The organism is Flavobacterium sp. S87F.05.LMB.W.Kidney.N (assembly GCF_004366435.1).
Lineage (GTDB): Bacteria > Bacteroidota > Bacteroidia > Flavobacteriales > Flavobacteriaceae > Flavobacterium.
This window is the reverse complement of the sequence record NZ_SODX01000004.1, coordinates 173,015-288,357: the sequence shown is the minus strand read 5'-3', so window position 1 is coordinate 288,357 and position 115,343 is coordinate 173,015. Positions and strand designations below refer to the sequence as shown.

The following is a 115,343-nucleotide window of genomic DNA, read 5'->3' as shown; positions in this document are numbered from 1 at the left end:
CAAAGAAGCAAAATCACCAGTTGACTGATCGAGAACTGCAGATACAGATTTGTTTTCGGCTGCAACTTCCTCATAAGAAGGCATCGAAGCCTGAAATTTTAAATTTCCTGTTTTTGTAATTAATTTTTGTGCAGAAGCATTTGTACCTACAGTAATAATTAACAGCAAAAAGAAGAAATTTAGCAATGATTTTTTCATAATGATTAATTTTCTTTTAATCCGTCCGTATTCCATTTTACGATTAAGTCAATATTAGCCTGCGACATTCTTCCGCCTTGAGGCATAAGCCCCTGCTGGCCGTTTTGCAGTTGAATTCGGTTTAATAAACCAGAATTTTCAACAGCCGCTTTAACTTCTGCAAAAGTAGTTAGAGGTCTAAACGCTGCAGATCTTCCGCTTGAATGACAGCTGATACAGTTGGCATCAATAATAGATTTTACATTTTTACTATAAGTAATTGAAGTTGTTGGATTCGTCGGCGTTGTTGGTGTTTCGATATCCTGAACTGTATCTGAGTCACTACAGCTTGCCAATGCAGCTAATAAAATTGTAAGTAAGATTGTTTTTTTCATGATTTATTAATTTATAGTTATTAAAATACTCTGTATAAGTTAAAGCCGAAGAAGAAATCACCTTTACCCCAGTCACCAGATGCATTCGTAAGGTATCCGCTCTCGCTCATAGATTGTGAATTGGTAAAGATTAGCTGAAATACGTGCCCGCCTGTTTCTACGTCAAGTCCTACAGATAATGGATTTTTATAAAAGTCGGGTTTATCAAAATTGTGCATGTATTCTAAATTAACAGATAGTCTTTTAGTGATTTTATAGCGTCCGCCGCCGCCAAAAGAAAACTGATTATCTCTTTCGATATCAGGATTGTAAAGGTTTTTGTGGATAAATGACGGTACTAATTCCAGTGACAGTTTTTCGCTGATCTTTCTAGATATTAAAACCTGCTGTACATACGTAAGGCGATGCTTAAATTCTAAACCAGGATATTGATCTTTTTCTAAGAAAGTGTTAATATCTGCAACGCTGTAACCAACAATGTCCAAAGGAAAATTATCGTTTTGTCTGGCAACTCTGTATTTTAATCCTGTTTCATACATTTTGTTTAAGGTATGTCTGGAAAGACTTACCGATAACCAGTTGGTTACGCCATAAATACCGCCTAGTTTTGTAGTGGCATTATCAAGACCAAAAAAACTGTCGAAACCATCTTTAACGCTGCCAAATCGATGTGATACTACAAAATAAAACTCTTTTTTTGCTGGCATTTTTGTGGTCTGCAGTGTTACCAGCTGTAAAGCTTTAAAAGTTGCGGTTGAGTAATTTTCTTCTACCTGAGTAGAATCAAGACCCTGCAGCAGATCATCTTGTGAATATGCCATGGCCGTCAGAAAGAAGCAGATTGGAACTAAAAATTTCTTCATAAATTGATTAATTGATTTGTTTGTTTAATAATGTGCATTGATCTAATTTGACTTCTTGAAAAAGTTCATCATATCCAATGCATTTACCTTTAACTCTTGTTATAGTATTAGCAGATTTATTTTTTAATTTTTGAGTGAAGAGACAGAAAACAGTATTTTCTAGAGTGATCACAGAATCTGTTTCTTTGGTTACCATTCCTGTAATTTCAATAGTCTTATTGAGATATAAAGAATCTGCTGTTTTAGGATTCGTGTTATAATCTTCCAGTAGTTTTGTGGCAGTTATACTGAAATCAGGCGTTTCTGATTCGATATTCCGTGCTTCTTTAAATAGGAATCCGTAGTAAAAGTAAATACCGGCTGAGATGATAATCAGTAATATCGCAGTTACTATTGCTGTTTTTCTTCTTTTCATTTTTTATTATTTTGATAAGATTTAATAGTAAAACAGCCTTGATAAAGATTACCCTACCAAAGAATTGTGTTTTTTGAAAAAAAATAAAAAAGAAGAAAAAGAGTTTTTTAAAACCCTTGTAGAGATAGAATTAAAAAGAAACTCTAAAACTCACGTTTGGAGTTCGTTGCAGCGAAAAAGTATCAACTTCTTCTATAGAATTTGTTAGGGAACTTATTCTATAATATTCGCTGATTTCGTTTTTACGGTTGAGAATATTCAAGATTGAAATTCCTATTTTGTACTGAATTCCATTTGATGTTTCCCATTTGTAAGTTGAAGAAATATTAACCTGCGAGAAAATATGCAGATTGGTATTATTAGGTTTGTTATAAAACAAAACAGGATCTGAAGGATCTATTTGGGCAAAATCTGGAGAGGTCTTTGGCCGGCCAGAAGACCATTTTGTCCCCAAAGCAATTTTGAAATTGTTTTTCTCGTAAATTCCAGCCCATGATAAAGTATGGGTCAGCTCAAAGTTATTTGGAAAACTAGGATATTGGTAATTTGGAAAATGATAATTGTTTTCATTGTACGTATAACTAAACCAAGTTAGAAATTGATTTATTTTTTTTTGAATAAGCATTTCTGTTCCCCAAACTTCATAGTCTCCAGTAGTTCGAACAAATTCTAACTGGTTCTGAAAACCCTGACTGGAAGTGGTGATTCCTATTACTTTTTTATAAAAATTTTCAATGTCGAGAAGCCAGTCATTCTTTTTATAAAATAAATTTAAAGATAACTGTCTGCTTTTTTGAATGGGAATTGTAGTATTATTTGAAATGATCCAGCGTCTTTTTTCAATTCCAAAATAATCTTTTTGTAAATCAATAATCTGCTGGGAGTTTTGACTTTTGATCTCGCCCAAAAGTTCCAGATTTACATTTTTATTGATGCCGTACGCAAATTGTATTCTAGGTTCTGCAATGTATTTTTTAAATTTTTCAATATAATTAATCCGCATTCCAGCTTTAAAATAGATTTTGGAAATTGTATCGTTATATTTTCCTTCTGCAATTAAAGCATGAGTTCGAAGCACGTCTTTTACCTTACGGTAAAAGTCTGGATTTGTTACCTGTTCCAAATTAGTGATACCCATTTCATTGAACTGATAACCCTCATTAAAACTAAAATTAGAATTAATGATATGATTGTTTTCTAAGTTAATTCCGTTATTGTTAACTGTATTTTCCTGAATGACAACTTGATCTCCTAAAGTAGTTTTCTGATTGGCTAGAAGTTCATAAGAAGAATTGTAGAAATTAATTTTTGTAGTATTGAAGCTGTTCCAGTTTCTTCTCCATGACAAATTTCCACCATAATTCTGCTGGCGCAGCACATTCTCTTCTGATTTATTGGTGTTATAAACGGTGGCACTTTGAAAAACCTCCAGATTATCTTTTATAGTAATTAAATCGAGTATTATTTGATCTTTAGTTCCTATTTTTTGGGCATATTTGAGTGTCGCATCGTAGAAACCAAATTTTTTGTCGCTTTGATAATTTACGTTTTGATTTTGAGAAAAATCTGTAATGGTTGTATTTTGAAATACCTTATTGAAATATTCTTTGTAAGTAGGAGTTTCAACAAAATCAGTGATCGATTTACGGGCAGAAATTTCAATGTAACTTTTTTTAGAAAGATTGTATTTGGCATAAACATCAGCATTAATCATGTTAATTCCTGCACTAAACGAGTTTTTTTCTGCTGTCTCAGCAGTAGATGAAATAGCCACAACACTTGATACACTTTCGCCATAAAACGCAGAACTTCCGTTTTTATAGATAGAAATTGTATGGGCTAAATTGGGATTGAAAACAGATATCAAACCGAAAAAATGCCCTGTTTGAAACATTCGGATGCCATTCCATAAAAATAAATTCTGGTCGTGTGTACCGCCTCTAACATTAATACTGGAAACACTTTCGTCAAGACTATTTACACCAGGAATCTGCTGCATAGTCTGTAAAGCATCAGGTTCGATAAGTCCGGGAAGTATACCAAATTTTTTAGGTTTAATTTCAAACGATCCGTTGTTGTTTTTCGAAATTCCTGATGCTAAAATTGCATTGGCTTTTATTTCGTGCAGTTCTGTAATTTCAGGTTCCAGCAATATCTGGGGACAATTTTTAGAAACTAAATTTCCAGCTGAAATTCTTTTGGATATAAATCCTACGTGACTAATTGTAAATATACTTTTGTCTTCTTTAGCAAATTCAAAATAACCTTCTGAGTCGGTTGCAAACTGAGTTTTGTTAGGCAAACTGATATTTGCGTTTTCAATAGGTTTTTTATCTGCTGCTGAAATGACATAGCCGCAGATCATTTCTGTGGCATTATCTTTTTTATAGATATTGATGAATTTATTTCCAATATTTTCAAAAGATAAATGCGTTTTTTTACCCAGATATTCCAGTTTTTGTTCTAAAGAAAGGGATCTTTTTGGAGGATTGATTTCCAGTCCAGCAATGTTATCCTCCGTGTAATTAAAATTGACATCGTGTTGTTTTTCAATATCAAGTATTATTTTTTTGAAAGGCATTAACTTGCCCTTGTCCTGAGCAGAAAGATTCAGGGCAAGAAGCATTAGAACAAACAAAAAATGAAATTGTCTGGGGCGGAGCATTTATTTTTCGTCAAAAATTATTTTGTTTTCTGAAACTTTTTTGGCTTTTAGATGATACGTTGTGCTGATAATCTGCAAAGCTGTATTTAAGTCTTTAGCAGGTAACTTTCCTGTAAATAAAGAGATCGTGTCTTTGGCGTTTAACTCGATCTTAATATTGTATTGTCTTTCAACCTCTTCTAAAAGGCTTTGTATGTTTTCTTGATAAAAGCATATTTGATTGTTCATCCATTCGGGTTTCGACGAATTTACAGTCATTTTAACCTGCTTTCCGTTTTCAAAACTCACGCTTTGACCGTGGGTTAGTAGAATTTCGGTCGAAGCATAATTTACTTTTACACGCCCTTCGTAACACACCACATCAAACCTGTTTTTTCTGGTTTTAACATTAAACTGTGTTCCTAAAACGGTTACTTTTCCCAAGCTTGTTTGCACTTCAAAACGTCTTCCTTTTGCAACCTTGAAATACGCTTCTCCTTTTAATTCAAGATGTCTGTTATTGTCCCAGTTCCACTTTTTATAGTTTATTTCAGAGCCGGAGTTTAACACTACTTCAGAATGATCGGGTAGTGAAAAAGTGGTCTTTTTTCCAAACTCTGCAGTTTCCGTTTCAGACATAAAAACTTTCATCGCAAATGTAACTCCAAACGCGAGGACAAATATAGCAGCAGCTCGAAACATCCATTTTCTGTATAACGGAACAACTTTTGGAGCTGGTTTTTTCTGGCTTAAAATGTTAGACAGCATAGCATTTTCATCAAAGTCATCTGTCTCTAGATGAGCTGTATATTTCTTTATCTTTTGGTATTTTTCAAAATCAGGGCTCGCCTCAAATTCCGCCAATTCATCTGGAGATAAATCATCGTTGAGCCATTTTGCTAATAAGCGATCTTTTTTCATTTTATCGTATTATTTAATTAAAACAATTAGAACTTAATTTACCCTACTTTTTAGATATCAATTTCTTTACGTAAACTTAAAAGGGCTAAATGAATGCGTTTTTCTACTGCCTTTACGCTGATATTGAGTTCTATGGCAATTTCACTATATTTTTTGCCGTCGATTCGATGCATCAAAAAAGCAGTACGCTGTTTTTCGTTTAGGTTTTCTATGGCTTTTAAAAGTTTGGCTTGAAACTGTTTTTCTTCCAAAAGATATTCCGGACTTTGATTTGTTTTATCTAAACCTGTAAAGTTTTTTTCATATTTCAGAACAACTTTCTGATGTGCAATTTGGTTTAAAGTAGTATTGTTCGCAATCGTGTAAATGTATGATTTGGCTTTTTCTAACGGCACTGAAGCACAGTTCTGCCAAAGTTTTACGAATGCTTCCTGGGCTGCATCTTCTGCTTGCTCTGCATTGCCAAATTTGTATAAAAGAAAATTCCGAAGCGCTTTGATATGACTTTTAAAGAAAGACGAAAAAATTATTTCATCACAAGTATTGGATTGGTTTTTATCTGGCATGTAGGTTCTCAGTTTGTACGACGCAAAAGTATTTGTTTTTAATTGAAGTAGGGTAAAAGCAAAGCCGATTGTTTAATAGAAGAATAAAATGGTATCGGCTTTTGATAATTTAGTATAGAAGAACATACTGAAATCCTTGTTGTTACTTTATTAAAAAAAACAGTTTCTTAAAATTTATTACCTTTGTAAAAACATAAATATGTTCCTTTTGAAAAAATATTTATCACTCGCAGTTTTCCTGTTCCTGCTGTTTTCCTGTCAAAGTGAAACAGATGAAGAAAATAATAATTCACAGGGAACAATTACAAATGCTTCCCCGCTGACTACATATCTGCAGAGAGTTGCAATGGTACAGACCGTTCAGGATAATGTTATCGACGGATCTAGCTATTGTACTATAAAACTCCCTTATACGGTTACTGTAAACAACCAGCAGATTGCAGTTAATACAACTGCCGATTATCAAAAGGTTGTAGATAATATCAATGCCAGTAATTATGATGAGGATATTGTGAAAATCGATTTTCCTGTAACTATGGTATACTATAATTACATTGAAAAATTGATTCCCAATCAGGCAGATTTTGATTCTTTGATTGATTACTGGAACCTTTATCCAGATCTTTTATCTAAAATTAATGGATTAAAAATCAATTATCCTATAACAATTAATATTTACAACAGCGCTAGTCAGATAGCAAGTTCACAATCGATTATAAGCGATCAGGCATTTTTTAATTTTATTAAAAATTTAAACGAGAGTCAGTATATTTCTTTACGATATCCTATTACGATAGCAGATTACAACGGTCAGACAAAATCGATTACCAATAATTTAGAGTTCGAAAATGCTATTAAATATGCCATCGATTATTGTCCGGAAAATAATATTGTAACATTAGATTTTGAGCAAATCCTAACAAACGGTTCTTGGGAAATTCCGTATTATTTTGATGATACCGTAAAAACCTCAAATTACACCGGTTACTCTTTTGTTTTTAAAAGTGATAAATCTGCTGTGGCTAGTAAAGGAGGAGTTTACGAAACCGGTCAATGGGAAAGTACTGTCCAATATGGAGTACGAGAACTGAAGATGCATTTTACAAGTGAATTACTTGGAAAATTGAATTTTAACTGGAAATTATTTGAGTTTAATAATTCTCAGATCCGATTAAGAGATGTAGGTACTACAACTGATTATCTGTACTTTCAGAAAAAATAAGTTACTATTAAAATGCGTGGTTTTTTACCGCAAAGAGCGCAAAGGTTTTTCGCAAGGTTCGCAAGGTTTTATATAATTAAAAAGTTCGCAAAGCATTGTTCAATACAAACCTTTGTGAACTTTTTAATCATACCTTATTTAAAAAAAAACCTTAGCGTTCTTTGCGTTAAAAAAGTGAGTAGTTAAAAAAAAGGGTTACTTTTTCTTCTTCTTTCCCAGCCATATCAGTAAACCTGTAATAGGCAGTGTCGCCGCAAAAAGACAAACCAAAAAAGCTAGAATTTTGGTTGGATAACCATAGATACTTCCTGTATGTATGGGATAAATAAGACGCCTTACTTTATCGCCATTACTAAACGATTCATAAGGTTTTATTTTTAAAAGTTCGCCTGTATATTTATCAAAATAAGCCATACTCGAAATATTCGGTATAGATTTTTCAAGATTTAGTTTAATGACCATGATACTGTTTATCGTGTCAGAAGGAATTCTGATTTGGGTATCTCCTTTGTATTTATAAATACTGTCAGTTTTTGAGAATATATTTTGATAGAAATAGGTTTTATCCAATTTAGGATCAACTTTTGTTGGGTTTTCAACTTTAGCAGAAGGTTTTTTTGTGGTTCCATCTGCGAATAAATAAATACCGCTTTCAAACCATTTAAAAGACCATGTTAATCCAGTAAGCGATATTGTGAGAAGAAACAAAAAACTGTAGAATCCAAATGTGGAATGAAAATCCCAATTGACTCTTTTAAAAGAAGCGCTCCATTTTACAGTTAATCGCTGCTTTAGATTTTTCATTTTTTTCGGCCACCATAAAATAAGACCCGAAATGAGCAGAAAAACAAAAATAAGACAACTGCAGCCTGTAATAAATTTTCCGGCTTCACCTAAAATTAAATGACGATGTAAGTTCAATACCACAGAAAAAAACCTGCTTTTTTCCGTAGTTTGGCCCAAAACTTTTCCAGTGTATGGATCTACAGAGAAAATCTGTTCATTTTTATCGGCATCGGTTCCAGAAATAATTACAGTTCTTTTGGGATCTTGATAAGTCTGAATACGCTCTAATTCTGTGATCGCATATTTTTTCCTGATGGCATTGACATAAATGTCAACTGGCAATTTCTTTGTTCCAATACTAGAAACTTCATAAAATTCGGGATTGACAAAAGTATCAATCTCTTTTTCAAAAACTAAAATGCTTCCTGTAAGTGCGACTATAAATACAATAAGCCCGGACGCAAGTCCGAGCCATAAATGTAAAAATCCAATATTTTTTTTAAATGTTTTATTCATGTATGAGGAAGGAAATATTTTCCAAATATAATTAAAGCTTTTAAAAAGAGTACCCCAATGTTAAAAGCCAGTTCGACGGCGCACCAGGGAACAAACGGATAAAATCGTAACCGCCAACCCAATACGTTTTGTTCAATATATTATTGGCATTTACCTGAATCTTAAATTTATTAATGTTATAATATAATGCCGCATTAAATAAAGTATAGCCTGGCAAGGTTTGAGTGTCGGTCTGGCTTAATGTACGTGTAGTGGCAAAATTAGTTCCAAATGCAAGTCCAAAATCTTTCAAAGCTCCGTCTGTAAAATTGTAACGTGTCCATAAATTACCCTGTTGGCGTGGCGTGTTTGGTTTTTGTCTTCCAATTTCAGATTCAATCGGACTTTCAGTAATTGCAGCCTCATTATACGAATAAGCAGCAGAAATACTCCAGTTTCGTGTGATATTTCCATTCAAATCAATTTCAATACCTTTAGATTCTTCTTCTCCAATTGCGCGCATTAAGTCTGGATTTGCAGTATCGTTTGCTGGATAAAGCGTGTTTTTCTGCTGAATTTTGAAAAGGGCAACCGTTACAAAAAGTTTTTCTTTGAACCATGATGATTTTCCTCCAAATTCAATCATATTACTTTCTAACGGATCAAAAGGTCCGCCCGCATTTGGATTTGATAAAGAAGAAGCTGTCTGAGGGTTGTAACCTTTTACGTAAGTTCCGTACAAATTAATGTTTGGATTAAGAGTATAAGTCAGTCCAAAACGCGGTAAAAACGAATGTTGTTTGACTTTCTTTTCTGCAGCTTTTTTGTAGTTTTCTTTATCGGTATATTCGTCGTAGCGCACTCCAATTAATGCCTGAAAAGCGCCAAACTTAATATGATCTTGAAGATACACTCCATACAAAGAATAAAATGTTGGATCAAAAGGGCGAGCCGCATAAAAATACTTGCTCATGTCTTTTAACTGCTGTGATGCAGACGGGTTTGTGAGATCAAAATGAGCCACGTTTGGCACTGGATTTCCTTTAGCATCCAATAAATAATTAGCTTTATTCGCAGGGTTATACGTGGCAATTGATCCAGTATTAGATGCATTTCTATATCCTGTAGCCTGCAGCTGAGATCCTCCAGCAGGTACTTCTTCCTGTGCATAGTCGTAACCCACAATTAGATTATGATCTAATGCTCCAGTTTTGGCTTCGTATTTAAAGAAAGCCGAAAGATTATCGATATAACGTTTACGTTTACGCATAAAAACCTGCATTTCTATAGAAGTCGGAATAGTAGTTCCGTCACCTGCAGATGCATATTTATTGGCACCTCGATGCTCTAAAAGATCTTCTGTATAACCTGTACGGATGTACGATCCAGAAAATGACAAACGATCTGTAAATTGATGATTTAGTGAAGTTGTTACAATGTATGTTTCCTCATTTAAATAATCGTTAGTAGAATTTAAGGAGTTTGAAATTTTAGTAGAATACAAATTGTCTTCGTATGTCGATTGTCCGCGGTCTAGTATACTTTTCGAACTTGTATAAATCAAATCAAAATTGACACTTGTTTTGTCATTTGGAAGGAAAGACAGGGAAGGAGCAAGCACAATATTTTTATCGAATTGTAAATCCCTGAAAGAATTGGCATTTTCATAACCTAAATTTAATCGGTATAAAAGCGATTTATCTTCTGTTAACGGACCTGTAAAATCGGCTAAAGCTCTCAAAGTATTAAAACTTCCGGTAGAAAAACTCACGCTGTTAGCAGCCTGATCCAAAGGTTTTTTGGTTACCCTGTTGATAACTCCTCCAGGAGAAGCATTTCCAAACAAAGCAGAAGATGGTCCTTTTAAAACCTCAACACGTTCCAAATAATTGGCAAGCGGTTGTTTCCAAAATCCTGTAGACGTTCGCATACCATTCAGCAACTGAGTGTTACTGCCTCCGTTTATTCTAAAACCTCTAATTGAGATATCGTCATAGAAAGTAAACTGGCTTACCCCGCTGAAGTTTTTAACCACTTCGCCTACGCGTATGGAACCCTGATCGGCTATTAATTCTTTGGTTGCGTAAGATACGGCTTGCGGCAAATCTTTTAAAGCAATTTCTGTTTTTGCTCCAATAAAAGATTTTGTATTTCGGTACGATTTCTCTTTACGTCCTGTAATTTCCACCGTCTGCAAAGTGTTAACGTTTTCCTTTAAAATAATTGAAAGATCAAGATTTTGATTTTCAGTCAATTCTACATTTCTTTCTTCCCCTGTAAATCCCATTGCCGAGAAATAAACAGTGTATTTTCCAGGAGCAAGATTTGTGATTTCAAAATTTCCTTTATCATCGGAAACAGTGTTTTTTTTAAGGGTTTTGATTGAGATAGAAGCATAAGATACAGCTTCATTATTTTCGGAAATGATTTTTCCAGTAATTGTAGCATTTTGTGCGAGGCCAATATTAAAGAGGCCTAACAGCATTAGGGAGAATATAAACTTCATGGCGGTTATTTATTTTGACCGCAAATATATGTTTATTTAGATTAAATACAAATAACATTGTAAAATAGTCATTTATTTTCTTTGTTTTTCTTTGCGTACTGGTTTTATATAAAAAAACACATGTCATTTTTAAAGTTGTAATTTGATTGTTAAATAATTGTTTTACAGTAAATTATGTTAATTATACTCTTGTTCATCTAATTTAATTATATTAACTTTATTCTTACAAAAATTTCATTTGAAATTATTTAAAGTGTTTTATAAAAGATAGGCGACTTTAAATTTTTTCAGTCTGTGCATAACATTCAATTTCTTATACAGTCTCTGCTATCGAGATACTTTCCAGCTGAAGTAAATATTTTTTATAAATAATTAATATAGAGCAATATGAAAAATGAAATGAGTTTACAGCCCCAAAATTCCAAAGTTATTTTAAATCCTTACCCTTCTACATGGCCTGCAGATGGACCAATTGATTTAAAGATTCATGATTTTCCACACAATAAATCCATAATAGAATGGTGGTATCAAAACTGCCATTTATCTTCTAAAGATGGCAGGAAGTTTTCTGTATTTGCTTCCTTTTTTAGAATGTCTTTAAAAGATGAACGTACAGGAGATTTGACATACGCACATTCTGTAATTTGGTCTTTATCTGATAAAGATGCCCGTAAATATTATAGTGATTCACTCGTTGATCAATCCATGCCCGCAGAATCAATAAAAGTTATTAATAAAAAAGAAGATTTAATTCATAAACCTTTTTACCGTGCATTAAAAGAACTGTATGAAAAAGGGAATGTGCCACTGCCCGACAGGCTGCTTAAGAAGCCTGCGACGATTGGTGTAGAGGAGTTTTCACTTGAATACGATGAAAATTCTTTTAAAAAAGACAAAGACGATACATATCATTTAAGACTTAACAATTCTTTGAAAGAAGTAGAATGCAAACTTCAGTTTATTCCATTAATAAAACCAATAAAGCATGGTGAAGATGGATGTATTGCAGGTATTAGTAAAAGTGAAGATATGTTTTATTATTTTATTCCAAAATGTGGAGTTACTGGTGAGATTAGGATAGGGAACGAGATTTATGAGGTAGAAGGCAGTGGTTGGTATGATCATGAATTTAGTAAACCAGGTGATGAAATTAAAGCTCTAGAATTCAAACAAGATATGGCATGGAATTGGGTATCACTGCAACTGGATAATGAATTTCAATTATCTGTATATGATCTCTTTGATAATACGAAGAATGGTGAATATGATGGTGGTACTGCGGTTATAATTAATAAAGATGGTAAGAGAATTAGTATTGATAATTACTCATTTTCTCCCAAAGATTATTGGACAAGCACTAAAACTTTTGTCTCCTATCCAATATCCTGGAACTTAGAAATGCCTGACTACAATGTATCTCTTACTATAACTGCTGATTTTCCTGAACAGGAATTTATAACTGCACTCTCATTGCCGGCAATTTGGGAAGGATGTGTCCACGCTTCTGGAAATTTTATGCATACACAGGTTAAAGGCCTAGGATATGTAGAAATAGCTGGGTTTAATGCTAATGAAACTATTGAAAGTTTTTTAAAAGCAGTTGGTAAAACTACACAGAAAACAGTAGAAAATCTGCTGCCCTTAGTCCCAACAGATGATGAGTTTTACAAGTTAGTTAATAGCCCGCTGGGCGTTAATTTTTTTAGTCAGGCAGATAAAGAACAATATGTTGCCTCTGTTGTTAAACCTGTTCGGGAAATTGTTGACAGGAATAAAAAATCCTAGCGTTCATATGTATTGCTTGCCTGTATAGATAGTGTTGGAGGTGACTCGCAGCCGTTTATAAATCTGTTGGCAATGCCTGAGTTAATACATACAGGTTCACTAATAGTAGATGATGTTCAGGATAAATCTGAGAAACGCAGAGGAGGTAAAACACTTCATCATATTTATGGCGAACCTTTAGCAATAAATGCTGGAAATGCATGTTATTTTATAGGAGATATTGTTGTTGGTGATTCTCAAATTTCAGAACAAATCCGCTTGAAAATTTATCAACTTTTTTTTGAAATGATGCGTGCCGCACATGCAGGACAGGCACTTGATATTAGTGGTCTTCACGCCTTTATGCCCGAGGCAGTAAGAACCGGAGATTGTACAGCACTCGAAAAAAGACTTTATACCATTCACAGGTTAAAAACAGCAGCACCAGCTTGTACATTAGCACGAATTGGAGGAATAATAGGAAATGGAACACCTGAAGAAATAGATGAAATAAGTAATTACTTCGAAGCTGCAGGTATGGCTTATCAAATAATGGACGATGTGCTAAATTTAAAAGGATTTGAGAATAATCTTAAAGATAAAGGAGAAGACATTACAGCAGGAAAAATTACCATGCCGGTTGCAAAGGCAATGGGTTTACTAAATTTTGATGAACGTGAATATGTTTGGAAAACAATTCAAACAATGCCTACAGATGAAAAAGTGATACGATCTGTAATTAATGTCCTGCAAAGTTGTGGTGCTATTGATGCATGTGCAAAAGAGGCTGAAGATCTTATTGAAGCAGCATGGAAAAAAATAGACATTATAGTTCCTGATTCATTTTATAAAGTAAGATTACGAGCCTTTGGCTGGTTTATATTGCAAAAAGATTAATTTACTTCATATTGAATTCAAAAAGCCGTCAAATCATTATTTTTTTGATGGCTTTATTATGAAAAGTAGTTACTGGTTTTGACTATTTCAGTTATGAAGCTCCTTCTAATTTACCTGAAGAGCAATAATTGCGGACTGTCCTTTCAGAAAGATCCAGTTTTATTGATTATTTAAACCCAAATTATCTAATAGGAAATGGTATGTCCTACTGGGTAATATTTCACATTATCCAGAATGCAATAATTCTCCTAGAAATTTAATTAAGGTAAACTCCATAATCAGCTTCTTTTTGTTTTTTGGTATGTAAATCGAGTTATAATTATATAGGTTATGATATTTTTGAATTATACGATATATCGTAATTTTATGGATCAAAAATATTTTATTTAAAGAATTCATAGTTATTTCATAAAGGCTATTTCTTAAATTTACGCTGTTACCAATAAATATCACACCAAAACCTTATGGAAAAGCAGGCCGATAAGAATGCAATACTGCTAAACAGATTGCAGGAGAGAGAAAGAGAACAATTTCTTGTATTGTCAATCTGCAAAACACTTGCGGAGGCGCTATCGAAAAGCGAATTTCATACTCTTGTAAATGATGTTTTAAAAGAGTATCTTGCTTTTGAGGATTTCATTTTGGCTTCTTCTAATGACGACGAAAATGATTATCAAATTTTCTATCAATTTTCAGAATATAAAACTGATTCAGATGAAAAGTACCCTTTAAACGACGGTTTTTTTGATCTTTGTATGAATTCTGCCGATACAGTCATTTTTGATTTAAAATCAATAACAGACAATAAACTTCCAAATTATCTCCAATCTAATAACAATAAAAATTTTAAAAACGGAATTGGAATTTGCCTTCCGTATTTAAAAGGAAGTCAAAATGTCCTTTTTCTTTTATTTAAAAGTGCTGCCGCATTTAGCCGAGAATCCAATCGAATTATACGTGGCATCGGTACACATTTGTCTATTACTGTTAGAAATATAAAAATGGCATTGGATTACGAAAGCAATGTATCACAGCTAAAACTTTTGCAAAAGAATTTAAGCCAAAGAAAACCAGAAGCTGTCGTTTCGAATACGGAAGGTTTTCAGGGAATTGTCGGAAAGAGTGAAGCCATGCAAAAAGTTTATGAATTAATTTCTCAAGTCGCGCCTTCGCAATCTACCGTTTTAATTTTTGGTGAAACAGGAACAGGAAAAGAACTAATTGCTAATGCCATTCATAAATTGTCTGAGTTCTCGAAGGAAAGAATGGTAAAAGTAAATTGTGCCTCAATACCCGAAAATTTAATTGAAAGCGAATTATTCGGTCATGAAAAAGGCGCGTTTACCGGAGCCACAGATGTTAGAATTGGGAAATTTGAACAAGCCGAAAACAGTACCATTTTTCTGGACGAAATAGGAGAACTGCCTTTGGCATTACAAGGAAAACTGCTTCGCGTTTTACAGGAAAAAGAAGTAGAACGAATTGGAGGCAGAAAACCTTTTAAAATTAACGTGCGTGTGATTGCAGCAACAAACCGATCACTGGAAAAGGAAGTTGCCGAGGGCCGTTTTAGAAGTGATTTATATTATCGGTTAAATGTTTTTCCAATTGCACTTCCTGCATTGCGCGAACGTCCCGAAGATATTGAGGTTTTAGGGAATTTTTTCTTAGAAACACATTCGCAGAAAATTGGAAAAAATGTAAAAGGCTTTTCTAAAAAAGTGCTGAATAAAATGAATGCCAATGCCTGGCCTGGAAATGTGCGTGAACTCGAAAATATGGTCGAGCGCAGTATTTTGTTTGCCAAAGAAGAGGTAATAAAAGAAATGACTTTTCCGAAGATTTTTACGCTGGAATCTTCAATCGCTCCAGTTGATTTTTCTACCAAAACCCTGCAGGAAGTAGAAAAGGAGCATATTTTAAAAGTAATTAAAAAATGCAACGGAAGGATTTCGGGACCTCAGGGTGCTGCAGTTTTACTAGGCCTGCCTTCGACAACTTTAGCTTCGCGAATGCAGAAATTAGGTATTAAAAAAGAACATTTCCTGAGCTGATTTATTCCTGAATAACTTTTATTTTCCCCGAAGAAAATGCCCAGAATATCAATAAAAGCATATTAATTGCCAACGCAACAGAAGGAAATTGGAATGAAACGCCAAAAGCAATTAAATATGTTGGGAAGCCGTACAGGTAATTATTCCTGATTTTTTTGATGGCAGAATCGGTTATTCCCGGACGGAGTAGTTTTTTGTCTGAACTTGCATTGTACCATAAAAGATTATATGAAATATTGATCAGTACAAAAATTCCGGTATATATGGCCACCGCAATATTCGAAGCTTCACTGTTAAAAAAGCGAGCGAGCAAAGCCGTTGGATAAGAAACAGCCGAAACTAGAAACAAAATCAATCCGTTAGAAAACATAATCCCTGTATTACGACTGTAAATCTGTTTGAATATCTTATGGTGATTGACCCACATAATAAAAATGCTAAAAAAAGAAAGAGTAAAAGCCAAATAAGTGGTCCACTCGCCTTGTAGGAAATCCAGTAATTGAGTGCCATTTTTTACGATATTAGCTTCAGGTGCACGCAGCTCCAGTACTAAAAGGGTAATTGCAATAGCAAAAACAGCATCACTGAATCCTTCGATTCTTACGGTTTCTTTTTCCATAGCTAGAATTTACAAATTGATTTTTTTTATATGTGATGATTTGCTTTGTCTTTTTGCTACTCATCGGAGTCTCCCTTCGATCGAAACGAAAAACTAAGATTAAATTTTTGCGAACTTTGTGTAATATCTTGCGGTCTTTGTGTTTAGATCCCGCTCACAGTATTATTTATACCCCTGCTTAATACCTAATTTTTTCATTTTAGAATATAAACTTTGCGGCTGCATCTGCAATAACGCGGCTGCGCCTCCAATCCCGGAAATCTTTCCATTACAGGCCTGCAATGCATTCATAATATGTTCTTTTTCCATTTCTTCCATCGATTTCATTTTGCCGATGCTGGCTTGCAGAGGATTAGCATCCGTGCTTGAGGGAAGATCAAATTTTTCGATTTCGTTTGTTTTGGTCAGCAGTACATTTCTTTCTACTAAATGTTCTAGTTCGCGGATATTTCCCGGCCAGTCATAATCTAGTAATTGCTGCAAAGCTAGAGGGCTCATTCCTGTAACATTTTTCCTGGCACTTGCTGCATATTTTTTAAGGAAAAAATCAGCCAGTGCTGCGATATCGCCTTTGCGTTCTTTTAGGGGCGGCAATTCAATTGGAAAAACATTTAAGCGATAATATAAATCCAGACGGAAACGACCTTCTGCCACTTCTTTTTCCAGCGATCTGTTGGTAGCGGCTATAACTCGGACATTGATTTTTTTGGTTGAATTTCCACCCAGACGCTGGATTTCTTTTTCCTGTAAAACACGAAGCAGTTTTACTTGAGAATCGAGAGGTAGTTCGCCAATTTCATCTAGAAAAATGGTGCCATTATCGGCCTGTTCAAACTTTCCAACTCTTAAGGTACTGGCTCCCGTAAAAGCGCCTTTTTCATGTCCGAAAAGTTCAGATTCTACAAGGGACTGTGGTAAAGCAGCGCAGTTTACCACTACAAGTGAATTCGATTTATGATGAGAAAGATCATGTATTGCATGTGCAACACGTTCTTTTCCAGTACCGCTCTCACCTAAAATCAAAACTGAAGTTTCTGTTGGGGCTACAATTTTAATCTTTTCAATTACTTCTTTAATCAAGTCGCTGCTGCCAATAATGCCTTCGATTTCTTCTTCTGTAACAGGGACAGAAACATCTGCATAACTGCCTTTTTCCTCATCAAAGCGGTACTTGGCAATGTCAAGCATTACCACAAGATCGCGTTCGCGAAAAGGCTTCACCATAAATCCATACGGATGTGTTTCTTTTACGGCTTCCAAAGTCGACTGATTGGTATTGGCAGAAATGTACAAAAATGGCAGCTGCATTTCGCGCAGTTCCCAAGCCAGATCAATTCCAGTAAGGTCGCCTTTCAGCATTATATCCAATAAAACCCAGTCAGGTCTTTTTTCGGAGATCAATTTTCTCGCCTGAACCACAGAAGAAGCAATCCCGGTTATTTCGTAACCCGCTTTTTTCAGCATGATTTTTAAATCATTTGCTACAATAAATTCGTCTTCAACAATTAGAATTTTCTCCTTCATTATCTAAGTTATATTATTTCAGAATCATCAGCGGTGCCTTCAAATTCTGTATTTTTTGTAAATGTAATTTTGATTGTCAGTCCGCTGTCGTTTTTCATTTCAAACTCTCCATCAATTTGGTCGGTCAATCCCATCATTAAGTTCATTCCCAGCGAATTTCTTTCCGTATCTTCAAAGTTTTCAGGAAGTCCAACGCCGTTGTCGGCAATTACTAGTTTATAGTTGTTTTCGCCTGTATTTTTAAGTTCAATCGTTACTTTTCCTTTTCTGTCTTTTGGAAAAGCATATTTAATCGCATTATTAATCGCTTCGTTGATTATTAATCCAAGCGGAACTGCTTGTGCCACATCAAGATATACTTTTTCAGTTTCTAAAGCAAAATTGATCTTGGTATCAGTATCAAAACATTCCCTCATATAACTGATCAATTCAAAAATATACCATGACATATCTATATTTGCGAGATTATCAGATTGATATAATTTTTGATGAATAAGCGACATGGCGTGCATTCGGTGCTGACTGTTTTGGATTGCCAGTAAAGCATCTTCGTTATCCAGATAAGCCGATTGTGTATTTAATAAACTAATGACAATCTGAAGGTTGTTTTTTACTCTATGATGAATTTCTTTTAAAAGCCATTCTTTCTCCAAAAGCATTTTTTTGTTCAGTTCGTTTTGTGCTTCAATCTGCTGACGCTTGATTTCGAGTTGTTCGTTTTTCTTTTTTTTCAGGCGGAAGCTTTTGTACAAAACGGCCAAAAAAAGAATCAAAACAACCACACTGCCTATAAAAACATAACGAATTACGGTATCTTTTTGAATTTGAATTTCCTGTACTTTTGCCTGCTGTTTAAGCAGATCGATATTTTTATCTTTTTGTTCGCTTTCAAATTCAACCTGCAAACTGCTGATCTGCTTGCTTTTTTCTCCTTTAAAAACCGAATCAGAAAGGCTTTTGTATAATTGGTAATGCTTAATCGCACTGATGTAATCTCCTCGTGAAGAATCGGCTTTAAACCAAATATTATGACTTTCAGAACGAATATTATTATTTCCCATTGCCGCAGCAATTGAATCTAATTTTTTAATGTTTCGATAAAAAGAAGGATAGTTTTTAACCTGATAGTGATATGCTGCAAAACTTCTTAAAACAGCAAAAGTATTACCGTTTCTATCGGCATTGTCACCATAGTAATCGGCCATTTTTTTGTAATAAATTGCTGCTTTGGCATTTTTTTGAATTCGGTAAATATTAAATAAAAGATAATTCTCGGTCATTATACGCTCAATATTTGAGGTTGGATAATGATCTTGCATTTCTTTGATGAGTTTCAGGGCTTCGTTTTCTTTTTTCTGGCGAATATATAATGAACTCAAATTGTCGGCAATTGTTCGTACATATTCTGTATCCTTATATTGTGTTGCAATTTTAAGAGCTTTTTGCCAGTATTCCTCAGTTTTATCATTCTGGCGGAGGTAATAATACACCAAAGCTACATGATTGTAAATAGAACTTAGCTGTAAGGTTTTATCGTTTAATGCTATAGCAGTTTTTTCTGCTAAAAGTCCATATTTTAAGGCTTCTGGGAAATTGCCTTTTTGTGTATAAATTTCGGCAAGAATATTACAAATTCCCTGTATATCTTTATAATGTATGGATTTATAAAGCGCAAGAGATTCTAATGAAATAGCTTCTGCTTTATCAGGATTTTCGCTTGTGCTGTAGTATTCGCCAAGTTCTTGTAATACCGTAGCTTGTTTTTTTCGGGCTCCTGATTTTTTGAATAATGCAATAGCTTTTTCTTTATATTTTGCTTTTTCGTCGCCTTCAGATTGCATCGCCAGTTCGTTATAACTTTCTCCAAGCTGTTCTGGCATGTTATTTTTTTCAAAATAAGCTATAGCATTCTGGGTGTTTTTGAGTGCATTTCTGGAATTGCCGCTTTCTCTGGCGATTTGTGCAGCTAAAAGTATCGTTTTTCCTTTTCCGAGTTTGTAACCTAAAGAGTTACTAAGGTTTTTTGCTTTTAGATTGATAACAGATGCGCTGTCAAGATCTTCCTTAAATTCGCCTGTTTTGGTAAGATAATAATTACTTAAAGCCAAAAGCAATTCGACTTTTTTGCTGTCATTGCCGGCCAAAGTAATTTTCTTTCTTAACACAACTGGATCTTCTTTGGACTGCGCAATGGAGTTAGGATTTGCAGATAAAAATAATGATAGAGTACATAAAAAACGTACATAGTTTTTAAAGGAAAAAATGGTGGTATTATTCATTTTTTAAAGGTAATCTATTATTAGAAATCTGCAAATCCTTATCTAATTTTGTCTAGTTATTGCGGTGGTAACAGTAACAAATAATCATGGCCAGACCTGGTATCAATAAAGTTCCCAGTCCGAAAAACTTTCCGGCAACAGCTCCTAGAAAACAGCCTGTAAGAAATCCTAAAATAGTAACGAGTTGCTTTTTAAAACTTAACAGCGAATCTGCATCGTTTGTACCGTTTTTTATAAGGTTTCCTAAATCCAGCGAAGCTTGTGTTACATTTCCGGTCATCATCGTTGTAGGGCCGTGCGTTTCCTTAGCAAATAATTTTCCAAAAGCATTTTGTAATCCCATTGCAAAAACGGTTGTCATGGCTACGATATAAATTGCCCATTCTGAAAATATTTGCAAATAACCAAAAACATAAGAAGCGATACCGCACAAAACCAGTACGATCCCTTCCCAGAATAAGATAGTATAATGGTTTACACTTTTTAAAGCGATTCTTCCGCCAACGATTACGGCAAAGATAAAGACTGGAAAGGTCAGCAATTTGATCCACGCGTGGGCATCAGAACCTTTAATGATTTGATATGCGAAGACAATAAAGTTGCCCGTAACGTGTGCCGAGAAAATCGAATCGGCTGCGACGAAAGTTACAGTGTCGCAATACCCTGCTATCATAGTGAGAAGCAGGGTTACGTACCAGATATTTTTTTGCATTTCCATAATTTATTATTTTAAATGAGCACGAAGCATCCAAGCCATTTTTTCGTGATTTTCTACAAGACCTGTAATAAAATCGCTGGTTCCCGCGTCTTGTAATTCGTTAGCAATTAAATTAATGTTTTCACGCAGATAAACAATAATGCTTTCGTGATCAATAAGCAATTCTTTAATAAAGCCATTGCTGTCATTATTCTCTTGTAACTCTTCTGAAAGATGCGTAAGCGCTAAGAAATCTTTTAGAGTTGCAGGCGTATAATGACCCAAAGATCTGATTCTTTCCGCAACCGTATCTACAATTTGGTCGATCGCATCGTATTGTTGTTCGAAAAAAAGATGTTTATTGTAAAAATCTGGCCCTTCAACATTCCAGTGTGCTCGTTTTGTTTTAGTGTAAAGTATAAATTCGTCTGCAAGGATTTTAATTAATACTTCTACGACATTGTTAATGCTTTCTTGTTTAATTCCGATGTTTGCTTTCATTTTAAATTAGGTTTAATAAATAATAATCAAGTGAATATTTTCCTGCTCCAAGTGCAAGAATTAATAATAAGGATAAAGTGTACATGTACGGAATGTCACGCACTTCTAGTGAATCTTTCTGGTGTACCACAAAATAACCAACAGCCGTTACGCCAATTGTAGGTAAAATTGCAAGACGTGTTCCTAGACCAAGCATAATAAAAAAGGGTACAACAGTATCAGAGAAAGTTGCAACCAATCCGTTTAGTTTTTCCGGCAGATGCAGCGGATTCGGAACATGCTCTTTTTGTCCATTTTCGACTCTGAATTTCTTCATTCCATGAACCCTGAATAATTCTATTGCTAATAAGACTCTGAATATTAAAAACGCGATGTTATTGAATGAAGTTCCTAAATCTGAATTAAGGATTTGTTTTATAATGTCTGTCATTTGTTTTGTATTTAAAATGCAAAGCAGGAACAGCCCAATGCGCCCCAGAATGCGTTATAATTATTAACGGGAACATTGCTCATTCTAGCGATATCGTGGCTGTGTGCATGCACATCACAACTTCCGGAGCAGCTGTGTATCTGAGACGTTAATCCTGGTTTTGAATCGGCTTTTGTATTATTCTCGATTGTACTCTGGAAGCTGCTTTTCGAAGGATATCCGTTATAAATATTTGTTGGCGACCAGTCCGGCAGAATCGGAATATGCGGAGGTGAGAAAGAAGAAAAATCGCCATTTGCATACACAATTTTTCCATCGACAATGGTTAAATCGGCTTCTATTTTTTTGATTTCTTCGTCTTCAATTGTAAAATAATCACGGTCCAGAACTGCCAAATCTGCAAACATTCCAGTTCTGATATCGCCTTTTTTGGTTTGCTCCTGAGAAAACCAAGCGCTCCCTCTGGTATACAATTCCAAAGCGGTTTGTCGGTCTAATCTAGTTTCGTTGTACAATTGAAGACCGCCGACTGTTTTTCCAACCGTCATCCAGTACATAGAAACCCACGGGTTGTAGCTGCTCACACGAGTAGCATCAGAACCGCTGCCAACTGGAACTTCCATCTCAATCATTTTTTTGATTGGAGGTGTGTTTTCGGCTGCCTTTGCGCCGTAGCGATCTGTAAAATATTCTCCCTGATAAGCCATTCTGCTTTGTACTGCGATTCCGCCGCCAAGCGCTTTTACACGTTCGATGTTTCTTTCGTCAATCGTTTCGGCGTGATCAAAGATCCACGGTAATCCATTGAATGGCACGTCCTGATTTATTTTTTCGAAGACATTTAAAAATCTGGTTATGCTTTCGTTGTAAGTCGCATGAAGTCTAAAAGGCCAGCGGTTTTCTACCAAAAGGCGGACTACTTTTTCCAGTTCTGCTTCCATATTTTCTGGTAAATCAGGTCTTGGCTGTAAGAAATCTTCGAAGTCGGCAGCAGAAAAAACCAGCATTTCGCCCGCACCGTTATGACGGTACATATCATCGCCCTGATACAATTTTACGGTATCAATCCAATCTGAAAAATCTTCAAATTCGTGTTTTGGTTTTTGTGTGAAAAGATTGTAAGCGATTCTTACCGTTAGTTGTTTCTTTTCATTCAATTCGTTTACCACTTTATAATCATCAGGAAAATTCTGAAATCCGCCACCGGCATCAATTACACTTGTAATTCCGAAACGGTTTAATTCTTTCATAAAATGACGCGTCGAATTAATCTGATGCTCATATGAAAGTGTCGGCCCTTTTGCCAGAGTCGAATACAAAATCATGGCGTTTGGCGTTGCAATAATCAATCCTGTTGGTTCGCCTTTGGCATCTCTTTCTATATAACCTCCTGGAGGTGCTGGTGTATTTTTATTGTAACCAACTGCTTTTAAAGCCGCTCTGTTCATAATCGCCCTGTCATATAAATGCAGGATAAAAACTGGAGTTTCGGGAGCAATCGCATTGATTTCTTCTAAAGTCGGCATTCTGCGTTCAGCAAACTGAAACTCCGACCATCCACCCACAACACGAACCCATTGCGGATTTGGCGTGCGGTCCACTTGCTCTTTTAACATTCGAAGTGCATCTGCCAAAGAAGGAACACCATCCCAGCGTAATTCCAGATTATAATTTAAGCCGCCACGGATTAAGTGAATATGCGAATCATTGATTCCGGGAACCACTCTTTTATTTTGAAGATCGATTATTTTGGTTGCTGAAGATGCAAATTCCATTATATCGCTGTCGTTTCCTACGGCAATAAATTTCCCGTCTTTAATGGCTACAGCCGTTACGTTTGGGGTTTCTGCATTGAAACTGTGTATTTTTCCGTTGAATAAAATTAAATCTGCTTTCATAACTTCAATTATTTAGAGTTCAGTTTTGCAATTGCTTCTTGAATGCCTTCGCCTGCAACATTATAAAAAGCTGGGCCTGCAAGCAGGATAATTTTAGTTAAAGGTTTATGATCTGATAATTTTTTCTGTTTTAAATACGTCTGCGTTCTATAGGCTTCAAAAGAACCTAAAACCACATTTGCGGCTACTAAAGCTGTTGGAGAATCTATTCCAGCATCTTTAATATCAGAAGCAAAAGAAAAATCACTTACACCTAAACGCAAAGCCTCGCGCATTGCCACACTTCCCACACTGATCATCAAATCAGGCGTAAATTTTGTGCGGTCGCCTAAACCAATAAGCAAAAGTTTTTTTGATGCTAAAGTTCCTTTTGGCGGTGTAATTAATAAGGTTTCAAGTGAATGTCCTGTAAATTTGCCGCTTTTGCGTAATTCTGTAATTAAGCCTTTAAAAGCGTCATCTAAATGCACCATTCCGTTTAGATTTGCCGGAAGGGCAGGAGGGTTAAATATGTCACCTTCTGTATATTCAAAAACGCAGGCAACCTGTAAATCTGCTTCTGCAGACGATGGTCCCTGAACCAATCCGTTTACCGAAACTCCGTCTACTTTACCCCAAGTTGTAGTGGAACCGAGTGCGGCGGTTTGTGCAAAAGCTTGATTAATAAACAAGCCTGCTGTTAAAATAAATAGAAACATTATGTTTCTAAGCTTGTATGTTAAGATTGTATTTTTCATTGTTTAAATATTTAGTTGTGGAATATTTTTTAACACATGTAGACATATATTTTATTTTTGCCAGATAAAAGGATGCAGAAAAAACTAGTTTCTCACATATAGTTATGTGCATTAATGTAAGTGAAACGCCTTTTTGTACAGGACTAAAAAAGCTATGTATCTATGTGTTTAAATAAATTTTTGTGGTTAATAAATTATTAGTTTGTTTAAAATTTAAATCCAAGGCGGGCATTAAAAAAAACTCCGTCTTTAGAATTTGGAATGATGTCGTTGATAAAAGCGCCTGTTTTAAAATATTGAATGCCGCTTACGACTGATATATATTTGTTGACATTATAAGTGAAATTGGCTAAATAAGCCGTCCCGATATAGCGCTCGTCTGACATGCTTCCCGGACGATTGAGCACTCCGCTTGGTCTGTAAACACCATCTTGGAGTGAATATCTCCAATTGAAAACCACATCGACCTGCATCTTTAATGAAGGAAGTAAATCCATCGTGGCATAGGGATGAATATCGATAAGGTTTACTGGACCCACTTGCGGACTAAATCCGAAATAGCCTCCTTTTGGGAAAAGCGGATTAAACGTCTGAAGATTTCCGTCGCCTTGATTATTATCTCCCGATATGTAATCATTTCGAAGATTTATGGTCGGTTTAAATTTGATATTTTCAAACATATATCCAATATCAACAGATCCTGTCCAAGCATTTATATTTCCAGAACCAAATTTTCCAAATTGATAAGCCGCTTCCAGATTGTAAATAAAACCGCCGCCGTATTTCCAGAATCGTGTACCCAAAGTATGTCTTCGTTCTGGAGCAATTCCTTCTTCAAAAACGGCTTCATCTCTACGAATTCCGAGGTAATAAAGGTCAAGGTTTCCTGCTTTCGGAATAATTATTTTAGAATACGCGCCCCAGAGATTCAGCTCTTTTTTCATTTTATTATCAAAAACGCCTGTGAAAATTTCGTCTTCCATCATCGCAAAAGCGTCAATAAAAAGTCGGGCGGAGGAGTACATTACTTTTCCTCCTGTAAAATACAATCTTGCATTGGGCCCTTCTCGTACCGAAATCAACCTTCCAGAACCGTAATCCAATTCTTGTCTTCCGGCGCGGAAAGTTATTTTTTTATCTTCTTTTTGATAAACATTCACATCTAAAAAAAGATTCTGAACGTTGAGCTGATCTTCGTCAATTCCTCTTGGTCCGTTGATTCTTCCTTCTTGTAATGCACTTCTTAATTGTGCAAACACCCTGAAGGTTTTTCCTAAATGAATATCGGCATGCAGATCGTAGCGCTGTAAAAGAAAATTGTTATGACCAATATTTAACCTTCCCCAATCTTCATTATCAAAATCAACATATTCATATCGGGCTTCACCTCCCAAAGAAAGGTAAAAATCCTGCTCTTCATTTAAAGGAATAAATTTCAACTTCTCGTAAAAATTTCGCGTAGAATCTTTTAACGATTCGTAATTTTCGTCGTAGCGCAAAAGCTTAAAATTTTGAGCCGATACCGAATTTCCTATGAGGAGAAAAACGAGTAATAACTTGACGATTTTGAATTTGGATTTTGTTGATTCCAAGATAATGAAGGTTAGGGGTTTCTTTAGTTTTTGTTTCTTCCGAATTTTCAAGTTTTAAGCTGAAATTTGACATTCATGTTAAATTTTGAAATTTTGAATTAGTGCTTTAACATATTGTGCGCATAGTGAATTCCTAAACCGTAAGAACCACCGTACTTTTTCATCAAATTGGTTACCGGAACATAAGTTCCTTCGCGAGCCCAGTCTCTTTGTAGTTCCAATAAATATTGGATGGATGTAATTGGCATTGCACCTGCTTGAATCATTCTTTGTACCGAGCGTTCATGAGCTTCTGCGCTTACGTCACCGCATGCATCTGTAATTACATAGACTTCATAGCCTTCTTCAATTGCAGACAAAGCTGGCCCAACGATGCAAACACCTGTCCATAATCCTGCAAGCACTAATTTCTTTTTATTTTTTCCTGTAATCGCTTTGTAAGCTGCTTCGTCTTCCCACGTATTCATTGAAGTACGGTCAATATATCCCGAAGTTGCAATAGGATAAAATTCTTCAAGCTCTGGGAAAACAGGTCCTGAAAAGCTTTCTTCGGCAACTGTTGTTACAACAGTATCAACATTGAAAATTTTTGATGCACCGGCCACAATTGCAACGTTGGTACGCAGTTCGCTTAACGGAATATTGTGGGTTGCAAATGCCATTTGACCTTCAAAGTCAATTAGTACTAAGGCGTGATTGTCTGGGGATAATAAGTTTGCGGATGGTTTCATATTATTTTTTTTTAAAATTATTGGTTTTACTATTAATGGGTGGAAAGTTTCTTGATCATTTCGCTGGAAATTGAATCTGCGTAAATGCCAAAGGCACTAGTTAAAACACCTTTTACATTGTAGATTTCAGAAATGATTCCATATACAATATCTTCGTCTCCGGGATCGGTATCTCCTTCAAAACGGAATAAGTATTCGATTTTAAATTCTTCTGGTGACATGGATTGTTTGTTGTTGTTATAGCGAATACAGTTTTCGTCGAGATTAAAATTTTCTGTAAAACCCTGTATGTTCAGCCATTGTAAAGCTTCTGTAACGGTGTCAAAAGATGGTTGTTGCAACGTACTCATAATTGGGGATGATTTTTAAACCGCCTGCAATAGCGGACTGGTAGCAGGCAGTTTAGTTAATTAAAGGCCGTCAGATCAGGCTTTAATAAATTCTAAAATATCTTTATTGATAGTTTTTGCTTCTGTGGTTGGCATACCGTGAGGAAATCCCGGATATGAAATTAATTTTCCGTTTTTCAAAAGCGCTGCGGCTCTTGGTGCTTGAGCGTAAGGAACAATCTGGTCGTCTTCTCCGTGTAAAACTAAAACCGGAATATCTAAACTTTTTAAATCTTCAGTAAAATCAGATTCTGAAAATGCTTTAATTCCTTCATAATGAGCAAAAACAGAACCCATCATGCCCTGACGCCACCAATTGTGTTTGATGCCTTCCTGAACAGTTTTTCCTTCGCGGTTCCATCCGTAAAATGGAATTGGGAAATCGTAAAAGTATTGTGCTCTGTTAAAACCTGTTCCTTCTCTTATTTCGTCAAAAACTGATAATGGAACTCCTTCTGGATTTGATTCGTTTTGAATCATAATTGGTGTTACAGCGCTTATAATTACAGCTTTTGCCACGCGTCCTTTTCCGTATTTAGCAGCGTAACGAATTACTTCTCCGCCTCCTGTTGAGTGACCAACGTGAATAGCGTCTTTTAAATCTAAAGCTTCCGTTAAAGCTGCTACATCCGCTGCGTATGTTTCCATATTATTGTTTTCTCCGCTTTGTCCCGAGCGACCGTGCCCACGACGATCATGAGCTATAACTCTGTAACCTTGTTTAAGAAAAAACATCATTTGTGCATCCCAGTCATCGCTTGATAATGGCCATCCGTGGTGAAAAACGATTGGTTGTCCTGTTCCCCAATCTTTGTAGAAAATTTGTGTTCCGTCTTGTGCTGCAATTGTACTCATGGTTTTGATTTTTAGATTATTAAATTGTTTGAATATTTTATTTATTATTATGTGGTATTGCTTTGTTGGTACTGCAAATCTATTACTGACAAGAAAGTTGATCTGTTAACCTAGATTAAGAAGAAGTACTCTACCAGTACTTCTTAATCCAGATTAATTCTTAGCTCTTTTATCCAGCGCCTGATTTTGTTTGTTTGATGTGATGCATCTTCAAACAGGTAAGCGCTGCATAACATTAGCCAAATAACATGCCTTTAAATTTATATAGTTGTTTATAAGGGTTTTGGAGATCTGCGGGATAATTATTTGTTACGATATATCGTAAATTTATTAATGCCGTGATGAGAATTAGGGAAGTTTAGAAAAAAAATCTACTAGATACAGATTCAAATGTCAATTCTGAACTACTTTTATTTATTAAAACAAAATTTTTAAAATATAAAAACAGCTATTTATTAAAAAGCATTATTTTAGTCAAATAACTATTGAATAGTTTATTAACTTTCACTAACTAACTTATGAGTTTTAATACACCGATTGTAAAAAAAATATTTTCAATTGTCTTATTGGCGGTATGTATGTCTTGTAATTCTCAACAGGAAAAGGAAGTCAGGTTTGATACACAAACCATGAATTTGAAAGGAAATATTAAGCATATTACTGAAAAAACGGGGGATCATACTTGGGACTTTGAGTTTGAGGATAACAAACTTCTGCTTGTAAAGTCTTATTTCCTAGGGGCAAGTTATGATATGCAATATCGACTTGAATATTTGAAGGGGAAAATCTTGCAGATACATAGTAAATCATCAGTAGTAAGCCCCGAGATATTCAGTACAAATTTTGCAATGCGTCTGCCGCTATATGGATTCCATAACGTACAAAAACTAGTCAGAAATCAACAAGGAGATGTAGTGCGTGTATTTTATAAAAATCAAACGCCAAATGAATATACGCTAAAGTATACTTACGATAAGTTTAATAACTGGACTACTCGGGAACTTTATATGCAGCCAGGTGATTACCTTAAAGAACGCACCGAAAGAACCATTCTTTATGACAGGAAAGTGGAGCATAATGAGATACGCTCCTGGAACAGCAGACTAGATTCTGTATTTACCGCAGCTCAGAGAAGAAATGAATTCATTGCAATTTCAATAAACAATAGTATTGAAAAGGATTATCCTAAGCTAAACCAAATCAATAGCTATCTGAATAAAAATTTTGAAGCTGTTCAAGCGGCTGAGGCTTATGTTAATAAGCTTATTGTTCAGTTCGATTCCACATATGGAAAAGAAAATCTCTCCAAAGAATTACAGCTTCTCAAAGATAAGATGGTAATTCTGCAGTCCATTGCAATGAAAGAAAATTTCTTATGGTCAGAGGCAAGAGTTTATATTCCAATGCTGATAAGTGGTGAAGTGAGCGTAAAAGATGTGCAGGAACCTTATCAGTCCAGGACTTTAATTACTGCTTCGCTAGAACGCATTAGTACTATACGTTTATGGGAGGAGCAATACAGAAATAAATAGTATTTGACTATAAGTTTAAGGTGCAAATTAATATTTAAGATTTTTTTGTTTAAAGAGAACGAAAGAATAAACCAAAGATTATTTTTTGAAAGGAGCAGAATAGAAACCGATACGCATTAGTACTAAAACAGATTTGTTACTTTACTAAAGTAAATTGCTTTATACTTGTAATGTTTTACAAATCTGAAATTCATCGACTTTATTTTTTTTGCTAAGCAGTTAATTTGCATCAGTGAGGGTTTTAATAAGCAGTTAGATAGGATATTATCAATAAATTAAAGAAGGAATAAAAAAAAACCGTTAATGATAACGGTTTTTTATAAGTGCTAAATCCGAGTACATTAAAATTTTCGCTGAGAAGGTTTATTATTGTGGAGTGTGCTACTACCTGTCTCATTTCTGGTAAGTTCATCTTCTTTAAGTTCCTCGTTGCCAATTTTCCCTATTTCGAATTCCTTGTTAACGGGATTATCCTGATCTGATTCTATGGTTTTAAAGGATGAACTTTCAGCTTCATCACTCTTCTGTGTGTCAATTTCAGTTTCAAACCCTTAAGATGGATCATTTTCTCTAAGATCCTCTTCAATGTCTTGTTCGGTTATATCTTTTGATTCACTGTCCGATTCATTGTCGAGATTCTCTGAATCGTAAGGATTGCTGTTTAGATCTGTACTTTTCGGGTCTGAATTGGAAATTTTACGATCCTCCTGATCGTAAGATTCATTGTTTTCTTCTTTCATAATATACTATTTTTAAAGTTTATATTTGTTTTCTCTGCCTATGCTACTTGTTACTGCTTATCTCCTGCAAGGGCTATTTTCTTTTGCCCCGTCCTGAAGCAGCACTCTGGGTAGAGGATTTCTCAGCATTAATGCGCAAATCATCTCCTTTTGCTGTTTTTGATTTAGCACCCATGACGGCTATTTTTAAGTGTAATAAAATTAAAAAATAGCTGTGCTGTTTCATTACAGAATAACGGGCGGAATTTTACAGGATTATGACTAATTAGAAGGGCGGCAGGTTTGCGGATCTGTGCCGAGTGTTACTCTGACGTGACTAAAAGCTGTTTGTAAGATAGATTATCGTTTCCTGTTTTGTCATTTTCCTTTTTGAAAATCTTTTTGGTCTTCTGCTAAATGATTATCACATCCCTCTTTTGGCAGGTAAGAAAACAATTCAATTCAATTCAATTATTCTCAGCGTCCCTGAATGGACGAGACTTACATTAAGATGAAAGGAAAACGGTTTTATCTTAGAGGGAAGTTGATAGATCTGTCAATACAGTTGATTTCTTATTAACCAAGAGAAGGCAGAGAATGAGCGTCATTTCTAATTAAAGCAATTAGTAATAATTGCCGTCCAGTAGTAATAAACATTGATAAAAGAGGTTCTAATACACCTTCGATAAAAGGATATAACAAATGTTGATTCTCAAAGATTAAATCCGGTAAATGTAAATCTCAACAATATTGTCGAACAGGACCATCATTTTATAAATGGCGAATACAAATAGACTAGGTTTTAAAAGTTTTGAACTGGCTAGGCGAGCATTAAGTGGAATTGAAGTTGTGCATATGATTATAAAGAATCAGATGGTCAAACGAGGAATATCTATATTTAGATCATTCTGTAAATTGGCGGACTAACTATTAAATCACCTCTTGTAAACTCCTTTTTATTTTTAAAGGCAGAAAGCCGCAGCTTTGAAGAACAGAGCTTAAAATATTGTAATATTATCGTAAGAAGCTGTAAGCTTCAGCTGGAAATACTGCCTTAAATTTGTACTTATACTGGTAATGACATTATATAATCAGTCAGAAAAAACAGGGGACCGGCGGTGTTCGTCTGGAGGTTCTGTCCCAAATGATTTAGTTAATTACCAATATGTTTTCAGGCAGCCGCCGGCCGCCAAAGGACTCCCTTTTTTAAGGGAGTTTTTTTATATCTAGAATTCAGTTGTTTATTCTGTGTTGGGAAGTGATTTTTTCAAACCATTTAACTCCAAATAGAGATAATCGAAGCAAGAGAGATTCGAACAAAATCTTCCCAACCTGCATTTATCATGTTTAAACTGTTGATATGATTTTTATTATTGAGGAAATTTGGAAGTTATTCTGCCCTTATCGTCCAAAAACAGAATTTGTGCATTTCCAAGAGAGTCAACTTTCATTTGCAGCCTAACATTTCCTTTGGTATCCGATAAGTTTAGTACAGCATCTTTGTTTATATCCTTTCCTATAAAAACTCTATTTGCAAATGCTGGTTCAGAATTTTTAGGAAACCTAATCTCTTCTAGTCTCTTTTTTCTTTCAATATCATTTGGAATTTTTTCTGCTTCTTTATATTCTTTTCTCCATTCTGCAAAATTTGGATCTTTGTGCCAGTCGTCTACATAAAGTCCTGTTTTTTTTGAACCATTATCATCTAAATATTGCAGGTAAAGCACTTGGTTTTGGTCATATTGGTCAAAAGAAAAATGTCCAGATGCAAAATATTCTCCAGTTTTAATATCTTTTTTTCCTGTAAAAACAAGCCCGCCACATTCAGTTAATTCATCATTAAAGAATATCAGCCCTGGTCTTCCTCCTTCTTTTAAACCGTAAGTTTTTCCATGCATTAGGTTAGCAGGTGAATTTTGAGAGTTCGCTAATACTAATCTTGTTTGTCCATTTGGTTCTACAATTGTTAATTTTTTTGCTGTGATTTCATTAAATGTTTCATTTTTATTGGAAACAAACGAAAACAGAAAAAAGCAAATGATTAAAAGTGTTATTACATACAAATTAATAGTAAGGAATTTAACTTTCCTCTTCAAAATTAAAATTTCTTGATTTTCCATATTAAGGTTAATTTTCTGGTTGGTTTAAGATTATGCTAAGTTTTTTCTGCTATAAGAATTTTGGGCTAAAGTAGTGTTTGTTTTTGCATAACAATATATAATAATTCAATAAAAATTGTCAAAAGCGATATATCTTGTCGAATATTTTTTACTCTTAGTGAATATATATAACCACTTTACTGTTTGATCATGAGACCTATATCTGTAGAACAATTGGACTTTAAACTACTATAATCGTCATAACTATTTTTTGGATCATTTGTTCGTAATTAACCATTATAGTAAGAAGATTAATTTGAATTATAATTTTTCCTCAACAGCGATTTGGATTTGTTTAACAGCTCTCTTGCTAGAAATCTTCAATACTGAACAAAATACACCATATGGCTAGAGGGGGGATTAAAATAACTAAAGCTAATATATGGGACTTGATACGAAATCTTATTTACTGTGGTAAAATATTTGTTACGAAATATAAAGATCAAGAAAGCAGGTATGTTAAGAAACTGCATGAACCTCTTATTTTTGAGGAACTGTTTTAATGTCACGGATTTTTTAGTAACTAAAGATAAACACAGTATAGAAAAGCTTCTAAATATAGGGATTGATAATTTAATTAAAATGAACCAAGCATAGGTAGATATGGATTTGTCAAAGGCTCGCAGTCTAATTGGTTTAGTTTATCCCGAAATTTTACAATTCAAGAAAATAAAATACAAACCGCTAGAGTTAGCTCAATTGTAGAGTCTATCTATTTGACTAATAAGGATTTGAAAAATAAAAAAAAAGGGACAAAAGATAATATTTTTCTTTTGTCCCGAGTAGTGACCTCGACTGGATTCAAACCAGTAACCTTCTGAGCCGTAATCAGATGCGCTATTCAGTTGCGCCACGAGGCCTTTTTGTTATCAATTAGCTATTTTTTTGTAGCTTTGTTGATTGCTTATTGCGGGTGCAAAGATAGGCATAAATGTGAGATAAACAAGCAAAAAATAACAGAAAAATAAAAAAAAATGAAGATTGAAAATTATGTGCGTGATATTCAGGGGTTTCCTAAAGAAGGAATTTTATTCAAAGACATCACTCCGCTACTAATTAACCCCGAAGCAAGAACAAATTGCCTGCGAATCTTAGTTGATTCTTTAAACGGACAAAAAATTGATAAGGTTGTAGGAGCAGAATCTCGTGGTTTTTTCTTCGGAATGTTGCTGGCTCAAGAATTAAATGCTGGATTTGTCCCTGTTAGAAAACCTAAAAAACTTCCTTATGAAACAATTTCTGCTTCTTACGAGTTAGAATATGGTTCTGATAGTTTAGAAATGCATACAGATGCTATTCAAAAAGGCGACCGTGTATTAATTCACGATGATGTTTTAGCTACAGGCGGAACTGCAAAGGCGGTTTGTGAATTGGTCGAAAAACTGGGAGGCGAAATTGTACAATGCAATTTTCTAATGGAACTGACTTTTCTTAACGGAAGAGAAAAAATTAAAGAATATCCGTTCTTTGCAGCACTAACTTATTAAGCTATACAAAAACAATTTTATGCTTAATGGCATAAAGTACAAGTCCGATTCGGGTTTTTATTTCAAGTTTATCAAAGAGTATTTCTCGGTAGCCGTCAATAGTTTTTGGACTCAAACACATCTGTGATGCAATTTCCTTATAGGTCATTTCGGTACAGGCATGTTTGATGAAAACAATCTCTTTTTCTTTTAAATTGATTTTTCTATTGTCGCTATTGACCTTATTAATAAGCATTCCAGAAACTAATTCTGTGAAATAAAAGCCCTTTTCGACTACACATTCTATTGCTTCCCTAAATATTTCGGGCGAAGTATCTTTTAGTAAATAACCTTTGGCGCCATTCGTAATCATTTTTATAATAATTTCCTCGTCGTCATTAACAGATAAAGCAATTACTTTGAGATCGGGTCTGTTGTCTTTTAGCCATTTCATAGTGCTTAACCCATCGAGAACTGGCATATTGACATCGAGTAAAATAAGGTCAATTTCTGCAGAAGTATTTTCTTCCAGATAATCAATAAACACTTTTCCGTTTTCAAAACGCTGGATTACATCATAATCGCCAAAACTTTTAATTAGCAGTTCGAGAGATTGGGAAAAAAGCAGGTGATCGTCTACAATTATGATTTTATTTTTTGGGTTAGTTTTCATGGTCTTGCGTTAAAGGATATTCGATAGTTACACTAGTTCCATTTTTATCAGAATTTATAATTAAGTCAGCACCAATTAGTTTGGCTCTCAATTTCATATTATTCAATCCTAATCCTGAATTTGATTTTTTGAGATCATATCCAATTCCGAAATCCTTCAATTGTAACTTAAAAACGGAATCGGCAGTTTCAATATTCACATCAAATAAATCGCTTCGAGAATGTTTTAAACTATTATGAAGCGCTTCTTGAAAAATTCTGTAAATGATTAATTCATGTTCTTCATTTATTGCTGGAACTGTTCCAATTTGATTAAAATTGTATTTGATTTTTTTAAGTTTCTTAATTCTTTCTAAATCCTGATGAATGGCTTCTAAAAAATTGTTTTGAAGTAAATTATCTTTGTTTATAATGCGGGAAAGAATTCTCAATTCATCTAAAGCTTTAGCCAAAACGATTTTCATGTCTTTAAGTTCACTAATCTGAACGCTTTTATTGCTTATCGAAATATTAAGCTGCATAATGGCGACCGAAATAATCTGGCCAATATTATCATGCAGTTCTTTACTAATTTCAGATAAAGTCTGATCCTTTATCTCTATTCTGGTTTTAACAAGTTCAGATTGGAAATACAATTCAGCTTCCATTCTCTCTACCACAAAGTTGTTTTTCTTCTTAAAAAAATAGAAGAAAATAACAACTATAACGATAATCAAGGTAAAGAAAACAATACCAAGGGAAATGACTAATAATTGTATTTCTTTTCGCTCCATATAAATCCGATTATAAAGCAGCTATGTGCTAGAAAATTTAAAATGAATAATACTAAGCTAAATATAGATTCGTCTTGTTTGATTAAAAACCAATTGATAGCCAGCATAAAAGGAGTAAAAGGAACATGAAAAACAAGTATTCCTAAAATGTACCAGAAAAAAACCGACTTTTTAAAATTTAATATCTTTTCTGAATTAAAAATCTCAATCAAATATAAACAGCATAAAATCAATACCAATAAAACACCAATTGCAAAGCTGTATGTAAATGAACGGTTTATGTCTTCTTTAAAATATAATATATTTAAGAAAAAAGAAACTATAAACAAGATTAGAAAAATAACAGCTAAGGTTCTGTTGTTAATTTTAGTCAATAAGGCTCTTAAAAGTAAAATATAGGCAGAAAAACTGGCGAACATGTAGAAATTGTAAACATAAAAGTTCAGCAAACCCGTCCATTGGGTAAAATAGTAGCCTACAATTTCGGTTATGATTGAAAACCAGATTAAAAGTACTAAAAATTTAGCTTTATTACCAGGAAGTTTTGGCAGTGAAAACAAGCCAACTATTCCTGATAATAAAGCCAGATAAATGATATAAGATCTTAAAAATTCAAACATAGTTTTAATATAATAAACTTGGTGGTCTTCCGATGTTTCCGTAATTCATTGGTTCAAGGCTTTGAATGTCAGAAGAATAGGCTTCTTGTGCTAAAGCAAAACTTTGAATTTTTGCTGTATTGTTTTCTATCTTTTTTCCAGTTGGAACCAAAAATAAAGTTGTTAATCCAGCTTTTTCGCCATGCTTTTCATCATCTGGATAAACTCCAAAATAAAAACGAATTCCATCTACATTATATCCATCGTTTGCTCCGTTTGTTTTGATGTAGTGAATGTAGTTTTCTAATTCTTCCAAAGAATACCAAATAGCATTTGCATCTTCTTTCTGCGTTTTTTTTGCTGTAAGCGAAGCTCTTTTGTTGTTGTAATTCACATTTAATTGTCTAGCAAATTCTTTAGTAATTAACTGACTTGGTTTTGCGGGAGGATTTTTCATGATTTTTATTAATTTATTGGTTATGGATTTAGTTAACAGGATTTTGAAGTTCTGTTGGGGACAAAATTATTTGAAACCTAAAATTGGAACAAGGGGAAATATACCCTTTTTTCGTTAGGTAAATTTATTTAAAAAAATGGGTTAAAGTGCTGTTACGTAACATTTTATAAAAATAGAATTTTACATCGTCAGTTTTCGTGTAAAAAACAGGCACTCAAAAATGTAAACCTTATTAAGTAATTAACTAAATTTTTAAATTATGTCACAACCAACACCCCTAGGTTATCCTCATGCAGGAGCCGGAACAGTAGAAATTCTTTTAGAAAAAGAAGATGGAGCAGATTTCGCAGTTCTTTTTTCGCCAGATCCAAATAATATATTATTAAGAGATGCTGGATTGCCAATGCAGTTTTACTATTACCCAAAGTACCCAAGACTATCTAAACATCCAGATGGGAGATTTAAGTTTGCTATGCAGGTATTTAAATCAGAAGGAGATTCTTCGACAGTAATTGGTGCAGAAGGATTGGAAGAAGAAGCAGGCGCTTATACGACTTTGACCAGTACAATTGATTTACCTGAAGCTTTATTGAAAAAAGCAATCGATAAATTAAAAGCAAGACTTAATAGTGATTACAAAAATCACAGAAATTCAACACTTTTTGGCTTGTTTTCTTTCTTAATTGGAGTTGATAAAGATTTTAATTCGACCAATGTACGTCCAATTCAATTGACACAAAACAACATTGCGATGCACGTTGTGGGTGAAAAATCACCAAATAATCCTTTTGGAGGCGCCAATCCCTGGACTTTTAACATTCAAGGAGAAGGAGCAGGATCTACTTTTGGATTAGGAGATAATGCGCTTTCTATTTTAATGGGAAGAAACAGCGCTTCATTGGTAAAAAATGCCTTAGAAATTGGAAGTAATAATCTTGTTATAGAAAATAATATCAAGTACAAAGCTTACATGCCAACTACAGTTATTAAAACAACGGTTGACGTTAAAAAAGTACATACTTATTTTTCTGCTAAAACAAGCGTAAGCTGGTCATTTGTTGATTTAAACTGGGAACATGAGTACGAAAAAATCCTAACAGAAGGAGGTATTACAAGTGAAGTAATAACAGATGAACAGTTTTCAAATGAAGAAAAGAAAAAGGTTGAAGATTCCTTACTGCAAAAACAGCGAGAATTTGCTTTTGAAATAGTAAAAAAACAAATATTTGACGCTCCTGAAAAACAATTTACACCAGTTTCATCTCCCGAAAAACCAAATGGTTTCTTCCGTTTATTTATGGGACTTGGCAGCGTAGGAATGAATCTTAAGTCTGGAAGCCAGATTCGTGCAATTAAATTTACAGATGAAATTAAATTCTCTGCTATTCAGGTTTTAGATTCTAAAATCAGTGGGAATCTAACTCCTCTGACTTTAAAATCGGGTGCAGAAGCAAAAGCAGATTTGAAAAATTATATTACTGAAATTCAGTTAGACGAAGATTTTTCTAAAGTTCAGGTTATTGCTTCATTAAATGGAGGATTGATAAAATTGGACAAAGACAGCGATATTGTCAATGACAGCCCTGTAAGTCAAGTTTCTATAGAAGTTGGATATCCTGATTCTAAAGGAAAATTAATCTGGAAAAGTTCTGGCAGAATGATCGCTCCAGAAGGAACTCCATACGTAAAAAATACGAGCAGATCTGGTAAAGAAATCGATGCAATTTTCCCAGCAACTTGGAATGATAAATCAAAAGAAAAGAATGCTTTTGTATTTGATTTTGTAAAAAATAACGGTTCTTCTAAGATTAAAGTTCGTCAGGAAGTAATGTACGAAAAAGACAAGAGAATCAAGTTGAAAGACACAACAAGAGAGTTTGAATTTGAAGGAACAAAAGTCTTCGTACCGCTTCCAATCCAAAATATGATCAATTACACTTTGTCAACAGAGGAATTGTATGATTGTGATACTATGGAAGTAACGTTTAAAGTTGACAAAATGTCGTCTAAAAAATTCAAGTTTACTGTTGATAATTTCGAAGATGCAATTCCGTATAGAGCGTGGTATGAATTAGATTATACTATTAAACCAACGGAATATAAAGTGAAATACACTTGTAGCGGCAAAATCGGAAAAAAATCTAAAAAAGTTTCTATTTCAACAGATTACATCAAAATTGATTATCAAGAAGGAGATGTTTTGTTTGAAATTCCAACGGGAACTGACGCTCAAAATGCTGATATCGAGAAAATCAGAGCTCCATTTATGGAATAATTTTTTTGAGACATTTTACAAAAGGGACATTACGTCCCTTTTGTTTCATAAGTCACTAATCATTAAACCAAATAGTCATGCCAGATTTAAATACATTTAAACTCGAAGGAACCAAATTGGTGCCCTTAAACCGATTCAATCTCGAACCTTCCAAACCGAGTACAGCTTTTACTGCTGCGACGCTTAAAAAAGAAAATGAATTTAGGGTAATCGAACATCCTATCATTCATTCTATAGACATAAAACCTATTTTGGTTTTTCCAATTATTGAGAATTATTTTCCTCTTATTGAAGGAGATAATGCCATTACAGAGAACGATTCCTTTAAGGATTATTTTAAAAATGAAATTACTCTATTTTTTCCTCAAATTGAAATAGAACCTAATAACGGAACCGTTTTTTATTATGAAAATGTTCCAGACAAATCAGGAAATAAAGGTGGACTTTTGGGAAAAGTAACTTTGAAATACAGCATCAAAAACAAGACTTTACAGGCCAATCAAAAAAGTATTACTTTAAACCTCAGAGAAGCAGTTTTAAACCTAAAAGTAAATCGTGATTTTATAAAAATAAATGGAATAGCAAACACTGCAACGCAAGAAATTCAATTTGATTTGATTGATGAAGCCGTTAAAATTGCTTTCTTGAATTTAGTTTCAAACCTAAATGACTTAAAATGTAATATTGATCTTTTTTTTGATTTTAAAGGATATTCCAAAATAAAGAGAAACTTTCTATTTGCGAGAGATATTTCAATCCTAAGAAGTCAGGATGTTATCAAAAAAGATTTTACTTCGCCTAAAACCGTTTTACAGCCTAAAGCGACACTTATAAGCAGTCCGTTAATGGTACGGTCAGATTTAGGAATAAAAGTCGCTCCTAAAGTCGCTATATCTGAAATACAACGCGAAAACAGTATTAAAGCCGATGTTCAGGAAGAATATGTAAAAAGTACTTTTCTGCTCAAAATCAATAAAACATTAAGTTATCCAATTGGTGCAGATCCTGCGTCAAGTTTGTACAAAACTATTGGCGGCGGATTTGTTAATATTCCTTTTAATCTAAACGAAGACTTTTCTCAGTTCAAACAAATTTTTGTAACAGGCTTTAATTTTAGTAAACTATCAATTTACAAATCTATGGTTCAGCCGAATACATTTTTGTTGATCTCTAAGATTTATAGTTTATCAAAAGATTTAAATACAATGAAGCCTTGTATTTCGACTATTTTTCATGCTTATGAAGAAGGCGCAGGCACGGAAGAAGAAATTTCAAAAATCAGTTTTCAGTTTGCCATTGGTCCAAACCTTTCCGATTTTGATTTGGCAAAATTGAAAATTGCTTTACTGCAGAATAATTTTATTGATGGCGATGCAGCTGATTACTTTGATAAAGTGCAATTTCTCTATCCAAATGATATCTCGGCAGATTACGAAGTAAGCGGTAATTATTTTCTGCAGCAATCCGATATTACAACAGATGGAAAACATTTTTTATTCAATCTTTCAACTGAAAATTTATCTGAAGCTAGTATTATGATCAATGCCTTGAATAATACGATTACGCAATATGCCAATATAAATTTCAAATACAAAGAAATTAAAGATTCCAGCATTATCGAATTGAATATTGAGCAGACTATTGGCGAAATCTTAGAAACATTAATTGATAATGCCGCTAAGAAAATACAAATTAACAACCAATCGATTTCAAATTGTAAACTTAATTCTATTTTATTGGTTTACAATCAGAACGCAACGTATTTGAATAGTGCCTTCTTTAAAAATTATCCGCAGCTTATTAGTAATGATACCAAACTTTTAGATTTTTCAGCAGTTGATCCGAGTGCTTTCAGCGAATTGAAGAATGTTTATTTTGATTTTGAAAACATAGAAAATATTAGTTCCGAGTTTAGTCAGGTTGTTTCGCAGTCAACAGCGTATAATAGATACATCCAAGTTCAAATCAAAAGTCAGACAGCTGCAACAAGCAGAATTACAATTGATTTAACGGTTCAGGAAACGGGAAGTAAATTTTCTATAGAACGTTTAAAAGCGGAGTTTTCGACACCAATATTGTTCAATTTTATTATTAAAAATACAACGAACAATAATACATTGATTTCATATAAAGTCAATTATTTTGACAAAAATGACAATCTTACTGCTACAAAAAATGAAGTTTTTGATTTCTCAAAAGCATCGATAATTACCATAAATAAAAAATAATGAGAACTATAAAAGCAGGAGTAAAGTCTCCAGAGGTTTATTACTTAAATGAACTTTTAGCCAAATTAAAATATGATGTAGTTGTTTCCGATTATTTCGGAACAGCAACAGATAAAGCAATCAGGGATTTTCAATTGAAAAATAATCTAGTTGTTGACGGTGTTGTCGGACTCAAAACGTGGTCGACACTTATTGCGAAGAACACGAATAGTTTATCTCCAAATACCAAATTACTTTCAGAACAAAATCTAATCGATTTTTCGAATCAGTTTAATCTTGAATTGGCAGTTGTAAAAGCGGTAAATGAAGTCGAAAGCAACGGAAAAGGTTTTTTAATTGATGGGCGTCCGAAGATTCTGTTTGAAGGACATATTTTTTGGCGTGAACTAGAGAAAAGAGGAATTAATCCGAGATCTTATATGAATTCCAATAATCAAGATATTCTATTTGAAAACTATACTAGAAAATATTATGTTGGAGGGACGGCAGAATACACGCGATTAGAAAAAGCTAGAAATCTAGGTCAGGATAAAAAAATCAAAGATGCGGCCAACAGTTCGGCTTCGTGGGGATTATTTCAAATAATGGGTTTTAATGCCCTTTCAATTGGATATAAAAGCGTAGATGAATTTGTAGAAAAAATGAACCAAAATGAAGGCGAACATTTAAAAGCTTTCGGATTATTCCTTGAAAAAAATAATCTATTATCACTTTTAAGAAATAAAAATTGGGCATCTTTCGCTCTAAAATATAATGGTCCAGCTTACAAAACCAATAAATATGATGAGAAACTGATGAAGGCGTATCATAAATACTTATGAGAATTAAAAATTTAGAATTACAATTAAAAATTAAAAATTAAAAATTAAAAATTTAACGCTAAATAAGCCTTTGTGGACCTTTGCGAAAAACCCTTAGTGCTCTTTGCGGTATAACCTATGTTCAAAGTAAACCTGAAACCTGAAACTTGAAACAAAAAAAACAAAACCCGACAAGATCTTTTAAATCTGTCGGGTTTTTTATTTATATGAAGAGAAAACTTATCTCAAACTTGCTCCAAGCTCCGTTTCAAAAGTCTGTTGTAATTTAGACATGATTTTGTCAATCTGAGCATCGGTTAGCGTTTTGCTGTTATCTTGAATTGTAAAACTCAAAGCGTACGATTTTTTACCTTCTGGTAATTTATCACCTTGATAAACATCAAATAAATTAATATCTTTTAAAAGCGCTTTTTCAGTTTGTTTAGCCAAGTTAAAAATGCTTTCGTAAGAAGTGTTTTGATCAATTAATAAAGCTAAATCCCTGCGAACTTCTGGGTATTTAGGAATTTCAGTATACTTAATTTTTCCAGTAATGATTTTTAAAACCAAATCCCAGTTGAAATCAGCGTAATAAACATCTTGTTTGATTCCGAAATGTTTCAAAATAGGTTTTTTAACAACACCCATTTCAACCAAAATATCATTATTATAAGTAATCGCAGTTCCTTCAGAATAAATATCAGATTGAACCGGTGTATTTGAAATCTTTTCAATTCCTAAACGAGATAAAATTGCTTTTACATATCCTTTCAACAAGAAGAAATCTGTTGTTTTTTGAGGACTTGTCCAGCTTTCTTTGTTTCTGTTTCCAGAAATTAATAAAGAAAGATGTTTGTGCTCTTCATATCCGTTTAAGTATTTATGATATGTTTTTCCGAATTCGAATAATTTTAAATCCGAATTTTTTCTGTTGATATTATAAGAAACCGCTTCTAATCCAGAAAACAATAAAGACTGACGAAGTGTTGCTAAATCACTGCTCAACGGATTTAACATCGAAACGTTGTGTTCTTCTTTTAAAGAAGTCGATAATTTTGCATAAGCAGCTGTTGTCAATGAGTTCGCCATCATTTCGTGGAAACCTTGCGAGTTCAACTGAGAAGCAATTACGTTTTGTACTTTATAATCTTCTGTTCTTGGCGAATTCGCAACTGTCGCATTAAATTTCTTAGAGAAATTAATGTTGTTATAACCGTAAACTCTTAGAATTTCTTCGATTACGTCAATCTCGCGCTGAACATCAACACGGTATGCAGGAATCGTTAAACCTAAACCAGAATCTGAAACGCTGTTTACTTTAATATCTAAAGAAACTAAAATCTTTTTGATAGTATCTTTTGAGATTTCCTGTCCAATAATTTTAGATACATGGCTGAAATTCAATAAAACAGAAAAATCTTCTACTTTTTTAGGATATACTTCTACAACATCAGAAGTAATTTTTCCACCTGCAACTTCCTGAATCAAAAGGGCAGCACGTTTTAAAGCATATTCTGTAATTGTTGGGTCAATTCCTCTTTCAAATCTAAAAGAAGCATCTGTACTTAATTGATGTCTTTTTGCTGTTTTACGAATGCTAACAGGATCAAAATAAGCACTTTCTAGGAAGATAGTCGTTGTTCCTTCTGAAACTCCAGATTTTTTACCGCCAAAAACACCAGCAATACAAAGTGGTCCTTTTTCGTCACAAATCATTAAATCTTCTTTGTGTAATGTTCTTTCAACATCATCAAGAGTAACAAATTTAGTTCCTTCTTCAACAGTTTTCACAATGATTTTTCCGTTGATTTTCGCAGCGTCAAAAGCATGTAAAGGCTGTCCTAATTCATGAAGAACATAATTCGTAACGTCAACAATATTATTTTTTGGAGTTAATCCAATAGCTTTTAAACGATCTTGTAACCAGCTTGGAGATTCGTGAACAGAAATTCCAGAAATAGTTACACCGCAATATCTTGGTGCTAAATGATTGTCTTCAACATTCACATCAATTTTAAGCGTGCGCATGTCAACTCTAAAATTGCTTACAGAAGGTGTAATCAATTCTACGTTTACGCCGCGTTGCAGCATCCCCGCTCTTAAATCACGTGCAGTTCCATAATGACTCATTGCATCGGCACGGTTTGGTGTCAATCCAATTTCAAAAACTTCATCATTTGTAACTTGAAAAACTTGAGAAGCAGGAGTTCCAGGAACAAGGTCATCAGCCAAAACCATAATTCCATCATGGCTGTTTCCTAATCCTAATTCATCTTCAGCACAGATCATTCCGTGGCTTTCCTGCCCGCGGATTTTTCCTTTTTTAATGGTGAATTCTGCACCGTCTTTATCGTATAAAATAGTTCCGATTGTAGCAACTGGTACTTTTTGTCCTGCAGCCACGTTTGCAGCACCGCATACAATTTGTATGGGAGCTTCTAAACCTACATTGACTGTAGTAACTTTCAATCTATCTGCATCAGGATGTTTTTCGCAAGTCAGAACGTGCCCAACAACAACTCCTTCTAATCCTCCTTTAATTGATTGGTATTTTTCGACAACTTCAACTTCCAAACCAAGATCTGTAAGTAATTCTGAAGTCTGCTCAGATGTCCAATCTGTTTTAATAAATTGTTTTAACCAGTTGTAAGATATTTTCATTGTAACTTTTTTATTCTTGAATAAGGTTACAAATATAAGGATTGCGCCGTGGAGTAAGAAAAAATTATTTGGTTTTTTCTTGCTGTTTTTTATCTATAAAAAAATACTTGTTACTGCTTTTTTGATAAAATTATTACTAAAATTTTACTAATTAAATATTATAATAAACTAAAAAAATCAAATGTGTAATTTTTGTGCTACAACATGAATGAAAAGTGCTATTCTGTTTCTTTTTATGCACCTAAATTTGGTATAAATCAAAAATAGAATATTATGAGCACCACAGCAAAAAGACCTGAATTTAAGGCAAAATACGATAATTATATTGGAGGGAAATTTACTGCCCCAATTAACGGAGAATACTTTGATGTGCTTTCTCCAATTGATGGAAAAGTATTTACAAAAGCAGCACATTCTAGCAAAGAAGATTTAGAATTAGCAGTAGATACAGCTTATGAAGCATTTAAAACTTGGGGAAAAACTTCTGTTACTGAAAGAAGTATTTTACTAAATAAGATTGCACAAAAGATTGAAGACAATTTAGAATATATAGCAACGGTTGAAACGATTGATAACGGAAAACCAATTCGCGAAACACTTGCAGCTGATATTCCGCTTGCTATAGATCATTTTCGATATTTTGCAGGTGTAATTCGTGCCGAAGAAAGCTCGATTGCAGAATTAGATTCGCAGACAGTTTCTATTGCTTTAAGTGAACCTCTTGGTGTTGTAGCACAAATTATTCCGTGGAATTTCCCGATTTTAATGGCAGTTTGGAAAATTGCTCCAGCACTGGCAGCAGGAAATACAATTGTTTTAAAACCAGCCGAAAGTACGCCAATTTCGATTATGGTTTTAATGGAATTAATTGGGGATATTCTTCCTCCGGGAGTTTTAAATATTGTAAATGGTTTTGGAGCAGAATTAGGTCGTCCGTTAGTAACCAATAAAAAAGTGGCTAAAGCGGCATTTACAGGTTCAACTACTACAGGACGTTTGGTAATGCAGTATGCGACTGAAAACATTATTCCTGTTACTTTAGAATTGGGCGGAAAATCACCAAATATTTTCTTCCCATCTGTAGCAGATCATGATGATGATTTCTTTGATAAAGCGGTTGAAGGTGCAGTATTATTTGCTTTAAATCAAGGTGAAATTTGTACGTGTCCTTCGAGATTATTAATTCACGAAGACATTTACGACAAGTTCATCAAAAAAGTAATTGAAAGAACAGAAGCTATCGTAGCTGGAAATCCATTGGATAAATCGACTATGATTGGTGCGCAGACTTCAATTGTTCAGAAAGAAAAAATCATGTCTTACATTAAATTAGGAAAAGAAGAAGGGGCAGAGGTTCTAACTGGAGGTGATGAAAATAAACTAGGAGGTGAATTAGAAGGCGGTTATTACATTAAACCAACTTTGTTTAAAGGTCATAACAAAATGAGAATTTTTCAAGAAGAAATTTTCGGACCTGTTTTAGCTGTTACTACCTTTAAAACTACTGAAGAAGCAATCGAAATTGCCAATGATACAATGTATGGTCTAGGGGCAGGGGTTTGGACTAGAGATGCTCACGAAATTTATCAGGTTCCAAGAGCAATTCAGTCCGGCCGTGTTTGGATTAATCAGTACCATTCTTATCCTGCTGGTGCGCCATTTGGAGGTTACAAGCAATCTGGAATTGGTCGTGAAAACCACAAAATGATGTTGAGTCAATACCGTCAGACCAAAAATATGCTGATTTCTTATGACAAAAAGAAATTAGGTTTCTTCTAAGAATAACACATCAAAACCCTGGAGAATTCTTAGGAATAGAGTTAGTGAAATGTATGGGGCGTTAAGATAAGATCTTAATGGCATTAAACGAGCTTTCTCCAGGCAATTTTGATTTATAAATACAATAGAATTACTGTTTGATTGCAAAGGGAAAGCTTAAATAGTTGGTTATGTCAAAGCAGTAAATTTCTTAATTGAATTTGCTGCTTTTTTTAAATTTAAAAACAAAACAATGATTAAACGAATTGATGCCACAGAAAAAGCAGTAGAATTGATAAAAATTCTAAAGGAAAAACATGGAGATCTAATGTTTTACCAAGCTGGCGGATGCTGTGAAGGCACCCAGCCGCAATGTTTTGAAAAAGGAGGTTACTACCAGAGAATGGGAGACGTTTGTATTGGTGTTATTGAAGATACAGAGTTTTGGGTAGACAAAGATTTATTTGAATATTGGAAACATGCTCATTTTACTTTAACCGTAATCGATGCCTTTGGTGTTGGAGGTTTTTCGCTGGAAACACCGTTAAAGAAAACTTTCCAAATTGAATACCGAATTTTTACTCCAGAAGAAGAAAAGGATTTGGAACCAGTGACTAGGATTGAGTAGAGTTTCCAGTCTCAGTCTCAGTTTTCAGCTTTCAAGTTTGAAAATTTAGAATCTCAGTATGTCAGTATCTCAGTATCTCAGTATCTCAGTATCTCAGTATCTCAGAACCTTAACACCTTAGCACCTTTAATTAATATAAAGTAACTGATACTGTTTTGGAGTAATTCCTTCGTATTTTTTGAATAATCTGATGAAGTAATTAGCGTCTTCAAAACCTGCTAAATAACAGACTTCATTAATTTGAAGTGATGGATTCTTCAATAGATTTTTGGCACATTTTATTTTTTCATTCAAAATATATTCAATCGGACTCATGCCGAGTTCACGTTTAAAGAAACGATAGAAAGAAGTGGTACTCATACAGGCTTTTTCGCTCAACGTTTTTAAGCTTATATTCTCCTTTAGATTTTGCTTGATATATTCTGTAACCTCTTTAATGGGATTATTGTTTTCTATAAACTTTCCTTCGTCTAGAGATTTTACCGTTTGCGTTTGAATAATTCGAATCAATAATTCTTTTAAAGTTAAATCGGCCAAAATATCTTTGGTTATAGATGTGCTCATGCATTCTTTAATCAATTTATTGATTGTTGCCGCCATTTCGACATTATTGTAAAAGAAATAATTCTGATAGTTCAACTGCCAGAACATATTATTTCCTTCTTTAGGATACTGCTCGTTTAAGAAGTTTAAAATTTCATTGATTTTTCCCTGATCAATAGCCAAAGCCAAACATTGTGTGGGATTGTTTTTGGAAGCTTCAGGAAAATCAATTTTCATTTCTACATTCGAAGGAACAATTACCGTTTCGCCAGGAAGATATTCGAATTCTGGATCATCAAAAAGATGCATGACTTTTTTGCCTCGTAGCATACTCGTTACAACCAAGTCATTAAATTTTAACGGAACCATTTTAGTCGATTCGTAGGTCTCAAATAAATTTAATTCACAATGACTCAAATTGTAAATAGTTCTATTTTCAACAAGAGTCTTTAACGATTTTTCTTGTGATAATTGAAGCGGGCTGACTAAAAATCGTTGGTTGTTCATTAAACTTAAATTTTTGGTGAAGACTTTAAATTTAAGTAAAATAAGGATATGAAAAGCAGATTTAACGTTTTATTAAATCAGCTCTTCAATATGTTTTTTGATATTTTCGGATATTTTTTTGGTTGGAAGATCATTTTCATCATCTCCAAACGGATCTTCGATTTCCTCGGCAATTAATTCTAAACTGGCTAAAACATAAAATATAAACACAACAACTGGAGCAACCAAATAACCTAAACTAACAGAATATCCAAACGGAAGTGTCATTGTATAAAAGAAGATGAATTTTTTTATGAACGCACTGTAAGAGTAGGGAATAGGTGTGTTTTTGATTCTTTCACACGCCCCGCAAATATCTGTAAAAGCAACCAATTCGTCATTTAAAGTAATCAGCTGATCGCCGGTAATTTTTTTTGCATCATACAAATCATTGATTTTATGATACATTATTCTTTTTAACTGATTGGGTTTGTGTTTATGATGGTCAATTTCTAAATCGACATCTTCAAAAAGTTGTTTGCTTGTGTCTTCATCTTTTAAATGTTTGTGCAAAATATCTGCATACATCGGAATGTATTTTCTGAAAAAATTTCTATCATTTTCATCTTTTAAAATGGCAGAAAGTTTTATGGCAAAATTTCGGCTGTTATTTACAAGTCCGCCCCAAAGTTTACGCCCTTCCCACCAGCGGTCATAAGCTGTATTGGTCCTAAAAACAAGCAAAAGCGAAATAACAAAACCCAGCATTCCGTGCATAATAGGAATGTTATGGATGTAATCGTTTTTAGATACTTTAAAATATTCGACCTCGAGATAGCCTACTATTGCAGCATAAATTCCAATTGCAATCATAATCGGAAACAATTTTCGAACTGTATCAGATTTATGAAAATGAAAAATAAAAGTAAACCAGTCTTTAGTATTGTAAGTGATCATTTAAGTTTGTTTTGAAACAAATTTAAATTAAAAATTAACCTGTTTTGATATAAATTTAAAAAAAAATATTCTGCAACATCGAAGTAATATAAAGGCGTTTCCCTTATTTAATATACACTTAGCAATATGTGTTTAAATAAGAGAAACGCCTTTTTTAAGTTTTAAGCTTTTAAATTACAGTAAGTTAAAAAGTAATATTTCCTGCTAATTCTTTTAAAGCAATTTCAGATAATTTTGCTTCATACTGGGCGTTGCTGTAACGCACTTTTGCATTTACATAATTAAGCTGGGCTGTTCTAAAATCTAGAGTGGTAATTGTTCCAATTCTAAATTTATCAAGTGTAATATCTAGATTTTGTTTTGCAATTGCCTCGTTGTCTTCTTCCAGATCGATTAACTCTAAGTTGGTCAAATAAGTCTGAAAAGCGGTGCTTAATTGTGTGTTCAAGATCATATTTTGCTGCTCGATGGCAATTTGTGAATTTTCAATCTGCATTTTGGCAACTTTTTCATTGCGATGCTGATTGAAACCATCAAAAATATTCATCGAAGCATTAAATCCGTAGTTTAAACCTCTTGAAGAGTTTTCACTAGTAAAACCTAAACTCGATTGGCTTTCAGAGAAGTTATAACCTGTGGTTAAGCGCAAAATAGGATAACGATCTGCTTTTACTTGTTTTAATTGTAATTCGGCAATACGCTTATTGATAATTTGCGATTCTAAAGCAGGGTTTTGCTTTTGTGCTAATTCCATTAAATCAGCCAAAACTAATTTATTGTCAACGTTCACCTCATCTGTTACTTTGAAGTCAATTTTTGGATCGCGTGCTAAGTATTGATTCAATAAAATTTTAGCATTAGCATAAGATTCTTTTTGTCTCAACAAAGCTACTTGATCAGAATTTAAATCAACCTGTGCATTTAAAACTTCTAATTTTGAAGCTTTTCCGATACTGAATCTGTTTTGAGCTAAAGTCAATCTTTGTTTCGAAATTACGATTGTAGTATCTAAAGCAGCTAATTGATGCTGTTGCTGCACTAAATCATAATATGCTGAATTTACCTGACCAATTTTAACTAAAATTGTTCTTTTAAGTTCCGCATCCCCCAGTTTTTGAAGCTCTTTTAATTGATCATATCTGGCAAACATTTTCATTCCGTCAAAAACTGTCCAGCCTAAACTTACACCATAAGTTAAACTATTGTTTTTAGCATTCTTTAACGAAGTTGATGTTCCGTCTTGACGGACTTGGGTTGAATTGGTAAGATTGTTATTGTCAACAACAGAAGCAGTTGCAGTTGGCAGCATTCCAGCATTTCCAATTGTTGTATTGGTTTCGTTTATTAAGGAATTGTTTTTGGCAATTTTAATTTCAAAATTATTTTCCAAAGCTATACTCATAGCCTGCTCAATAGTCAGAACTTCCTGCGCATTCGCCTGAATAATACAAGCGAAAAGAATTATTAAAGTGCCGTATATATTTTTGATATTCATGTTTATTTACTTTTGCCAGCTAATCACGAATCTTGATGCATAAAATTCGTGATTTTTTGGTTTCTATTTTATACTTTCTCTTTCGTATTCATCAATATGATCAAACTCTGGATAGTGTTTTCTAGCTTTAGACCACATTAAATAAATTGCAGGAATTACAAAAAGCGTTAAAGCCAATGAAAAAATTGTTCCTCCAACAATTACAACTCCCATACCAATTCTACTGGTTGATGCAGCTCCAAGTGACATTGCAATTGGAAGCGCTCCTAAAGCAATGGCTAAACTGGTCATTAAAATTGGACGTAAACGTGCTTCTGAAGCTTCTAAAATAGCTTCTAATTTTGGTTTTCCTTGTTCGCGCAACTGATTGGCAAATTCGACAATCAAAATACCATTTTTGGTTACCAGACCAATTAACATTACAGTACCAATCTGGCTGAAAATATTCCAAGTTTGGTTGAATAACCAAAGGGAGAATAAAGCTCCGGCAACTGCCATTGGAACGGTCAAAATGATGATAAACGGATCAATAAAACTTTCAAACTGTGCGGCAAGAATTAAGAATATTAATAGCAAAGCCAGTCCAAAAGCGAAAGAAGTATTCGAGCTGCTTTCTACAAAATCTCGGGATTCTCCAGCTAAATCCGTTGTAAAACTTTCGTCTAAAACTTTAGCTTTAATTCTATCCATTTCCTTAATTCCGTCACCCATACTTTTTCCTGGCGCTAATCCAGCAGCAACAGTTGCAGACATGTAACGATTGTTATGATACAGCTGCGGCGGATTACTTTGTTCGTATACATTAACAACGTTATCCATTTGAATCAATTCACCATTTTTGTTTTTTACAAACATTGAAGTCAAATCTAAAGGTTTCGATCTGTCTTTTTGATCAAATTGTCCAATTACCTGATATTGTTTTCCGTTTTTGATGAAATATCCAAAACGCTGTCCGCTTAGCGAAAGCTGTAAAGTCTGCGCAATATCAAGAATAGATATTCCTAAGCTTTCTGCTTTTGCACGGTCAATCGTTACATTGATTTCGGGTTTATTAAATTTCAAGTTAACGTCTGTAGTAGAAAAGACGTCGCTTTTTCCGACTTCGTTCATAAAAAGAGGAATTTTTTCTCTTAATTTATCAAAAGTAGGAGCCTGAATAATATATTGAATTGGCAAACCTCCACGTCTGTTTACAGCAATTGTAGGCTGTTGTGTTACAGAAGTTTTTGCATTAGGATATTGTTTTGTCCATTTAGTCAGTTTATCCGCAATTTCCTTTTGAGATTTTTCTCTTTCATCAACGTCTTTCAGTGTTAACCTTACCAATCCGCTGTTTACAGAATTTGAGCTAAATCCTGGAGAAGTAATTACCAAACTTACTTTTTTCTCTGGAATAGAATCATCAATTAATTTTGAAATTTCCTGCATGAAACGATCTGTATATTCGTACGAAGAACCTTCTGGTGTTGTCATACGCATTGTTACAGAGCTTCGATCATCATAAGGAGCAGTTTCTTTTGGGAGAATGGTAAAAAACAAATAGATTAATCCAAAACAAACAATTAAGATTGGAAAACTAATCCATTTTCGATCCATGAATTTTGTTAGTGCTTCGGCATAACTACTGTTCATTTTTTCAAAAAACGGTTCGGTTTTAATATAAAATTTTGATTTTTTCTGTTCGCCGCCTTTCATTAAATAGGCATTCAGCATTGGCGTTAAAGTCAATGATACAAAGGCAGAAATCAATACAGCAGCACCAATTACAACTCCAAATTCCCTAAAAAGCCGGCCTACGAAACCTTCTAAGAAAATTACGGGTAAGAATACCGCTGCCAATGTTACTGAAATCGAAATTACAGCATAGAAAATCTCATTTGAACCCTTAATTGCAGCTTCAATAGGAGTCATGCCTTCTTCAACTTTTTTAAAGATATTTTCGGTAACTACAATTCCATCATCCACAACTAAACCTGTTGCTAAAACAATAGCTAATAAGGTCAATACGTTAATAGAAAAACCAAAAAGCCACATAATGAAAAAAGTAGCAATCAAAGAAACAGGAATATCTATTAAAGGCCTGAACGCGATTGCCCAGTCTCTAAAAAAAAGATAAATAATAATGATAACTAATATGATTGAAATTCCTAAAGTTTCTGCAACCTCAAGAACCGATTTCTTTACGAAGATAGTATTATCAAGCGCAATATTTAGTTTGATATCTTTTGGAAGGTCTTTCTTTAGAGCTTCGTATTTTTTGTAAAATTCTTTAGAAATATCTAAGTAATTGGCTCCAGGCATTGGCACAATTGCTAAACCAATCAAAGGAAGGCCAGACTGGCTCATTTTGGTTTCTAAATTTTCTGGTCCTAATTCGGCACCTCCAATATCGCTTAAACGAACAATTTTGTCACCATCTGTACGAATAATGATATTGTTGAATTCTTTTGCTTTAGACAGGTTTCCAACAGTTTTTACCGTTAATTCAGTATTATTTCCAGTTAATTTTCCCGATGGCAATTCAACATTTTGTGCATTTAACGCGGTACGAACATCGGCTACAGTACAGCCATAAGCAGAAAGTTTAGCAGGATCAATCCACAAACGCATGGCATAACGTTTTTGTCCCCAAATTTGAACGGCACTCACACCTGGAATTGTTTCTAATCGCTGCGAAATAACATTCTCGGCATAATCACTTAATTCTAATGAACTTCGTGTATCACTTTGAACTGTCATAGAAATAATGGCTTCACTATCAGCATCGGCTTTTGATACAACCGGCGGAGCATCAATATCTTGTGGTAAACTTCTAATAGCTTGCGAAACTTTATCACGAACGTCGTTTGCAGCTTCTTCTAAATCTTTGTCAAGATTAAATTCTATTGTAATATTACTGCTTCCTTGATTACTTGAAGAAGTAATATTTCGAATTCCGTCAATTGCATTTACAGCTTTTTCAAGAGGTTCAGTAATTTGTGATTCTATAATATCGGAATTGGCACCTGTGTAATTGGTACGAATAGAAACCTGAGCAGGGTCAATAGAAGGAAATTCTCTGACACCCAGAAATGTGTAACCAATAAAACCGAATAATATGATTAATAAATTCAGTACAATGGTTAAAACAGGTCTTTTTATACTTGTAGTTGATAAACTCATTTGTAATTTTAGATTTTAGTCCCGATCCCGAAACCTCGGGACGAGATAGATTTTAGATTTGATGAGTATTTTAAAACTCATAACTTATAACCCAAAACTCATAACTTAAATGTTATTTTTGTACTTTAACTTTAATTGGTGCTTCATTTTTTAATGACATCACACCACTTGTAATTAAAGTATCTCCAGCTTTCAATCCTGATAAAATCAAAATAGAAGAGTCTGTTCTTGTTGTAGCATCAACCATAACTTCCTTTGCTTGTCCGTTATTAGCAATAAAAACTTTTTTGCCATCTTGAATTGGTATAATTGCCTGCGAAGGCACAACAATCGCGTCTTTAATAATATTTAAAGGTAATTTGATATCGGCAAAAGTTCCTGGAAAAAGTTTTCCGTCAGTATTATCAGCAATTGCACGAATTTGAAGTGTACGCGTGGCAACAGCAACTTCTGGTTCAATCGCATAGATCTTTGCATTATATGTTTTATCTGATCCAGAAACTGTAAAATCTATTACAGAACCCGATTTTACTTGTGATGCATATTTCTCTGGAATCGAAAATGTGATTTTTAGTTTTCCAGTGTTTACCAATTTTGCAACTAAAACAGTTGGTGTAATATAAGTTCCTGGCGAAATATTACGTAAACCAATTTTTCCTGAAAAAGGAGCTCTTACAGAAGTTTTAGATATTTGAGCTCTTATTAATTGACTTTGTGCTTGTGCTGATGCGTGATCTGCTCGTGCAACATCTGCTTCTTCTTGGCTGATAGCTTCTTTTTGAAGTAATAATTTTGCTCTTCTTTCGTTTTCTGCTGCCAAACCTTCTTTGGTTACAGCTTGTCTTAACTGCGCTTTTAATTCAATATCATTTACTTTAAAAAGTACTTGACCTTTCGTTACAAAACTTCCTTCGTTAAAAAATATTCCTTCTACAATTCCAGAAACCTCACTATGAATTTCGACTTGCTCATTTGCTTCAATAGATCCTGAAAGGGACAAATTATTATCAAACGTAGCCGTTTTTATTACGATTCCGTTAACAGTTGTTGGAGAATCTTTATCGTTGAATTTTTTTGAATCTTCGTTTTTACCTTTATTCGATAATATTCTATAGGTAATAAATCCTCCTATAAGAACGATTAAAAGGGTGTAAATGAGGTGTTTTACTTTCATAAAATTGAAGTGGATAATTAGGTTTTAGGTATGTGTTTTAGTAAGCTTACAAATTTAACTTTTTGATATGAAATCGAAAGACGTTAGCTTTTATTTAACATTTGTATGTACAAAGGTTTACATTAGACTTAAAACCAGTCAAAAGGTTTAATAAAAAGATTATTTTTTTTTTTTTTTTGAATAAATCAAAGTTTTAAAAGAAAAACAGTTTTCACGAAAAAAAATGTGCTAATATTCTGTAAAGTCAGATTTTTTCTAGTTTTATATTAATTTTATGCATTTTGTCTGATTTTTTTTGCACTTTATCGATTTTATTTGTAACATTGGTATGTTAAACAAAATGAAGTTTAGGTATAGTTTTACTAGCGTCTTATAATAGTATTACTATTAAAATGTGATATTAGAAGTTGTTTTTTAAGTTTTTTACAGATTATAGTTAATAATTTTATTAACAAGTGTTTATTTTTTGACTGATTAAACTAATAAAAAAATAATTTATGAAGAAAAAAATACTTCTAAGTCTATGGTTCACACTTTTAATTTTTTTGGTTGGTTATTTGTTTTGGCAAAATGAGTTTAAGTACAGTCTTCCAACGCCAGTCCCACAAAATTATCATGCCATTGCAATGGGATCTAAAATTGAATTAGGACCATGCTGTGCATTCGATAATAAACCCATATTTATACATTTCTTTAATCCAGATTGTCCCTGTTCACGCTTTAATGTGCCACATGTGAGTGATTTAATTAAGAAATATGGAGACAAGATCAATTTTAAAATTGTAGTGTTAAACAAAAAAAGGAATTTTACTATTGATGAAATTCAGAAAAAGTTTGATGCTCAAATTCCTGTTTACTTTGATGAAGCAATTGCAGAAAATTGTGGTGTTTTTTCTACTCCGCAGGCTGTTTTATTAGATCCTTCACATAAATTATATTATCGCGGTAATTATAATAAAACAAGATATTGCACCGATGCAAAAAGTAACTATGCACAAATGGCAATTGATTCTTTGTTGAGCAAGAATCATAATCCTTCTTTTAATGCTTTCGCTCTGAGAGCCTATGGATGTTCGTTACCAAAATGTACCAAATAAATCTAAATCCTAAATCAAAAAATTAAACCTATGAAAACAAAAGCTAGTTTAAACGAACAAGATTATCTGCACAGCTTCATGTCTACAATGACACAAAAATCAGATACAATTATTAATTATGTGCTTGCTATTTATTTTCTTCTCGGAATAGCATTATCTTTTAAATATGACACTTTTGAAATTGGTGTTGGAGTAGGGACAATCAATCTTTTAGCGTATTATTCGGCTAAATTTTTTATAAAGAATTCTAAGTTTTATCAGTATGTTTTGTCTATTGTTCTTGCCGTTTTTATGGCGCAATACATTTATCAAATGCATGGTTTGTTCGAAATGCACTTTACCGTATTTATCGCCAGTACGATTTTAATTATCTATCAAAACTGGAAATTACAAATACCATTAACACTATTAGTAGTGCTTCATCACGCTGGTTTGGCATATCTGCAAAATTTCGTTTATAATGATGCAAATGGACTTCAGGTTTATTTTTCTCAAGTTAATTTCGATATGGAAACACTTATTATTCATACCGTTTTGGCTGCAGTTGTATTTTTTATGAATGGTTATTGGGCTTATTATTTTAAAGAGCACAGTGAAAATCATATTTCAAAAATTTCAGATGAATACGAATTGGAAAATATGAAACTGGCTTCTGCTAAGTACAGCTCGATGTCGGCAACAAAAGATTATAATGATTTTATTCATAGAACAACATTAGATTTAAAACTACCGGTAAATTCTGTTTTAAAACTTATAGATGTTTCAAAAGGACATACAGATAACGATAAATTGCTGACCTATCTTGAAATGATGAGAGAAAGCGCCAAGAAAATTGATGATTTAGTTAATGACATTCATGTAAAATCTACAAACAGCAGAATTTAAAGTTTAAAACCGATAGGAATCGGGACCAACTTCCAAATCAAAATATTAATTTTTATATCTGTTGTATGTTTAAGTATGATTTGCCAGCTGCAGTTCCCACGCTGCATAATTTAAAAAAAACTATTGATCATTTTTTGAGTGATAGTATAACATTAAATTCTATTGATAAAATTGGCGCTCAATCTGAATTTGCAATTGAAGTTGCTGCAATTTTAAGTGGTTTTACGAATAACGCCCAAGTTTATAATCTGGACTTTCAATATAAAAAATTAGTTCAGATTATTAGTGATATTCATAACCTTAATCTAGCGGTAAACAATGAAATTCCAGAATGGCTTGAAAACGAATTAGAATTGGTTTTTCATAAAATCAGAAATATTCTGCTTGTTTTAGAAATCGAATTAAATTAAAAAAAGATAAAAAAGATTCATTTAATACTTATTGAATTGTAAATTAATTTAAATGTAAAATCTATGGATACCAGATTTACACGTCCAACACCTTCAGATCGAGAAGTAGATTGGAACAAGAATAAAGTGCTGCTTAGTAAAACTGACAAAAAGGGAACCATTTTATATGCCAATGAAGACTTTATAGATGTTTCTGGTTATGATGAATTTGAACTTATTGGCCAGCCTCACAATATTGTCAGACATCCAGATATGCCAAAAGTCATTTTTAAATTCTTATGGGACAGTATTAAATCAAGTGAGAACATACATGTGATTATAAAAAACATGGCCAAAACTGGCCGTTATTACTGGGTTGTAACTGATTTTAAAATTATTGCAGATACTGATGGCGAAATTGTTGGTTTCTTTGGAACTAGAAAATCAGTCCCGAATGAAATTATCATTAAGTTTATTGAACCTTTGTATAAAAAACTTTTACATATTGAAGAAACGAGTGGTGTACAGGCTTCTGAAGATTATCTAGTTGGTTTTCTTGAGGAAAGAAAAAAAACATATATGGAATATATCGACCATTTGATTGCTACGGGAAAAGATGATAAAAACAAAATAAGCAAGGGTTTATTCAGTGGATTGTTTGATAAAAGTCCTCCAAAAAAATAAGGAATAAAGTTTATATATGCTTCATTGTATCATTTGTATATTCGATAAAATTTGCCCCCAACAAATCTAAATCAACTGAATATTAAAACTTATAGATTTAAGTTCGATACAGTGAAGTGTATTTTTTTTTAGGTTCTAAGTTGCTGAGATGCTAAGATTCTAAGATTTCTTCGACTTCGCTCAGAGTGACATTTATATTAGGTTTAGCTCTAAAAACCTCAGAATCTTAGTATCTTAGTATCTCAGTAGCTAAGATATATAATTCCAAATATTTTTCTTTTTGGTTAACTCAATAAAGATAGTTCTTAACACAGCATGTTCAGGTTTTTGTAAAGCAGAATCTTCTTTTAAGATTTTCATGGCGTAATTTCGAGCCAGAGATAAAATATCTCTATCTTTCACGATATCTGCAATTTGAAGGTTTAAAACACCACTTTGCTGTGTTCCCATTAAATCGCCGGGACCGCGAAGTTTAAGGTCAACTTCGGCGATTTCGAAACCATCATTGGTGTGCACCATGGTTTCCATTCTGGTTTTACTGTCAGAACTTAGTTTATGCCCTGTCATTAAGATACAATAACTTTGTTCGGCACCACGACCAACACGTCCGCGGAGCTGGTGCAGCTGCGAAAGTCCAAATCTCTCAGCGCTTTCGATAATCATAACACTTGCATTAGGGACATTAACACCAACTTCGATTACCGTTGTAGCAACCATGATATTGGTTTTTCCTTCTGAGAAGCGTTTCATTTCGGCATCTTTATCGGCAGGTTTCATTTTTCCGTGCAGAATGGAAATGGAATATTGCGGAAGCGGAAAATCACGGGAAATACTTTCGTAACCATCCATTAAATCCTTATAATCCATTTTTTCAGATTCCTGAATCAACGGATAAACAATATAAATTTGTCTTCCTTTAGCAATTTCATCCCGAAGAAATTTCCATACTTTCAAACGATTAGTATCAAAACGATGCACCGTTTGAATCGGTTTTCTTCCTGGCGGTAATTCATCAATAACAGAAATATCCAGATCGCCGTATAAACTCATTGCCAATGTTCTCGGAATTGGCGTTGCAGTCATTACCAGAACATGCGGCGGAATATCATTTTTCTTCCACAATTTAGAACGCTGCTCCACACCAAAACGATGCTGTTCATCAATCACAGCCAAACCTAAATTTTGGAATTTCACTTTATCTTCTAATAAAGCATGTGTTCCAATTAAAATTTTAAGATTTCCGTTTTCAAGTTCTTCATGAATAATTCTTCTTTCAGAAGTTTTGGTCGAACCCGTTAATATTCTGATATTGATGTTTAAAGTATTCGCAAATTCTGATAAACCAAGAAAATGCTGATTGGCCAAAATCTCAGTCGGAGCCATTAAACAAGCCTGAAAGCCATTATCAATAGCAAGAAGCATACTCATAAAAGCAACAATTGTTTTTCCAGAACCAACATCACCTTGAAGCAGACGATTCATTTGAGCGTTGCTTCCCATGTCTGTACGGATTTCTTTTATTACTCTTTTTTGAGCATTGGTCAAATCAAAAGGCAGATGATTTTGATAGAAATCATTGAAAAATTCACCTACTTTTGTAAAAGGATGTCCTTTTATTTTATGCTTCCGAATAAGATTTTTGGTAATTAATTGAAGCTGAATAAAAAATAATTCCTCAAATTTTAATCTGAATTGTGCTTTCGCTAAAATATCAGCACTTTTTGGAAAATGGATATTAAATAGGGCTGCTCTCTTCGGAATCAATTTTAATTCTTCAATCAAAAAGGGCGGAAAAGTTTCAGTAAACAAAGCCTGGGTTTCCAAAAAAAGCTGTTCCATCAATTTATTAATGGTACGGTTTGAAATTCCTTTATTGGTTAAAGCTTCCGTTGAAGGATAAACCGGCTGCATTGCAGATCTCAGACTTCTTTCGTGTTCGCTCAGTAATTCAATTTCGGGATGCGCCATACTGAATTGGCTTCCGTATAAAGAACATTTTCCGAAAATAACAATTGGTTCATTTAGCTTTAAAGTTTCACGAATCCATTTATGACCCTGAAACCAGTTCAGGTCAATTTGCCCAGTATCGTCAACAAAAGTTGCTACAAGTCGCTTTTTGCTTTTAGCAAACTCAATCGTTTTAATGTGAATTATTTTTCCAATAATCTGAACTTCAGAACCCGTATTCTGTAATTCATTAATCTTATAATAACGTGTTCTGTCAATATATCGATTTGGAAAAAAATTGACTAAATCTCCATATTTATGAATTCCCAATTCCTTACGAAGCAGCTTGCCGCGACTCGGGCCAACGCCTTTTAAGTATTCTATTGGAGTTTCTAGGAGATTATTAGACATTAAATTATTTTAGATTTAGATTTTAGAAATAGAGTTAAGAATAAATACAATAGATTAGGTCTGTATTCTTATTCCATTTTCGTTTATCTTGAAAAGGCGAAGATAAATCTTAATTAGGAAATTTGAAAATGTATTGTTGTTTTCAAGTTTTGGATATTAATTTATAATAAAGTTTTTAAAAAAGACGCAACCATTTTAAGAAAGGAATATCTTATTAATAGTTAACCTTAAAAACCTTAAATAAAATGAAAAAAATTGGACTTTTAATTGTAATGTTTGTGTCGCTCATTTCTTGTTCAAATGATGATTCAAGCGATAATGCTAAACTTGCCGTAACAGATTATCATGGAAAATGGATAAACATTCACGAAGTTAAGGATATAAATAGTCCTTATTTATGGACTGAATACTACGTTTTTAACGCCAACAACACATTTGTAAAATCCAGAACAACTATAGATGGAACTACTACTGCAACAGGGACTTTTGAAGTTTTCACTGCTGATAATAGACCAAATTTTAAATTAACTTATTCTGCAGCTACAAATTTAATTTACAATTGTACCTCTGGAGTTGGAGGAACAAGTGAGCTTCTATATATCTACAATGGTTATTTAGAAAATAGCGCCAGAATGTGTGATGCAGCATCTACCTACGAAAAAGAAAAATAAAAACCGTAAGTTTGTTCAAGATATTAAAAGTATTCAATATTAAATTGAATACTTTTTTCTTTTTTTAATATTTAGAAAATGACGACACACTTAGCACTTTTGCGCGGAATAAACGTTTCGGGACACAACATGATGAAAATGGAAGCTTTGAAAACAATGCTTGAAAATATTGGTTTCCAAAATGTTCGAACCTATTTGCAATCTGGAAATGTTTTTATTGATAGTGAAGAAGAGGCCTCAAAAGTAGGTTTTATGATTAAGCAGGAAATCTTTAAAGTTTTCGGTCATGAAGTTCCAGTTGTTGTAATTACAAAAGATGATCTAAAATCTTGTTTTGCTAATAATCCATTTTTAAAAGAGAAAGATGCTGATATCAAAAAGCTTTATGTTGCATTTGTTTCGATCGCTCTAAAAAAAGAAAGCATAAATGATTTAAAAATCAGTCAGTTTAAACCGGATGAAGCAAGTATAGATGAAAATCGAATTTTCATAAAATATGCTGTTGGAGCAGGAAAAACTCGTTTTGATCAAAAATATATTGAGAAAAAATTGAATGTAACAGCAACTATTAGAAACTGGAATACAGTTACTAATTTACTGGCAATGTATGGCGAGTAGTCTTTTTTTTGAAATATTATTTAGGAATTAAATCACAATACCAAAATCCAAAATCAAAAGCTGTTTCATCATTTGTATCACAAGCATCATTTGAGGAGTTCTGATTTGCTGGTTTTTCATATTTTCGGTAAACAATTTCACCAATTTCAAAATCAATTGGTTGAGAAAATATTGGTCCGTCAAAAGTAAAGGTATGAAATTCACCATTTTCGCCGCATACATCAACATTTTCAGGTAAATCATTTATGAAATCCTGATCGATAATTCTGCCGACAAAACTTTTGTCTAAGTATTTTTCATTCACACAAACCACAATTGTTTTACACCCAAGCGATATAAATTCTTGAATCAATTCTTGAGTTGGAATCTTCCAAATTGGAAAAATTCCGGTAAAACCAATTCTAGCTAATTGATTTTCTCGATATTGACGTAAATCTTCCAGAAAAATATCTCCAAAAATAGAATGAGTAATGCCTTTATTTTTTAATTCTGCTAAAGTCTCAGTCATTACATTTTCATAAACCTCCATAGTCGGCATTTCTGGAATTTCCATAATTTTCAGAGGAATACCAATGCTTTCCGCCTGAGCCTGTAATAATTCAACACGAACGCCATGCATAGAAATGCGCTGATATTGTTTGTTTACGCTTGTTAATAAACATTCAATTTTAAAATCAGGATTTTGAAGTATTTTATACAACGCAAGAGCAGAATCTTTTCCGCTGCTCCAATTAAATAAGGCTTTTTGAGGTACAGACACGATTTGGTATTTTATGCTGTAAACTTACAAATTTCATTCTATTTGTTTGTGAAAGGTTTGTAACTTTGGGATTTTGCCTTCAAATTCATTTCAATGAAATACATCTTTTTATTATTTACCGGATTTATATTCGCGCAGCAAACCCAAAACGTTGATTTTAAGTCAGTTTCAGGACAATTGTTGTTGAATTCAAAAGAAAAAACAGTTTCAGGTGCCGTAGATTTCCAGTTTGAGGTCTTGAAAGATTGTGATACCATTTCGCTTGACGCTAAAAACATGGAATTTTCGAATGTGAAAATTAATGATAAAGAAGTCATTTTTATAAATACTACTAAGCAATTAAAAATTGTTTTTCCTTTTACAAAAAGTCAGAATCACTTAACTTTTAATTATACGGTAAAACCAAAACAAGCCTTGTATTTTGTTGATATAGAAAACGATGAAGTGCAGATCTGGACGCAGGGGCAGGGCAGATATACCAGTAATTGGTTTCCGAGTTTTGACGATGTGAATGAGAAACTAATTTTCAATTTAGGAATTTCTTATGATGCACCTTATCAAGTTGTTTCGAACGGAGTTTTAAAACAAAAAACACCAAACGGAAATTTAATTCATTGGCAGTATCAAATGGAAAAACCAATGAGTTCTTATTTATTAATGCTGGCGATTGGAAAATTTGATAAGAAAGAATTTAAATCTAAAAGTAAAATTCCGTTAGAGTATTATTATGAACCGAAGGATGCCGATCGTTTTGAGCCGACTTACCGCTATTCGAAACGAATTTTTGATTTTCTGGAGAAGGAAATCGGTGTAAAATACCCTTGGCAGATTAACAGACAAATTCCAGTTAGAGATTTTTTGTATGCGGGAATGGAAAACACAACAACGACTTTATTTGCAACTCGTTATGTAGTAGATTCAATTGGTTTTTGCGACCGAAATTACACCAATGTTGACGCTCATGAATTGGCACATCACTGGTTTGGAGATTTGATTACAGCCGAAAGTAGTACACATCATTGGCTTCAAGAAGGATTTGCAACGTATTTTGCTCTTCTGGCAGAAAAAGATATTTATGGAGAAGACTATTTTTATTCCAAATTATACGACACCGCACAGCAGATAAAATTTGCTTCTAGAACCGATACAATTCCGGTTTTAAATGCAAAAGCCAGTTCGCTCACATTTTATGAAAAAGGGGCTTGGGCATTATTTGTCCTGCACGAATCGATTGGAGATAAAGCCTTTAAAAAAGCCATAAAAAGCTATCTGAATAAATATGCTTATCAAACTGTAAACACGCAGAACTTCTTTGACGAGATTAAGAAAGTTTCAAATTTCGATTTGGAAAAATTCCAGAAAACTTGGTTAGAATCGACTGCTTTTGATACACCGACTGCAAATGCTTTGTTGAGTAAAAGTAAAACGATCCAGAAACGATTGGAAATTGATAAATTAAAGAAAACACCTTTAGCAGAAAAAATAGATGTTTTAAAAAATACTTTAGAATCAAATGTTTATCATTCGGTAAAAGAAGCAGTTGTTGATCTGCTAGAAAATGAAAATGACGAAGCTAAGAAACCGCTTTTGCTTTTGGCATTGCAGACCAACAATATTGAAATTCGTCAAAATGTTGCTCAAACACTGACCAAAATCCCTGAAGATTTTAGATTGCATTATGAAACGCTGCTTGATGATAAATCTTATCAAACACAAGAAATAGCATTGTATTGGCTGTGGAGAAATTTCCCAGAACATAGAACAGAATATTTGGATAAATCTAAAAACTGGATTGGTTTTAACGATTATAATCTGCGTACGCTATGGCTTTCGTTAGTATTGTCTACACCAAATTACAGCAATGATCAAAAATCTCTGATTAATGAACTCATTGCATTTTCATCTACAAAATATGAAGCCACTACACGACAAAATGCTTTAGAAAAACTGATTGCTTTTAAAATTATTAACGATCAGGTTTTGAGTAATTTAGTTAGCGCAACTACACATCATATGTGGCAATTTTCTAAGTTTGGAAGAGATAATATTCGTATTCTTTTAAAAAATCCAGAAATGCGTGCTTCATTTAATAGAATTTTACCTAATTTGACCCCCGATGAACAGTTTCAATTGAATCGTTTATTGATTGAAAAAAGTTAAAGGTTTTATGTTATAGGTTATGCGTTTTGAAAACCAAAATTTAAGTTGTAAATCATTGATTTATTAGAATATACAATAAAGAGGAATGAGATGTAAGGTTGAGAAACTTTTAAATTCCATAACTCATAACATAACTTTAAAACGCACATGAGAGCATTGGTTATTTCTGGTGGAGGCAGTAAAGGCGCATTTGCCGGCGGTGTTGCCCAGTATTTAATAGAAGAAAAAAGACACGAATACGATTTGTTTTTAGGAACTTCAACAGGAAGTTTGTTAATTCCGCATTTAGCTCTCGGCCACATTAAAAAAATTCATTCAGTTTATACTAATGTGACTATGGCAAGTATTTTTAATATTTGTCCATTTGTTGTTAAAAATAAAGATGGTGTTGATATTGTGACCATTAATCACTTTAATGTCATACGTCAGTTTTTTAAAGGAAAACGAACTTTTGGGGAGAGTAAAGGTTTGAAAAAATATATTCAGAATAACTTTTCATTGTCCGACTTCAATAATCTTAAAAAATTAAAGACTGATGTCATAGTTACGGTTACCAATTTTACAACAAACGAATCAGAATATAAATCTGTAAAGGATTGTACGTATGAGGAGTTTTGCGAATGGTCTTGGATATCGAGTAACTATGTTCCGTTTATGAGTTTGGTTGAAAAGAATAACTTTGAATATGGCGATGGAGGATTTTCGAGTTTGGTTCCAATTCGTGAAGCGATAAACCGTGGCGCAACAGAAATAGATGTTATTGTGTTAGAAACAGAGGTAAATACCACTAAAACAGTAATCGGGAAAAATCCCTTTTCATTAATGATCGATTTGTTCCGAATTGCTTTAGATCAGGTTGAGAAACATGATATTGCTATAGGGAAACTTATGGCAAATACTAAGGATGTAAAGCTTAACTTATATTACACTCCAATAAAATTAACTGATAATGCGCTGATTTTTAATAAGGATGTAATGAAAGAATGGTGGGAACAAGGTTATGAGTATGCTCAGAATAAGTCTGAAGTAATGAGTGATAACAGGAAAATGTAAAAATGAAAAACACTCTTTTATTGATCTGTATTTTTATAAGTTTCAATCTCTTTAGCCAGAAGAATTTTTGCAGAGTTGAAGTTTTACCTTTGGAAGAAATTTTTCAAGAAAATGAAATAAATAAGTATTTAAAGTATGATTTTTCTAATCTATGGAACACGACAGATAATAATTTGATTTACGGCATTATTGGAGACAACTATGAAAGAATACAGATTAAATTCACTTCAATAAAAAGAAATAAAAACAAAACAAACGAATATTGGGTTTCAGGTAAATCTAGAGTAAAATCTAATATTTGCGACTTTAAAGGCAAAATAACAATTTTAGCCATTAATGAAGTTAAACAGCAGAGGTTTGGTGTTGATGATGAATACAAGGATAAAGGCATAAAGAAACAAGGTTTACTAACTGCTATTTATGAGTTCGATGAAGATAGTAGCCAGAAAGGCTCAGGCAAATTTTCTGGTCGCTTACAATCTATTTGGTATTTGGATAAGGATAATTTGATGCAATACAATGATATCGAAATCGATTCTGATGGATATTTTAATAATGCATTTACAGGTGCTTGGAAATCGAATAATTCACGTAAAGAAAAAGTTTGCAATTGGGGAGATTACAGAGTTCCAAATGTAAATTGCGATTTTGATATTGGAAGTGCGGAATTAAGTGTTTCCGAAAAATATCAAAAAAATGGATGGTGGATTAAACCAAAATTAAATTGGTGGTTGTAAAAAAAAGGCAAGATTTAAAATAGTTTATCTTGCCTTATAATTTTTACCAAAGTTCTGCTACTTCATTTTTTATATAACCCAACGCAGCATTACTTGGAGATTGTTTTTCTAGTAAATCATTCAAAATTACTTCGCGTAATTTATCCGCGTTATCTACTTTATCTCTCATAGCTGCTTTACGAATCATTTGAATGGTTGCATTTTTTGCAGTCGTAATGATGGTCCAGCACTCGTCTGACATGTAAATCTGCTGTGTCAAATTATGTTCAAATTCTTGTTCGATTTGTTCGATTACAAAATTTTCATAATCGTGTTTATCTTGAGAAATTGGAGAAATCCTGATTAATAATTTAGTCAAATTAATGCGCTCTAAAAATAAAGTCATACGCTCATAAGCCTGCAAACGTATTGGCAGAGATTGTTTTTGATATTCTTTATTTAATAAGAAAGCGCGTTTTCGATCATTGTTTTTAATGTGCAGTTCAAAGAAACGATAAGCTACAACTCCTGTAACTAATGCCGGCAGAGTATAACTCGCAAGTTCTATAATTTTATTAAAATCCATTTGAATAATTTTTCAGCAAAAATATACTTTTTGAGGAAAAATCCACTTTAAATTTGTGGTAATAAACAAAAAGGAAGCTGTACTTTTGCAACTTGTTTTTTAATTTGTCTGAAATACAGTTTTTAATGGATTCGTATATAATATTTTTTCTTTGTTTAGCAGCTTTTGCTGCTGGATTTATTGATGCCATTGTTGGCGGCGGCGGATTGATACAAACTCCAATGGGATTAATTTTATTACCTAATTTGCCAGTTTCTACAGTTGTGGGAACATTAAAAATTCCAGCTTTCAGCGGAACAGCTTTTGCAGCTTTTCAGTATTTAAAAAAGGTTGTTATTCAATGGAAATTACTGCTCATTATGATATGTTTGGCGGTTCCTTCGGCATTTTTAGGTTCTACGATTTTGACGATGGTGAGCAACGATTTTATGAAACCGCTTTTACTGGTGGTTTTATCTTTACTCTTTATTTATACCTACGCTAAGAAAAATTTCGGACAACATGCTGCGAAAGATCATTCTGCTGCAACACAAATAATTTATGCAGTTGTTATTAGCATAATCGTTGGTTTCTATGACGGATTTATCGGACCTGGAACAGGAAGTTTCTTTGTAGTAGCATTTATAGCGCTTTTAGGTTTTGATTTTCTCCACGCTTCCGCGAATGCTAAAATGGTAAACTTGGCGACGAACTTTGGTTCGATTTGCTTATTTATGATTAAAGGAAAAATTATCTGGACAATTGCAATTCCGATGGCAGTAAGCAACGGACTTGGAGGCTGGCTGGGTGCAAAACTGGCTATCAATAAAGGAAACGGTTTTATTCGGATTTTCTTTTTAATTGTGGTTGTTGGAACTTTGATTCGCTTTGGTTATGATGTGTTTTTTAAGTAAGTTTTTTTGAGGTTCTAAGGTTCTGAGGCTTTTAATATCGAAGTTCTTAAGTAATTAAAGGAAAGAAACTTAGCGCCTTAGAATCTTAGCATCTCAGAACCTTTAAAAAAGATTGTTTGAATCTAGCCCCGATTGAGGCGGTATCCTCGTAATGAAATGAAGAGATAAAGCCGAAAGCGGGAAACCATGCCGAAAAATATGCCTTTTGTTTGGCTTCAAAAAAAAACTTAGCATCTTAGAAGCTTAGCAACTTAGAACCTTTCAAAAGCTTCTTAGGAACTTTCTTTTTAAATTCTTAATTTTGCCTAAAAGGAGAAAATTACATGCAGAAATATATTGACCAGCTCAACGAAGCGCAAAGACAGCCCGTTCTTAAAAAAGATGGGCCAATGATTATTATTGCTGGTGCAGGTTCGGGAAAGACCCGAGTTTTAACAATTAGAATTGCTTATTTGATGGCGCAGGGCGTTGATGCCTTCAATATCTTATCGCTGACTTTTACCAATAAGGCGGCCCGCGAGATGAAACACAGGATTTCGGATATTGTGGGGGCGAGCGAGGCAAAGAACCTTTGGATGGGAACGTTTCACTCTATTTTTGCGCGTATCCTGCGTGCAGAATCTGATCATTTAGGTTATCCTTCCAATTTTACCATATATGATTCTCAAGATTCGGCTAGATTAATTTCTTCAATTATTAAAGAAATGCAGCTGGATCGTGATATTTACAAACCAAAACAAATTTTAGGGCGTATATCTAGTTACAAAAACAGCTTGATTACGGTAAAAGCCTATTTTAATAATCCAGAATTGGTTGAAGCCGATGCAATGGCCAAAAGACCAAGATTGGGAGAAATATATCAGCAGTATGTGGAGCGCTGTTTTAAAGCCGGCGCAATGGATTTTGATGATTTATTGTTGAAAACCAATGAATTGCTAACTCGTTTTCCAGAAGTTCTGGCTAAATATCAAGATCGTTTTCGTTATATTTTGGTTGATGAGTACCAAGATACAAATCACTCTCAGTATTTGATTGTTAGGGCTTTATCTGATAGGTTTCAGAATATTTGTGTGGTTGGAGATGATGCGCAGAGTATTTATGCTTTCCGTGGTGCCAATATTAATAACATTTTGAATTTCCAGAAGGATTATGAAGGTGTAGTAATGTTTCGTTTAGAGCAGAATTACCGTTCGACAAGAAATATTGTTGAAGCGGCAAATACTGTAATGGAGCATAATAAAACCAAACTAGACAAAGTAGTTTGGACTGCAAACGAATTTGGTCCTAAAATTAAAGTTCACAGAAGTTTGACAGATGCTGAAGAAGGGCGTTTTGTAGCCAGTACGATTTTTGAGCAGAAAATGCAGAATCAGCTTCATAATGGTGCTTTTGCAATTTTGTATCGTACTAATGCTCAGTCACGTGCGATGGAGGATGCTTTGAGAAAACGTGATATTCCGTATAGAATTTACGGCGGATTGTCGTTCTACCAACGTAAGGAAATTAAGGATGTTTTATGTTATTTACGCTTGGTTCTAAATCCGAAAGATGAAGAGGCTTTGATTCGTGTAATTAATTATCCTGCGCGTGGAATTGGAGACACAACGGTCGAAAAATTAACAATTGCAGCCAATCATTACAAACGATCGATTTGGGAAGTAATGGTTAACATTGATAAAATAGATTTAAAACTGAATACTGGAACAAAAAACAAACTGAAAGATTTTGTGACGATGATTCAGAGTTTTCAGGTTATAGATCAGAATCAGGATGCTTTTTATATTACAGACCACGTTGCAAAGAAAACTGGTTTGGTTCAAGAATTAAAGAAAGATGCTACGCCGGAAGGAATGGCGAAGATTCAGAATATAGAAGAGCTTTTAAACGGTATTAAAGATTTTACCGAAGGGCAGCGAGAAATTGATGGAGCAAGAGGCGCGCTTTCTGAATTTATGGAAGATGTGGCTTTGGCAACAGATTTAGACAAAGATACCAATGATGAAGATCGTGTAGCTTTAATGACGATTCACTTAGCGAAGGGACTTGAATTCCCGCACGTTTTTGTGGTGGGTATGGAAGAAGATTTGTTCCCGAGTGCGATGAGTATGAGTACTAGAAGTGAATTGGAAGAAGAACGTCGTTTATTTTACGTAGCTTTAACTCGTGCAGAACATCAGGCGTATTTGACTTATGCGCAATCTCGTTATCGCTGGGGAAAACTGACAGATAGTGAACCTTCAAGATTTATTGAAGAAATTGATGGTCAATATTTAGAATATCTAACTCCTGCAGAAACGAATTATCGCTATAAATCACCAATTGATGGTGATATTTTCGGTGATGTTGATAAGTCTAAACTAAGATTAGCAAAACCGGTGGGAGGAACACCTCCAAAACATATTACAGATAATAATCCGAAACCGGATTTGAATATCAGAAAGTTAAAGCCAGTAGGAACTAATCCGAATGCAAGTGCACCAAATTTATTTGACAGTAAATTGACTGTTGGAAATGTTGTAATGCACGAACGTTTTGGTAAAGGAGAAGTGATTAACCTAGAAGGTGTTGGCGCTGATAAAAAAGCAGAAATCAAATTTGAAGTAGGAGGAATTAAGAAACTCTTGCTGAGATTTGCTAAATTAGATGTGGTAGGATAAAAAAAATGTTTCAAGTTTCATGTTTCAAGTTATGAAAAACAACTTGCAGCCTAAAACCTCAAACAAAAAAACTAAAAAAAATTATGGCCGAATTTATAAAAATATATCCAGATAAACCTAGTGAAGCTGCAATTGCAAAAGTTGTAAAAGTGCTTCAAAATGGTGGATTGGTGATTTATCCAACAGATACTGTTTACGGTTTAGGTTGTGATATTACCAATTCGAGAGCATTAGAAAAAATTGCTAAGATAAAAGGAGTTAAATTGGAGAAAGCCAATTTTTCATTTATTTGTCATGACCTTAGTAATTTATCAGATTATGTGCGTCAGATTGATACTTCGACTTTTAAAATATTAAAAAGAGCTTTGCCAGGACCTTATACTTTTATTTTACCTGGAAATAATAATCTTCCAAAAGAATTTAAAAAGAAAACTACAGTTGGTATTCGTGTTCCTGACAATAATATTATTTTAGAAATTGTACGTCAGTTAGGAAATCCAGTAGTCTCAACTTCTATTCGTGATGAAGATGATGTGATTGAATATACAACAGATCCTGAATTGATCTTTGAGAAATGGCAAAACCTTGTAGACCTAGTAATTGATGGAGGATATGGAGATAATGTTGGTTCAACAATTATAGATTTATCTGAACATGAACCAGTTATTGTAAGAGAAGGAAAAGGTGAAATTGATATTTTGTAAATAAATACTTTAATTGTATAAAAGTTTAAAAATAATACCTAACTTTAGTACAGTTAAAATTTAGTTAGTTATTTAAAAATAATGCTATTCTTGATTAGCCAAAATTAAGAATACAAAAAAGCAGGTCAATCGACCTGCTTTTTCTGTTTTTATAAAATTTAAAACAAGAATTATTTAGCTTGTTTTTTCATTTCTTTTTCAATCATATCATAGAATTGATCGATTTTTGGCATAACTACAATACGAGTTCTTCTGTTACGAGCTTTGTTTTCAGCAGTATCATTAGCAACTAATGGTACATAAGAACTTCTACCTGCAGCAATTAATTTAGCTGGGTTAACACCAAGATCGTTTGTTAAAACACGAACGATAGAAGTAGAACGTTTCACACTTAAATCCCAGTTGTCTAAGATAATTCCGTTGCTTTTGTAAGGAACATTATCTGTGTGTCCTTCAACCATACATTCGAAATCTGGTTTGTCGTTAACTACTTTTGCAACTTTTGCTAATACACCTTTTGCTGCATCAGTTACTTCGTAGCTTCCGCTTTTGAATAATAATTTATCAGCGATAGAGATAAATACAACTCCTTTTTCAACATTGATTTCGATATCTGGATCGTTGATTCCAACTGCACCTTTTAAACTAGTAACTAATGCTAAAGTAACACTGTCTTTTTTAGTTAAAGCGTCTTGAAGTCTAGAAATTTTTAAATCTTTTTCTTTTAAGCTTTCAAGAGATTTTTCAAGATTCTCAGCACCTTTAGTAGTTAAGATAGTTAAATCTTTAGAGCTGTTGATTAAATCTTGATTATGTTGTTTGTAGCTTTCAGCTGTTGCAGCTAATCCAGCTTTTTCTTCTAAGCACGAATTTAATTTTACAGTACATGAGTTTAACAAATCTTGAGTCTCTTTGTTCTTAGCTTCCAACTCAGCATATTTCTTTTTAGAAACACATGATGTTAAAGCCATTAATACTGATAGTGCGATAACTATTTTTCTCATAAATTTAATTTTAATTAGACTTGATTACAAATTTAGTTTTTAATATTTTGAATACTGTTAAAGATTTCTTTAAATAAGGTCATTTTCCTGATATAATAAAGGAAAACGATGCTTTTAACCATATAGTATTGCTGTATCTGAAAATCTTTTCGTTTTCCGAGATATTTTAAAGATAAGCAATAAAATGAAAAATGTGCCTTTAAAATAGCAAAAGTGTGCCCGAATTTCCCTTGTGTAAGAAAACGGATACCTGCAATGCCGTCTAAAATCATACGGAAAAAAATCACAAAAAATAATCCCCTTTTTGGCAGATTTTTGACAAGCATTAATAATGAATTTCTAAAATTCAAATAGGTCTTTTTAGGATTTCCCTGTTGTAATGTTGCACCACCAACATGATAAACGAGAGATTGATAATTATACTTAATAATATGTCCGTCGTTTGCAGCTCTCCAGCATAAATCAATTTCTTCTTGATGAGCAAAAAAACTTTCATCAAAACCTCCTAATTCATAAAATACATTCTTTCTAATGAAAAAGCAAGCGCCTGAAGCCCAGAATAATTCAATATTTTCATCATATTGTCCGTTATCTTTTTCTACGGTATCAAAAATTCTTCCTCTACAAAATGGAAATCCATATTTGTCAATAAAACCACCCGCAGCACCAGCATATTCAAAATATTCTTTGTTTTTAAAATCGAGAATTTTAGGCTGAATAATAGCGGTTTGTTTTTCAGTATCAAAAGTTTCGAGAATTGGCTTAAGCCAGTTTTCTGTAACTTCGATATCAGAATTGACCAATGCATAAATTTCTGCATCAATATGTTTTAATGCATCATTATAACCTTTTGCAAAGCCGTGATTTCCTGAGTTTTTGACAATCTTTACGGTAGGGAAGTTTTCTTTAACGAACTCGATAGAATTATCTGTAGAATCGTTATCAGCAACATAAATTGCCGCGCCTTCTGAAAATTGAATAACAGATGGTAAAAACTGCTCAAGCAATTTTACTCCGTTCCAATTTAAAATTACAACTGCTATTTTATCCAAAAGTACTTAATTATTTATTTATTTTTAATGGTTTTCTTTATAATCAGGCAGGTTTCTCAAAAACTCATATTTTTCGTTTTCAAAATCCATTTGACAATAAAAATGGTTTAGTCCGTTTGTGACATTCAAAAACCGTGCCTGCATCGTCATATTATAACGGGCAATTTGGTCAAAAGTTGCCTGAGAGATTTTAACTTCTGGTGCTTTACATTCTACTAATATATGTATAGTACCATCTGAATTGAAAACCACAACATCATAGCGCTTTCGTAATCCGTTGACGGTTAAAACTTTCTCTACATTTATAAGTGATTTGGGATATTTTTTTTCGTACATTAAAAAATGCACAACGTGCTGGCGAACCCATTCTTCTGGCGTGAGAATTATAAATTTTTTCCTGATTTCATCAAAAATAGACACTTTATTTTCGCTATTTTTGAATCGGAAAGTGTAAGCAGGGAAATTAAGTTTTAACATAAGGCAAATATAATTTGAAAATTAGTCAATTTGAAAATTAGTTAATTATTTATTTTTGAAACTGAAAACTGAGCCTGAACACTGAAAACTTAATTTAATGGACGAAGTAGTAAAAATCGCTAACGATATAAAAGCCGGAAATATTAAACCAATTTATTTTTTAATGGGTGAAGAGCCTTATTATATAGATAAATTGTCTGAATATATTGAGCAGAATGTTTTGGCTGAAGAAGAGAAAGGCTTTAATCAGACAGTTTTGTACGGAAGAGATGTTTCTATTGATGATATTGTTTCAACAGCTAAACGCTATCCTATGATGGCTGATCGTCAGGTTGTTATTGTGAAAGAGGCTCAGGATTTGTCTCGAACAATAGATAAAATAGAATCTTATGTAGAGAATCCGATGGAAACCACAGTGTTGGTTTTCTGTTATAAATATAAAACACTCGATAAACGTAAAAAGGTCACTAAACTTTTAGCACAAAAAGGTGTCGTTTACGAAAGCAAAAAGTTATACGAAAATCAAGTTGGCGACTGGATAAAGCGTGTTTTGGCGGGTAAAAAATATACGATTGATCCGAAAGCTAATGCTATGCTTGTAGAGTTTTTAGGAACAGATTTAAGTAAAATTAATAATGAACTTGAAAAACTTCAGATCATTTTGCCGCAGGGAACTATGATTATGCCTGAGCATATTGAAGAAAATATTGGTTTTAGTAAAGACTACAATGTTTTCGAACTTCGAAAAGCAATTGGTGAACGCAATCAGCTAAGAGCATATAAGATAGCAGAAAATTTTGCTCATAACCCTAAAGAATATCCTTTGGTTATGACGACAGGATTGGTATTCGGCTTTTTTATACAGCTTCTAAAATATCACGGACTGAAAGATAAAAATCCAAAAAATGTGGCTGCCGCAATTGGAGTAAATCCATATTTCTTGAAAGAATATGATTTGGCTGTAAAAAATTATCCAATGCGAAAAGTTAGCCAGATCGTTGGCGCTCTACGAGATATTGATATTAAAAGTAAAGGTGTGGGAGCCAACGCTTTACCACAATCCGATTTGCTGAAAGAAATGCTGTATAAAATATTTAATTAAGCCAGTAAAATTCACGATATTTGCGTTTCTAAAAATTTTGCTACTTAAAAAATAATTACACAATTATGGGAATGAATAAAAATACCGTTTTAGGATGGGCTACTTTTATAATGGTACTTATGGGATTGTTACTTATAGGTCTTGGTGTTTTTAGATACAGTGAAGTATCAGGCTGGGGATTTGCTGCTGTTGGGGTTGGATTTTTGGCTAATGCATGGGTATTCAATGCTTTAAAAGGTAGAGTTTAAAATTGATTGCAATTAGAATATTAAAAAATCATTAATTAAAATTAAAATAATATAGAATGTCAGACGATAAGAAAGTAATTTTCTCAATGCAGAAATTGAGTAAAACCTATCAGGGAGCAGATAAACCTGTTCTTAAAAATATTTACTTGAGTTTCTTTTACGGAGCAAAAATTGGTATTTTAGGACTTAACGGTTCTGGAAAATCTTCACTTTTAAAGATTATTGCTGGAGTAGATAAGAACTATCAAGGAGATGTGGTTTTTCAGCCAGGTTATACTGTTGGGTATTTAGAGCAAGAACCAATTCTTGATGATTCTAAAACAGTTATTGAAATTGTTCGTGAAGGAGCAGCAGAAACGATGGCGGTTTTAGAAGAGTACAATCAGATAAACGATTTATTCGGTCTTGAAGAGAATTATTCAGATCCAGATAAAATGGATAAATTGATGGACCGTCAAGCAGCATTACAAGATAAAATTGATGCTCTTGGTGCTTGGGAAATTGATACGAAATTAGAAATTGCAATGGATGCATTGCGTACTCCAGAAGGAGATACGCCTATTAAAAACCTTTCAGGAGGTGAGCGTCGTCGTGTAGCTTTATGCCGTTTGTTATTGCAGCAGCCGGATGTACTGCTATTAGATGAGCCTACCAACCACCTTGATGCTGAGTCAGTTCTTTGGTTAGAGCAGCATTTAGCACAATATTCAGGAACTGTAATTGCTGTAACGCACGACCGTTATTTCTTAGATAACGTTGCTGGATGGATTTTAGAGTTGGATAGAGGAGAAGGTATTCCATGGAAAGGAAATTATTCTTCTTGGTTAGATCAAAAATCAAACCGTATGGCTCAGGAAGAAAAAGTGGCTTCTAAACGTAGAAAAACTTTAGAGCGTGAGTTGGAGTGGGTTCGCCAAGGAGCAAAAGGTCGTCAGACCAAACAAAAAGCTCGTTTACAGAACTACGACAAATTATTAAACGAAGATCAAAAACAACTAGATGAAAATCTAGAAATCTATATCCCGAACGGTCCGCGTTTAGGGACAAATGTTATTGAAGCGAAAAATGTTGCTAAAGCTTTTGGTGATAAATTATTGTATGATAATTTAAACTTTACGTTGCCACAAGCAGGTATTGTTGGAATTATCGGACCAAACGGTGCTGGTAAATCTACCATTTTCAAAATGATTATGGGAGAGCAAGCTACAGACAGCGGAGAATTTTCAGTTGGTGAAACTGTAAAAATTGCTTATGTAGATCAGTCTCACTCTAATATCGATCCGAACAAATCGATCTGGGAGAATTTCGCAGATGGTCAGGAATTGATTATGATGGGAGGAAAGCAAGTTAATTCTAGAGCTTACTTATCTCGTTTCAACTTTGGTGGCGGCGAGCAAAACAAAAAAGTGTCAATGCTTTCTGGTGGAGAACGTAACCGTTTGCATTTGGCAATGACATTGAAAGAAGAAGGAAACGTACTTTTACTGGATGAGCCTACGAATGATCTTGATGTGAATACACTTCGTGCACTTGAAGAAGGTTTGGAGAATTTTGCAGGTTGTGCCGTAATTATTTCTCACGACAGATGGTTCTTAGATAGAATTTGTACACACATTTTAGCTTTCGAAGGAGACTCTGAAGTTTACTTTTTCGAAGGAAGTTTCTCTGATTATGAAGAAAACAAAAAGAAACGTCTTGGCGGTGACTTAACTCCAAAACGTTTGAAATACAGAAAATTAATTAGATAATTTTTCTAATAAATTCCAAATAGAAAATCCCAAATTCCAATTATAGTGAATTTGGGATTTTTATTTTTTTGCACTGTGTCTAGTTTGTCATTTTCGATCCCGAGGCTTCGGGAGAGAAATCTTCGCGAGAAACTCAACAAAGATTGGATTCTCGTTATGTATAAAATTGGAATTTGGAACTTTCTATTGGAATTTCTTCTTAAAGAAATTTCGATTTCAATTCCGGTGTAGGAATCATGCAGCTTTCTTTTTTGCCATACCAATTGTATCGGTTTTTGGCAATGTAGTCGTAAATGAAATCGCTTATAAAAATCGGAACAATTCTAAAAATCGGAATTAATTTCCAAAAACCACCAAAGTTTTTTCCTATTTCAATTGCTGCCGAAGATTTATAAAAATAAGCTGTTCCTGGATCGTATAAAATAATGCTGTCCATTTTTGAAAAACTAATTCCCAGATGTTTGCAAATTGAAATTCCTAATTCTGACTGCAAGGCGACAAATCTAAAAATATCTTTTTTGTCTTTTTTTATAATAAATTGTACAGCAGAATTGCAGAGATTACAAACTCCGTCAAAAAGGATTATTTTTTTATTCTTTGGAATATCTTCCATTATTGTAAGGTCAAGTTTTTCTACTATTCTAAAACGCATTTTTAAAATTGTAAATTTATGAGTTAATTAGGTAATATTTTCAAAATTTATCTATTTTTAAATTTTAATAAATTTTATTTATCAAAAATGGCTTTAATATTTACTTTTAAATTAATTTAAAAAATAAATCAACCTCTTTTGTTGTGTTTTAAAAGATCGTTTGTTAAATAGCTTTATTTTAATTTTATCTAATTTTTAGCATATTTTAAAAACTGAAAACCGCCACTGAGACTGAAAATTATTTTTTAACAGCCTCAACTAACTCCAATTCGTCTAAACTTACTTTCGATGTAAAAATTCCGTAATTAACTGTTGCTTTATTTTTTTCGATAGAATCGATACTTCCCACAGATCTTCCATCCATCATTCGTACTCGGTCTCCCACTTTTAAAATTGGTCTTGGTTTTTCTACAACAGGTTTTAGTTTTTTCTCTTTTTTCTCTTTTCGAATTTCCTCAACTTTTACCTGAACTTCAGCAATAATTTCTTTTTGTTTTTCAACTTTTGCTTTGGTTTCTTTTGGAGTTGCTTTTTTTCGTTTTGAATTTTCAATTTCAACTATTTTTAAAAATTCACCTATTAGTTCTTTTTTATTTTTGTTGTTGAAATATTTTTCGGCGATGTCATCAATTTTTTGTCCAATGTAAATAATCTTTTGGTTGCTGTCATATAATTCTTGATAGCTTTCCAATTTTTGCTGGATTCTAGTATTGATGTTTTCCATCTTTTTACTTTCTTCCCGTGCACGAGTTTCTTCTTCTTTTAAATTCAAAGAAGTTTTTTCAAGCTTCGATCTTTCTTTTTGAAGAGTTGCAATGGTTTTATCAAAACGAACTTTTCCAACTTCGATTTTCTTTTTCGCACGATTGATCAATCCAAACGGAATTCCATTTTTTTGCGCAACTTCAAATGTAAACGAACTTCCAGCCTGACCCAAAGCTAATTTATACATTGGTTCGAGAGACTTTTCGTCGAACATCATATTGGCATTTGTAGCATAGGGTAATTCGTTTGCCAAAATTTTTAAATTGGAGTAGTGCGTTGTTATAATTCCAAATGCTTCTCGATGATAAAATTCTTCCAAGAAAATTTCAGCCAAAGCGCCTCCCAATTCAGGATCAGAACCTGTGCCAAATTCGTCAATTAAAAACATCGTTTTCTTGTTGCATTTCTTCAAGAAATAATTCATGTTTTTTAATCTGTAGCTATAAGTACTTAAATGATTTTCAATAGATTGATTATCTCCAATGTCGGTTAAAATTCTATCAAATAAGAAAGTTTCACTTCTTTCGTGAACTGGAATTAAAATGCCAGATTGCAGCATCAATTGTAATAAACCAACAGTTTTCAAGGAAATAGTTTTCCCTCCGGCATTTGGTCCAGAAATTACAATAATTCTATTTTCTTGTTTAAGCTCAATTGTCTGTGGGTGCGTAACTTCTTTTTTTTGTTTGTTATTCAAATACAAAATCGGATGATAGGCTTCTCTAAAGAATAATCTTCTTTCTTCTGTAATTGCAGGTAAGATTCCGTTGATGCGATTGGCGTATTTTGCCTTTCCCGCAACAACGTCAATATCACTTAAAAAGTCTTGATATTCAATTAGTAATGGTAAGTAAGGACGAATTACGTTTGATAGATTTTTTAAAATTCTCGTAATTTCTTCCTTCTCCTCATATTCTAAATTTGCTAGCTCTCTTGAATATTTTAGAGTAGCTTCTGGTTCGATATAAGCAATGCTTCCCGTTTTGGAACTTCCTAAAATAGAACCTTTTACTTTACGACGATACATTGCTAACACTGCCAAAACCCTGCGGTTTTGTACAAAGCTTTCTTTAATATCATCCAAATATCCTAAACCATTATATTGTGTAAGCGCAACGCCAAAACTTTGATTTACTTTTCCGCGCACCAAATTCATATTTTGGCGAATGCTCAATAAAGCCGGCGAAGCATTATCTTTAATTTCTCCATATTTATCGACAATGGCATCAATTGCCGTAATAATGTCTTTTGTCAATTCTACCCTAGAAGCCCTAGCGTTAAGATTTGGATAATAGTCGTCAAATTTTTTAAGGAAACTCAATAAGACATTTGTAGTTGCAGAAAGATTGGCAATTTTTCTAAAACTGCCAACTTCCAAGAAACTATCTTCAATTGCTAAAAACTTAATTTCATGAGTTATAGCATCGAATCCGTGATTAGGAATCGCGTTATTATTTTGAAAAGAAGATACATATTCTGATGTCTGCATCAAGGACTGCATCAATTCTTCTTTATCTCTAAATGGTTTTATTTGTAAAGCCTTTTCCTTTCCAATATCGGTGTTGCATCCATCTGAAATGGTTTCGAGTACTGTTGGAAATTGTAAGTCTTGTAATGTTTTTTCGGTAATACTGATCATTTAATCTCTTTATGAAAGTAAAAGCAAAAGTACGAAAACAATAATGAATTATGAATTATGAGTTTTTTTATTTGCTGTCGTTCTAACTTTTGGTTTTCAATTTTTTATACTTTTCTTTTTAGTAAATATGATTTTAAGTAATTATTTCTGAAATTCGCATAAAAAAAATTATGGACGTAAAAATGCATTCTTCTTGGAAACCAGTTTTGAATGAAGAATTCGAAAAACCATATTTCAAAGAATTAATTGAATTCGTAAAATCAGAATATACTACGAAAGTTTGTTATCCAAAAGGGAGTCAGATTTTTTCAGCTTTTGACCATTGTCATTTTGATGAAGTAAAAGTTGTTATAATTGGTCAGGATCCTTATCACGGTCCAAACCAGGCAAATGGTTTGTGTTTTTCTGTCAACGATGGAATTCCGTTTCCACCTTCTTTATATAATATTTTTAGAGAAATCGAAAGTGATTTAAATAAACCTTTACCAAAAACTGGGAATTTGGAGCCCTGGGCAGATCAAGGTGTTTTTCTTTTAAATGCCACATTAACAGTGAGACAATCTGAAGCAGGAAGTCATCAGGGAAAAGGATGGGAAAAATTTACGGATGCTGTAATCAAACAGATTTCTACGGAAAAAGAAAATGTAGTATTCCTGCTTTGGGGCGGTTTTGCTCAAAAGAAAGCTGCGTTAATTGACGCTTCCAAACATCATATCTTAAAATCAGGGCATCCTTCACCGTTAAGTGCAAATAGAGGATTTTGGTTTGGAAATAAACATTTTAGCCAGACAAATGATTTCTTGAAATCGAAAGGATTGAAAGAAATTGAGTGGTAAATTTTATAGGTAACAAAGTTGCAAAGGTAAAGCTTTGCTTCTTTGGGCCTTTGTAACTTTCCATGAAATATTTTTAACTAAAAAATCTTTTGAATCTCCAATCTCGATAGCTATCGGGAGCGAGAAACAAAAGATTTAATTTGTGTTATTTTTTGATAATTTCTTCTAAAACAGCTTTGTTTTCGTAGTTTGTAACTTTTAGGATGATCTCTTGGTTTTTAACTGTTTTACCTTCAATGATATAAAGTTTACCTTTATTGAAAGGAACATTACTTTGGTCAAAATCAACATCTCCGTAAGTTAATGTGTTTTTAATATCTGCAGTGTCAACCCATTTTTCATTTAAAGTCTGAATTGCTTTATCTGAATATTGAAAAGGTTTTGTTCTAAGATTGTTAAGAACTCGGGCATTTGGAAAATAGTTGCAGCGAGTATCTTTTCCACTAAAAACAAGAGCTACAAAAAAACAGCCCATAATTAGGCCGATTAGATAATATGCAAAACGGTGTACGAACTTCATGAAATAAAATTTTTGCAAAGGTACATTAAAGTTCCCTTAAAATACAAGTAAATTGATATCGTTATCTGGCAAATCAAACCAGTCGCCAATAGCTTTGTTTGTTAGGATTCCGTGATAAAGATAAATACCGTTTTTAAGACCTTTGTTGCATCTAATAGCACTTTCTATTCCACCATCTTCGGCTATCTGATGTAGATAAGGTGTTAGAATGTTACTAATTGATAATGAGGCGGTTTTGGAATATCTAGAAGGTATATTTGGTACACAATAGTGTAAAACATTGCTCTTAATAAAGGTTGGTTTTTCGTGGGTAGTAACTTCTGATGTTTCGAAGCAGCCTCCAGTGTCAATGCTTACATCAACAATTACAGCACCTTTTTTCATGTGTTCTACCATAGTTTCTGTAACTACAATTGGACAGCGTTCTTTTCCGCGCATGGCGCCAATAGCGACATCACAACGTCTTAATGCTTTTAGTAAGCCTTTTTGTTGTATAGTCGAAGTAAAAATTCGCTGATTTAAATTATTTTGCAAGCGGCGTAATTTGGTAATCGAATTATCGAAAACTTTTACATTTGCTCCTAATCCAATTGCTGTTTTTGCAGCAAATTCACCAACAGTTCCAGCACCGAAAATAACAACTTCAGTAGGAGGGACGCCAGTAATATTTCCAAATAAAAGGCCTTTTCCAAATTCATCCGTAATCATTAATTCTGCAGCAATAAGAATTGAGGCTGTTCCTGCAATTTCGCTTAAAGATTTTACTGCTGGATACGAGCCGTCCTCATCTTTGATATATTCAAAAGCTAAGGCTGTGATTTTCTTTTGAGCTAAAGCTTCAAAGTATTCTTTCTTTTTGGTTTTGAGTTGAATAGCCGAAATGATTACCGTTTCTGGATTTATCATTTGTATTTCGGCTAAAGTCGGCGGCTCCACTTTTAGTAAAAAGGGACAGCCAAAAACTCTTTTGGTATCTTTTGTAATTTCTGCGCCCGCATCGGCATATTCTTTATCGGTATAACTCGAACTTTCCCCAGCTCCAGATTCAATCATGACACGGTGACCCGCATAAGTTAAGGAATTTACAGCATCGGGAGTAAGGCATATACGACGTTCCTGATAGCTTGTTTCTTTGGGGATTCCTATAAAAAGTTCTCTTTTAAAACGACCAACCTCAAGTTTTTCTTCTTGTGGTATTAATTGTTGTTTTGTAAATGGAGTTAACGTGATTGACATGGGTGGTGCAAAAAATTAAGAGTACAAATTACGTAAAAAGATTTAAAATTAGTGCAAAAATTCTGCTAATACTATAAGGTGTGAATGTTAAGAAATTTTCTCTTAAGTTTTTTACTCTTTGTCGTGAAGATTTGTAAAGTTTTTATACTAATTTTAGTTCTCTTTTTCCGTCTGCAAGTAATTCAATATTAATAGTTGAAGTTTCCTCTGGAAGAAGATTTTCAATTTTTTCAGACCATTCAATAAAACACCAGTTTCCAGAGTACAAATAATCATCGACGCCCATATCAAGCGCTTCAGTTTCTTTATTTAATCTGTAAAAATCAAAATGATAAACGGTCTGATTATTGGCAGCATTATATTCGTTCACCAAAGAAAAGGTTGGACTGCTGGTGGCATCCTGAACACCTAAACTTTTGCATAATTGCTTTATTAAAGTGGTTTTTCCAACCCCCATTTCTCCATTAAAAAGAATAATTTTTTTAGGATTTGATGCTAAAATCTGCTCTGCAACTTCTTGAATTTGATCTAATGAAAAAACGATATTCATTGTTATGTCTATTTATTTAGTCTCAGTCGCAGTTTTAAGTCTCAATTAGAAACTGAAAACTGAGACTGCGACTGAAAACTTTTTTATTTCGGGTTAAATACCAAAAACGGAATAATCATTTCTTCTAACGAAATTCCGCCATGTTGATATGTATTTTTGTAATAACTCACATAATGATTGTAGTTGTTTACATAAGCCAGAAAGAAATCATTTTTGGCAAAAATAAACGAACTGCTCATGTTTATAGCTGGTAAACCAATTGTTTTAGGTTCTTTTACTACATACACGTCTTTTTGTTCGTAGGTTAAACTACGACCAGTTTTGTAACGCAAATTTAGACTTGTATTTTTATCTCCCACAACTTTCGACGGATTTTTTACATTAATTGTTCCGTGATCTGTGGTTAAGATTAATTTGAATCCTAAAACCTGTGCCTGCTGGATGATTTCTAATAAAGGAGAGTTTTTAAACCAACTTAGTGTTAATGAGCGGTATGCCTTATCATCTGAAGCTAATTCTTTTACTACTTCCATTTCTGTCTTAGCGTGCGAAAGCATATCTACGAAATTGTAAACAACAGTAACTAAGTCATTGCCTTTTAAAGCTTTGAAGTTCTCTGCAAGCTTTTTACCGCCGGCATAATTGGTAATTTTGAAATAATCTTCCTTAATATTTAAGCCTAATCTTTTCAATTGAGCCGATAAAAATTCAGCTTCGTAAAGATTTTTCCCTCCATCTTCAACGTCGTTTTTCCAATATTCAGGAAATTGTTTTTCCATATCCAAAGGCATTAAACCAGAGAAAATAGCATTTCTAGCATATTGAGTTGCTGTTGGAAGAATAGAAAAATAAGGAACCTCTTTTTCTAATTTGTAATAATTTGCAATTACAGTTTCAAAAGATTTCCATTGGTCGTAACGAAGGTTGTCGATTACAACAAATAAAACAGGTTTGTCTTTCTTTTTTAATTCTGGAACAACTAATTCTTTAAATAAAGTATGAGATTGAATAGGTTTGTCTGCTTTTGGAGCAAACCAATCTTCATAATTTCGTTCAATATATTTTCCGAATTGTGAATTGGCTTCAACTTTTTGAGATTCTAAAATTTCGATCATCGCCTGATCATTAATGTTTTCAAGCTCTAATTCCCAGAAAAGTAATTTTTTATACAATTCAACCCAGTCTTCATACGAATTCACCATTGCCAATTCCATTGCAATTTTTCTGAATTCCTTTTGATAATCCAAAGTTGTCTTTTCAGATATCAGTCTTGAATGATCCAAATTCTTTTTCAAACTCAATAAAATCTGATTAGGATTTACAGGTTTTATCAAGTAGTCGGCGATTTTAGAACCTATGGCTTCTTCCATAATGTACTCTTCTTCGCTCTTTGTAATCATAATCATTGGTATGGCTGATTTTTTTTCTTTCATTTCAGAAAGCGTTTCTAAACCGCTCATTCCAGGCATATTTTCATCCAAAAAAACAATATCGAAATTATCTTCTTCAAACAATGCAATAGCATCAAGTCCGTTATTACAAGTTGTAACTTCGTAATTCTTTTTTTCTAGAAATAATATATGGGGCTTTAAAAGATCGATTTCATCATCGACCCAAAGTATTTTGATCTTATCCATAAAACAAATTTATTTTTACTGCAATTTAAAGTTATAGAACTTAAAAAGTATTAAAAATAGTATAAAATTATCAAAGATAAACAACGATTGTATGTTGATTTTTTACATTTTTAAATATAGTTGTCTGACAATCATTATAATTTTAATATTGATTTTTAAATAAAAAACTCCAAACTCTTTATTCTTATTTACTTATATTTGTTGACCAAAAAAATAACCCGATTGTGACTCAGATCAACAAATTAAAAATATTCAACGATCCTATCTATGGCTTTATTACGATTCCAAACGAGCTGATTTATGATTTAATCCAACATCCCTATTTTCAGCGTCTTCGTCGTATCTCTCAAATGGGATTGTCATATTTGGTGTATCCGGGAGCAAATCATACGCGTTTTCATCATGCGTTAGGATGCATGCATTTAATGCAGAAGGCAATTGATACACTTCGTTTTAAAGATGTTGTGATTTCTTCAGAAGAAGAAAATGCTTTATTGATAGCTATTTTGCTTCATGACATCGGTCACGGTCCGTTTTCTCACGCAATGGAAAGAAGTATTGTTGAAGATGTTCATCATGAAGCGATTTCATTATTATTTATGAATCAGCTAAATGAGGAGTTTGGCGGGAGATTGAGTTTGGCAATTCAGGTTTTTAAAGGAGAATATCATAGAAAATTCATGCTGCAATTGATTTCAAGTCAGTTGGATATGGATCGAATGGATTATCTAAAACGTGACAGTTTTTATACTGGAGTTGCAGAAGGAAATGTAAATTCTGAACGATTGATTCAGATGATGAATGTTGAAAATGATGTTTTGGTTATTGAAGAAAAAGGAATTTATTCGGTAGAAAAATTCTTGCTTTCTAGAAGATTAATGTATTGGCAGGCTTATCTGCATAAAACGAGTTTAGTAGCCGAATTAATTTTAATGAAAACATTAAAGAGAGCTAAAGAGTTGACATTGAAAGGAATTAACCTACCTTGCAGTGAACCGCTTTCGTATTTCATGCATAATAAGGTTACTTTGGATGATTTTGATGCAGAAAAGTTAGATTTGTTTTCGCAGCTTGATGATTTTGATATCATTAGTGCTTTGAAAGCTTGGCAGAGACAAGATGATTTTGTTTTAAGTACATTAAGCAAAATGATCATTAATAGAGATTTATTGAAAATAAAGTTAAGTGCAGAGAAAATTTCAATGGAAGAATCACAATCTTTGAAAGAACAATTTGCCAACTTGCACCATATTACACAATTAGAAGCTGGATATTTTATTTTTAGAGGAAAAATTAAAAACCAGGCCTACAGTAAAGAAGCCGAACCTATTAGAATTTTGAAAAAAGATAAAACAATTGAGGATGTTGTTGAAGCTTCTGATCAGCTGAATTTGAAATCGTTATCTAAATTGGTAACAAAATATTATATCTGTTTCCCAAAACAACTTATCTAAAATTAACATTTAAAATCTATTTTTTATATTTTTGTCGCGATGAAATTTACAGCAGAACAAATAGCAGGAATTTTAGAAGGAGAAGTTGTTGGGAATCCCAATGCAGAAGTTTCTAAACTTTCTAAAATCGAAGAAGGCGAAGAAGGATCGCTTACTTTTTTGGCTAATCCAAAGTATATCAACTATATATATACAACAAAAGCGACAGTTACAATTGTTAACGACACTTTTGTTCCGGAGCAGGAAATTACGACTACACTAATAAAGGTAGAAGATGCTTATGCGGCGTTTTCTAAGCTTTTGCATTTCTATAATCAAGTAAAATTAAATAAAACAGGTATCGAACCTCAGTCCTTTATGTCTGAAGGAACTAAATATGGTGAAAACTTATATTTAGGAAGCTTTAGCTATGTAGGACAGAATGTGGTTTTAGGTAATAATGTAAAAATTTATCCGAACAGTTTTATTGGTGATAACGTTGTTATTGGTGACAATGTATTCATTTTCGCTGGAGCAAAAATTTACTCAGAAACAGTAATTGGTAATAATTGTACCATTCATTCTGGAACTATTATTGGTGCAGATGGTTTTGGTTTTGTACCAAATGAAGAAGGTATTTATAGTAAAGTACCTCAGATAGGAAACGTTATTATCGAAGATAATGTTGATATTGGTGCCAACACTACAATAGATAGAGCAACTCTTGGTTCTACAATAATTAGACAAGGAGTTAAACTAGACAATCAGATCCAGATCGCCCATAATGTTGAAATCGGTAAAAATACTGTAATTGCTGCTCAAAGTGGTGTTGCAGGTTCTACAAAGATTGGAGAAGGTTGTATGATTGGCGGGCAAGTTGGTATTGCAGGCCACTTAATTATAGGTAATAATGTGAGACTTCAGGCGCAGTCTGGAGTTGCAAGGAACATTAAAGATGATGAAACTCTGCAAGGAACACCATCTCTTGGATACACAGATTTTAATAAATCGTATGTTCATTTTAAGAATCTGCCTAAAATTGTGTCCGAAGTTGAAGAATTAAAGAAACAAATAATAAACCCAAAAAATGGAAATAATGGTTAAACAGAAGACCATCAAGAATGAAATTTCGCTAACAGGAGTTGGATTACATACTGGAAAAGAAGTTACAATGACTTTTAAACCTGCTCCCGTTAATAATGGTTTCACTTTTGTAAGAGTAGATTTGCAAGGTCAACCAGTTATTGAGGCTGATGCTAATTATGTTGTTAATACTCAAAGAGGTACAAATCTTGAAAAACTTGGAGTAAAAATTCAAACACCAGAGCACGTTTTAGCGGCAGTTGTTGGATGCGATTTGGATAATATTATTATTGAATTGAATGCCTCTGAACTTCCAATTATGGATGGTTCATCAAAATATTTTGTTGAAGCAATAGAAAAAGCAGGAATTGAAGAACAAGATGCAAGCCGTAATGTTTATGTTGTAAAAGAAGTTATCTCATTTACAGATGAAGCAACAGGAAGCGAAATTCTTGTTATGCCTAGCGATGAGTACCAAGTAACTACAATGGTAGATTTTGGTACAAAAGTTTTAGGAACTCAAAATGCTACACTTAAAAGTTTATCAGATTTTAAACAAGAAATTGCAAGTTCTAGAACTTTTAGTTTTTTACATGAATTAGAATCATTGTTAGAAAACGGACTTATTAAAGGAGGCGATTTAAATAACGCAATTGTTTACGTAGATAAAGAGATTTCTGAGTCTACAATGGAGAATTTAAAGAAAGCCTTTGGTAAGGATGAAATATCTGTAAAACCAAATGGAGTTTTAGATAACCTTACTTTACATTACCCAAATGAGGCAGCAAGACACAAACTGCTTGATGTTATTGGAGATTTATCTCTTATTGGCGTGCGTATTCAAGGAAAAATTATTGCTAATAAACCAGGTCACTTTGTAAATACTCAGTTTGCTAAAAAGCTGGCTAAAATTATCAAAATAGAACAAAGAAATCATGTTCCAACTTATGATTTGCATCAAGAACCATTGATGGATATTCATAAAATCATGTCGATGCTTCCTCACAGACCTCCATTTTTATTAATTGACAGAATTATAGAAATGTCTGATCGTCATGTGGTTGGATTGAAAAATGTTACTATGAACGAAAATTTCTTCGTAGGGCATTTTCCAGAAGCTCCAGTAATGCCAGGAGTTTTAATTGTTGAAGCAATGGCACAGACAGGTGGTATTTTGGTATTAAGCACCGTTCCGGATCCTGAGAATTATTTAACGTACTTCATGAAAATTGATAACGTTAAATTTAAGCACAAAGTGTTGCCGGGAGATACCTTAATTTTTAAATGTGAATTGATTTCTCCAATCAGAAGAGGGATTTGCCATATGCAGGCAAACGCTTATGCAAATGGTAAATTAGTAACTGAGGCAGAATTAATGGCACAAATAGCAAGAAAACAATAATAAATTATCAAATTTATTGTTTAGGTTTGTTGCCTGAAATTAGAATATTTTAATTAAAAATATAAAACATACAGATGAATCAACCATTAGCATATGTTCATCCTGGCGCGAAAATCGCTAAAAACGTTGTAATAGAGCCATTTACAACAATTCACAATAATGTTGTTATTGGTGATGGTACTTGGATTGGTTCAAATGTGACCATTATGGAAGGCGCTCGAATTGGGAAAAATTGCAATATTTTTCCAGGAGCTGTAATTTCTGCAGTGCCACAAGATTTAAAATTTGGAGGAGAAGATTCTCTTGCAATTATCGGAGATAATTGTACTATTAGAGAATGTGTAACTATAAATAGAGGAACAATTGCATCTGGTCAAACAGTACTTGGAAACAATTGTTTAGTAATGGCTTATGCGCATATTGCTCACGACTGCGAAATTGGAAACAATGCTATTATTGTTAATGGTGTTGCTTTGGCTGGTCACGTAGTTGTTGGTAATCATGCTGTAATTGGAGGTCTTGCAGCGATTCATCAATTTATTCATATTGGAGATCACGCAATGATTTCTGGGGGATCGTTGGTAAGAAAAGACGTTCCGCCTTTTACAAAAGCTGCAAAAGAGCCTTTGTCATATGTTGGAATTAACTCGGTTGGTTTAAGAAGAAGAGGTTTTACTACTGAAAAAATTAGAGAAATTCAGGAAATCTATAGAATTTTGTATCAAAAGAATTATAATACAACACAAGCTTTGAGTATTATTGAAGCTGAAATGGAAGCGACTCCTGAAAGAGATGAAATTCTTGATTTTATTAGAAATTCGTCTCGAGGAATTATGAAGGGTTATTCAGGTAACTATTAAAATAAAAAGTTTAATTGTTTATTTGTTTAATCGTTTAATCGAAAAAACAGTTAAACGGTTTAACGATTCAACAAAAAATAAATAAAATAAAAACAAATGGCATCTACATCAGATATTAGAAACGGATTGTGTATTAAATTTAATCACGATATCTATAAAATTATTGAATTTCTTCACGTAAAACCTGGAAAAGGTCCAGCTTTCGTAAGAACAAAACTGAAAAGTTTAACAACAGGAAAAGTATTAGATAATACATTCTCTGCTGGACATAAAATCGAAGATGTTCGTGTAGAAACACATACATTTCAATTTTTATATGCTGAAGGAGATGAATTTCACTTTATGAATGCTGAAACTTTTGAGCAGATTTCATTAAACAAAAATATTTTAGATGCTCCTGGGTTATTAAAAGAAGGAACAAATGTAATGGTTCAGATTAATACTGAAACTGATTTACCTTTGTCTGTTGATATGCCAACATCTGTAATTCTTGAAGTTACTTATGCTGAGCCAGGTGTAAAAGGTAATACGGCTACAAACGCAACTAAATCTGCAACAGTAGAAACAGGTGCAAACATCAACGTTCCTTTATTTATCAATGAAGGTGACAAAATTAAAATCGATACGGCTTCAGGTTCATACATGGAGCGTGTAAAAGAGTAGTTTTTTAATTAAGATAAATTTGACAATGAGTCAATTAGATAATTTATGAATCGACATAATTTTTGTATATTCATATTCTAATTGACTCATTTTCTAATTGACAAATTTTCTAATTATAATATATGAAATTTCCAAAGAGTCATTCTTTACAAGAAATTGCAAATTTGCTTAAATGCAAATTTATTGGCGACAAAGACTTTCAAGTTTTAGGCATGAACGAAATACATGTTGTAGAACCTGGTGATATAGTTTTTGTTGACCATCCAAAATATTACGATAAAGCTTTGCAGTCAGCAGCTACAATTGTTTTGATAAACAAAGAAGTAGAATGCCCAGAAGGTAAAGCACTTTTAATTTCTGATGATCCGTTTAGAGATTTTAATATTTTAACGAAACATTTTAAGCCTTTTCAATTTGCAAATGTGGCAATTGCACCATCTGCAGAAATAGGAGAGGGGACAATAATTCAACCAAATAGCTTTGTTGGAAACCATGTTAAAATTGGAAAAAACTGCCTAATTCATTCTAATGTTTCTATTTACGATCACACCATTATTGGTGACAACGTGATTATTCACGCAGGAACTATTTTAGGTGCCGATGCTTTTTATTACAAAAAACGTCCAGAAGGTTTTGATCAATTAGTTTCTGGCGGAAGAGTAGTTATTGAAGATAATGTTGGTATTGGTGCGCTTTGTACAATTGATAAAGGCGTTACAGGGGATACAACAATTGGAGCTGGAACAAAACTAGATAATCAAGTACATGTTGGACATGATACTGTTATCGGAAAAAAATGTTTAATTGCCTCACAAACTGGTATTGCAGGTTGTGTTATTATTGAAGATGAAGTAACATTGTGGGGGCAAGTAGGAACCACTAGTGGTATTACAATTGGTACAAAAGCTGTAGTAATGGGTCAGACTGGTGTAACTAAATCAGTTGAGGGCGGAAAATCATACTTTGGTACTCCAATTGAAGAATCTAGAGAAAAATTGAAACAATTAGCCAATATCAAGAAGATTCCTGAAATTTTAAGTAAATTGAAGTAATATGTCTATTAAAGAATTTGTTCAGAAATTTTATAAGTCAGATGCCTTAATTGATAGCGAAATTTTAAAAACATATCTGCATCCTGATGTTATTCTTGAATGGAACAGCAGTAAAGGTTTCATTGAGATGGATTATAATTCGATACTAGAAATGGCCAATGAGCTTAGTCGTGCCTATGTGCGATCTAAAGTTAGAATTAGTCATATTATTAGTGAAGATGATTTAGTATCAGTACGTTATTCTCATTTTGTGAAAACTATAGAGAATCCGAGAGAAGAAATGCTTTTAGCACATTTTTCTACAATTTGGCAGATTAAAGATGATAAACTTTATAGAGGTTATCAAATGAGTCAATTTTCTTAATATTTTTTTGACAATAAAAGAGGCAAAATACATTACAAAACCTTATTTTTGCAACACAAATTTAAAAACTACATAAAATATATATCATGAGTGTTTTAGTTAATAAAGATTCCAAAATAATTGTTCAGGGATTTACAGGAAGCGAAGGAACTTTCCACGCTTCTCAAATGATTGAGTATGGTACTAATGTTGTTGGAGGTGTTACTCCAGGAAAAGGTGGTACCAGCCATTTAGACCGTCCAGTTTTTAATACAGTAAAAGACGCTGTTGATCAAGCTGGTGCTGATACTTCTATCATTTTTGTTCCGCCAGCTTTTGCTGCTGATGCAATTATGGAAGCTGCTGATGCTGGAATTAAAGTAATTATTGCTATTACAGAAGGAATTCCTGTAGCAGATATGATTAAAGCAAATAATTATGTTAAAGAAAGAAATTCAAGATTAATTGGTCCAAACTGCCCAGGTGTAATTACTCCAGGTGAAGCTAAAGTTGGTATTATGCCAGGTTTCGTTTTCAAAAAAGGAACTGTTGGTATTGTTTCTAAATCTGGAACTTTAACTTATGAAGCTGCTGACCAAGTTGTAAAACAAGGTTTAGGAATCACTACAGCAATTGGTATTGGTGGAGATCCAATTATTGGAACTACTACTAAAGAAGCTGTAGAATTATTAATGAACGATCCAGAAACTGAAGCAATTATTATGATTGGTGAAATTGGAGGTCAATTAGAAGCTGATGCTGCTAGATGGGTAAAAGCTGATGGTAACCGTAAACCAGTTATTGGATTTATCGCTGGAGAAACTGCTCCTGCTGGTAGAACAATGGGGCACGCAGGTGCTATTGTTGGTGGTTCTGATGATACTGCTGCTGCTAAAAAACAAATCATGAGAGACAACGGAATTCACGTTGTTGATTCACCAGCTGAAATTGGTAAAAAAGTAAAAGAAGTACTTGGATAATATCCAATCTCGATCCTGAAACTTCGGGACGGGATAAAATAATAAATTCCAAAAAGTCTCAATATTTTGTTGAGACTTTTTTACATTTTAAAATACTGAGGTATAAATAGAAATAACTTAGCATCTTAGAACCTCAGTATCTTAGAAGCTTAAAAAAGAAATATGTATAAAGAATTAGAAAAATTTAAAGTAACTGATAGTTTTACTTTTACAATTGAAGATAGCTTAGAACAAGTTTGTAACGCTCCTGAAGGAAGTGCTGGAGTTTTTGTTGTGTATGCTGTTGAAGGAGATGCAAAAGAACTAATTATGGTTGGTTCAACAGGAACTGTTCAGAATGATGGAACTTTAAAAAGTAAAAATGGTGGACTATACGATAAAATCGTAAACGGTCATCAATTTGCAAAAACAGGAAGAAAATATTCTTGGCCTGCTCAAATGAAATTAGAAAGCATTGAAGCTCTTGAAGTTGTTTGGTTTGAAACTTTTAATGCTGATGCAAAAGCAATTCCAACTGCTGTTGAAGCTCAAGTTTTGCAAAATTTCTTAGACGAAAATGCTAAATTACCAAGATGGAATGTAGCATTCTAAGATTTTTAGAATAGAATAAATTGCTCAAAAGCCTTACTAAAAGTAGTAAGGCTTTTTTTATGGAATCAAACAAAAAGTGAGTTTTAAATTTTTGGCTAATTTTCAATTTTAATAGCTCATTTTTGTAAGAGTAATTTAAATTGCTTCAAACAGGTACTCAGCCAAAAACTCCAGCGTGTGTTTTGGTTAATTAAAATTTAAATTACTGTAAATTTAAGATTAAGTAAAAAAAATACCGCAAATACTGATAAATTTAGAAAAAGCTTCTTTTTTTAGATAATTATTGGGTTTTAATTATTTGCTTTTCTATATTTATCACACAAAAACAAAAAATAATGTTAAAATTTGATTTTTTTTGTATGAATTAAATCATGATTTCAATGTAAAACTCTTGTTTAATTTATGTTAACTAAGGGCGTTTGTTCTAGGAGATTTTTATTTAAAGAATTGAAAATTTTAAAAACTTTAATCCTTGTATTAATTCGTTTTATTTTAAGAAAAATTACTCTTCTTAAATGATTTTGATTTTTACGCCTCAAAAGTTTTATGCAATATGAGCCACATTTTAAAAAACAAAGCGTTAGATGATTTTATTCTTTGGAATAATTTAAAAAATGGTGATGAAAGATCATTCTCTTTACTTTTTGAAAAATATTATAGAGATTTAATTGGTTATGGAAATTCTCTTTGTCCATTTGAAGAAAAAGTACAAGATTGTATTCAAGATGTTTTTGCTGATATTTGGCTTTATCGTAATTCATTGCAAGATAATGTAATAGTAAAGGCTTATCTGCTTTCTAGTGTTAGAAAGAGAATTGCGCGTTTGCACGAGAGAGATCATGTTTTTAGAAAAACAACTACTACAGATGTTTTAGAATTCCTTTTTGATTTTTCTATAGAAAATGATTTAGTAGAAGATGAAGTTACTGCTGAACGTGTTTTGCATTTAAATAAATTGCTTAACGATTTACCTGGCCGCCAAAAAGAAGCCTTATACCTTCGTTATCATCAAGGATTGAGTGTCGATCAAATCGCAGATCTACTGGATGTTAATTATCAATCTGCAAATAACTTACTGCATCGCGGGTTATTAAGTCTTCGTAAAGAATGGAAAGGAAGTATTCCGCTTCTAGTCCTTATATCCTCAGGGCTTTTTTAATTTTTTAACAGAAAATCAAAAAAAAATCTTAAATAGGTGAGTATATAATAAAAAAAGTGTCCTCTATGTTTTTGTAACCTTAATAGTAAGATGCAAAAACGTAACAATTATACCGAAATAGAAGACTTCTTAGCTGATGAATCTTTTCAATTATGGATTTTATCTAAAGTTGATGAACAAGGCTGGGAAGAATGGACTTTAGAAAATCTCCAAAGAGCCAAACTTGTTGAAGATGCAAGGCTTTTGCTGCTGGCAATGAAAGTTCCAGATTCTAAATTATCTTCACATCAGGTCCATGAATCTTTACAGAAAACTTGGTTTAAAATTGAACAAAGAGAAGAACTTTCTCGAAATACTCTAAAAACTAGAAAACTTAAAATTCAGCGATACTGGTTTAGCGGTGTCGCAGCAGCAATTTTAGCAGGTATATTTTCTGTTTGGTTCTTTAAAAGTGATGTTTTGTCAAATGATAATGAAATCACTTATAAAGAATTAGTAGAAGAGAATAGCGAAGGTCTAGTAGAGCAAACTAATAATACCGAAAAATCTCAAACCATTACGCTATCAGATGGAAGTTCGGTATTGCTACAGCCAAATAGTAAATTAAGTTACCCTAAAATCTTTACCGGAAACGAAAGAAAGGTGTATTTATCCGGCGAAGGTTTCTTTGAAATTAGTAAAAATCCTAAAAAGCCTTTTTTTGTTTATGCTAACGAAATTGTGACTCGAGTTGTCGGTACAAGTTTTAGAATCAAAGCTTATCCAGATCAGCAAAACGTTGAAGTTCTAGTTCGCACCGGTAAAGTAAGGGTAAAATCAAATGATTTAGTTCATGCTCCTGAAAATCAAGAAATTGTTTTACTTCCTAATCAAGCCGTTCGTTTTGCTCGTAAAGACTTTGTTTTCAATAAGATTACAAATATTACTGCCGATCCAGTTTTAGTTAATAGTGCTACAAATATTGAACAGTTGAGTTTTGAGTTTACTGATATTCCAGTAGCTCAAATTTTAGAAACAATTGAACAGGCGTATTTAGTAGATATTGATTTTCCTCAAGATAAATTAAAAGACTGCCGTTTAACAACCTCGTTAAGTGATCAGCCGTTAGCCGAAAAGTTAAAAATTATTTGTAAAAGTATTGGCAATGATACTAACTACGAAATGAATGGAAACCAAATTGTGATTACTACTTCTGGCTGTAACTAGAAGGTTGAAATTCAATTAATAATATAGATGAAAAAACCAAAATAAACTGATTGTCGAAACTAAAAAAAAATCTTTAACTGCCTATGTAAAAAATAAATACATAAAAAAAGTGCCGAAATGCTGTAACATTGTCGACACTTTAAATTAAGTAAATCACTCTCTGTAAAGAGTAATTTATGATGTTTCTTAAAATACACTCGAATAGTATTAATCAAAACAAACCAAAATTATGAAAAAACCTGTTGTCAAGCAACGATTACTTCACCAAATCATGAAAATAACGCTGTTTCAGTTTGTGTTAGCACTTATATTTTCAAGTGTTACGATGGCAAATAATGTAAATGGGCAGAAAAAATTAGATACTAAAGTTACAATTACAGTCGAAAATCTAACTTTAGACAATGCCTTATCTAAAATTGAAAAGTCTGCTCATGTAAAATTTTCTTATAATTCTAGACTTCCTCAACTTTCTCAAAAAGTGAGTGTAGAGGCAAATCAAGAAACTTTGTCTAGTGTGCTAAGCAGAATACTAGTACCATTTAATATTACTTTTTCTGAAGTAAGCAATCAAATTGTGCTTCAGAAAAATTCAGTTGGTTCTTTCTCAACTGCAAATAATCATGATTCTTTATTTGAACTTTTGACTTTTGGACCAATTATTAAAGGAAAAGTTACAGACCAAACGGGCAGCCCGCTTCCTGGAGCTACAGTTATGGCTAAAGGAACAAAAACTGCAGTTTTAACAGATTTTGATGGAAATTTCGTTATCGAAATGCCAGCAAATGTAAACCGTATTGTTATTTCTTACGTTGGAATGGAAACTAAAGAAATTGGTATAGAAAATACTACACCAACTATTGTTTTAACAGAAGCAGGACAAAATCTTCAAGAAGTTGTAATTACAACTGGATATGAAAAAACTTCAAAAAGAACTTTTACTGGAGCGATCAGTAAAATTTCTGGAGCTGAATTAAAAGTTGATGGAGTAGTAGATGTGAGTAGAATGATTGAAGGAAAAGCTGCTGGGGTTACAGTACAAAACGTTACAGGTACTTTTGGTACTGCTCCGAAAATTACAGTTCGTGGATCTTCTTCAATTTTTGGAGATACAAAACCTTTATGGGTAATTGATGGTGTTGTTCAAGAAGATATTATCAATATTACTTTTGCTGATTTGGCTTCTGGAAATTCAGAAACTCTATTAAGCTCTTCTGTTGCAGGATTAAATGCAAACGATATTCAAAGTATTGAAATTCTTAAAGATGCATCCGCTACTTCAATCTATGGTTCAAGATCATTAAACGGAGTTGTAGTTGTTACTACAAAACAAGGTCGTAGAGATTCTCCATTAAAAGTAGCTTATAGCTTAGAGCAGACAGTAAGAAGTGTGCCAAGTTATACGCAATATGATATTTTGAATTCTCAAGAGTCAATGAGTATTTTTAAAGAAATGGAATCTAAAGGTTTCTTAGATTTACCTTCGACTGTTCAAGGAAGATACGGCGGGGTTTACAATATTCTTGGAAGAGCAATTAATACTTACGTTCCAGAAACTGGAGGATATTTAGTAAATAACGATCCTGTAAGCCGTAATAATTTCTTAAGAAAATATGAATTAGCCAATACTGATTGGTTTAAGGTTTTATTTAGACCATCTATTACACAAAATCACTCTTTGAGTTTTTCTGGAGGTGGAAAAAATAATACATTTTATGCCTCTTTAGGATACTATACAGATCCAGGATGGACTATTGCTGATGATGTAAAACAATTATCATCTAATATTAAAGGAACTTTCTATATCAATGACAGATTAAACCTGACATTATCTACTTTGGCTTCTATTAGAGATCAGGGAGCTCCTGGAACTTATGAAAGTCAAAAAGATCAAGTATTTGGTAAGGTTACTAGAGATTTCGATATCAACCCTTTTAGCTATGTTTTAAATACAAGCAGAACTTTAAGACCTTATGATGAAAATGGAAATTTAGAGTACTATAGAAATAACTGGGCTCCAATGAATATTATCAATGAATTGAAAACTAACTATTTAGATATTCAAGTAAAAGATATTCGTTTCCAATTAGATTTAGATTATAAAATTACACCGCATTTAACTTATAACTTAACAGGATCTGCTCGTTATGCAAACACAAGCAGAGAGCATAAAATTTTAGAAGGATCTAACGTTGTTGGTGCTTACAATGCAATGGAAACAACAATTGTAAGAGATGCAAATATCTTTTTATATAAAGATCCTAATGATTTAACTGCTCCAGCGGTTTCTGTTTTACCTAACGGAGGTTTCTTGAGAAAGTTTACAAATGATATGACTTCTTATAACATTAGAAATAGTGTTACTTATAGAAATACTTTTGCTGAAAAGCATGAATTGGAAGGTTTCTTTGGTACAGAATTACGTTCTGTAGATAGAAACAGCGATAATTTTACAGCAGCTGGACTTCAATATGACAGAGGTCTTACAGCATTTACTGATCCTAGATTAATTGAAAAAATTATTAATGAAGGAAATTCTTATTACGGATTTAATGAAGAAAGAGAGCGTACTGTAGGTTTCTTTGGAAAAGTGGGTTATACATTCGATCGTCGTTATACTGCTTCTGTAACAGGACGTTATGATGGTTCTAACAGACAAGGAAATAGTAATTCTTCTCGCTGGTTACCAACTTACACTTTTAGTGGAAAATGGAATGTTTCTGAAGAAAAATTCATGAAAAATGTAAAAGCGATTAACAATTTAGCTTTAAGAGGTTCTTATGGATTAACTGCTACTGCTGGTCCAGCAACAAACTCTTTGGCTATTTATAAAAGCTTTATTTCTAACCGTTTAAATCTTGATGACAGAGAAACTGGTATCGAAATCGATCAATTACAAAATTCAGATTTAACTTGGGAAAAACAATTTGAAACTAACATTGGACTTGACTTAGGTATGTTTAATAATAGAGTTCAGTTTGTAACAGATGTTTACCGTCGTAAAGCATTTGATTTAGTTGATTACGTAATTACTTCAGGTATTGGAGGTCAAAGAATTAAACAAGGTAATAATGCAAACATGGAGACTAAAGGTCTTGAAGTTGGTATAACTACTCAAAACATTGTTTCTCGTGATTTTAAATGGTCAACGACACTTAATTTCTCAGTTTTCAATCAAGAAATTACCAAATTAGAAAACAAACCAACAGCTTTTGATTTAGTTGATGGTAACGGAGGGAATGCAATTGGCCACCCAAGAAACTCTATTTATTCGTATCAATTTACAGGTTTAAATAACCAAGGTCTTCCAACATTTGTTATGGCACCAGGTGAAACAGATAACATTACAGGAGCTAATTTTCAAGATAATGATAATGTTACCAATTACTTGAAATACGAAGGATCTATAGAGCCAAACAAATCAGTTGGTTTAGCAAATACATTTACTTATAAAAACTGGTCATTATACGTTTTCATCGTTGGATCAGGAGGAAATAAAGTTCGTTTAAATCCAATTTATGACAGCCAGTATGATGATTTAACTGTATTTACAAAAGATTTCACGAATCGTTGGATTAATCCAGGTGACGAAAATTATACAAATGTACCAGTTATTGCAGATAAAAGGTTAATTACAGATTATGGTGGACAAAATATGTTACAAAGAGCCTATAACACTTATAATTATTCTGATGTTAGAATTGCTGATGGTGATTTCGTAAGATTGAAAAATATCTCATTAAGCTGGGAATTTCCAAAAGAATTCAAGAGTAAGTTAGGAGTAAGCACTTTTACATTAAAAGGTTCAGCAGTTAATCCTTGGTTGATTTATTCTGATAAAAAATTAAACGGCCAAGATCCTGAATTCCGTAATACAGGAGGAGTTGCATTTCCAATCACTTCTCAGTATACATTCACTTTAAATGTTTCATTATAATTAAGTTAATTATGAAAAATATAAAAATAGCACTTTCATTATTATTAGCAGCTTCTCTTACCGGCTGTGATGAGTTCCTTTCAGAAACTCCAGATAATAGAACGCAAATAGATACTGCAGATAAAATATCGGAACTTTTGGTTAACGCATATCCAAATGGAGGAACCTATATGGACTTTGCTGAAACAATGACCGATAACGTTGGTGATGGGCAATTGGCTGAAACTTTGCCTAAAAATGAGCAAAACTACAATTGGGAAATGCAGAATGAGACAAACGTTGATACTCAGGCAAACTATTGGGATGCTTGTTACCGAGCAATCGCACATGCAAACAAGGCACTTCAGGCAATAAATGAGCAAGGAAATCCTTCAAGTTTAAATCCTCAAAAAGGAGAAGCTTTATTGGCTAGAGCTTATGCGCACTTTATGTTAGTTTCATTTTGGTCTCAAAGATACAATCCAGCTACAGCAGATAAAGATCTTGGAATTCCATATGTTACAGAACCAGAAGAGGTATTAATTAAAAAGTATACTAGAAATACAGTTAAAGAAGTTTTCGATTTTATACAAAAAGACCTTGAAGAAGGAATTAAATTAGTTGGAAACAATTATTCTGAGCCAAAATTTCACTTTACTAAAGAAGCTGCAAATGCCTTTGCAAGCCGTTTCTATTTGATAAAAGGAGATTGGGACAAGGTTCTTGAAGTTTCTGAAGGATTAGGTTCTAAGCCTGTTGGAAAATTAAGAAACTATTTAGCATTTACAGCTTTAGATCCAAATGTGCAATTTATTGAATATGCAAAAGCAGGAGAACCAGCAAACTTATTAGTAGTATCTGCTTATTCAATTTATGCGAGAGCATCAAGCAGAAATAGATTCTATTTAGCAGGGAACAAAAGTCCAGACATTTTTGGACAAGCAACTAATATATATGGAAAACTGTGGCTTTATAAAACATATTCATACAATAGTAGTATGACGGTTTTCTCGCCAAAGTTTAAAGAGTATTTTAAATATACAAACTTAACGGCTAACATTGGAGAGCCATATTTAGGAACTGTACTTTTATCTTACGACGAATTTTATTTAAATAGAATTGAAGCTCTTGTAATGAAAAATAGAATTGCAGAAGCAAATACAGAATTAGAATATTTCTTAGGCACAAGAACTACAGGCTATAATGCCGCAACAGATAAACTTACAGAAGCAAAAGTTGTAGCCAAATATCCAGTTATTGCAGATGAATATACTCCTTTTTATGAGATGACACCAGTTCAGACTTCTTACGTGAAAGCAATTGCTGAAACTAGAAGAAGAGATTTTATCCACGAAGGAATTAGATATTTTGACGTAAAACGTTTCAACATTGTTGTAAGACATGAAACTTTCAATAAGCCAACAAATGTATTAGAGAAAGATGATAAACGTAGAGCAATACAAATTCCTCTAAGTGCATCAAGTAATGGAGTAGAGAAAAATCCTAGATAAAACTAAACTTAAAGTATTATGAAATTTGTAAATAAATATAAAAAGATAGCAGTATTTGTTGGGGTTTTAGCTTTAACAGCTTGTGCTCATGAAGATCAGCCAACAGAAAGCCAGTTAGATTACAACCAGCCAGCTAAAACAGATTTAGATAAATGGATTGATGCCAATTATCTTGTTCCATATAATATTAATGCGCAGTATAAATGGAATCAAAATACGGTTGATAATACAAGATATCTATTTCCTCCAACAATAGATAAAGTACAGCCGGCATTAGAAATTGTTAAACAAATTTGGCTGCAGAGTTATGCAACAATTGGAGGAGCAGATTTTGTTAAAAAAATTGCACCACGAGAAATTGTTTTGGTAGGTGGAGTAAATTCAAACTCAAACGGTACCAGAACACTTGGTATTGCTGAAGGCGGGCAAAGAATAACGCTTTTTGAAGTTGATAATATCAACAAGAAAAACCGTGCAATTGTTGCCGAATTTATTCATACCATTCAACACGAATACGTTCATATTTTAAATCAGACTAAACCTTTTGATGAGCAGGCTTGGGGAAAAATTACGCCTTCAGGATATACTGCAACGTGGCATCTTGAAACAACTGCAGCATCTAGAGAGTTAGGTTTTATTACAAGCTATGCTAGATCAAATGTCGTTGAAGATTTTGCAGAAACTGCGTCTATTATTTTAATTAGTACAAAAGCAGAATACGCTGCAATATTAGCAGGTATAACAAGTGCAAAAGCAAGAGCAGATATTCAAAGAAAAGAAGCAATTGTAGTTCAATATTTTAAAGATGCTTTTAATATGGACTTTTATGCATTAAGAGATGAAGCAGAAAAGAATACCACTTATGTAATTAATAATTAATTTGTTTCAACAATTATAAAACTTAAAAAAAGGTATTATGAAAATAAAAAATATATTCAAGTATGTAGTTGTTGCATTGCTTATAGTGCAGCTGACAGCTTGTACAAGTACAGAAGTTGAACAAAAGTTTGACAAAACTCCAACAGAGCGTTTAAATGCTCAAAAAAGCGAATTACAAGAAGTTTTGCTCACTTCTCCAGATGGCTGGAAAGCGGTTTATTTTACAGACGATAAACAACTTGGAGGCTTTACTCATTTATTCAAATTTACTCCTGATGGAAAAGTTGAAATGGCATCTGACTTTGATGCTACTACAACTTCAAAATTCACAAGTGAATACGATATTCAATTAGGAAGTACTGTAAGTTTGGTTTTTACAACTAAAAACAGAATTCATTTATTATCAGATTCAAGCCCACAATCTAATCCAACACCAGCTTTGCTTGGTAAAGGATATTTAGGAGATTTTCAGTTTTTATATTACGGACAAGAAAATGGACAGCTTATATTTAAAGCAAACAGAACTGCAGGTGATGGTACATCTAAAGAAATTCGTTTTGTGAAAGCAACTGCTCAGGATTGGACAGATCTTCCTAAAAACATTGATATGATTGCTAACGTTGTTGGCGCAAATACAAGACCATTGTTTAGATTATTTGAAACAAATGACGGAACAACTACACATCAATATGATTTTGCTTTTGCTACGAGATCAAGATTTGCAACTGCAAATTCTATTGAAGCTGGATCTACAGCTACAAACAATATGGGAATTGCATATACTCCAACAGGAATTGTAGTAAGCCCAGCTGTAGAAGTAGGTGGTCAGAAATTAACAGATTTTGTATACAATAGTACAGACGGAAGTTTTACAGCAACTGGAACAAATGGTGTAAGCGCTTCTATTAAATATAGTGCAAAACCATTAGTTCTTACTGATGACTATAAAAACTTAGTTGTTGGAAAACCACAGATGGTGTTCGGATACATTGCAGCAAACTTGTATACAGCTCCAACAAATTCATCTTATTTTAAAACACTTGTAGATAAAGTAAATGCTACATTACCTGCAAATCAATCTATTGCCAGAGTTCAAATTGTGTTTAATAATGTACCCAACGGGACATATATTCAGTATCAGTTTAATGGAGGAAAAGCTCAAATTGTTCATTGGTTAACTACAACAGAAGATGCAGTTAATAAAACTATAATTTTAAATGATGATGGCTGGAATACAACAGCAGCAAATTATGCTTTCTTAAAAGATATAGATAATGAATTAACCAATTCAAAAGGTCTGTATGTTAAAAAAGAAACTTTTAGAATTACATTTTCTAATACCATTTATACTTTTACAAGTGCAGCTAGTAACTTTAGAATGACAACTTATCAATTATAAAATTTTATTGTACTTAAAAAAAGCAGTTCCAGTTTACTGGACTGCTTTTTTTTAATAAAACATAAAGAGGAGAAACGAAAAACTATTTGTTTAATGATTTTTAAATATTGGATTTATAATGAAAAAATACATTTCACCTCTTAATCTAATCTTTTTATTATGGGGTATTTTACTTCTCACTATTTCAGGATTTTTTAGAGATTATGTGAGATCTTACCTTTATTTATCGATTGCAATGGTTACACTATACATTATATTGGATGTTAGTAAACAAAGAAAAAATGATAAAGCTGAAAGAATTAAAAAGCTTTCAGAATCAGTAAACAGAATGATGATTATGGCTGTAGTTCTTATAATTATGTTCGCCATAACAAAGCAAAATCATATATAAGAATTTTAGTTTTATTTTTTTATTTTGGGAGAACAGCTCATTTATTGAGCTGTTTTTTTGTTTTATGAAGAAAGAAAAATCTAAGCCAATTTTTGTATTACAAATTTTATTAAACGCCCAAATACTCTATATTTGTATTTCAAAAAATAAAAACGAATACCTTAATATGAAATTACTAGAAGGAAAAGTTGCAATAATTACTGGTGCAAGCCGTGGAATCGGAAAAGGAATTGCTGAAGTTTTTGCTAAACATGGAGCAAACGTTGCTTTTACATACAGCTCATCTGCAGCTTCTGCAGAAGCATTAGAAGCAGAACTAAATAGTTTAGGCGTTAAAGCAAAAGGTTATCAATCTAATGCAGCAGATTTTAATGAGGCTCAAACTTTTGTTGATGCTGTTTTAGCAGATTTTGGAACTGTAGATATCTTAATCAACAATGCCGGAATAACAAAAGACAATTTGTTAATGCGTATGTCCGAGGCAGATTTCGACCAAGTAATTGATGTAAACTTGAAATCGGTTTTTAATATGACAAAAGCGATTCAAAAAACTTTCTTGAAACAAAGAGCAGGTTCAATCATCAACATTAGTTCTGTAGTTGGAGTTTCTGGAAACGCTGGACAAACAAATTATGCCGCTTCTAAAGCTGGTGCAATTGGTTTTACTAAATCTGTAGCTCTAGAATTAGGTTCTCGTAACATTCGTTGCAATGCAATCGCGCCAGGATTTATTGAAACTGAAATGACTGCAAAATTATCTGAAGATGTAGTAAAAGGATGGAGAGAAGGTATTCCGTTGAAACGTGGAGGAAGCCCAGAAGATGTAGCAAATGCTTGTCTTTTCTTAGCTTCAGACATGAGCGGTTATATTACTGGGCAAGTTCTTAATGTTTGCGGAGGAATGTTAACCTAAGGTACTGTGGTACTAAGTTACAAAGGTTCAAAGGTTTTAGTATTCAGTCTATTCTGATTCTAGGATAAAGCTGAACACTTTAGTCAAATAATTGACTTTTTAAATCTGATGACCGTAAACTGTTACTGAATACTAAATAAATATGACGACAAACACGATTCTTTTATTATTGCTTTCTTTAGTAATTGCTGGTGGTTTATCGTACTTTCAATATTTTTATAAAGCCAAAAGTAAATCCAATGTGGTTATACTTTTGGCTTTTTTACGTTTCCTGGCCATTTTTGGGCTATTGGTTTTACTCATAAATCCAATAATTTCTAAGAGTTCGCTGGAAATAACAAAAACGCCTTTAGCAATTGTCGTAGATAATTCGAGTTCTATTGCAGCTTTAAAGTCAGATAAAAAGGCGGTTGAACTTTATCAAAAATTAATTTCAAACCCTGCATTAAAAGAAAAGTTTGAAATTCAATCCTATCAATTTGATAACGATTTTAAAACTTCAGATAAATTTGATTTTAAAGGAAATCAAACCAATTTAGACGAAGCAGCAAAGAACTTAAAAAGTATCAATAAAAATCTGATTTTCCCAACGGTTATAATTACCGACGGAAATCAAACTACAGGAAATGATTATGTATATCGTTTTGATCCTGTTAATAAAGTTTATCCTTTAGTTGTGGGAGATACAACTACATTTTTTGATTTAAAAATCAATCAGCTTAACGTAAACAAATACGCTTTTCATAAAAATAAATTTCCTGTCGAAGTTTTTCTACAATATGCAGGCAACAAAGCTGCGAATGCAGAATTTACTATTTCACAGGGAAATACAATTGTAGCAAAAGAGAAACTTTCATTTTCTCCTTCAAAAAAAACAGCTTCTTTAAACTTGCTTTTGCCAGCAGATAAAGTAGGATTGCAGATTTATAAAGCCAGCATTCAATCTTCTTCAAAAGAAAAAAATAGCTACAACAATATCAAAAATTTTGCAGTCGAAATAATAGATCAAAAGTCAACTATTGCAATTGTTTCGGCTATAAATCATCCAGATATTGCATCATTAAAACGTTCGATCGAGGTTAATGCGCAACGTAAGGTAATATTAGTTAAACCAAATCAAATTAATGAGTTACAAGACATTTCGGTTTTGGTTTTATATCAGCCAACAACGGCTTTTAAGGCAATTTTTGATAATAATAAATTAGCATCAACAAACACGTTTATTATAACAGGAAATAACACAGATTTTAATTTCTTAAACCAACAGCAGAATAATTTAATCTTTAAAATGAGTAATCAAAGAGAAGATTTTCTCTGCGAATTCAAACCAGACTTTAACTTATTTGCAATTGATAATATTGGTTTTGAAAATTTTCCGCCTTTACAGAATTTGTTCGGAAATATTAGTACAAACGGAAATGTGTCTGTTTTACTTTCATCAAAAATTAGAAACGTTTCTACAAATGCACCATTATTGGCTTTCGCCGAAAATCAAGGAAAAAGAACTGCTTTTCTTTTAGGAGAAAACAGCTGGAAATGGCGTTTGCAAAGTCATGTCGATAATCAGTCATTTGAAAAATATGATATTTTTATTGATAAAATTATTCAATATTTAGCGTCAACAACTTCCAAGAAATCTTTGGTTGTAACACATGAAAGTTTTTACAATTCTGGAGAAGAGATTATCATCAATGCGCAATATTTCAATAAAAATTATGAGTTTGACGAAAAAGCCAGACTTACCATAAGTGTTGTAAATGCTGCGACTAAACAAACAAAAAACTACGATTTACTGAAAGGAAGCAATTCTTTTTCGGCTAATTTAGAAGGACTTCCAGCAGGAAAATATAATTTTACGGTAAAAGAATTAAACTCAAATACATCGTATTCAAGTCATTTTGAGATTTTAGATTTTGATATCGAAAAACAATTTGTAAATCCAGATGTTCAAAAGTTACAGCAACTAGCACAGCAAACCGGCGGAAAAGCCTTTTTTGAAAATCAAGCTGATAATTTGATTAACACACTTTTAGAGAATAACGAATACAAATCAATCGAAAAAAACATTTCTACTAAAACTCCAATTATTGACTGGGTTTGGTTATTAATTTTGATTGCCGTTTTATTGACTACAGAATGGTTTGTAAGGAAGTATAATGGATTGCTTTAAAATTAAATTGATCGTGTCCTTTAAAAAAGTTTTAATTTTCTTTAGTCTGTTTTTTTGTACTATTTTTTCTTTGATTTATATAAATGCTAGAAAAGAAAATAGAAATGACTATCAATTTGTGATCACTAAAATTAATGAAAATGCAAAAGGTTACATTACTGCAAATGGTGTGAAAAAGAAATTCAAATTTGCTAATTTTAATTCTTACAAAATCGATATTAAAAAAGATGATAGTTTAGTTAAAAAAGCATTTTCAAAAAAAGTTTATATTTATAGAAAAGATAAAAAAATAGATAAATATAATTTAGTTTTATTATTAAACGAATCTGGAACATTTCCAATAGATTGGCAATAATTATTTATCTTTAATTTTTTTGAAATGGACTTCAGACTAAAAGTTTTTTACACCGTTGCGCTCCGCCTTAATTTTACTAAAGCGGCAACAGAATTGTATATTACACAGCCAGCAGTTTCCAAACATATTCAGGAACTCGAAGAAACCTACAAAACCAAACTTTTTGAACGAAATGGTTCTAAAATAGCCTTAACACCAGCTGGGAAAATTCTATTAAAATATACTAAAAGTATTTTTGATATTTACCGAGAAATTGACTTTGAGATGAGTTCATTCAACAAAGAACGTCAAGGTTTATTGAGGCTGGGAGCAAGTACGACAATTTCGCAATACATAATTTCTCCAATTTTAGCTAGTTTTCATCAAAAGCAAAAAGATATAAAAGTCAATCTACTGAATGGAAATACTGAACAAATCGAAAACGCCTTAATCAATAAAGAAATAGAAATTGGAATTGTTGAAGGGCAGTCTAAAAATCAATCCATAAAATACATTCCGTTTTTAAAAGACGAATTGGTTTTGGTCTGCAATAGTAAAAATCCGTTAGTGAAGCAAAATGAAATTTCAGTAAACGATTTAAAATCAATGAAATTTATAACTCGCGAACGTGGATCTGGAACACTTGAAGTTATAGAATTTGCATTGAAAAAAGCAGGTTTGAAATTTTCAGATTTACAAATCGAAATGCAGTTAGGAAGTACAGAAAGTATAAAGTCGTATTTGTTAAACTCGGATTGTTTTGCATTTATGTCCATTCATGCCGTAAATAAAGAATTACTAAACAAAGAATTAATAGTTTTAGATATCGAAAAATTAGCAATAGAAAGATTCTTTTATATCATTACTTTAGTAGGGAAATCAGATTCGTTATCAGAATTGTTCATTCAAAACATAGCTTCTCATTATAACTTGAAGTTATAGTCGATTGTAATTTACGATTGGTATTTATGGTTTAAACGACGGAACTTTGCAATATAAATATCACTTACTTTATTTTGAAAACAAAACAACATACAACAGCACAATTATTTGAAATTAATCATTCGTTACAGCAGGTGCTTTTTGTTGCAGTGATTTTGTTGTGTTTATTCTCAATCATTTCTCCACCAATCGCACTTTTACTAGGAGTACTAATTGTAAATGTTTTCGGAAATCCATTTGTTCAATTCAATCATAAAGCAATCACATTTTTACTGCAGTTTTCAGTTGTGGGTTTAGGTTTCGGAATGAACGCCCATAACGCAGTTTCAGCAGGAAAAGAAGGTTTTATTCTAACCGTTTTTTCAATTTTCAGTACTTTAATTTTTGGTTTTTTAATTGGTAAATGGCTGCAAACAGACAAGAAAACATCCCATTTAATTTCTTGTGGAACTGCAATTTGCGGAGGAAGTGCAATCGCGGCTATTGCGCCAGTAATTAAATCAAACGAAAATCAGACTTCAATTGCTTTGGGAGTAATTTTTATACTGAATTCAATTGCCTTATTTGTTTTTCCATTTATTGGGCATCAATTAGATTTATCCCAAAAAGATTTCGGACTTTGGTGTGCAATTGCAATTCACGATACCAGTTCGGTTGTTGGGGCGGCCAATAAATACGGAGCAGAAGCTTTACAGGTGGCAACAACAGTAAAATTAGCAAGGGCTTTGTGGATTATTCCGATATCGCTTTTAACAGCTTTTGTTTTTAATAAGCAATCCAGAAGCTTTGGAACAAAAATAAAAATCCCTTATTTTATTGGGTTATTTATTATGGCTATGCTTGTAAACACATATTTGCCTTCTACAAATACTTTCACCACACATATAGTTGGCGTAGCTAAAATTGGTTTAACAATTACTTTATTCTTAATTGGTGCAACTCTAAATTTCTCTACTTTAAAAGCAGTAGGAGTAAAGCCTTTATTACAGGGAGTTTTTCTTTGGATCTTTATAGCTGTTTTAGCTTTAGTCTCAATTATTTACTTGAGTTAAAAGCTATTTTACATTTGAAAATTTGACAGTTGGTTTGTCTATCATCTTATAAAATTTTCCTTTAAAAGAAAAACGTCTTTCAATTTCAAAATCAAACTGTTTTTTAGTTTTGGCCATTTCAGCTATTTCTACAGGAAGTGTTGCTTCAAATTCATCTTCGGCTTTTGCGTCTTTATTATAAGAACCGTTGGTTTTTACTATAATATCTCTAAAATGTTTTTTAGCAGCATCGTCAACAACTTTATAAGAACCAGTCCATTTTATGCTTGCAACATTGGTTAATTGATACTCATTAACTTCCATTATAGGTTGATATTTACCATCAAAGCCAGCCACAAGATACAGATAGCCTTCATACGGGCCACCGGCACCGCCATTAATATGCGAAATAGTAAAAGCAAATTGATCTTCTCCAATTTGTAAAAGTTTTGGAGTAGGACATTGTGCAAAAGCTCCAAAAGCAGCAACACCAGGCTGAAAAGATTTCATTTCCCAGACGTTACCATTTTTAGCGAATTTTGCTAAACCTAACAAACCGCCGGAAAAACGTCCAGTTTGTAAGCCATCTTCATCATGAACAGAATGATTAAAAGCCAATATTTTAAATTGATTTCCTTTAGAATCTGCATAGTCAATATTAGCAAGAAGTCTTGTAGCTACGCCATTTGAATAGGGGAACATTTGATCGCCTTCTACACCATTTACATCTACAAAAGGAGCAGGTTTACAAGTTTTGCAGGTCCAGCTTACAAATGTATTTTTCTCTTTAAGATGATATAATTTACCAGGAAACAATTTTTGCATTATTCTTTCCGCATTAAAAGGATCGGAAAATCTAACTGTTCTTTTTGAATTTAAAATACTATCACTAACATTTTTTGGTTTGATTTCGTTCTCCTGAGCAAAGCAAACAGTCGATAAAAAGAAAATTATATTTAGAAAAGTAAAGCGCATGGTTTTAAGGTTTAGTCCATTAACAAACTTACGAAAGAAAATCTTTATACATGAACTTATGTTAGTTATATGGTATAAAAATTTCAAAAAATTAAATTTACATAATCTTAGACGGTTATACTTTGAATTATCCATAAATAAGGTAAATTTGCACCTCTAAATACAAAAACAAAAATGAAAAACTTCAAATCTAAACCAAGATTAATTGCGTTCTGTGCTTTAATCATTGGGTTTTTTACTTTATCCTGGGGAATTGTAGGTCACGAAAGAATCAACAAAGCAGCTGTAATGGCATTGCCGCATCCGCTTCAGGTTTTCTTTTACAATCATATTGATTTTATTACACAAGAAGCTTCAGTTCCAGATATTCGTAAATATGCTTTAAGTTATAAAGATGAAGGTCCAAGGCATTATTTCGATATGGAAAACTTTGGCCCAGCTGATAGTTATCCACAAACTTTAGAAGAAGCAAAGAAAAAATATGACGCTAAATTTTTAAGCGATAACGGAATTTTACCTTGGTATATTGAAGATATGATGGCAAAATTGACTAAAGCTTTTAAAGATAAAAATAGAGCTGAGATCTTATTTTTGGCAGCAGATTTGGGGCATTACATTGGCGATGCGCACATGCCATTGCATACTTCTGCAAATCATGACGGGCAATTAAGCGATCAAAAAGGAATTCATTCTCTTTGGGAGAGCAGACTTCCTGAGTTATTTGCTAAGAATTATAAATTAAATGTTCCTTATGCGCATCATTATGATGATGTTCACAAAGCAATTTGGGATATGATAAATGATACACACAGTTTAGCACAGCCTTTATTGGATATCGATAAAAAATTAAGAACGGCTACGCCAGAAAACCAAGTTTTTAAAATGGATGCTGACGGAAAAGTATTGAAAAGTAAATATAATACAGCTGTTTTTGCAGATGAATATGCTAAAAAACTACACGATCAGCTAAACGGAATGGTTGAAAGTCAAATGAAAAAGGCGATTGAGGCAACAGCAAGTTTTTGGTATACTGCATGGGTAGATGCTGGAAAACCAGATTTGAGTGATTTAGATTCACCAGCAGTTACTCAAAGAAATTATCAATTTTTACAAGAAGATTTAAAGCTATATCAAAAAGGAAATCTTTTTGGATTGAAAAACCAAAATGATTAATTTAAGATTTATAGTTTCAAGCTTAACGAAACTAAAAAAGCCTCAAGTTGTTGAACTTGAGGCTTTTTTTATGTATTTATCGAACCTTTGCGTATAATTTAGCATTCTTAAAAGTTAAACCTAAATCTTTAAGCTGGTACTCTTTTTTCTTTAAAACGTAAGAAGCAGATTGATAATAAGAAATCGTTTCATTGGTCAATTCCGTATTTTCGGATTTTAGCGGGATTTCATCATAATGAATCTGAAATTCAGGTGCAATGCCGGCTTTTGGGTTAAGTTTTAATTGAAATTGTTTTATTTGTTGTTTTGGAGATAAAATTGTCAAAACATTATCTTTTATAAAACCTAAATCTTGATAAGTGGCAATAAAAGCCCTAGGCTGATAATCTGGTTTTAAAACATCCTGCCCGAAAAATTTACTTTTATAATCAAAATTTAACAGCCCAAATAATGTTGGCATAATATCAATTTGAGACATTAATTTGGTGTATTTCTCAGGTTTACTATATGGAGAATAAATTAAAGCTGGAATTCTGTATTTGTCTAACGGAAGTTGTGTTTTTCCGGCACTCGAAGCACAATGATCGGCAACAATAACAAAAACAGTATTGTTGAACCAAGGCTGTTCTTTAGCTTTGTTGAAAAACTGGCGAAGCGCATAATCGGTATATTTTACGCCGCCGTCGCGAGATTTTATATTTCCTGGAATATCAATTTTATTGTTCGGATATGTAAACGGCCTGTGATTACTAACCGTCATGATATGATTGAAAAAAGGTTTATTCTGCTGTGCTTCAGCGTTCATAACCTTTATAGCTTTGTTGTACATGTCTTCATCGCAGACTCCCCAAACATTCGAAAAAGTAATTTCATTTTCAGAAAAGTTAGATTTATCAATAATCTGATAACCGTTTCCAGAATAGAAATCCTGCATATTATCAAAAAAAGCATCTCCACCGTACATGAATTTTACATTGTAACCTTTTTTAAGAAAAACAGAACCAGTCGAAAATTTGTTTTTATTGTCTTCTCTTTTTACAACACTTTCTCCAGCAGTAGGAGGCAGGCACAAAGTTACAGCTTCAAGACCTCGTACCGTTCTGTTTCCAGCTGCATAAACATTGGTAAATAATAAACTTTTTTGTGCTAAACTATCTAAAAATGGCGTGATATTCTGTTGGTTTCCGTACATTTTCATGAAATCGGCACTTAAACTTTCAACCGTAATTAAAACTACATTTTTATGTTTTTCGATAGAATCATTATTGATTTCACGTAAAGTATTTTCTCCAGTAATTGTCGGAAATTGTTCTTTTAAAAGCGCAAAAGCTTTTTCGTTCGAAATTGTTTTATAAAATTTAAAATAATCAAGTTTGTTATTCTGAAAAGCCAAGTAAAACTTATAAATCCCGTTAGATTGTAACTCGTTAACAAATACATTTTTTGAATTTTCCGTTTTAGCTAAACTTGGAATTGCAAATAAAGAAGCTGCAAATAGTGCTCCGTAAATAGCTGTAACTTTAAGTTTTTCGGTGAAGTTTGGAATTTCATCAATATAATTTCGGGAATTCTTTATAATAAAAAATGTAATAATTCCAGTAATAATAAATAATCCCGAAAATATTGGAATTACAGGATAAGACTGCATAATATTACCTATAACTTCATTGGTGTAAATGAGGTAATTAACAGCAATAAAATTGTACTTAACTCCAAATTCATTCCAAAAGAAAAACTCACTTATCGCATTTTGAAGGATCAATAAAACGTATAAAAAAATTACAAATGCAAAAAGCCAGAATCTAATTTTGGTGCGATATTTTGGTAAAAATAAAAACAGGGCAAATAAAGACGTTTTAATTGCCACAAAAATTAAAACAATTTTTGGTAAAGCACCGCCGTATTCATCAAAAATACTTTTTCCAGATGCTATGTAAATTAAAAAAGAAGCGAAACCCGCGAGAATAAAATATCCGTAAGGTTTATTGTACTTTGAATTGGAGATAAAAATAAGATACAGCCAAAGGAAAATTGAAGCTATTACAAATACAAAAAAATCTGAAATTAAGCCTAAGGTGAAGATTTTGAGGCTTTCAGCGAATGTAAAAGAGCTTTGTGTAATTGGGTGAAAAAAAAGGACAATTCTGAGTATCAAACTTACAATAAAGTACAATACGGCAAGATTGTAAAAAGGCGAAAGTTTTTTGGAAAAAGTCATCTAATTATTTTTTTTACAAAATTACTTTCGATTGATTAACGCCAGATTAAGTTAGACTTTTACCTTACTTAACGTTATCTTAAAGTTCGCTTAAGATATTGGTTTTCTTAATACTTTGACATTTTGGCTTATTTCTGATTTGGAAATATCCTATCTTTGATGTAGAAAAATTAAATTCGGATCTTAAATTAAACACGATAGATGCATATTTTAATAGTTGAAGACGAATTAGGGATTGTTCAGTTTTTAAAACAAGGCCTACAAGAAGAAGGTTATCAGGTAACGACCGCAAATGATGGTTCTAAGGGCTTCGAATTGACCCATGAGCAAAAGTTTGATTTGATTCTTTTAGATTGGATGCTTCCAAAAATTAACGGACTTGATCTCTGCAAGGCAATCAGGGTTAAAGATCAAACAACTCCAATTATTTTTTTAACCGCAAAAGATACTGTTCAGGAAACAATAGAAGGTTTAAAAGCTGGAGCAAATGACTATATCAAAAAGCCGTTTAGTTTTGAGGAATTGGTAGAGCGTATTAAAGTTCATTTTAGAAATAAAAAACAAACCGAAATATTAACTCTCGGAACTATCCGAATGGATTTGTCTAAGCATATTGTTTTAAAAGATCAAGAAGAGATTTCGTTAACGCAGAGAGAATTCGAATTATTAACCTATTTAATTCAGCATAAAGGAAAAGTCTGTACAAGAAATCAGATTTTAAGGGATGTATGGGATATAAATTTTGAATATGACACTGGTGTAATTGATGTTTTTATGAATGCCATTCGGAAAAAACTGAAACTAAAAATTGAAGAAGATTATATAAAAACTATCCGTGGCGTTGGTTATATAGCCAATGATTAAAAAATGACATCATTATCCTTTAAAAATAGAATTGCGTTAAATTATATTTTAACAACAGGACTGCTGGTTCTGGTTGCGTTCTCAGCTATTTATTTTATTGTAAAACTCACTGTTTACAATCATATTGATGAAAATTTGAACATTGAAATTCAGGATCACTTAAAAGAAATCAAGATTGAAAACAAGAAAGTGGTTTTGATGGATGCTGAAGAATGGGAAGAGAGAGAACATAATTCTGTTGATGTAAATCCTGTTTTTGTTCAGTTTTTGGATTTGAATAAAAAAATAATCGAGAAGTCTCCTAATTTAAAGAATGAAAAATTAGTTTTTCATGAAAACAAAGAACATTTTCAGCTTTTTGACACCAAATTATTAGGAAATAAAATTCGTCAAATTCAAGTTCCACTTCACATAAAAACTAAGAAAATAGGCTATTTAATTATTGCAATGTCACTTTCAGATTCTTCAAAAGTGCTGGAAAATTTGTTAGATACCTTACTGATTGCTTTTCCGATAATCCTTTTATTGTTATTCTTTCTTGCTCGATTTTTTGCAGGACGAAGTATAAAACCCATAAATGACATTATTTACACTTCTAGAGTTATTACAAAAGACAATCTAAAAACAAGAATTCCTCTTCCAAAAACTAGAGACGAACTATTCACACTTTCTAAAACCATAAATAATTTATTAGACCGAATAGAAGATGCAATCGAACGCGAAAAACAATTTACATCAGACGCCTCGCACGAGTTAAGAACACCTTTAACAGTTATTAAAGGAACACTTGAAGTATTAGTACGTAAACCTCGTGACAGCAAAGAATATGAAGAAAAAATTAATTATTGTATTAATGAAGTAGATCACTTAAATTCTCTTGTGGATCAGTTACTTTTAATGGCGCGTTTTGAAAATCAAAAGCAAAATATAAATAGGGAAAATGTGTATTTAAATGCAGTCATTTTAGATGTTCTCACTTTGAATGCAGAGAAAATTAAATCTCGAAATATCAATGTAATATTAGATGCTCCTGAAGAATTTTATACCTATTCTGATAATTATTTAGTAGTAACCATTCTCCGAAATATTATTTCGAATGCAGTAAAATATTCTAATAATGATAGTCAAATTAGAATTTCGTTATCCAGAGAAAATCACAAGATTATCTGTAATATTTCAGATCAAGGAATTGGAATTGCGAAAGAAGATTTAGAATCCATTTTGAATCCGTTTTTTAGATCAGATTCCTTAAATCATTCTGAAATTAAAGGAACAGGTTTAGGTTTGTTTATCGTAAAAAGAATGACAGATCTGCTTCAAATTAAATTTAAAATTGAAAGTGAAATCGGCAAAGGAACTCAGGTCTTATTGACTTTTGAGGAATATGAAGATCCGTTAAAGTAATTTTAAAATTATTAACTATAAAGCTCTTCAGAATGTTTTTTAACAATAAACTATAGTTAAGTTAAAATAAAAATTGCTTTTTAATTAATTTATCTATTATATTTGCAACCGAATCAAAGAAGTAAAAACAAAACCAATCATGATTTCAATTCAATTACATCATCATCATCTACATAATTGCTCTCAAGCGATGTGTTAATGGTATGCGTGTAAATCATCATATTTTAAAACCCGTTTGAGTACATCAAACGGGTTT

99 protein-coding genes and 1 tRNA gene (1 of these 100 cut by a window edge) are annotated in these 115,343 nt (G+C 33.0%); 51 read left to right on the top strand and 49 right to left on the bottom strand.

Features of this window, described 5'->3' with window-relative positions; all coding sequences use genetic code 11:
• The 7 genes from EDB96_RS13830 to EDB96_RS13800 all read right to left on the bottom strand — a co-directional run.
• Positions 1-198: the 5' portion of a YceI family protein gene (locus tag EDB96_RS13830; RefSeq protein WP_243839345.1), read on the bottom strand. 357 nt of this gene lie to the left of the window's left edge; only the first 198 of its 555 coding nucleotides appear in the window; its start codon is at positions 196-198; its stop codon lies off the left edge, out of view.
• Positions 199-203: 5 nt separating this feature from the next.
• Positions 204-572, bottom strand: coding sequence for a c-type cytochrome (locus EDB96_RS13825; RefSeq protein WP_057118105.1), 369 nt, complete (start codon positions 570-572; stop codon positions 204-206).
• Between the two features lie 20 nt (positions 573-592).
• The gene (locus EDB96_RS13820) at positions 593-1,435 is read right to left on the bottom strand and encodes a DUF5777 family beta-barrel protein (protein ID WP_134141402.1); all 843 of its coding nucleotides are present in this window, start codon (positions 1,433-1,435) and stop codon (positions 593-595) included.
• A gap of 7 nt (positions 1,436-1,442) precedes the next feature.
• Positions 1,443-1,850, bottom strand: a complete 408-nt coding sequence (locus EDB96_RS13815; RefSeq protein WP_057118103.1) for an OB-fold protein — start codon at positions 1,848-1,850, stop codon at positions 1,443-1,445.
• A 130-nt stretch (positions 1,851-1,980) separates the two neighbouring features.
• Positions 1,981-4,431, bottom strand: a complete 2,451-nt coding sequence (locus EDB96_RS13810) for a carboxypeptidase-like regulatory domain-containing protein (protein WP_243839344.1) — start codon at positions 4,429-4,431, stop codon at positions 1,981-1,983.
• An 84-nt stretch (positions 4,432-4,515) separates the two neighbouring features.
• Positions 4,516-5,415, bottom strand: coding sequence for a FecR family protein (locus tag EDB96_RS13805; protein ID WP_134141398.1), 900 nt, complete (start codon positions 5,413-5,415; stop codon positions 4,516-4,518).
• Positions 5,416-5,465: 50 nt separating this feature from the next.
• Complete coding sequence (locus EDB96_RS13800; RefSeq protein ID WP_057118100.1) at positions 5,466-5,981, bottom strand: RNA polymerase sigma factor; 516 nt, start codon at positions 5,979-5,981, stop codon at positions 5,466-5,468.
• 199 nt (positions 5,982-6,180) lie between these two features.
• On the opposite strand from EDB96_RS13800, the gene EDB96_RS13795 reads away from it, so the two are divergent.
• On the top strand, positions 6,181-7,203 hold the full coding sequence (locus EDB96_RS13795) for a hypothetical protein (protein WP_134141395.1): 1,023 nt from the start codon (positions 6,181-6,183) through the stop codon (positions 7,201-7,203).
• A 195-nt stretch (positions 7,204-7,398) separates the two neighbouring features.
• Here the strand turns inward: EDB96_RS13795 and EDB96_RS13790 are convergent, their stop codons facing one another.
• Together EDB96_RS13790 and EDB96_RS13785 are read right to left on the bottom strand one after the other, a co-directional pair.
• Positions 7,399-8,505, bottom strand: a complete 1,107-nt coding sequence (locus EDB96_RS13790) for a PepSY-associated TM helix domain-containing protein (protein ID WP_134141393.1) — start codon at positions 8,503-8,505, stop codon at positions 7,399-7,401.
• Positions 8,506-8,545: 40 nt separating this feature from the next.
• Positions 8,546-10,990, bottom strand: a complete 2,445-nt coding sequence (locus EDB96_RS13785; RefSeq protein WP_134141391.1) for a TonB-dependent receptor — start codon at positions 10,988-10,990, stop codon at positions 8,546-8,548.
• A 387-nt stretch (positions 10,991-11,377) separates the two neighbouring features.
• Between EDB96_RS13785 and EDB96_RS13780 the strand changes: the two genes are divergently transcribed.
• The 3 genes from EDB96_RS13780 to EDB96_RS13770 all read left to right on the top strand — a co-directional run bounded on the left by EDB96_RS13780 (position 11,378) and on the right by EDB96_RS13770 (position 15,705).
• Positions 11,378-12,775: a lipocalin family protein gene (locus EDB96_RS13780; protein WP_134141389.1), complete on the top strand. Its 1,398-nt coding sequence runs from the start codon at positions 11,378-11,380 to the stop codon at positions 12,773-12,775.
• 12 nt (positions 12,776-12,787) lie between these two features.
• On the top strand, positions 12,788-13,651 hold the full coding sequence (locus EDB96_RS13775; RefSeq protein WP_317126473.1) for a polyprenyl synthetase family protein: 864 nt from the start codon (positions 12,788-12,790) through the stop codon (positions 13,649-13,651).
• A 464-nt stretch (positions 13,652-14,115) separates the two neighbouring features.
• The gene (locus EDB96_RS13770; protein WP_134141384.1) at positions 14,116-15,705 is read left to right on the top strand and encodes a sigma-54 interaction domain-containing protein; all 1,590 of its coding nucleotides are present in this window, start codon (positions 14,116-14,118) and stop codon (positions 15,703-15,705) included.
• Between the two features lies 1 nt (position 15,706).
• Here EDB96_RS13770 and EDB96_RS13765 read toward each other — a convergent pair whose 3' ends face one another.
• From EDB96_RS13765 to EDB96_RS13710, 13 genes are all read right to left on the bottom strand, one after another.
• A complete protein-coding gene (locus EDB96_RS13765) occupies positions 15,707-16,324 on the bottom strand; it encodes a TMEM175 family protein (protein WP_134141382.1) in 618 nt (205 codons plus the stop codon).
• Positions 16,325-16,486: 162 nt separating this feature from the next.
• Positions 16,487-17,848: a sigma-54-dependent transcriptional regulator gene (locus EDB96_RS13760; RefSeq protein WP_134141380.1), complete on the bottom strand. Its 1,362-nt coding sequence runs from the start codon at positions 17,846-17,848 to the stop codon at positions 16,487-16,489.
• An 8-nt stretch (positions 17,849-17,856) separates the two neighbouring features.
• Positions 17,857-20,127 carry a histidine kinase dimerization/phosphoacceptor domain -containing protein gene (locus tag EDB96_RS13755; protein ID WP_134141379.1) on the bottom strand — a complete coding sequence of 757 codons (2,271 nt, stop codon included), beginning with the start codon at positions 20,125-20,127 and terminating at the stop codon, positions 17,857-17,859.
• 52 nt (positions 20,128-20,179) lie between these two features.
• Positions 20,180-20,845, bottom strand: a complete 666-nt coding sequence (locus tag EDB96_RS13750) for a YoaK family protein (protein ID WP_134141377.1) — start codon at positions 20,843-20,845, stop codon at positions 20,180-20,182.
• Positions 20,846-20,851: 6 nt separating this feature from the next.
• A complete protein-coding gene (locus EDB96_RS13745) occupies positions 20,852-21,325 on the bottom strand; it encodes a Dps family protein (protein ID WP_057118089.1) in 474 nt (157 codons plus the stop codon).
• A 1-nt stretch (position 21,326) separates the two neighbouring features.
• Positions 21,327-21,755, bottom strand: coding sequence for a DoxX family protein (locus EDB96_RS13740; RefSeq protein ID WP_057118088.1), 429 nt, complete (start codon positions 21,753-21,755; stop codon positions 21,327-21,329).
• Positions 21,756-21,766: 11 nt separating this feature from the next.
• Positions 21,767-23,653, bottom strand: a complete 1,887-nt coding sequence (locus tag EDB96_RS13735) for an amidohydrolase (RefSeq protein WP_134141376.1) — start codon at positions 23,651-23,653, stop codon at positions 21,767-21,769.
• Positions 23,654-23,661: 8 nt separating this feature from the next.
• Positions 23,662-24,390: a M17 family peptidase N-terminal domain-containing protein gene (locus EDB96_RS13730; RefSeq protein ID WP_057118086.1), complete on the bottom strand. Its 729-nt coding sequence runs from the start codon at positions 24,388-24,390 to the stop codon at positions 23,662-23,664.
• Positions 24,391-24,596: 206 nt separating this feature from the next.
• Positions 24,597-25,889 carry an alginate export family protein gene (locus EDB96_RS13725; RefSeq protein WP_243839343.1) on the bottom strand — a complete coding sequence of 431 codons (1,293 nt, stop codon included), beginning with the start codon at positions 25,887-25,889 and terminating at the stop codon, positions 24,597-24,599.
• 4 nt (positions 25,890-25,893) lie between these two features.
• Entirely contained in the window at positions 25,894-26,055 is a 162-nt protein-coding gene (locus EDB96_RS21210; protein ID WP_243839342.1) for a hypothetical protein, read from the bottom strand.
• A 25-nt stretch (positions 26,056-26,080) separates the two neighbouring features.
• Positions 26,081-26,713, bottom strand: a complete 633-nt coding sequence (locus tag EDB96_RS13720; RefSeq protein ID WP_057118085.1) for a hydrolase — start codon at positions 26,711-26,713, stop codon at positions 26,081-26,083.
• Between the two features lie 32 nt (positions 26,714-26,745).
• Complete coding sequence (locus tag EDB96_RS13715; protein ID WP_057118084.1) at positions 26,746-27,063, bottom strand: hypothetical protein; 318 nt, start codon at positions 27,061-27,063, stop codon at positions 26,746-26,748.
• 75 nt (positions 27,064-27,138) lie between these two features.
• Positions 27,139-27,957 carry an alpha/beta fold hydrolase gene (locus EDB96_RS13710; protein WP_134141375.1) on the bottom strand — a complete coding sequence of 273 codons (819 nt, stop codon included), beginning with the start codon at positions 27,955-27,957 and terminating at the stop codon, positions 27,139-27,141.
• Positions 27,958-28,475: 518 nt separating this feature from the next.
• On the opposite strand from EDB96_RS13710, the gene EDB96_RS13705 reads away from it, so the two are divergent.
• Entirely contained in the window at positions 28,476-29,489 is a 1,014-nt protein-coding gene (locus EDB96_RS13705) for a hypothetical protein (protein WP_134141373.1), read from the top strand.
• A gap of 551 nt (positions 29,490-30,040) precedes the next feature.
• On the opposite strand, the gene EDB96_RS13700 is transcribed toward EDB96_RS13705, so the two are convergent.
• Both EDB96_RS13700 and EDB96_RS13695 read right to left on the bottom strand, forming a co-directional pair.
• Positions 30,041-30,229, bottom strand: coding sequence for a hypothetical protein (locus EDB96_RS13700; RefSeq protein ID WP_134141372.1), 189 nt, complete (start codon positions 30,227-30,229; stop codon positions 30,041-30,043).
• Between the two features lie 1,349 nt (positions 30,230-31,578).
• Positions 31,579-32,328: a hypothetical protein gene (locus tag EDB96_RS13695; RefSeq protein WP_134141371.1), complete on the bottom strand. Its 750-nt coding sequence runs from the start codon at positions 32,326-32,328 to the stop codon at positions 31,579-31,581.
• Between the two features lie 383 nt (positions 32,329-32,711).
• Here EDB96_RS13695 and EDB96_RS13690 point away from each other — a divergent pair, with 383 nt between their 5' ends.
• Positions 32,712-32,870 (top strand): recombinase family protein, encoded by a 159-nt coding sequence (locus tag EDB96_RS13690; protein WP_134141370.1) that lies wholly within the window; start codon positions 32,712-32,714, stop codon positions 32,868-32,870.
• 283 nt (positions 32,871-33,153) lie between these two features.
• Here EDB96_RS13690 and EDB96_RS13685 read toward each other — a convergent pair.
• Positions 33,154-33,227, bottom strand: a tRNA-Arg gene (locus tag EDB96_RS13685).
• Between the two features lie 114 nt (positions 33,228-33,341).
• On the opposite strand from EDB96_RS13685, the gene EDB96_RS13680 reads away from it, so the two are divergent.
• Positions 33,342-33,854, top strand: coding sequence for an adenine phosphoribosyltransferase (locus EDB96_RS13680; RefSeq protein ID WP_134141369.1), 513 nt, complete (start codon positions 33,342-33,344; stop codon positions 33,852-33,854).
• Between the two features lies 1 nt (position 33,855).
• Here EDB96_RS13680 and EDB96_RS13675 read toward each other — a convergent pair whose 3' ends face one another.
• From EDB96_RS13675 to EDB96_RS13660, 4 genes are read right to left on the bottom strand one after another with little or no spacing between them, the layout of a single operon-like run.
• On the bottom strand, positions 33,856-34,506 hold the full coding sequence (locus tag EDB96_RS13675; RefSeq protein WP_134141366.1) for a response regulator transcription factor: 651 nt from the start codon (positions 34,504-34,506) through the stop codon (positions 33,856-33,858).
• Complete coding sequence (locus EDB96_RS13670; RefSeq protein ID WP_134141364.1) at positions 34,496-35,278, bottom strand: sensor histidine kinase; 783 nt, start codon at positions 35,276-35,278, stop codon at positions 34,496-34,498. Before EDB96_RS13670 ends, EDB96_RS13675 begins: the two co-directional genes overlap by 11 nt.
• Positions 35,251-35,898: a hypothetical protein gene (locus EDB96_RS13665; protein ID WP_057118075.1), complete on the bottom strand. Its 648-nt coding sequence runs from the start codon at positions 35,896-35,898 to the stop codon at positions 35,251-35,253. Before EDB96_RS13665 ends, EDB96_RS13670 begins: the two co-directional genes overlap by 28 nt.
• 4 nt (positions 35,899-35,902) lie before the next feature.
• Positions 35,903-36,334, bottom strand: a complete 432-nt coding sequence (locus tag EDB96_RS13660; protein WP_134141363.1) for a hypothetical protein — start codon at positions 36,332-36,334, stop codon at positions 35,903-35,905.
• A 259-nt stretch (positions 36,335-36,593) separates the two neighbouring features.
• Here EDB96_RS13660 and EDB96_RS13655 point away from each other — a divergent pair, with 259 nt between their 5' ends.
• The 3 genes from EDB96_RS13655 to EDB96_RS13645 all read left to right on the top strand — a co-directional run bounded on the left by EDB96_RS13655 (position 36,594) and on the right by EDB96_RS13645 (position 41,658).
• Positions 36,594-38,609, top strand: coding sequence for a hypothetical protein (locus EDB96_RS13655; protein ID WP_134141362.1), 2,016 nt, complete (start codon positions 36,594-36,596; stop codon positions 38,607-38,609).
• Positions 38,610-38,686: 77 nt separating this feature from the next.
• A complete protein-coding gene (locus tag EDB96_RS13650; RefSeq protein ID WP_134141361.1) occupies positions 38,687-40,837 on the top strand; it encodes a hypothetical protein in 2,151 nt (716 codons plus the stop codon).
• Positions 40,837-41,658 carry an N-acetylmuramidase domain-containing protein gene (locus EDB96_RS13645; protein ID WP_134141360.1) on the top strand — a complete coding sequence of 274 codons (822 nt, stop codon included), beginning with the start codon at positions 40,837-40,839 and terminating at the stop codon, positions 41,656-41,658. Before EDB96_RS13650 ends, EDB96_RS13645 begins: the two co-directional genes overlap by 1 nt.
• 219 nt (positions 41,659-41,877) lie before the next feature.
• On the opposite strand, the gene pheT is transcribed toward EDB96_RS13645, so the two are convergent.
• Positions 41,878-44,298 (bottom strand): phenylalanine--tRNA ligase subunit beta, encoded by a 2,421-nt coding sequence (gene pheT / locus EDB96_RS13640; protein WP_134141358.1) that lies wholly within the window; start codon positions 44,296-44,298, stop codon positions 41,878-41,880.
• Between the two features lie 273 nt (positions 44,299-44,571).
• Here pheT and EDB96_RS13635 point away from each other — a divergent pair, with 273 nt between their 5' ends.
• The gene (locus EDB96_RS13635) at positions 44,572-46,077 is read left to right on the top strand and encodes an aldehyde dehydrogenase family protein (RefSeq protein ID WP_134141357.1); all 1,506 of its coding nucleotides are present in this window, start codon (positions 44,572-44,574) and stop codon (positions 46,075-46,077) included.
• 232 nt (positions 46,078-46,309) lie between these two features.
• A complete protein-coding gene (locus EDB96_RS13630; protein WP_057118068.1) occupies positions 46,310-46,684 on the top strand; it encodes a DUF779 domain-containing protein in 375 nt (124 codons plus the stop codon).
• A 126-nt stretch (positions 46,685-46,810) separates the two neighbouring features.
• Here the strand turns inward: EDB96_RS13630 and EDB96_RS13625 are convergent, their stop codons facing one another.
• From EDB96_RS13625 to EDB96_RS13605, 5 genes are all read right to left on the bottom strand, one after another.
• Positions 46,811-47,734 carry an AraC family transcriptional regulator gene (locus EDB96_RS13625; protein ID WP_134141356.1) on the bottom strand — a complete coding sequence of 308 codons (924 nt, stop codon included), beginning with the start codon at positions 47,732-47,734 and terminating at the stop codon, positions 46,811-46,813.
• 72 nt (positions 47,735-47,806) lie between these two features.
• On the bottom strand, positions 47,807-48,670 hold the full coding sequence (locus EDB96_RS13620; RefSeq protein ID WP_134141355.1) for a bestrophin family protein: 864 nt from the start codon (positions 48,668-48,670) through the stop codon (positions 47,807-47,809).
• 184 nt (positions 48,671-48,854) lie between these two features.
• A complete protein-coding gene (locus EDB96_RS13615) occupies positions 48,855-50,165 on the bottom strand; it encodes a TolC family protein (protein ID WP_134141353.1) in 1,311 nt (436 codons plus the stop codon).
• A 63-nt stretch (positions 50,166-50,228) separates the two neighbouring features.
• A complete protein-coding gene (locus tag EDB96_RS13610; protein ID WP_134141352.1) occupies positions 50,229-53,327 on the bottom strand; it encodes an efflux RND transporter permease subunit in 3,099 nt (1,032 codons plus the stop codon).
• A gap of 112 nt (positions 53,328-53,439) precedes the next feature.
• Positions 53,440-54,501 (bottom strand): efflux RND transporter periplasmic adaptor subunit, encoded by a 1,062-nt coding sequence (locus EDB96_RS13605; protein ID WP_134141351.1) that lies wholly within the window; start codon positions 54,499-54,501, stop codon positions 53,440-53,442.
• A gap of 497 nt (positions 54,502-54,998) precedes the next feature.
• Between EDB96_RS13605 and EDB96_RS13600 the strand changes: the two genes are divergently transcribed.
• From EDB96_RS13600 to EDB96_RS13585, 4 genes are all read left to right on the top strand, one after another.
• The gene (locus EDB96_RS13600; RefSeq protein ID WP_134141349.1) at positions 54,999-55,598 is read left to right on the top strand and encodes a TlpA family protein disulfide reductase; all 600 of its coding nucleotides are present in this window, start codon (positions 54,999-55,001) and stop codon (positions 55,596-55,598) included.
• A 30-nt stretch (positions 55,599-55,628) separates the two neighbouring features.
• Positions 55,629-56,483 (top strand): hypothetical protein, encoded by an 855-nt coding sequence (locus EDB96_RS13595; protein ID WP_057118061.1) that lies wholly within the window; start codon positions 55,629-55,631, stop codon positions 56,481-56,483.
• A 65-nt stretch (positions 56,484-56,548) separates the two neighbouring features.
• The gene (locus EDB96_RS13590; RefSeq protein WP_057118060.1) at positions 56,549-56,893 is read left to right on the top strand and encodes a hypothetical protein; all 345 of its coding nucleotides are present in this window, start codon (positions 56,549-56,551) and stop codon (positions 56,891-56,893) included.
• Between the two features lie 63 nt (positions 56,894-56,956).
• A complete protein-coding gene (locus EDB96_RS13585; RefSeq protein WP_057118059.1) occupies positions 56,957-57,556 on the top strand; it encodes a PAS domain-containing protein in 600 nt (199 codons plus the stop codon).
• Positions 57,557-57,805: 249 nt separating this feature from the next.
• Here EDB96_RS13585 and recG read toward each other — a convergent pair whose 3' ends face one another.
• On the bottom strand, positions 57,806-59,914 hold the full coding sequence (gene recG, locus EDB96_RS13580) for an ATP-dependent DNA helicase RecG (RefSeq protein WP_134141348.1): 2,109 nt from the start codon (positions 59,912-59,914) through the stop codon (positions 57,806-57,808).
• 245 nt (positions 59,915-60,159) lie between these two features.
• Here recG and EDB96_RS13575 point away from each other — a divergent pair, with 245 nt between their 5' ends.
• On the top strand, positions 60,160-60,585 hold the full coding sequence (locus tag EDB96_RS13575; protein WP_134141346.1) for a hypothetical protein: 426 nt from the start codon (positions 60,160-60,162) through the stop codon (positions 60,583-60,585).
• 78 nt (positions 60,586-60,663) lie between these two features.
• Positions 60,664-61,203, top strand: coding sequence for a DUF1697 domain-containing protein (locus EDB96_RS13570; protein WP_134141345.1), 540 nt, complete (start codon positions 60,664-60,666; stop codon positions 61,201-61,203).
• Positions 61,204-61,219: 16 nt separating this feature from the next.
• Here EDB96_RS13570 and EDB96_RS13565 read toward each other — a convergent pair whose 3' ends face one another.
• Positions 61,220-61,963, bottom strand: a complete 744-nt coding sequence (locus tag EDB96_RS13565) for a diphthine--ammonia ligase (protein ID WP_134141344.1) — start codon at positions 61,961-61,963, stop codon at positions 61,220-61,222.
• 93 nt (positions 61,964-62,056) lie between these two features.
• On the opposite strand from EDB96_RS13565, the gene EDB96_RS13560 reads away from it, so the two are divergent.
• The 3 genes from EDB96_RS13560 to EDB96_RS13550 all read left to right on the top strand — a co-directional run bounded on the left by EDB96_RS13560 (position 62,057) and on the right by EDB96_RS13550 (position 65,913).
• Positions 62,057-64,123 carry a M1 family metallopeptidase gene (locus EDB96_RS13560; RefSeq protein ID WP_134141342.1) on the top strand — a complete coding sequence of 689 codons (2,067 nt, stop codon included), beginning with the start codon at positions 62,057-62,059 and terminating at the stop codon, positions 64,121-64,123.
• Between the two features lie 147 nt (positions 64,124-64,270).
• Positions 64,271-65,176, top strand: a complete 906-nt coding sequence (locus tag EDB96_RS13555) for a patatin family protein (protein WP_134141341.1) — start codon at positions 64,271-64,273, stop codon at positions 65,174-65,176.
• 89 nt (positions 65,177-65,265) lie between these two features.
• A complete protein-coding gene (locus EDB96_RS13550; protein WP_134141340.1) occupies positions 65,266-65,913 on the top strand; it encodes a hypothetical protein in 648 nt (215 codons plus the stop codon).
• A 43-nt stretch (positions 65,914-65,956) separates the two neighbouring features.
• Here EDB96_RS13550 and EDB96_RS13545 read toward each other — a convergent pair whose 3' ends face one another.
• Positions 65,957-66,478: a hypothetical protein gene (locus EDB96_RS13545; protein WP_134141338.1), complete on the bottom strand. Its 522-nt coding sequence runs from the start codon at positions 66,476-66,478 to the stop codon at positions 65,957-65,959.
• Positions 66,479-66,603: 125 nt separating this feature from the next.
• Between EDB96_RS13545 and EDB96_RS13540 the strand changes: the two genes are divergently transcribed.
• The 3 genes from EDB96_RS13540 (at position 66,604) to EDB96_RS13530 (ending at position 70,732) form a co-directional block, all read left to right on the top strand.
• Complete coding sequence (locus EDB96_RS13540; protein ID WP_134141336.1) at positions 66,604-67,371, top strand: sulfite exporter TauE/SafE family protein; 768 nt, start codon at positions 66,604-66,606, stop codon at positions 67,369-67,371.
• Positions 67,372-67,694: 323 nt separating this feature from the next.
• Complete coding sequence (locus tag EDB96_RS13535; RefSeq protein WP_057118048.1) at positions 67,695-70,028, top strand: ATP-dependent helicase; 2,334 nt, start codon at positions 67,695-67,697, stop codon at positions 70,026-70,028.
• Between the two features lie 83 nt (positions 70,029-70,111).
• Complete coding sequence (locus tag EDB96_RS13530) at positions 70,112-70,732, top strand: L-threonylcarbamoyladenylate synthase (protein ID WP_057118047.1); 621 nt, start codon at positions 70,112-70,114, stop codon at positions 70,730-70,732.
• Positions 70,733-70,902: 170 nt separating this feature from the next.
• Here EDB96_RS13530 and EDB96_RS13525 read toward each other — a convergent pair whose 3' ends face one another.
• Genes EDB96_RS13525 through EDB96_RS13515 form a run of 3 tightly spaced genes read right to left on the bottom strand, consistent with a single transcriptional unit; the run spans position 70,903 to position 73,265 of the window.
• Positions 70,903-71,736 carry a flagellar motor protein MotB gene (locus EDB96_RS13525; protein ID WP_057118046.1) on the bottom strand — a complete coding sequence of 278 codons (834 nt, stop codon included), beginning with the start codon at positions 71,734-71,736 and terminating at the stop codon, positions 70,903-70,905.
• Between the two features lie 32 nt (positions 71,737-71,768).
• Entirely contained in the window at positions 71,769-72,788 is a 1,020-nt protein-coding gene (locus EDB96_RS13520) for a glycosyltransferase family 2 protein (protein WP_057118045.1), read from the bottom strand.
• A gap of 24 nt (positions 72,789-72,812) precedes the next feature.
• Positions 72,813-73,265 carry a type I restriction enzyme HsdR N-terminal domain-containing protein gene (locus EDB96_RS13515; protein WP_057118044.1) on the bottom strand — a complete coding sequence of 151 codons (453 nt, stop codon included), beginning with the start codon at positions 73,263-73,265 and terminating at the stop codon, positions 72,813-72,815.
• Between the two features lie 97 nt (positions 73,266-73,362).
• Between EDB96_RS13515 and holA the strand changes: the two genes are divergently transcribed.
• The 3 genes from holA (at position 73,363) to ettA (ending at position 76,363) form a co-directional block, all read left to right on the top strand.
• Positions 73,363-74,367 carry a DNA polymerase III subunit delta gene (gene holA / locus EDB96_RS13510; protein ID WP_134141334.1) on the top strand — a complete coding sequence of 335 codons (1,005 nt, stop codon included), beginning with the start codon at positions 73,363-73,365 and terminating at the stop codon, positions 74,365-74,367.
• A 71-nt stretch (positions 74,368-74,438) separates the two neighbouring features.
• Entirely contained in the window at positions 74,439-74,615 is a 177-nt protein-coding gene (locus tag EDB96_RS13505; protein ID WP_198530125.1) for a CAL67264 family membrane protein, read from the top strand.
• A gap of 56 nt (positions 74,616-74,671) precedes the next feature.
• Positions 74,672-76,363 carry an energy-dependent translational throttle protein EttA gene (gene ettA / locus EDB96_RS13500; RefSeq protein ID WP_057119783.1) on the top strand — a complete coding sequence of 564 codons (1,692 nt, stop codon included), beginning with the start codon at positions 74,672-74,674 and terminating at the stop codon, positions 76,361-76,363.
• 199 nt (positions 76,364-76,562) lie between these two features.
• On the opposite strand, the gene EDB96_RS13495 is transcribed toward ettA, so the two are convergent.
• Together EDB96_RS13495 and EDB96_RS13490 are read right to left on the bottom strand one after the other, a co-directional pair.
• Positions 76,563-76,976, bottom strand: a complete 414-nt coding sequence (locus EDB96_RS13495) for a thiol-disulfide oxidoreductase DCC family protein (protein ID WP_134141816.1) — start codon at positions 76,974-76,976, stop codon at positions 76,563-76,565.
• Between the two features lie 277 nt (positions 76,977-77,253).
• The gene (locus EDB96_RS13490) at positions 77,254-79,419 is read right to left on the bottom strand and encodes an endonuclease MutS2 (protein ID WP_057118039.1); all 2,166 of its coding nucleotides are present in this window, start codon (positions 79,417-79,419) and stop codon (positions 77,254-77,256) included.
• A gap of 170 nt (positions 79,420-79,589) precedes the next feature.
• Here EDB96_RS13490 and EDB96_RS13485 point away from each other — a divergent pair, with 170 nt between their 5' ends.
• On the top strand, positions 79,590-80,255 hold the full coding sequence (locus tag EDB96_RS13485) for a uracil-DNA glycosylase (RefSeq protein WP_134141332.1): 666 nt from the start codon (positions 79,590-79,592) through the stop codon (positions 80,253-80,255).
• 145 nt (positions 80,256-80,400) lie between these two features.
• Here the strand turns inward: EDB96_RS13485 and EDB96_RS13480 are convergent, their stop codons facing one another.
• From EDB96_RS13480 to EDB96_RS13465, 4 genes are all read right to left on the bottom strand, one after another.
• Complete coding sequence (locus tag EDB96_RS13480; protein ID WP_057118037.1) at positions 80,401-80,775, bottom strand: DUF4258 domain-containing protein; 375 nt, start codon at positions 80,773-80,775, stop codon at positions 80,401-80,403.
• Between the two features lie 36 nt (positions 80,776-80,811).
• Complete coding sequence (locus tag EDB96_RS13475; RefSeq protein ID WP_134141330.1) at positions 80,812-82,011, bottom strand: alanine dehydrogenase; 1,200 nt, start codon at positions 82,009-82,011, stop codon at positions 80,812-80,814.
• A 142-nt stretch (positions 82,012-82,153) separates the two neighbouring features.
• Positions 82,154-82,561, bottom strand: a complete 408-nt coding sequence (tsaE, locus tag EDB96_RS13470) for a tRNA (adenosine(37)-N6)-threonylcarbamoyltransferase complex ATPase subunit type 1 TsaE (protein ID WP_134141328.1) — start codon at positions 82,559-82,561, stop codon at positions 82,154-82,156.
• An 83-nt stretch (positions 82,562-82,644) separates the two neighbouring features.
• Positions 82,645-84,198, bottom strand: coding sequence for a bifunctional response regulator/alkaline phosphatase family protein (locus EDB96_RS13465; protein WP_057118034.1), 1,554 nt, complete (start codon positions 84,196-84,198; stop codon positions 82,645-82,647).
• A 224-nt stretch (positions 84,199-84,422) separates the two neighbouring features.
• Here EDB96_RS13465 and EDB96_RS13460 point away from each other — a divergent pair, with 224 nt between their 5' ends.
• From EDB96_RS13460 to EDB96_RS13365, 20 genes are all read left to right on the top strand, one after another.
• Positions 84,423-85,652: an HD domain-containing protein gene (locus tag EDB96_RS13460; RefSeq protein WP_134141327.1), complete on the top strand. Its 1,230-nt coding sequence runs from the start codon at positions 84,423-84,425 to the stop codon at positions 85,650-85,652.
• A gap of 39 nt (positions 85,653-85,691) precedes the next feature.
• Positions 85,692-86,735: a UDP-3-O-(3-hydroxymyristoyl)glucosamine N-acyltransferase gene (gene lpxD / locus EDB96_RS13455; RefSeq protein WP_057118032.1), complete on the top strand. Its 1,044-nt coding sequence runs from the start codon at positions 85,692-85,694 to the stop codon at positions 86,733-86,735.
• Entirely contained in the window at positions 86,728-88,116 is a 1,389-nt protein-coding gene (locus EDB96_RS13450; RefSeq protein WP_057119781.1) for a bifunctional UDP-3-O-[3-hydroxymyristoyl] N-acetylglucosamine deacetylase/3-hydroxyacyl-ACP dehydratase, read from the top strand. Before lpxD ends, EDB96_RS13450 begins: the two co-directional genes overlap by 8 nt.
• 74 nt (positions 88,117-88,190) lie before the next feature.
• Entirely contained in the window at positions 88,191-88,976 is a 786-nt protein-coding gene (gene lpxA / locus EDB96_RS13445; protein WP_057118031.1) for an acyl-ACP--UDP-N-acetylglucosamine O-acyltransferase, read from the top strand.
• A 96-nt stretch (positions 88,977-89,072) separates the two neighbouring features.
• Complete coding sequence (gene efp, locus EDB96_RS13440; RefSeq protein WP_057118030.1) at positions 89,073-89,639, top strand: elongation factor P; 567 nt, start codon at positions 89,073-89,075, stop codon at positions 89,637-89,639.
• A 122-nt stretch (positions 89,640-89,761) separates the two neighbouring features.
• Entirely contained in the window at positions 89,762-90,691 is a 930-nt protein-coding gene (locus EDB96_RS13435) for a UDP-3-O-(3-hydroxymyristoyl)glucosamine N-acyltransferase (protein WP_134141326.1), read from the top strand.
• Between the two features lies 1 nt (position 90,692).
• Positions 90,693-91,055 carry a nuclear transport factor 2 family protein gene (locus EDB96_RS13430; protein ID WP_057118028.1) on the top strand — a complete coding sequence of 121 codons (363 nt, stop codon included), beginning with the start codon at positions 90,693-90,695 and terminating at the stop codon, positions 91,053-91,055.
• Positions 91,056-91,141: 86 nt separating this feature from the next.
• On the top strand, positions 91,142-92,014 hold the full coding sequence (gene sucD, locus EDB96_RS13425) for a succinate--CoA ligase subunit alpha (RefSeq protein WP_057118027.1): 873 nt from the start codon (positions 91,142-91,144) through the stop codon (positions 92,012-92,014).
• Positions 92,015-92,176: 162 nt separating this feature from the next.
• Entirely contained in the window at positions 92,177-92,605 is a 429-nt protein-coding gene (locus EDB96_RS13420) for a hypothetical protein (RefSeq protein WP_134141324.1), read from the top strand.
• A 553-nt stretch (positions 92,606-93,158) separates the two neighbouring features.
• The gene (locus EDB96_RS13415) at positions 93,159-93,764 is read left to right on the top strand and encodes an RNA polymerase sigma factor (protein ID WP_057118025.1); all 606 of its coding nucleotides are present in this window, start codon (positions 93,159-93,161) and stop codon (positions 93,762-93,764) included.
• Between the two features lie 90 nt (positions 93,765-93,854).
• Complete coding sequence (locus tag EDB96_RS13410; protein ID WP_057118024.1) at positions 93,855-94,970, top strand: FecR family protein; 1,116 nt, start codon at positions 93,855-93,857, stop codon at positions 94,968-94,970.
• 229 nt (positions 94,971-95,199) lie between these two features.
• Positions 95,200-98,904 carry a SusC/RagA family TonB-linked outer membrane protein gene (locus tag EDB96_RS13405; protein WP_134141323.1) on the top strand — a complete coding sequence of 1,235 codons (3,705 nt, stop codon included), beginning with the start codon at positions 95,200-95,202 and terminating at the stop codon, positions 98,902-98,904.
• A gap of 11 nt (positions 98,905-98,915) precedes the next feature.
• On the top strand, positions 98,916-100,394 hold the full coding sequence (locus tag EDB96_RS13400) for a RagB/SusD family nutrient uptake outer membrane protein (protein WP_208326196.1): 1,479 nt from the start codon (positions 98,916-98,918) through the stop codon (positions 100,392-100,394).
• 18 nt (positions 100,395-100,412) lie between these two features.
• Positions 100,413-101,273: a putative zinc-binding metallopeptidase gene (locus EDB96_RS13395; protein ID WP_057118021.1), complete on the top strand. Its 861-nt coding sequence runs from the start codon at positions 100,413-100,415 to the stop codon at positions 101,271-101,273.
• 37 nt (positions 101,274-101,310) lie between these two features.
• On the top strand, positions 101,311-102,672 hold the full coding sequence (locus EDB96_RS13390) for a DUF4302 domain-containing protein (RefSeq protein ID WP_134141320.1): 1,362 nt from the start codon (positions 101,311-101,313) through the stop codon (positions 102,670-102,672).
• Positions 102,673-103,229: 557 nt separating this feature from the next.
• Positions 103,230-103,976: a 3-oxoacyl-[acyl-carrier-protein] reductase gene (fabG, locus tag EDB96_RS13385; RefSeq protein WP_057119779.1), complete on the top strand. Its 747-nt coding sequence runs from the start codon at positions 103,230-103,232 to the stop codon at positions 103,974-103,976.
• 142 nt (positions 103,977-104,118) lie between these two features.
• The gene (locus EDB96_RS13380; protein WP_134141319.1) at positions 104,119-106,146 is read left to right on the top strand and encodes a hypothetical protein; all 2,028 of its coding nucleotides are present in this window, start codon (positions 104,119-104,121) and stop codon (positions 106,144-106,146) included.
• Between the two features lie 70 nt (positions 106,147-106,216).
• Positions 106,217-106,501, top strand: coding sequence for a hypothetical protein (locus EDB96_RS13375; RefSeq protein WP_128414982.1), 285 nt, complete (start codon positions 106,217-106,219; stop codon positions 106,499-106,501).
• A gap of 24 nt (positions 106,502-106,525) precedes the next feature.
• On the top strand, positions 106,526-107,422 hold the full coding sequence (locus EDB96_RS13370; protein WP_134141318.1) for a LysR family transcriptional regulator: 897 nt from the start codon (positions 106,526-106,528) through the stop codon (positions 107,420-107,422).
• Between the two features lie 74 nt (positions 107,423-107,496).
• Complete coding sequence (locus EDB96_RS13365) at positions 107,497-108,474, top strand: YeiH family protein (protein WP_134141317.1); 978 nt, start codon at positions 107,497-107,499, stop codon at positions 108,472-108,474.
• A gap of 3 nt (positions 108,475-108,477) precedes the next feature.
• Here the strand turns inward: EDB96_RS13365 and EDB96_RS13360 are convergent, their stop codons facing one another.
• Positions 108,478-109,278, bottom strand: coding sequence for a hypothetical protein (locus tag EDB96_RS13360; protein ID WP_317126472.1), 801 nt, complete (start codon positions 109,276-109,278; stop codon positions 108,478-108,480).
• Positions 109,279-109,602: 324 nt separating this feature from the next.
• On the opposite strand from EDB96_RS13360, the gene EDB96_RS13355 reads away from it, so the two are divergent.
• Positions 109,603-110,601 (top strand): zinc dependent phospholipase C family protein, encoded by a 999-nt coding sequence (locus tag EDB96_RS13355; protein ID WP_057118013.1) that lies wholly within the window; start codon positions 109,603-109,605, stop codon positions 110,599-110,601.
• Between the two features lie 76 nt (positions 110,602-110,677).
• On the opposite strand, the gene EDB96_RS13350 is transcribed toward EDB96_RS13355, so the two are convergent.
• Positions 110,678-112,819: an LTA synthase family protein gene (locus EDB96_RS13350; protein ID WP_134141314.1), complete on the bottom strand. Its 2,142-nt coding sequence runs from the start codon at positions 112,817-112,819 to the stop codon at positions 110,678-110,680.
• A 201-nt stretch (positions 112,820-113,020) separates the two neighbouring features.
• Here EDB96_RS13350 and EDB96_RS13345 point away from each other — a divergent pair, with 201 nt between their 5' ends.
• Both EDB96_RS13345 and EDB96_RS13340 read left to right on the top strand, forming a co-directional pair.
• A complete protein-coding gene (locus tag EDB96_RS13345) occupies positions 113,021-113,683 on the top strand; it encodes a response regulator transcription factor (RefSeq protein ID WP_134141313.1) in 663 nt (220 codons plus the stop codon).
• 3 nt (positions 113,684-113,686) lie between these two features.
• Positions 113,687-115,087, top strand: coding sequence for a sensor histidine kinase (locus tag EDB96_RS13340; RefSeq protein ID WP_134141312.1), 1,401 nt, complete (start codon positions 113,687-113,689; stop codon positions 115,085-115,087).
• Positions 115,088-115,343 lie beyond the last annotated feature (256 nt).

Excerpts from the sequence above, each read along its gene's own strand:
- EDB96_RS13490 (WP_057118039.1), bottom strand. The coding sequence starts at position 79,419 with ATGATCAGTATTACCGAAAAAACATTACAAGACTTACAATTTCCAACA.
- EDB96_RS13340 (WP_134141312.1), top strand. The coding sequence starts at position 113,687 with ATGACATCATTATCCTTTAAAAATAGAATTGCGTTAAATTATATTTTA.
- EDB96_RS13825 (WP_057118105.1), bottom strand. The coding sequence starts at position 572 with ATGAAAAAAACAATCTTACTTACAATTTTATTAGCTGCATTGGCAAGC.
- EDB96_RS13505 (WP_198530125.1), top strand. The coding sequence starts at position 74,439 with ATGAATAAAAATACCGTTTTAGGATGGGCTACTTTTATAATGGTACTT.
- EDB96_RS13450 (WP_057119781.1), top strand. The coding sequence starts at position 86,728 with ATGGTTAAACAGAAGACCATCAAGAATGAAATTTCGCTAACAGGAGTT.
- EDB96_RS13770 (WP_134141384.1), top strand. The coding sequence starts at position 14,116 with ATGGAAAAGCAGGCCGATAAGAATGCAATACTGCTAAACAGATTGCAG.
- EDB96_RS13560 (WP_134141342.1), top strand. The coding sequence starts at position 62,057 with ATGAAATACATCTTTTTATTATTTACCGGATTTATATTCGCGCAGCAA.
- EDB96_RS13820 (WP_134141402.1), bottom strand. The coding sequence starts at position 1,435 with ATGAAGAAATTTTTAGTTCCAATCTGCTTCTTTCTGACGGCCATGGCA.
- EDB96_RS13785 (WP_134141391.1), bottom strand. The coding sequence starts at position 10,990 with ATGAAGTTTATATTCTCCCTAATGCTGTTAGGCCTCTTTAATATTGGC.
- EDB96_RS13535 (WP_057118048.1), top strand. The coding sequence starts at position 67,695 with ATGCAGAAATATATTGACCAGCTCAACGAAGCGCAAAGACAGCCCGTT.
- EDB96_RS13475 (WP_134141330.1), bottom strand. The coding sequence starts at position 82,011 with ATGTCAATCACGTTAACTCCATTTACAAAACAACAATTAATACCACAA.
- EDB96_RS13645 (WP_134141360.1), top strand. The coding sequence starts at position 40,837 with ATGAGAACTATAAAAGCAGGAGTAAAGTCTCCAGAGGTTTATTACTTA.
- ettA (WP_057119783.1), top strand. The coding sequence starts at position 74,672 with ATGTCAGACGATAAGAAAGTAATTTTCTCAATGCAGAAATTGAGTAAA.
- EDB96_RS13665 (WP_057118075.1), bottom strand. The coding sequence starts at position 35,898 with ATGTTTGAATTTTTAAGATCTTATATCATTTATCTGGCTTTATTATCA.
- EDB96_RS13635 (WP_134141357.1), top strand. The coding sequence starts at position 44,572 with ATGAGCACCACAGCAAAAAGACCTGAATTTAAGGCAAAATACGATAAT.
- EDB96_RS13395 (WP_057118021.1), top strand. The coding sequence starts at position 100,413 with ATGAAATTTGTAAATAAATATAAAAAGATAGCAGTATTTGTTGGGGTT.
- EDB96_RS13765 (WP_134141382.1), bottom strand. The coding sequence starts at position 16,324 with ATGGAAAAAGAAACCGTAAGAATCGAAGGATTCAGTGATGCTGTTTTT.
- EDB96_RS13670 (WP_134141364.1), bottom strand. The coding sequence starts at position 35,278 with ATGGAGCGAAAAGAAATACAATTATTAGTCATTTCCCTTGGTATTGTT.
- EDB96_RS13750 (WP_134141377.1), bottom strand. The coding sequence starts at position 20,845 with ATGGAAATGCAAAAAAATATCTGGTACGTAACCCTGCTTCTCACTATG.
- EDB96_RS13715 (WP_057118084.1), bottom strand. The coding sequence starts at position 27,063 with ATGAGTACGTTGCAACAACCATCTTTTGACACCGTTACAGAAGCTTTA.
- EDB96_RS13485 (WP_134141332.1), top strand. The coding sequence starts at position 79,590 with ATGGACGTAAAAATGCATTCTTCTTGGAAACCAGTTTTGAATGAAGAA.
- tsaE (WP_134141328.1), bottom strand. The coding sequence starts at position 82,561 with ATGAATATCGTTTTTTCATTAGATCAAATTCAAGAAGTTGCAGAGCAG.
- EDB96_RS13620 (WP_134141355.1), bottom strand. The coding sequence starts at position 48,670 with ATGATCACTTACAATACTAAAGACTGGTTTACTTTTATTTTTCATTTT.
- EDB96_RS13600 (WP_134141349.1), top strand. The coding sequence starts at position 54,999 with ATGAAGAAAAAAATACTTCTAAGTCTATGGTTCACACTTTTAATTTTT.
- EDB96_RS13690 (WP_134141370.1), top strand. The coding sequence starts at position 32,712 with ATGGCTAGAGGGGGGATTAAAATAACTAAAGCTAATATATGGGACTTG.
- holA (WP_134141334.1), top strand. The coding sequence starts at position 73,363 with ATGGACGAAGTAGTAAAAATCGCTAACGATATAAAAGCCGGAAATATT.
- EDB96_RS13350 (WP_134141314.1), bottom strand. The coding sequence starts at position 112,819 with ATGACTTTTTCCAAAAAACTTTCGCCTTTTTACAATCTTGCCGTATTG.
- EDB96_RS13795 (WP_134141395.1), top strand. The coding sequence starts at position 6,181 with ATGTTCCTTTTGAAAAAATATTTATCACTCGCAGTTTTCCTGTTCCTG.
- EDB96_RS13815 (WP_057118103.1), bottom strand. The coding sequence starts at position 1,850 with ATGAAAAGAAGAAAAACAGCAATAGTAACTGCGATATTACTGATTATC.
- EDB96_RS13735 (WP_134141376.1), bottom strand. The coding sequence starts at position 23,653 with ATGAAAGCAGATTTAATTTTATTCAACGGAAAAATACACAGTTTCAAT.
- EDB96_RS13790 (WP_134141393.1), bottom strand. The coding sequence starts at position 8,505 with ATGAATAAAACATTTAAAAAAAATATTGGATTTTTACATTTATGGCTC.
- recG (WP_134141348.1), bottom strand. The coding sequence starts at position 59,914 with ATGTCTAATAATCTCCTAGAAACTCCAATAGAATACTTAAAAGGCGTT.
- EDB96_RS13810 (WP_243839344.1), bottom strand. The coding sequence starts at position 4,431 with ATGCCTTTCAAAAAAATAATACTTGATATTGAAAAACAACACGATGTC.
- EDB96_RS13370 (WP_134141318.1), top strand. The coding sequence starts at position 106,526 with ATGGACTTCAGACTAAAAGTTTTTTACACCGTTGCGCTCCGCCTTAAT.
- EDB96_RS13760 (WP_134141380.1), bottom strand. The coding sequence starts at position 17,848 with ATGAAGGAGAAAATTCTAATTGTTGAAGACGAATTTATTGTAGCAAAT.
- EDB96_RS13355 (WP_057118013.1), top strand. The coding sequence starts at position 109,603 with ATGAAAAACTTCAAATCTAAACCAAGATTAATTGCGTTCTGTGCTTTA.
- EDB96_RS13495 (WP_134141816.1), bottom strand. The coding sequence starts at position 76,976 with ATGGAAGATATTCCAAAGAATAAAAAAATAATCCTTTTTGACGGAGTT.
- EDB96_RS13525 (WP_057118046.1), bottom strand. The coding sequence starts at position 71,736 with ATGAGAAAAATAGTTATCGCACTATCAGTATTAATGGCTTTAACATCA.
- EDB96_RS13360 (WP_317126472.1), bottom strand. The coding sequence starts at position 109,278 with ATGCAAAAATTGTTTCCTGGTAAATTATATCATCTTAAAGAGAAAAAT.
- EDB96_RS13530 (WP_057118047.1), top strand. The coding sequence starts at position 70,112 with ATGGCCGAATTTATAAAAATATATCCAGATAAACCTAGTGAAGCTGCA.
- EDB96_RS13615 (WP_134141353.1), bottom strand. The coding sequence starts at position 50,165 with ATGAATATCAAAAATATATACGGCACTTTAATAATTCTTTTCGCTTGT.
- EDB96_RS13700 (WP_134141372.1), bottom strand. The coding sequence starts at position 30,229 with ATGAAAGAAGAAAACAATGAATCTTACGATCAGGAGGATCGTAAAATT.
- EDB96_RS13540 (WP_134141336.1), top strand. The coding sequence starts at position 66,604 with ATGGATTCGTATATAATATTTTTTCTTTGTTTAGCAGCTTTTGCTGCT.
- EDB96_RS13430 (WP_057118028.1), top strand. The coding sequence starts at position 90,693 with ATGTCTATTAAAGAATTTGTTCAGAAATTTTATAAGTCAGATGCCTTA.
- EDB96_RS13420 (WP_134141324.1), top strand. The coding sequence starts at position 92,177 with ATGTATAAAGAATTAGAAAAATTTAAAGTAACTGATAGTTTTACTTTT.
- EDB96_RS13545 (WP_134141338.1), bottom strand. The coding sequence starts at position 66,478 with ATGGATTTTAATAAAATTATAGAACTTGCGAGTTATACTCTGCCGGCA.
- EDB96_RS13755 (WP_134141379.1), bottom strand. The coding sequence starts at position 20,127 with ATGAATAATACCACCATTTTTTCCTTTAAAAACTATGTACGTTTTTTA.
- EDB96_RS21210 (WP_243839342.1), bottom strand. The coding sequence starts at position 26,055 with ATGTCAAATTTCAGCTTAAAACTTGAAAATTCGGAAGAAACAAAAACT.
- EDB96_RS13650 (WP_134141361.1), top strand. The coding sequence starts at position 38,687 with ATGCCAGATTTAAATACATTTAAACTCGAAGGAACCAAATTGGTGCCC.
- EDB96_RS13675 (WP_134141366.1), bottom strand. The coding sequence starts at position 34,506 with ATGAAAACTAACCCAAAAAATAAAATCATAATTGTAGACGATCACCTG.
- EDB96_RS13805 (WP_134141398.1), bottom strand. The coding sequence starts at position 5,415 with ATGAAAAAAGATCGCTTATTAGCAAAATGGCTCAACGATGATTTATCT.
- EDB96_RS13610 (WP_134141352.1), bottom strand. The coding sequence starts at position 53,327 with ATGAGTTTATCAACTACAAGTATAAAAAGACCTGTTTTAACCATTGTA.
- EDB96_RS13345 (WP_134141313.1), top strand. The coding sequence starts at position 113,021 with ATGCATATTTTAATAGTTGAAGACGAATTAGGGATTGTTCAGTTTTTA.
- EDB96_RS13575 (WP_134141346.1), top strand. The coding sequence starts at position 60,160 with ATGAAAAAAATTGGACTTTTAATTGTAATGTTTGTGTCGCTCATTTCT.
- EDB96_RS13605 (WP_134141351.1), bottom strand. The coding sequence starts at position 54,501 with ATGAAAGTAAAACACCTCATTTACACCCTTTTAATCGTTCTTATAGGA.
- efp (WP_057118030.1), top strand. The coding sequence starts at position 89,073 with ATGGCATCTACATCAGATATTAGAAACGGATTGTGTATTAAATTTAAT.
- EDB96_RS13710 (WP_134141375.1), bottom strand. The coding sequence starts at position 27,957 with ATGAGTACAATTGCAGCACAAGACGGAACACAAATTTTCTACAAAGAT.
- EDB96_RS13595 (WP_057118061.1), top strand. The coding sequence starts at position 55,629 with ATGAAAACAAAAGCTAGTTTAAACGAACAAGATTATCTGCACAGCTTC.
- EDB96_RS13585 (WP_057118059.1), top strand. The coding sequence starts at position 56,957 with ATGGATACCAGATTTACACGTCCAACACCTTCAGATCGAGAAGTAGAT.
- lpxA (WP_057118031.1), top strand. The coding sequence starts at position 88,191 with ATGAATCAACCATTAGCATATGTTCATCCTGGCGCGAAAATCGCTAAA.
- EDB96_RS13695 (WP_134141371.1), bottom strand. The coding sequence starts at position 32,328 with ATGGAAAATCAAGAAATTTTAATTTTGAAGAGGAAAGTTAAATTCCTT.
- EDB96_RS13465 (WP_057118034.1), bottom strand. The coding sequence starts at position 84,198 with ATGGATAAGATCAAAATACTTTGGGTCGATGATGAAATCGATCTTTTA.
- EDB96_RS13780 (WP_134141389.1), top strand. The coding sequence starts at position 11,378 with ATGAAAAATGAAATGAGTTTACAGCCCCAAAATTCCAAAGTTATTTTA.
- EDB96_RS13435 (WP_134141326.1), top strand. The coding sequence starts at position 89,762 with ATGAAATTTCCAAAGAGTCATTCTTTACAAGAAATTGCAAATTTGCTT.
- EDB96_RS13415 (WP_057118025.1), top strand. The coding sequence starts at position 93,159 with ATGAGCCACATTTTAAAAAACAAAGCGTTAGATGATTTTATTCTTTGG.
- EDB96_RS13390 (WP_134141320.1), top strand. The coding sequence starts at position 101,311 with ATGAAAATAAAAAATATATTCAAGTATGTAGTTGTTGCATTGCTTATA.
- EDB96_RS13720 (WP_057118085.1), bottom strand. The coding sequence starts at position 26,713 with ATGAAACCATCCGCAAACTTATTATCCCCAGACAATCACGCCTTAGTA.
- EDB96_RS13405 (WP_134141323.1), top strand. The coding sequence starts at position 95,200 with ATGAAAAAACCTGTTGTCAAGCAACGATTACTTCACCAAATCATGAAA.
- EDB96_RS13480 (WP_057118037.1), bottom strand. The coding sequence starts at position 80,775 with ATGAAGTTCGTACACCGTTTTGCATATTATCTAATCGGCCTAATTATG.
- EDB96_RS13400 (WP_208326196.1), top strand. The coding sequence starts at position 98,916 with ATGAAAAATATAAAAATAGCACTTTCATTATTATTAGCAGCTTCTCTT.
- EDB96_RS13570 (WP_134141345.1), top strand. The coding sequence starts at position 60,664 with ATGACGACACACTTAGCACTTTTGCGCGGAATAAACGTTTCGGGACAC.
- EDB96_RS13380 (WP_134141319.1), top strand. The coding sequence starts at position 104,119 with ATGACGACAAACACGATTCTTTTATTATTGCTTTCTTTAGTAATTGCT.
- EDB96_RS13740 (WP_057118088.1), bottom strand. The coding sequence starts at position 21,755 with ATGACAGACATTATAAAACAAATCCTTAATTCAGATTTAGGAACTTCA.
- EDB96_RS13660 (WP_134141363.1), bottom strand. The coding sequence starts at position 36,334 with ATGAAAAATCCTCCCGCAAAACCAAGTCAGTTAATTACTAAAGAATTT.
- lpxD (WP_057118032.1), top strand. The coding sequence starts at position 85,692 with ATGAAATTTACAGCAGAACAAATAGCAGGAATTTTAGAAGGAGAAGTT.
- EDB96_RS13590 (WP_057118060.1), top strand. The coding sequence starts at position 56,549 with ATGTTTAAGTATGATTTGCCAGCTGCAGTTCCCACGCTGCATAATTTA.
- EDB96_RS13680 (WP_134141369.1), top strand. The coding sequence starts at position 33,342 with ATGAAGATTGAAAATTATGTGCGTGATATTCAGGGGTTTCCTAAAGAA.
- EDB96_RS13625 (WP_134141356.1), bottom strand. The coding sequence starts at position 47,734 with ATGAACAACCAACGATTTTTAGTCAGCCCGCTTCAATTATCACAAGAA.
- fabG (WP_057119779.1), top strand. The coding sequence starts at position 103,230 with ATGAAATTACTAGAAGGAAAAGTTGCAATAATTACTGGTGCAAGCCGT.
- EDB96_RS13410 (WP_057118024.1), top strand. The coding sequence starts at position 93,855 with ATGCAAAAACGTAACAATTATACCGAAATAGAAGACTTCTTAGCTGAT.
- pheT (WP_134141358.1), bottom strand. The coding sequence starts at position 44,298 with ATGAAAATATCTTACAACTGGTTAAAACAATTTATTAAAACAGATTGG.
- EDB96_RS13655 (WP_134141362.1), top strand. The coding sequence starts at position 36,594 with ATGTCACAACCAACACCCCTAGGTTATCCTCATGCAGGAGCCGGAACA.
- EDB96_RS13515 (WP_057118044.1), bottom strand. The coding sequence starts at position 73,265 with ATGTTAAAACTTAATTTCCCTGCTTACACTTTCCGATTCAAAAATAGC.
- EDB96_RS13555 (WP_134141341.1), top strand. The coding sequence starts at position 64,271 with ATGAGAGCATTGGTTATTTCTGGTGGAGGCAGTAAAGGCGCATTTGCC.
- EDB96_RS13730 (WP_057118086.1), bottom strand. The coding sequence starts at position 24,390 with ATGAAAAATACAATCTTAACATACAAGCTTAGAAACATAATGTTTCTA.
- EDB96_RS13630 (WP_057118068.1), top strand. The coding sequence starts at position 46,310 with ATGATTAAACGAATTGATGCCACAGAAAAAGCAGTAGAATTGATAAAA.
- sucD (WP_057118027.1), top strand. The coding sequence starts at position 91,142 with ATGAGTGTTTTAGTTAATAAAGATTCCAAAATAATTGTTCAGGGATTT.
- EDB96_RS13800 (WP_057118100.1), bottom strand. The coding sequence starts at position 5,981 with ATGCCAGATAAAAACCAATCCAATACTTGTGATGAAATAATTTTTTCG.
- EDB96_RS13705 (WP_134141373.1), top strand. The coding sequence starts at position 28,476 with ATGAGTTTTAATACACCGATTGTAAAAAAAATATTTTCAATTGTCTTA.
- EDB96_RS13745 (WP_057118089.1), bottom strand. The coding sequence starts at position 21,325 with ATGAAAGCAAACATCGGAATTAAACAAGAAAGCATTAACAATGTCGTA.